The organism is Cupriavidus ulmosensis (genome assembly GCF_977008105.1).
This window is the reverse complement of sequence record NZ_CDRMWP010000001.1, coordinates 2589167-2704509: the sequence shown is the minus strand read 5'-3', so window position 1 is coordinate 2704509 and position 115343 is coordinate 2589167. Positions and strand designations below refer to the sequence as shown.

The 115343-nt window shown below is 69.3% G+C and carries 94 protein-coding genes, 1 tRNA gene and 1 other RNA gene (2 of these 96 running past the window's edge); 81 read left to right on the top strand and 15 right to left on the bottom strand.

Translation table 11 applies throughout. The annotated features are described in order from the left end of the window. A protein-coding gene (gene trxA / locus ACWTPI_RS12300; protein ID WP_020202914.1) for a thioredoxin TrxA crosses the window boundary here: on the bottom strand, positions 1 to 2 show a 2-nt sliver of it. Its footprint begins 325 nt before the window's first position; only 2 of the gene's 327 nt are visible here; the start codon is cut by the window's left edge — 2 of its three bases fall inside, at positions 1 to 2; its stop codon lies off the left edge, out of view. Positions 3 to 487: 485 nt separating this feature from the next. Between trxA and ACWTPI_RS12295 the strand changes: the two genes are divergently transcribed. The 3 genes from ACWTPI_RS12295 (at position 488) to ACWTPI_RS12285 (ending at position 7417) form a co-directional block, all read left to right on the top strand. Beyond that, a complete protein-coding gene (locus tag ACWTPI_RS12295) occupies positions 488 to 754 on the top strand; it encodes a hypothetical protein (RefSeq protein WP_059413338.1) in 267 nt (88 codons plus the stop codon). 133 nt (positions 755 to 887) lie between these two features. Beyond that, complete coding sequence (locus ACWTPI_RS12290; RefSeq protein ID WP_454731770.1) at positions 888 to 3803, top strand: PD-(D/E)XK nuclease family protein; 2916 nt, start codon at positions 888 to 890, stop codon at positions 3801 to 3803. After that, complete coding sequence (locus ACWTPI_RS12285) at positions 3800 to 7417, top strand: UvrD-helicase domain-containing protein (protein ID WP_454731769.1); 3618 nt, start codon at positions 3800 to 3802, stop codon at positions 7415 to 7417. Before ACWTPI_RS12290 ends, ACWTPI_RS12285 begins: the two co-directional genes overlap by 4 nt. Before the next feature lie 271 nt (positions 7418 to 7688). On the opposite strand, the gene ffs is transcribed toward ACWTPI_RS12285, so the two are convergent. After that, positions 7689 to 7787: signal recognition particle sRNA small type (gene ffs, locus ACWTPI_RS12280), an RNA gene on the bottom strand. Between the two features lie 148 nt (positions 7788 to 7935). Between ffs and ACWTPI_RS12275 the strand changes: the two genes are divergently transcribed. The 11 genes from ACWTPI_RS12275 (at position 7936) to ACWTPI_RS12225 (ending at position 21661) form a co-directional block, all read left to right on the top strand. Then, positions 7936 to 10449: an adenosylcobalamin-dependent ribonucleoside-diphosphate reductase gene (locus tag ACWTPI_RS12275; RefSeq protein ID WP_454731768.1), complete on the top strand. Its 2514-nt coding sequence runs from the start codon at positions 7936 to 7938 to the stop codon at positions 10447 to 10449. Positions 10450 to 10555: 106 nt separating this feature from the next. Next, a complete protein-coding gene (locus tag ACWTPI_RS12270; RefSeq protein ID WP_454731767.1) occupies positions 10556 to 12922 on the top strand; it encodes a DNA polymerase III subunit gamma/tau in 2367 nt (788 codons plus the stop codon). 99 nt (positions 12923 to 13021) lie between these two features. Beyond that, the gene (locus tag ACWTPI_RS12265) at positions 13022 to 13354 is read left to right on the top strand and encodes a YbaB/EbfC family nucleoid-associated protein (protein ID WP_020206734.1); all 333 of its coding nucleotides are present in this window, start codon (positions 13022 to 13024) and stop codon (positions 13352 to 13354) included. A gap of 97 nt (positions 13355 to 13451) precedes the next feature. Further along, positions 13452 to 14066 (top strand): recombination mediator RecR, encoded by a 615-nt coding sequence (gene recR, locus ACWTPI_RS12260; RefSeq protein ID WP_020206733.1) that lies wholly within the window; start codon positions 13452 to 13454, stop codon positions 14064 to 14066. Positions 14067 to 14087: 21 nt separating this feature from the next. After that, the gene (locus ACWTPI_RS12255) at positions 14088 to 14993 is read left to right on the top strand and encodes a LysR family transcriptional regulator (protein ID WP_029044400.1); all 906 of its coding nucleotides are present in this window, start codon (positions 14088 to 14090) and stop codon (positions 14991 to 14993) included. 153 nt (positions 14994 to 15146) lie between these two features. Then, positions 15147 to 16343, top strand: coding sequence for a CaiB/BaiF CoA transferase family protein (locus tag ACWTPI_RS12250; protein ID WP_454731766.1), 1197 nt, complete (start codon positions 15147 to 15149; stop codon positions 16341 to 16343). Continuing rightward, positions 16340 to 17404 (top strand): hydroxymethylglutaryl-CoA lyase, encoded by a 1065-nt coding sequence (locus ACWTPI_RS12245; RefSeq protein WP_454731765.1) that lies wholly within the window; start codon positions 16340 to 16342, stop codon positions 17402 to 17404. Before ACWTPI_RS12250 ends, ACWTPI_RS12245 begins: the two co-directional genes overlap by 4 nt. 119 nt (positions 17405 to 17523) lie before the next feature. Next, positions 17524 to 18576 carry a Bug family tripartite tricarboxylate transporter substrate binding protein gene (locus ACWTPI_RS12240; protein ID WP_454731764.1) on the top strand — a complete coding sequence of 351 codons (1053 nt, stop codon included), beginning with the start codon at positions 17524 to 17526 and terminating at the stop codon, positions 18574 to 18576. 219 nt (positions 18577 to 18795) lie between these two features. Further along, on the top strand, positions 18796 to 19836 hold the full coding sequence (locus ACWTPI_RS12235; RefSeq protein WP_059413345.1) for an ABC transporter substrate-binding protein: 1041 nt from the start codon (positions 18796 to 18798) through the stop codon (positions 19834 to 19836). A gap of 157 nt (positions 19837 to 19993) precedes the next feature. Then, the gene (locus ACWTPI_RS12230; RefSeq protein ID WP_020206727.1) at positions 19994 to 20806 is read left to right on the top strand and encodes an ABC transporter ATP-binding protein; all 813 of its coding nucleotides are present in this window, start codon (positions 19994 to 19996) and stop codon (positions 20804 to 20806) included. A gap of 63 nt (positions 20807 to 20869) precedes the next feature. Further along, entirely contained in the window at positions 20870 to 21661 is a 792-nt protein-coding gene (locus ACWTPI_RS12225) for an ABC transporter permease (protein ID WP_020424019.1), read from the top strand. Positions 21662 to 21848: 187 nt separating this feature from the next. Here ACWTPI_RS12225 and ACWTPI_RS12220 read toward each other — a convergent pair whose 3' ends face one another. Together ACWTPI_RS12220 and ACWTPI_RS12215 are read right to left on the bottom strand one after the other, a co-directional pair. Continuing rightward, a complete protein-coding gene (locus tag ACWTPI_RS12220) occupies positions 21849 to 23888 on the bottom strand; it encodes an alkaline phosphatase D family protein (protein WP_454731763.1) in 2040 nt (679 codons plus the stop codon). 272 nt (positions 23889 to 24160) lie between these two features. Beyond that, entirely contained in the window at positions 24161 to 25135 is a 975-nt protein-coding gene (locus ACWTPI_RS12215; protein ID WP_020206724.1) for an NADPH:quinone oxidoreductase family protein, read from the bottom strand. 291 nt (positions 25136 to 25426) lie between these two features. Between ACWTPI_RS12215 and surE the strand changes: the two genes are divergently transcribed. Genes surE through ACWTPI_RS12190 form a run of 5 tightly spaced genes read left to right on the top strand, consistent with a single transcriptional unit; the run spans position 25427 to position 30000 of the window. Then, the gene (surE, locus tag ACWTPI_RS12210) at positions 25427 to 26179 is read left to right on the top strand and encodes a 5'/3'-nucleotidase SurE (RefSeq protein WP_059413347.1); all 753 of its coding nucleotides are present in this window, start codon (positions 25427 to 25429) and stop codon (positions 26177 to 26179) included. 31 nt (positions 26180 to 26210) lie between these two features. Continuing rightward, complete coding sequence (locus ACWTPI_RS12205; protein WP_059413348.1) at positions 26211 to 27110, top strand: protein-L-isoaspartate(D-aspartate) O-methyltransferase; 900 nt, start codon at positions 26211 to 26213, stop codon at positions 27108 to 27110. An 8-nt stretch (positions 27111 to 27118) separates the two neighbouring features. Then, on the top strand, positions 27119 to 27982 hold the full coding sequence (locus tag ACWTPI_RS12200) for a peptidoglycan DD-metalloendopeptidase family protein (protein ID WP_454731762.1): 864 nt from the start codon (positions 27119 to 27121) through the stop codon (positions 27980 to 27982). A gap of 6 nt (positions 27983 to 27988) precedes the next feature. After that, positions 27989 to 29155 carry an RNA polymerase sigma factor RpoS gene (gene rpoS / locus ACWTPI_RS12195; RefSeq protein WP_059413350.1) on the top strand — a complete coding sequence of 389 codons (1167 nt, stop codon included), beginning with the start codon at positions 27989 to 27991 and terminating at the stop codon, positions 29153 to 29155. Then, positions 29152 to 30000 carry a 3'-5' exonuclease gene (locus tag ACWTPI_RS12190; RefSeq protein ID WP_029044439.1) on the top strand — a complete coding sequence of 283 codons (849 nt, stop codon included), beginning with the start codon at positions 29152 to 29154 and terminating at the stop codon, positions 29998 to 30000. The genes rpoS and ACWTPI_RS12190 overlap by 4 nt, the downstream gene beginning before the upstream one ends. A gap of 94 nt (positions 30001 to 30094) precedes the next feature. On the opposite strand, the gene ACWTPI_RS12185 is transcribed toward ACWTPI_RS12190, so the two are convergent. Continuing rightward, complete coding sequence (locus tag ACWTPI_RS12185) at positions 30095 to 30964, bottom strand: endonuclease/exonuclease/phosphatase family protein (protein WP_454731761.1); 870 nt, start codon at positions 30962 to 30964, stop codon at positions 30095 to 30097. 317 nt (positions 30965 to 31281) lie between these two features. Here ACWTPI_RS12185 and rlmD point away from each other — a divergent pair, with 317 nt between their 5' ends. Both rlmD and ACWTPI_RS12175 read left to right on the top strand, forming a co-directional pair. Continuing rightward, positions 31282 to 32610: a 23S rRNA (uracil(1939)-C(5))-methyltransferase RlmD gene (rlmD, locus tag ACWTPI_RS12180; protein ID WP_454732475.1), complete on the top strand. Its 1329-nt coding sequence runs from the start codon at positions 31282 to 31284 to the stop codon at positions 32608 to 32610. A gap of 791 nt (positions 32611 to 33401) precedes the next feature. Further along, a protein-coding gene (locus ACWTPI_RS12175) for an IS3 family transposase (RefSeq protein ID WP_454732439.1) occupies positions 33402 to 34570 on the top strand; the annotation gives its coding sequence in 2 pieces (ribosomal slippage) (positions 33402 to 33660 and positions 33660 to 34570; 1170 coding nt in all). Between the two features lie 168 nt (positions 34571 to 34738). Here ACWTPI_RS12175 and ACWTPI_RS12170 read toward each other — a convergent pair. Continuing rightward, a complete protein-coding gene (locus ACWTPI_RS12170) occupies positions 34739 to 35440 on the bottom strand; it encodes a Bax inhibitor-1/YccA family protein (RefSeq protein ID WP_059413352.1) in 702 nt (233 codons plus the stop codon). A 352-nt stretch (positions 35441 to 35792) separates the two neighbouring features. Between ACWTPI_RS12170 and ndk the strand changes: the two genes are divergently transcribed. From ndk to oxlT, 19 genes are all read left to right on the top strand, one after another. Next, positions 35793 to 36218, top strand: coding sequence for a nucleoside-diphosphate kinase (gene ndk / locus ACWTPI_RS12165; protein ID WP_020205282.1), 426 nt, complete (start codon positions 35793 to 35795; stop codon positions 36216 to 36218). A gap of 53 nt (positions 36219 to 36271) precedes the next feature. Continuing rightward, entirely contained in the window at positions 36272 to 37441 is a 1170-nt protein-coding gene (gene rlmN / locus ACWTPI_RS12160) for a 23S rRNA (adenine(2503)-C(2))-methyltransferase RlmN (RefSeq protein WP_020205283.1), read from the top strand. Continuing rightward, a complete protein-coding gene (pilW, locus tag ACWTPI_RS12155) occupies positions 37438 to 38217 on the top strand; it encodes a type IV pilus biogenesis/stability protein PilW (RefSeq protein WP_029044098.1) in 780 nt (259 codons plus the stop codon). Before rlmN ends, pilW begins: the two co-directional genes overlap by 4 nt. Beyond that, positions 38210 to 39229 carry a helix-turn-helix domain-containing protein gene (locus tag ACWTPI_RS12150; RefSeq protein ID WP_454731760.1) on the top strand — a complete coding sequence of 340 codons (1020 nt, stop codon included), beginning with the start codon at positions 38210 to 38212 and terminating at the stop codon, positions 39227 to 39229. The genes pilW and ACWTPI_RS12150 overlap by 8 nt, the downstream gene beginning before the upstream one ends. Before the next feature lie 61 nt (positions 39230 to 39290). After that, a complete protein-coding gene (gene ispG / locus ACWTPI_RS12145; RefSeq protein WP_059413355.1) occupies positions 39291 to 40583 on the top strand; it encodes a flavodoxin-dependent (E)-4-hydroxy-3-methylbut-2-enyl-diphosphate synthase in 1293 nt (430 codons plus the stop codon). Between the two features lie 151 nt (positions 40584 to 40734). After that, a complete protein-coding gene (hisS, locus tag ACWTPI_RS12140; RefSeq protein ID WP_454732474.1) occupies positions 40735 to 42021 on the top strand; it encodes a histidine--tRNA ligase in 1287 nt (428 codons plus the stop codon). Between the two features lie 74 nt (positions 42022 to 42095). Next, entirely contained in the window at positions 42096 to 42728 is a 633-nt protein-coding gene (locus tag ACWTPI_RS12135) for a YfgM family protein (protein WP_020205288.1), read from the top strand. 97 nt (positions 42729 to 42825) lie between these two features. Then, positions 42826 to 44004 (top strand): outer membrane protein assembly factor BamB, encoded by a 1179-nt coding sequence (gene bamB / locus ACWTPI_RS12130; RefSeq protein ID WP_020205289.1) that lies wholly within the window; start codon positions 42826 to 42828, stop codon positions 44002 to 44004. A 224-nt stretch (positions 44005 to 44228) separates the two neighbouring features. Next, positions 44229 to 45572 carry a ribosome biogenesis GTPase Der gene (gene der / locus ACWTPI_RS12125; RefSeq protein WP_029044100.1) on the top strand — a complete coding sequence of 448 codons (1344 nt, stop codon included), beginning with the start codon at positions 44229 to 44231 and terminating at the stop codon, positions 45570 to 45572. Between the two features lie 209 nt (positions 45573 to 45781). Next, complete coding sequence (gene hfq / locus ACWTPI_RS12120) at positions 45782 to 46021, top strand: RNA chaperone Hfq (RefSeq protein ID WP_017229727.1); 240 nt, start codon at positions 45782 to 45784, stop codon at positions 46019 to 46021. A 301-nt stretch (positions 46022 to 46322) separates the two neighbouring features. Further along, positions 46323 to 47615: a GTPase HflX gene (gene hflX / locus ACWTPI_RS12115; RefSeq protein WP_454731759.1), complete on the top strand. Its 1293-nt coding sequence runs from the start codon at positions 46323 to 46325 to the stop codon at positions 47613 to 47615. Between the two features lie 104 nt (positions 47616 to 47719). Continuing rightward, the gene (gene hflK / locus ACWTPI_RS12110) at positions 47720 to 49078 is read left to right on the top strand and encodes an FtsH protease activity modulator HflK (RefSeq protein ID WP_059413421.1); all 1359 of its coding nucleotides are present in this window, start codon (positions 47720 to 47722) and stop codon (positions 49076 to 49078) included. A gap of 11 nt (positions 49079 to 49089) precedes the next feature. Further along, entirely contained in the window at positions 49090 to 49998 is a 909-nt protein-coding gene (gene hflC / locus ACWTPI_RS12105; protein WP_454731758.1) for a protease modulator HflC, read from the top strand. A 241-nt stretch (positions 49999 to 50239) separates the two neighbouring features. After that, positions 50240 to 51403, top strand: coding sequence for an ATP phosphoribosyltransferase regulatory subunit (locus ACWTPI_RS12100; protein WP_454731757.1), 1164 nt, complete (start codon positions 50240 to 50242; stop codon positions 51401 to 51403). A 165-nt stretch (positions 51404 to 51568) separates the two neighbouring features. Continuing rightward, complete coding sequence (locus ACWTPI_RS12095; protein WP_454731756.1) at positions 51569 to 52909, top strand: adenylosuccinate synthase; 1341 nt, start codon at positions 51569 to 51571, stop codon at positions 52907 to 52909. A gap of 142 nt (positions 52910 to 53051) precedes the next feature. Next, positions 53052 to 53615, top strand: coding sequence for a phosphoribosyltransferase (locus tag ACWTPI_RS12090; protein WP_059413359.1), 564 nt, complete (start codon positions 53052 to 53054; stop codon positions 53613 to 53615). An 18-nt stretch (positions 53616 to 53633) separates the two neighbouring features. Continuing rightward, complete coding sequence (locus ACWTPI_RS12085) at positions 53634 to 54383, top strand: GntR family transcriptional regulator (RefSeq protein WP_059413360.1); 750 nt, start codon at positions 53634 to 53636, stop codon at positions 54381 to 54383. 286 nt (positions 54384 to 54669) lie between these two features. Further along, positions 54670 to 56235 carry a gamma-glutamyltransferase family protein gene (locus ACWTPI_RS12080; RefSeq protein WP_454732473.1) on the top strand — a complete coding sequence of 522 codons (1566 nt, stop codon included), beginning with the start codon at positions 54670 to 54672 and terminating at the stop codon, positions 56233 to 56235. Between the two features lie 164 nt (positions 56236 to 56399). Further along, positions 56400 to 57692: an oxalate/formate MFS antiporter gene (gene oxlT / locus ACWTPI_RS12075; RefSeq protein ID WP_454731755.1), complete on the top strand. Its 1293-nt coding sequence runs from the start codon at positions 56400 to 56402 to the stop codon at positions 57690 to 57692. Between the two features lie 44 nt (positions 57693 to 57736). Here the strand turns inward: oxlT and ACWTPI_RS12070 are convergent, their stop codons facing one another. The 3 genes from ACWTPI_RS12070 to ACWTPI_RS12060 form a co-directional block, all read right to left on the bottom strand. Continuing rightward, positions 57737 to 58348 (bottom strand): NAD(P)-dependent oxidoreductase, encoded by a 612-nt coding sequence (locus tag ACWTPI_RS12070; RefSeq protein WP_454731754.1) that lies wholly within the window; start codon positions 58346 to 58348, stop codon positions 57737 to 57739. A gap of 146 nt (positions 58349 to 58494) precedes the next feature. After that, on the bottom strand, positions 58495 to 58932 hold the full coding sequence (locus ACWTPI_RS12065) for an Rrf2 family transcriptional regulator (protein WP_020205301.1): 438 nt from the start codon (positions 58930 to 58932) through the stop codon (positions 58495 to 58497). A 495-nt stretch (positions 58933 to 59427) separates the two neighbouring features. Further along, positions 59428 to 59514 (bottom strand) — tRNA-Leu (locus tag ACWTPI_RS12060). Between the two features lie 69 nt (positions 59515 to 59583). Here ACWTPI_RS12060 and rnr point away from each other — a divergent pair. The 5 genes from rnr (at position 59584) to ACWTPI_RS12035 (ending at position 64507) form a co-directional block, all read left to right on the top strand. Continuing rightward, positions 59584 to 62172 (top strand): ribonuclease R, encoded by a 2589-nt coding sequence (gene rnr, locus ACWTPI_RS12055; protein ID WP_029044104.1) that lies wholly within the window; start codon positions 59584 to 59586, stop codon positions 62170 to 62172. 73 nt (positions 62173 to 62245) lie between these two features. Continuing rightward, entirely contained in the window at positions 62246 to 62989 is a 744-nt protein-coding gene (gene rlmB / locus ACWTPI_RS12050; RefSeq protein ID WP_020205303.1) for a 23S rRNA (guanosine(2251)-2'-O)-methyltransferase RlmB, read from the top strand. A 4-nt stretch (positions 62990 to 62993) separates the two neighbouring features. After that, positions 62994 to 63749, top strand: coding sequence for an SIR2 family NAD-dependent protein deacylase (locus ACWTPI_RS12045; protein ID WP_454731753.1), 756 nt, complete (start codon positions 62994 to 62996; stop codon positions 63747 to 63749). Positions 63750 to 63860: 111 nt separating this feature from the next. Then, entirely contained in the window at positions 63861 to 64097 is a 237-nt protein-coding gene (locus tag ACWTPI_RS12040) for an antitoxin (RefSeq protein ID WP_020205305.1), read from the top strand. After that, complete coding sequence (locus tag ACWTPI_RS12035; protein ID WP_059413364.1) at positions 64097 to 64507, top strand: type II toxin-antitoxin system VapC family toxin; 411 nt, start codon at positions 64097 to 64099, stop codon at positions 64505 to 64507. The genes ACWTPI_RS12040 and ACWTPI_RS12035 overlap by 1 nt, the downstream gene beginning before the upstream one ends. A 10-nt stretch (positions 64508 to 64517) precedes the next feature. Here the strand turns inward: ACWTPI_RS12035 and tal are convergent, their stop codons facing one another. Continuing rightward, positions 64518 to 65456, bottom strand: a complete 939-nt coding sequence (tal, locus tag ACWTPI_RS12030; RefSeq protein WP_020205307.1) for a transaldolase — start codon at positions 65454 to 65456, stop codon at positions 64518 to 64520. Positions 65457 to 65711: 255 nt separating this feature from the next. Here tal and rpiA point away from each other — a divergent pair, with 255 nt between their 5' ends. After that, positions 65712 to 66398 carry a ribose-5-phosphate isomerase RpiA gene (rpiA, locus tag ACWTPI_RS12025; RefSeq protein WP_059413365.1) on the top strand — a complete coding sequence of 229 codons (687 nt, stop codon included), beginning with the start codon at positions 65712 to 65714 and terminating at the stop codon, positions 66396 to 66398. 97 nt (positions 66399 to 66495) lie between these two features. Here the strand turns inward: rpiA and ACWTPI_RS12020 are convergent, their stop codons facing one another. Both ACWTPI_RS12020 and argA read right to left on the bottom strand, forming a co-directional pair. Further along, positions 66496 to 66771 carry an oxidative damage protection protein gene (locus tag ACWTPI_RS12020; RefSeq protein ID WP_020205310.1) on the bottom strand — a complete coding sequence of 92 codons (276 nt, stop codon included), beginning with the start codon at positions 66769 to 66771 and terminating at the stop codon, positions 66496 to 66498. Between the two features lie 111 nt (positions 66772 to 66882). Continuing rightward, positions 66883 to 68328 (bottom strand): amino-acid N-acetyltransferase, encoded by a 1446-nt coding sequence (argA, locus tag ACWTPI_RS12015; protein ID WP_454731752.1) that lies wholly within the window; start codon positions 68326 to 68328, stop codon positions 66883 to 66885. 23 nt (positions 68329 to 68351) lie between these two features. On the opposite strand from argA, the gene hrpA reads away from it, so the two are divergent. The 6 genes from hrpA to ACWTPI_RS11985 all read left to right on the top strand — a co-directional run bounded on the left by hrpA (position 68352) and on the right by ACWTPI_RS11985 (position 77415). Next, positions 68352 to 72506 carry an ATP-dependent RNA helicase HrpA gene (gene hrpA / locus ACWTPI_RS12010; protein ID WP_454731751.1) on the top strand — a complete coding sequence of 1385 codons (4155 nt, stop codon included), beginning with the start codon at positions 68352 to 68354 and terminating at the stop codon, positions 72504 to 72506. Between the two features lie 162 nt (positions 72507 to 72668). After that, positions 72669 to 73655: a YVTN family beta-propeller repeat protein gene (locus ACWTPI_RS12005; RefSeq protein ID WP_029044446.1), complete on the top strand. Its 987-nt coding sequence runs from the start codon at positions 72669 to 72671 to the stop codon at positions 73653 to 73655. A gap of 91 nt (positions 73656 to 73746) precedes the next feature. Further along, complete coding sequence (locus ACWTPI_RS12000) at positions 73747 to 74628, top strand: polysaccharide deacetylase family protein (RefSeq protein WP_454731750.1); 882 nt, start codon at positions 73747 to 73749, stop codon at positions 74626 to 74628. Further along, positions 74628 to 75602, top strand: coding sequence for a sterol desaturase family protein (locus ACWTPI_RS11995; protein WP_059413369.1), 975 nt, complete (start codon positions 74628 to 74630; stop codon positions 75600 to 75602). Before ACWTPI_RS12000 ends, ACWTPI_RS11995 begins: the two co-directional genes overlap by 1 nt. Before the next feature lie 94 nt (positions 75603 to 75696). Beyond that, on the top strand, positions 75697 to 76569 hold the full coding sequence (locus ACWTPI_RS11990) for an EI24 domain-containing protein (RefSeq protein ID WP_029044311.1): 873 nt from the start codon (positions 75697 to 75699) through the stop codon (positions 76567 to 76569). A 12-nt stretch (positions 76570 to 76581) separates the two neighbouring features. Next, a complete protein-coding gene (locus ACWTPI_RS11985) occupies positions 76582 to 77415 on the top strand; it encodes a competence/damage-inducible protein A (protein ID WP_454731749.1) in 834 nt (277 codons plus the stop codon). Between the two features lie 101 nt (positions 77416 to 77516). Here ACWTPI_RS11985 and ACWTPI_RS11980 read toward each other — a convergent pair whose 3' ends face one another. After that, positions 77517 to 77981, bottom strand: coding sequence for a rhodanese-like domain-containing protein (locus ACWTPI_RS11980; RefSeq protein WP_020206353.1), 465 nt, complete (start codon positions 77979 to 77981; stop codon positions 77517 to 77519). Positions 77982 to 78530: 549 nt separating this feature from the next. Between ACWTPI_RS11980 and ACWTPI_RS11975 the strand changes: the two genes are divergently transcribed. The 4 genes from ACWTPI_RS11975 to ntrC all read left to right on the top strand — a co-directional run bounded on the left by ACWTPI_RS11975 (position 78531) and on the right by ntrC (position 83448). After that, positions 78531 to 79946 carry a 3-hydroxylaminophenol mutase gene (locus tag ACWTPI_RS11975; protein WP_029044310.1) on the top strand — a complete coding sequence of 472 codons (1416 nt, stop codon included), beginning with the start codon at positions 78531 to 78533 and terminating at the stop codon, positions 79944 to 79946. Between the two features lie 133 nt (positions 79947 to 80079). Next, on the top strand, positions 80080 to 80643 hold the full coding sequence (locus ACWTPI_RS11970; protein ID WP_020206351.1) for a hypothetical protein: 564 nt from the start codon (positions 80080 to 80082) through the stop codon (positions 80641 to 80643). 4 nt (positions 80644 to 80647) lie between these two features. After that, positions 80648 to 81799, top strand: coding sequence for a nitrogen regulation protein NR(II) (glnL, locus tag ACWTPI_RS11965; protein ID WP_020206350.1), 1152 nt, complete (start codon positions 80648 to 80650; stop codon positions 81797 to 81799). A 110-nt stretch (positions 81800 to 81909) separates the two neighbouring features. Continuing rightward, positions 81910 to 83448, top strand: a complete 1539-nt coding sequence (ntrC, locus tag ACWTPI_RS11960) for a nitrogen regulation protein NR(I) (protein ID WP_029044308.1) — start codon at positions 81910 to 81912, stop codon at positions 83446 to 83448. 155 nt (positions 83449 to 83603) lie between these two features. On the opposite strand, the gene ACWTPI_RS11955 is transcribed toward ntrC, so the two are convergent. After that, positions 83604 to 84395: an HAD-IIB family hydrolase gene (locus ACWTPI_RS11955; protein ID WP_454731748.1), complete on the bottom strand. Its 792-nt coding sequence runs from the start codon at positions 84393 to 84395 to the stop codon at positions 83604 to 83606. A 177-nt stretch (positions 84396 to 84572) separates the two neighbouring features. Between ACWTPI_RS11955 and ugpB the strand changes: the two genes are divergently transcribed. The 18 genes from ugpB (at position 84573) to ACWTPI_RS11865 (ending at position 105626) form a co-directional block, all read left to right on the top strand. After that, positions 84573 to 85889, top strand: a complete 1317-nt coding sequence (ugpB, locus tag ACWTPI_RS11950; RefSeq protein WP_020206347.1) for a sn-glycerol-3-phosphate ABC transporter substrate-binding protein UgpB — start codon at positions 84573 to 84575, stop codon at positions 85887 to 85889. A gap of 132 nt (positions 85890 to 86021) precedes the next feature. Continuing rightward, positions 86022 to 86903, top strand: a complete 882-nt coding sequence (gene ugpA, locus ACWTPI_RS11945; protein ID WP_029044307.1) for a sn-glycerol-3-phosphate ABC transporter permease UgpA — start codon at positions 86022 to 86024, stop codon at positions 86901 to 86903. A gap of 12 nt (positions 86904 to 86915) precedes the next feature. Next, positions 86916 to 87764, top strand: coding sequence for a sn-glycerol-3-phosphate ABC transporter permease UgpE (gene ugpE, locus ACWTPI_RS11940; protein WP_029044306.1), 849 nt, complete (start codon positions 86916 to 86918; stop codon positions 87762 to 87764). A 117-nt stretch (positions 87765 to 87881) separates the two neighbouring features. Further along, on the top strand, positions 87882 to 88985 hold the full coding sequence (locus ACWTPI_RS11935) for a sn-glycerol-3-phosphate import ATP-binding protein UgpC (protein ID WP_020206344.1): 1104 nt from the start codon (positions 87882 to 87884) through the stop codon (positions 88983 to 88985). A 13-nt stretch (positions 88986 to 88998) separates the two neighbouring features. Then, on the top strand, positions 88999 to 89769 hold the full coding sequence (gene ugpQ / locus ACWTPI_RS11930; protein WP_454731747.1) for a glycerophosphodiester phosphodiesterase: 771 nt from the start codon (positions 88999 to 89001) through the stop codon (positions 89767 to 89769). A gap of 413 nt (positions 89770 to 90182) precedes the next feature. Continuing rightward, the gene (locus ACWTPI_RS11925; protein WP_020206342.1) at positions 90183 to 93038 is read left to right on the top strand and encodes a 2-oxoglutarate dehydrogenase E1 component; all 2856 of its coding nucleotides are present in this window, start codon (positions 90183 to 90185) and stop codon (positions 93036 to 93038) included. A gap of 96 nt (positions 93039 to 93134) precedes the next feature. Further along, positions 93135 to 94385, top strand: coding sequence for a 2-oxoglutarate dehydrogenase complex dihydrolipoyllysine-residue succinyltransferase (gene odhB / locus ACWTPI_RS11920; RefSeq protein WP_059413372.1), 1251 nt, complete (start codon positions 93135 to 93137; stop codon positions 94383 to 94385). Between the two features lie 139 nt (positions 94386 to 94524). Then, positions 94525 to 95961 carry a dihydrolipoyl dehydrogenase gene (gene lpdA, locus ACWTPI_RS11915; protein WP_059413373.1) on the top strand — a complete coding sequence of 479 codons (1437 nt, stop codon included), beginning with the start codon at positions 94525 to 94527 and terminating at the stop codon, positions 95959 to 95961. Positions 95962 to 96164: 203 nt separating this feature from the next. Next, positions 96165 to 97262, top strand: a complete 1098-nt coding sequence (gene zapE / locus ACWTPI_RS11910; RefSeq protein ID WP_059413374.1) for a cell division protein ZapE — start codon at positions 96165 to 96167, stop codon at positions 97260 to 97262. A gap of 141 nt (positions 97263 to 97403) precedes the next feature. Next, entirely contained in the window at positions 97404 to 99977 is a 2574-nt protein-coding gene (locus ACWTPI_RS11905; RefSeq protein ID WP_454731746.1) for a heavy metal translocating P-type ATPase, read from the top strand. A 3-nt stretch (positions 99978 to 99980) separates the two neighbouring features. Beyond that, positions 99981 to 100127 (top strand): cbb3-type cytochrome oxidase assembly protein CcoS, encoded by a 147-nt coding sequence (gene ccoS / locus ACWTPI_RS11900; protein WP_020206636.1) that lies wholly within the window; start codon positions 99981 to 99983, stop codon positions 100125 to 100127. A 144-nt stretch (positions 100128 to 100271) separates the two neighbouring features. Then, positions 100272 to 101723, top strand: a complete 1452-nt coding sequence (gene ccoN / locus ACWTPI_RS11895) for a cytochrome-c oxidase, cbb3-type subunit I (protein WP_020206635.1) — start codon at positions 100272 to 100274, stop codon at positions 101721 to 101723. A 19-nt stretch (positions 101724 to 101742) separates the two neighbouring features. Continuing rightward, positions 101743 to 102423, top strand: a complete 681-nt coding sequence (gene ccoO, locus ACWTPI_RS11890; RefSeq protein ID WP_020206634.1) for a cytochrome-c oxidase, cbb3-type subunit II — start codon at positions 101743 to 101745, stop codon at positions 102421 to 102423. 3 nt (positions 102424 to 102426) lie between these two features. After that, entirely contained in the window at positions 102427 to 102624 is a 198-nt protein-coding gene (locus ACWTPI_RS11885) for a cbb3-type cytochrome oxidase subunit 3 (RefSeq protein WP_020206633.1), read from the top strand. A gap of 3 nt (positions 102625 to 102627) precedes the next feature. After that, on the top strand, positions 102628 to 103554 hold the full coding sequence (gene ccoP / locus ACWTPI_RS11880; protein WP_020206632.1) for a cytochrome-c oxidase, cbb3-type subunit III: 927 nt from the start codon (positions 102628 to 102630) through the stop codon (positions 103552 to 103554). A 52-nt stretch (positions 103555 to 103606) separates the two neighbouring features. Continuing rightward, on the top strand, positions 103607 to 105106 hold the full coding sequence (gene ccoG, locus ACWTPI_RS11875) for a cytochrome c oxidase accessory protein CcoG (protein ID WP_029044379.1): 1500 nt from the start codon (positions 103607 to 103609) through the stop codon (positions 105104 to 105106). Between the two features lie 53 nt (positions 105107 to 105159). Beyond that, the gene (locus tag ACWTPI_RS11870) at positions 105160 to 105378 is read left to right on the top strand and encodes a FixH family protein (protein ID WP_059413377.1); all 219 of its coding nucleotides are present in this window, start codon (positions 105160 to 105162) and stop codon (positions 105376 to 105378) included. Between the two features lie 2 nt (positions 105379 to 105380). Then, a complete protein-coding gene (locus ACWTPI_RS11865) occupies positions 105381 to 105626 on the top strand; it encodes a hypothetical protein (protein ID WP_020206629.1) in 246 nt (81 codons plus the stop codon). A 169-nt stretch (positions 105627 to 105795) separates the two neighbouring features. On the opposite strand, the gene fnr is transcribed toward ACWTPI_RS11865, so the two are convergent. Beyond that, positions 105796 to 106521 (bottom strand): fumarate/nitrate reduction transcriptional regulator Fnr, encoded by a 726-nt coding sequence (gene fnr, locus ACWTPI_RS11860; RefSeq protein ID WP_020424013.1) that lies wholly within the window; start codon positions 106519 to 106521, stop codon positions 105796 to 105798. Positions 106522 to 106809: 288 nt separating this feature from the next. Here fnr and ACWTPI_RS11855 point away from each other — a divergent pair, with 288 nt between their 5' ends. The 7 genes from ACWTPI_RS11855 to infB form a co-directional block, all read left to right on the top strand. After that, positions 106810 to 107565: a sulfite exporter TauE/SafE family protein gene (locus ACWTPI_RS11855; RefSeq protein WP_454732472.1), complete on the top strand. Its 756-nt coding sequence runs from the start codon at positions 106810 to 106812 to the stop codon at positions 107563 to 107565. A 600-nt stretch (positions 107566 to 108165) separates the two neighbouring features. Beyond that, the gene (gene scpB, locus ACWTPI_RS11850; RefSeq protein ID WP_454731745.1) at positions 108166 to 109221 is read left to right on the top strand and encodes an SMC-Scp complex subunit ScpB; all 1056 of its coding nucleotides are present in this window, start codon (positions 108166 to 108168) and stop codon (positions 109219 to 109221) included. A 5-nt stretch (positions 109222 to 109226) separates the two neighbouring features. Continuing rightward, positions 109227 to 111224, top strand: a complete 1998-nt coding sequence (gene rluB / locus ACWTPI_RS11845) for a 23S rRNA pseudouridine(2605) synthase RluB (protein ID WP_454731744.1) — start codon at positions 109227 to 109229, stop codon at positions 111222 to 111224. Positions 111225 to 111386: 162 nt separating this feature from the next. Further along, positions 111387 to 111548, top strand: coding sequence for a hypothetical protein (locus ACWTPI_RS11840; RefSeq protein WP_155888316.1), 162 nt, complete (start codon positions 111387 to 111389; stop codon positions 111546 to 111548). 21 nt (positions 111549 to 111569) lie between these two features. Then, entirely contained in the window at positions 111570 to 112058 is a 489-nt protein-coding gene (rimP, locus tag ACWTPI_RS11835) for a ribosome maturation factor RimP (RefSeq protein WP_454731743.1), read from the top strand. Next, a complete protein-coding gene (gene nusA, locus ACWTPI_RS11830; protein ID WP_020205926.1) occupies positions 112055 to 113530 on the top strand; it encodes a transcription termination factor NusA in 1476 nt (491 codons plus the stop codon). The genes rimP and nusA overlap by 4 nt, the downstream gene beginning before the upstream one ends. 84 nt (positions 113531 to 113614) lie before the next feature. Further along, positions 113615 to 115343, top strand: partial view of a translation initiation factor IF-2 gene (gene infB, locus ACWTPI_RS11825; RefSeq protein ID WP_454731742.1) — the 5' portion only. 1175 nt of this gene lie beyond the right edge of the window; 1729 of the gene's 2904 nt are visible here — the first part of the coding sequence; the start codon lies at positions 113615 to 113617; the stop codon falls past the right edge of the window.

Sequence of the window (115343 nt, the reverse complement as noted above, 5' to 3'; positions counted from 1 at the left end):
ATGGCGGAAAACCTCTGGTTTCGCTCTGTTGATTTTGAAGGCGGGATTTGCCGAACCGCTACATTACACGAGTTTGCGCATGCCCGTGGGCGGGCGCCTTACCCGGTGCCGGCAGTCCCGAGCGACGGGATGGCCGGCCAACGCGGATGTTGCTGATATGTTACCAGTTGCCTGGAATTCAATAGCGGCCCCGGCAGGCTGGCGGTGCGTTGCCGTACATGGCGCGAAGCCTTGCCGGCACGGTGGCACTTGGGGGACATTCTGCCCGGGAATGCCGGTGCCGTGGAGTGATTGTATTAATGGGCGCGAGAGCTTTTCTCAATCGCGCGCGGCCTTCGCATATGGCTCGCGCATGATTCGCGTATGAATTACCGAGCACACCGCGAAAGTGCCTGCGATCCGGCTTTTCGCTGTCCCGGAACAAGGTCCCGGGGAATGCGGCGCGTAGAATAGATAGAATCACGCGCTCCAGACAAGGCCACCAACCATGACGTCCGACCATTCTCCCAAGACCGATCCGCAGCAATCGCCCACCGTCGAGCACCTGAGCGACGCGCTGGACCATATCAACACCGCGGTCGAGCAGAACAGCATTGCCGGCGGGGCGGCCAGGGGCCTGCTGTTCAGCGTGATCGAGACGCTCGGCGCGCTGATCGGCGACCCCGACCTGCCCGAGCACGCGCGCTCCGGCTACCAGGGCCTGCTCGAGACCGCGCGCGAGATCCGCGCCCGCGTCGAAGGCGGCGGCCACTGAAGGCTGCGGGTATTTCCGGCATTCCCGGCTTGCGGGCGCAGGCGCCAGTGACGGCATCGTCCGTGCCCGCGGCGCGCGCCACGGGCCGGTCGCCGAGCGCCCGGCGTTTCGCTTTTCCCGCCACGCCAGCTTCATGACCGCGCTGCAATTCCGGCCCGGCCCGGACTTCCTGCCGCAGGCCGCCGCCGCGGCCTGGTACTTCCTCGACCGCTGCGGCGGGCAGCAGGCCGCCGCGCACGTGGTGGTGCCCACCGCGGCGCAGATTCCCGGCGTGCGCCAGGCGCTCGACGCCGCCGCGCGCGCGGCCGGCGCGCCGCGCCTGCTGCCGCGCGTGCTCACGCTCGGCCACTGGCTGCTGGACCTGCCGCCCGAGGCGCAGCCGGTGCGTAGCCACGCGGCGCGGCTGCTTGCCGTGCAGCAGGCCATCCGCGCGCAGGACTGGCTGCGGCGCGCGTTCGGCGCGCAGACCGAGGCCGCCGCCTGGGGCCTGGCGCAGACGCTGCTCACGGTCAGCGACGAACTGAGCGCGCGCTGGCTCGACGACGACGCCATCCGCGACGACGAGATCGACGGCGACGACCGCGCGGCGCTGCTGCAAGGCGCGCTGGAGCGGACCTACGCCCATCTGTCGTCGCGCTTCCTCGGCGAGGAGGCGCGCATCGTGATGGCGTTCTGGCAGGCGCTGTCCGGCCCGGACGACCCGTTGCCGGCGCGCCGGCGCATGCTGCACCGGCTGGCCATGCACGTCGACGGCCCGGTCATCTGGCTCGGCCCCACGCCGCCCACGCCCATCGACGCAGCGTTCCTGCGCCAGGCCGCGGAACTGGTGCCGGTGATGCGCATCGGCTACGACTGGAGCGCGCAGGCGGACGATGCCGAAGCGGGCACGGCGCAGGAGGGCCCGGAACCCGGCGACTGGTACGACACGCTGCTCGCGCTGTGGCCCGAGGCGCGCCTGCCCGGCGCCGGCGAGCCCGCCGCGCGCCGCGCGCCGCCACGCGCATTGCCCGAAGCGCGCCCGCGCGTGCGCGTGGTCGGCAGCGCGCGCTTCGAGGACGAGGCCGCGGCCGCGGCCAGCCAGCTGGTGGCGTGGCTCAACCAGGGCCGGCGCCACGTGGCGCTGGTCGCGCACGACCGCGTGGTGGCGCGCCGCGCGCGCGCCTTGCTCGCGCGCGCCGGCGCGCCGGTGCGCGACGAGACCGGCTGGAAGCTCTCCACCACGCGCGCCGCCGCCGCGCTGATGCGCTGGTTCGACCTGCTCAACCAGGACGGCGACACCGCGGCGCTGCTCGACCTGCTCAAGAGCCCGTTCTGCCTGCCGGACTTCCCCGCGCGCGGCGCCGCCATCGCCGCGCTCGAGCAGCGGATCCGCCGCGACGGCATCAGCGGCGGCTGGCGCCGCCTGCAGCAGCGTTTCGCGCCCGACGCCCGGCGCGAGACCGCGGCCGGCAACGTCGACAACGCGGACGATGCCGCCGGCGGGGAGGATGCCCGCCACGCCGCGCGACAGGCCGCCTGCGAACTGGTGCAGCGGCTCGCCGCCGAGGCCGGCGCCTGGCCGCGCGGCCGGACGCAGCAGCCGGTGTCCACCTGGCTCGAACGGCTCGACGCCACGCTCGACGCGCTCGCCATGCGCGCGGCGCTGGCCGCCGACGATGCCGGCCGCCAGCTGCTCGACGCGCTGGCGCGCCTGGCCGACCTGCCGCACGACGAAACCGGCGCGGCCGCCACGCTCGACCTGGCGGAATTCCGCTCGATGCTCTCGGCGCTGCTCGAATCGGTGGCCTACAAGGAGCCCTCGGCCAGCGGCGCCGCGCGCATCACCATCCTGCCGCTCAACGGCGCGCGCATGCGCCGCTTCGACGGCGTGGTGGTGGTCGGCTGCGACGACGCGCAACTGCCGTCGAGCGCGGCCGAGCTGATGTTCTTCTCCAACCAGATGCGCCGCGAGCTGGCGCTGGAAGACCGCGAGATCCGCTTCGCCCAGCAGGCGCGCGATCTGGCCGAAGTGCTGCTCAACAACGACGACGTGGTGCTGACCTGGCAGCGCCTGGGCGCGCGCGGCGAGCCCAAGCACGTGTCGGGCTGGATCGAGCGGCTCGGCGCGCTGTGCTCGCGCGCCGGCGCGCCGATCGAGGCGAGCGCCTTGCCGGCGCTGCACGAGACCTTCGCCGAAGCGGGCGGCATGCCGGCGCCGGCCGCCGCGGAGCTGGTGCCCGCGCGCTGGAGCGCGCAGGCGTACAACATGCTGCGCCGCTGTCCCTACCAGTTCTTCGCCGGGCGCATGCTCGGCCTGGCCGGGCTGGAAGTGGTCAGCGACGATCTGGAGAAGCGCGACATCGGCGAGCTGCTGCACCGCGTCCTGCTGCGCTATCACCGCGAGGCCGGCGAGGACGGCCTGCGCCACGACGACGCGCGCCTGGCGCGGCTGCGCGAGATTTCCGACCACGAATTCGGCGCGCTGATGCGCGAGGACGGCAACGCCATCGGCTACTACCGCCGCTGGTGCGAGGTGCTGCCGTCCTACGTGGCGTGGCAGGCCGAGCGCGAGGCGCAGGGCTGGTTCTGGGACGGCGGCGAGATCGACGCCACCGTCGACCTGCCCATGCCCGACGGCCAGCCGCTGCGCGTCAACGGCCGCATCGACCGTCTCGACCGCGCGCGCGACGGCAGCCGCGCCGTGCTGGACTACAAGACGCAGAGCGTGCTGCGCCTCAAGCGCAAGGTCGACGACGTGGAAGAGGACTGCCAGCTGCCGTTCTACGGCCTGCTGCGCGCCGACGTGCGCGTCGGCAGCTGGGTGGCGCTGGAAGGCGCGAAGGACGGCCCGCCCGCGGCCCAGCGCGAAGTCGGCCTGCCCGATTTCGACGCCGCCGTGGCCTGGCTGGAGCGCCAGCTGCGCGAGGACGTGATGCGCCTGCGCCGGGACGCGCCGCTGCCGGCCTTCGGCGATGCCGGCGCGTGCACCTACTGCACCGCGCGCGGCCTGTGCCGCAAGGGCTTCTGGGAAAGCACGGCGCTGCCGCCGCAGGTGGGAGGCCGCGCATGAGCGCGCACGCCTATCTGCGCGACGGCGCGCCGGTCGCCGAAGCCGAGTTCACGCGCGCGGCCTGCGACCCCGCCGCCTCGGTGGTGGTGGAGGCCTGCGCCGGCAGCGGCAAGACCTGGCTGCTGGTGGCGCGCCTGCTGCGCCTGTTGCTGGCCGGCGCCGCGCCGCACGAGATCCTCGCCATCACCTTCACGCGCAAGGCCGCCGAGGAAATGCGCGAGCGCCTGCTCGAAGTGCTGGCCCAGCTGGCGCGCGACGACGACGACGCGGTGATCGCCGCGCTGGTCCAGCGCGGCCTGTCCGCCGACGCCGCGCGCGCCGCGCTGCCGCGCGCGCGCGGCCTGCACGCGCAGGTGCTGGCCGCGCCGGGGCGCATGGCCATCGACACCTTCCACGGCTGGTTCGGCACGCTGCTGCGCGGCGCGCCGCTGGCCTCGGGCATCGTGCCCGGCGCCACGCTGCGCGAGGACGCATTGCGCATGAAGCGCGAGGCCTGGGCGCCGTTCTGGCAGGCGCTGGCCACGCCGCCGTATGCGGAGCTGCGCGCCGCCTTCGAGCAACTGGTGGACGCCATCGGCGAGTTCCAGGCGCGCGCGCTGCTGGACGCGATGTTCCATGCGCGCAGCGAGTGGTTCGCCTTCAAGGAAAGCGCCGATCCCGCCGAGGCGCTGGCCGCCGATCTCGGCGACGACGCGCGCGTCGACGTGCTGCCCGAAGTGCTGGCCGACGACGCCTGGCTCGACGCCTGCCAGGACATGGCCTCGCAACTGGGCCGCGGCGGCAAGACCGAGCAGGCCCATGCCGCGCGGCTGGCGGACGCGGTCATGGCGATCCGCGCGTGGCGCGAGGGCGGGGCGGCGGACGGCGCGCCGGCCGAGCGCGCCTTCGCGGTCCTGCGCGATGCGTTCTTCACCGCCGCCGGCAAGCCGCGCTCGCTGCGCGCGACCGCCGCGCTGACCAAGGCGCTCGGCGGCGAGGCCGCGGTCGAGGCGTTCGTGGCCGCGCACGGCGAGCGCTGCGCCGCGCTCGAGCAGGTGGCGCAGCGCCGCTGCGAGGCCGCCGTGCTGGCCGTCAACCTCGCGCTCTACCGCCTCGGTGACGCGCTGCTGACGCGCTACCAGCATCACAAGTCCGAGCAGCGCGCGATGGACTTCGCCGACCTCGAATGGCTGGCCGCGCGGCTCATGCGCGACGAGGAAACCGCCACCTACCTGCAGGTGCGGCTCGATGCGCGCTACCGCCACCTGCTGCTCGACGAATTCCAGGACACCAACCCGCTGCAGTGGCGCATCCTGCAAGGCTGGCTGGCCGGCTACGCGGGCCTCGGCGAGCGGCCCACGGTATTCCTCGTGGGCGACCCCAAGCAGTCCATCTACCGTTTCCGCCGCGCCGACGCGCGCCTGTTCCAGACTGCCAGCGAGATGCTGCAGGCCGCGTTCGGCGCCACCGTGCTGCGCACCAACCGCACCCGCCGCAACCGGCCCGAGGTGCTCGAGTGGGTCAACGCGGTGTTCGGTGCCGCGCGCGCCGACGGCCGCTATCCGCTGTTCGAGACGCAGACCACCGCGCTCGAAGAGCCGGGCGGCCCGGTATGGCTGCTGCCGCTGGTCGAGCCCGAAGCGGAGGCGGCGGAAGATGCCGGGGAAGATGCTGGAGGTGCGGAGGCGGCCGAAGACGGCGCGCAGGAAACCGCCGCCATCCACCGCGACACGCTGACCCAGCCGCGCCGGCACGAAGGCGACTCGCTGCGCCTGGAGGAAGGCCGGCGCGTGGCGGCGTGGCTGCGCCACGTCCGCGCCACCGTGCCGGTGGCCGAAGGCGGCGGCACGCGCCCGGCGCGCTGGAGCGATTTCCACCTGCTGGTGCGCCGCAAGACCTATCTGGCGGAATACGAGCGCGCCTTCCGCGAGGCCGGCATTCCGTGCCTGAGCCCGCGCCGCGGCGGCCTGCTGGCCACGCTCGAGGCGCTCGACCTGTCGGCGCTGCTGGCCTTCCTGATGACGCCGGAGTCCGACCTCGACCTTGCCCACGTGCTCAAGAGCCCGCTGGTCGGCGCCACCGACGAAGACCTGATCGCCATCGCGCAGCAGGTGCAGGCGCAGGAGCCGCGCCCGGGCTGGTGGGCCTGCCTGCGCGGGCAGGGCCTGCCCGAGTTCGCCAGCGCGGCGCTGCGCGACGGCGTGGCGCGCCTGCGGCACTGGCTGGAAGTCGCGCCGCACCGGCCCGTGCACGACCTGATTGACCACATCTATCACGGCGGCGAGGTGCGCCGGCGTTATGCCGAGGCCGCGCCCGCCGACATCCGCGACCAGGTGCTGGCCAATCTCGACGCTTTTCTCAAGCTCTCGCTCGACCTCGACGGCGGGCGCTATCCGAGCCTGCCCAAGTTCATCGACGAATTGCAGGAGATCCGCCGCGGCGAAGAGGGCGAAAGCCCCGACGAAGGCGGCATGGCGGACCGTGCCGAAGAAGGCGAGGCCGATGCGGCCGATGCGGCGGACAGCGCGCTCGACGCCGTGCACATCCTCACCGTGCACGCCGCCAAGGGCCTGGAGGCGCCGTTCGTGGTGCTGCTCGACGCCAACCACAGCGAGCCCGCCGCCGACAACGGCGGCATCCTGATCGACTGGCCGCCGTCGTCGCCGGTGCCGGTGCATTTTTCCGCCTACGGCAAGCGCAGCACGCGCGGGCTGGCGCGCGCGCCGCTGTTCGAGGCCGAGGCCGCGCTGGCCGAGCGCGAGAACTGGAACCTGCTCTACGTGGCCATGACGCGCGCGTGCCAGGGCCTGCTGGTCAGCGGCGTGAAAGGGCGCGCCGCGCGCGGCGCCGAGGGCGAAGGCAACCGCGAGATCGCCGGGAGCTGGTACGTGCGCCTGCAGTCGGCCGGCACGGGCGCGCCGGTGGAGGCGTTCCCGCCGGCGACGGCCGGCGACGACGCCTGGCAGCGGCCCGGCCACGACGCGCGCGTGCGCTATGCCGATTTCCGCGAGCGCTACCGCGAGGCGGCGGACACGCTGGTGCCGGTCTACGAATGGGAAGACGAGGACGCGGCGCGGGATGACGTCGAAGAGGACAGCCACGCCATCGTCTTCGACGCCGAGGCGGCGCGCCACGGCGAACTGATCCACGCGCTGGTCGAGCGCATCACGCGCTATCCCGAGGCGTTCGAAGCGTTGCCCGGGCCGGACGTGGTGATGCGCTGGTTTCCGCTGGCCGGCGGCGGCGATGCGCAGGCGCGCGCGCAGTGGCGGGCCCAGGCCGAGGCCGCCATCGGCGCGGCGCGGCGCATGCTGGAAGCGCCCGCGCTGCGCCCGCTGCTGTTCCCGCAGGACGCGCGCAGCGCGCGCAACGAGGTCGAGCTATATGACGCGCGCGGCCGCCTGCTGCGCATCGACCGGCTGGTGGAGTTCGACGAGCGCGTGGTCATCGTCGACTACAAGCTGCGCCTGCTGCCGCAGGAGCACGCGGCCTATGCGCAGCAGCTCGCGCGCTACGTGGCGGCGGTCAGGCCGATGTTCCCGGGGCGGCGCGTCGAGGCCGGCGTGGCCACGGCCGACGGGGAGTGGATCGCGGCGGATGCATTGCAGGTTCCGCGCCAGGGGGCATTGTTCTAGACTTGTCCTGCGTCATGACGCGCGGCTTGCCATGCGCGGCACAATAGCCGCACCGGTGCGCAGGGCGCAACGCGCGGACGCGGCCGGGAAGGGACGGATTGCTGCCGGGGAACTGCCAGGGAGCGAATGACCGGGGGACGAATGGCTTTGCCGGGAAGTCCTGCGGCGCGGATTCCGCGGGGAAGGACCTGGCGACAGGGTTCGCGAGCGGGTCCGGCGGAAGATCCGGCAAGAAGGCAGAAGACAGGGGAATAGCGGAATAGCTGAATAGGGGGACGAGCCTGACCCTCGGCACTGGCGGAAAACGGCTGTGGCTGCTTCGTTCCCGACCTGACCAGGTTGACCGCGCCGCCATGCGAGGAGGCCCGTCCGGTGCGCATTGTAACCCAGTGCGGGCGGGCCCGCCTATTTCCCGTGAAATTGACCCGGCAAGCCGCATGGCCGGCCCGGGCCGGCACTACAGTGGAACCGTGCCGGCGCGGCGCGCAGGGCCGCCACCACAACCAGCGAGACCAGCGATGAACGCCAAAGACCAGATGCTCCACGCCACCTTGCCGCCGCAAGACATCTCCACCGAAGTCCTGCTGGAGAAATACGCCAAGGGCGAGGAGGCCAGCGTTGCCGACGTGCGCCTGCGCGTGGCGCGCGCGCTGGCCGAGGCCGAGGCCCCGACCGAGCGCGAGCAGTGGGCCGGGCGCTTCCTGTGGGCGCAGGAGCAGGGCTTCGTGCCGGCGGGGCGCATCGCCTCGGCGGCCGGCACGCGCATCGAGGCCACGCTGATCAACTGCTTCGTGCAGCCGGTCGGCGATTCGGTGTCCGACGCGCGCGGCGGCAAGCCCAGCATCTACACCGCGGTGGCGCAGGCCGCCGAGACCATGCGGCGCGGCGGCGGGGTGGGCTACGATTTCTCCGCGATACGGCCGGCCGGCGCGCTGGTGCGCGGCACGCATTCGCGCGCCTCGGGGCCGGTCTCGTTCATGAAGGTGTTCGACGCATCGTGCGCCACGGTGGAGTCGGCCGGCTCGCGCCGCGGCGCGCAGATGGGCGTGCTGCGCTGCGACCACCCGGACATCGAGACCTTCATCCACGCCAAGGACCGCGGCGACCTGACCAATTTCAACATTTCTATCGGCGTTAGCGACGATTTCATGCGCGCGGTCGAGGCCGACGGCGAGGTCGAGCTGATCCACGAGGCCGAGCCCGCCGCCGAGGCCATCGCCGCCGGCGCGTACCGGCGCGGCGACGGCCAGTGGGTCTACCGCCGCGTGCCGGCCCGGCAGCTGTGGGACCAGGTGATGCAGGCCACCTACGACCACGCCGAGCCCGGCATCCTGTTCCTCTCGCACATCAACGACGACAACAACCTCTATTACTGCGAGCGCATCGAGGCCACCAACCCGTGCGCGGAGCAGCCGCTGCCCGCCTACGGCTGCTGCTGCCTCGGCTCCATCGACCTGACCCGCTTCGTGCGCCAGCCGTTCGCCGCGGACAGCCGCTTCGACTTCGACGCCTTCGCCGAGGTCGTGCGGCTGGCCGTGCGCATGCTCGACAACGTGCTCGACGTCACCTTCTGGCCGCTGCCCGAGCAGCAGGCCGAGGCCCAGGCCAAGCGCCGCGTCGGCCTGGGCTTCCTCGGGCTGGGCAGCGCGCTGGTGATGCTGGGCATCCGCTACGACGCCGAGGCCGGCCGCGCGCTGGCCGCGCGCGTCGCCGAGGTGCTGCGCGACACGGCCTACCAGGCCTCCGCCGCGCTGGCGCGCGAGAAGGGCGCCTTCCCGCTGTTCAAGGCCGACGAATACCTGGCCAGCGGCTTCGCCCGGCGGCTGCCGCCGGCGCTGCGCGAGACGATCGCGCGCGACGGCATCCGCAACTCGCACCTGCTTTCGGTTGCGCCCACCGGCACCATCACGCTGGCCTTCGCCGACAATGCCTCGAACGGCATCGAGCCGGCCTTCTCGTGGACCTACAACCGCCGCAAGCGCATGCCGGACGACACCTACCAGGTGTTCGAGGTGGCCGACCACGCCTGGCGGCTGTACCGCCATCTCGGCGGCGACATGGCGCGGCTGCCGGACAGCTTCGTCACCGCGCTGCAGATGTCCGCGCTCGACCACATGAAGATGCTCGAGGCGGTGCAGCCGTATATCGACACCAGCATCAGCAAGACCGTCAACGTGCCGGAGGACTATCCCTACGAGGCCTTCCGCAACCTCTACCTCGATGCCTGGCGCGCCGGGCTCAAGGGGCTGGCCACCTACCGCCCCAACAGCGTGCTCGGCGCGGTGCTGTCGGTGACGCCCGCCGCGCCGGCCGCGCCCGCCGCCGGGGCGCCGGCCGACGACCCGCTGCGCAAGCCGTTCGAGAGCCGCCCCGTGGGCGACCTCGAAGGGGTGACGTCCAAGGTCGAGTACATGACCTACGAGGGCCACAAGACGGTCTACCTCACCGTCAACTTCATGCGCGTGGCCGGCGTGCTGGACGGCAAGCCGGTGGCGGTGGAGCGGCCGGTGGAATTCTTCATGCCGGCCGGCCAGCGCAACGACGGCCAGCAGTGGATCACTTCCACCATGCGCCTGCTGTCGATGGTGGCGCGCTCGGGCGGCTCGATCGCCAAGGCGCTGGCCGACATGCGCAACGTGGTGTGGGACAAGGGCACGGTGCGCTACGGCACGCTGCAGCGCCAGGACGGCAGCGAGGCGCCGCGCTTCCATGACTCCGAGGTGGCGGCGATCGGCTACGCGCTGCAGCGCATCCTGATCAAGCGCGGCTTCCTCGATGCCGACGGCGTGCAGGTGCCGGTGGCGGCGCTTGCCGCGCGCCTGGCCGCGCAGGAAGCGGGCGGGGGCGCCGGCCCCGGCGCGCAGGACGCGGCCGCCGGCCAGCCCGCCGGCGCGGGCGCCCGGCCGTCAGCCGGCCTCGGGCTGGGCCTGGGCTCGGGCAAGACCTGCCCCGAATGCGGCGCCCATGCGCTGCACAAGGTCGACGGCTGCGCCAAGTGCGCCAACTGCGGCTACGTGGGGGAGTGCGGCTAGCCGGATCGCCCCGGGCGCGGCCGGCGGCGCCCGATCCGCCGCGGATGCGCGCGCGCCGCCGCCGATCGTCCCTGACGGGCGGCCGCCTTTTGCTACAATCGCCGCCATGAGTTATCAAGTGCTAGCGCGCAAATGGCGCCCCCGGGATTTCACCACGCTGGTCGGCCAGGAGCACGTGGTCCGCGCGCTCACGCACGCGCTGGAGCAACAGCGCCTGCACCACGCCTACCTGTTCACCGGCACGCGCGGGGTCGGCAAGACCACGCTGTCGCGCATCCTGGCCAAGGCGCTCAACTGCGTCGGCCCTGACGGCCGCGGCGACATCACCGCGCAGCCGTGCGGGGTGTGCAAGGCCTGCACCGAGATCGACAGCGGGCGCTTCGTCGACTACATCGAGATGGACGCGGCCTCCAACCGCGGCGTCGACGAGATGGCGTCGCTGCTGGACAAGGCGGTCTACGCGCCGACCGCGGGGCGCTTCAAGGTCTACATGATCGACGAAGTGCACATGCTGACCAACCACGCCTTCAACGCCATGCTGAAGACGCTGGAAGAGCCGCCCGCGCACGTCAAGTTCATCCTCGCCACCACCGACCCGCAGAAGATCCCGGTCACGGTGCTGTCGCGCTGCCTGCAGTTCAACCTCAAGCAGATGCCGCCGGGCCACATCGTCAGCCACCTCGACCACATCCTGGGCGAGGAAGGCATCGCGCGCGACGCCAACGCGCTGCGCCTGCTGGCGCAGGCCGCGCACGGCTCGATGCGCGACGCGCTGTCGCTGACCGACCAGGCCATCGCCTACAGCGCCGGCCAGGTGTCCGAGGCCGCCGTGCGCGGCATGCTCGGCGCCATCGACCAGAGCTACCTGGTCCAGCTGCTCGACGCGCTGGCCGCCGAGGACGGCGCCGCCATGCTGGCGGTGGCCGACGGCATGGCCGACCGCAGTCTGTCGTTCGCGGGCGCGCTGCAGGATCTGGCCTCGCTGCTGCACAAGATCGCGCTGGCCCAGGCGGTGCCCGCCTCGGTGCAGGAAGAATGGCCGGAAGCCGCCGAGGTGCGCCGCCTGGCCGCCGCCTTCGACGCACAGGAAGCGCAGCTGTTCTACCAGATCGCCAATCTCGGCCGCAGCGAGCTGGCGCTGGCGCCGGACGAATACGCCGGCTTCACCATGACGCTGCTGCGCATGCTGGCGTTCCGCCCGTCGGCCAGCCCGGCGGCGCCGGCGCAGGGCGGCGGGCAGCAGGCCCGGTCCGCCCGTGGCGGCGCCGCGCCCGCCGGCCGCGTGGCCGCCGATGCGGCCGCCGCCACGGCTGCGGCGGCGCCTGCCGCCGTCGTCGCTGCTGCTGCTGTCGTTGCGCCCGCGGCGCCCGCGCCTGCTGTCGCGCCGGCCGCGCCGGCCGTGCATTCGCTGCGCCCGCCGGCCGCCGCGCCGGCGCCCGCCGCCAGCCAGCCCGCGCCCGCGCGTCCGCCCGAACCGGCGCCGGCGCAGCCCGCTGCGGCAACGGCTGCCGCCGCGCCTGCCGCCACGGCGCCGCTGTCGCCGGCGCGCGCCGCGCTGGCCGCCGCGCGCCAGGCTTCCGCCGCGCGCGGCGGCAGTCCGCGCATGACGCCGGCTGCCATGCCGCCCACCGCGCCTGCCGCGCCCGCCGCGCGCGCGCCGGCGGCCCAGCCGCTGCGCCCGCCCGGCCCGGCCGCCGCCGCGGTGCGGCCCGCGCCGCCCGCTCCGGTTCCGGCCCGCGCCGGGTCGCCCGAGCGCCGCGCGCCGGCCGCCGCGTCTGCCGAAGCCGCCGAAGCCGCCAATCACGGTCCGTCGGACGAGGTCCCGCCGTGGGAGTTCGCCGGCAGCAGCGACGTGCCGCCGTGGGAAGACCTGCCGCCGGACCTGCCGGTCATCGGTCCCTACGATAGCGATCCCGAACCCATGCCCATGCGGCAGGCCGCGCCGCGCCGCGAGCCGTCGCGTCCGTCCGCACCATCCGCACCATCCGCGCAATCGGCACAGCCCGCTCCCGCCGCCGCGCCGGCGGAAGCGGCCGCGCCGGTGCGCCTGGCGCCGCCCAGGCCGCCCGTGGCCGGCGAGGACGGCACGCCGCCGGTGTTTACCGGCGCCTGGCCGGCGCTGGCCGCCAGCCTGCCGCTCAAGGGCCTGGCGCAGCAGCTTGCCTACCAGAGCGAACTGGTGCAGGTGGTGGGGCGCACCTTCCACCTGCGCGCGCCGGTGGCGCCGATCACCGAGGCCGGCGTGGTCGAGCGCCTGCAGCAGACGCTGTCGGAGCAGCTTGGCACCGAGGTGCGCGTGCAGTGCGAGATCGGCGCGGTCGCGGACACCGCGGCGGCGGCCGATGCGCAGGCCCGCGCCGAGCGCCAGCGCGAGGCCGAGGCCACCATCGGGGAGGACCCGTTCGTGCAAGGCTTGCTGCGCGAGTTCGGCGGCCATATCCTGCCGGGATCGATCCAGCCACGCGCGGCCTGACCACCTGCCGCGCCACCGTTTCTTTTTATGACGGGCCGCCGGCGCCCATGACGCGCGGCGGCCCGTGGTTTCCATCCAACACGCTATCAGGAGCTTTCCATGATGAAGGGTCAACTGGCCGGGCTGATGAAACAGGCCCAGCAGATGCAGGAGAACATGAAGAAGATGCAGGAGCAGCTTGCCCTGATCGAGGTCGAGGGCCAGTCCGGCGCCGGCCTGGTCAAGGTGGTCATGACCTGCAAGAACGACGTCAAGCGCGTCACCATCGACCCCAGCCTGCTGGCCGAGGGCGAGGACAAGGAACTGCTGGAAGACCTGGTGGCGGCCGCCTTCAACGACGCGGTGCGCAAGGCCGAGGCGACCACGCAGGAAAAGATGGGCTCGATGACGTCCGGCCTGCCGCTGCCGCCGGGCTTCAAGATGCCGTTCTGAGCCAGGCACGCGCAAGGAAGCCGGCAATGAGTCTCGAATCCGCACCGCATCGCGCGCCGCCGGCGGGCATGGTGGTGTTCGCCGGCGGAGGCGCCGCTTGAAGAACGCGCCCCCGATTTCGCTGCAGGCGCTGATCGAAGCGCTGCGGGTCCTGCCCGGCGTGGGCCCCAAGTCCGCGCAGCGCATGGCCTACCACCTGCTGCAGCACGACCGCGACGGCGCGCGCAAGCTCGGCGACGCGCTGCGCGGCGCGGCCGACGGCATCAAGCACTGCTCGCGCTGCAACACCTTCACCGAGCAGGAAATCTGCTCGACCTGCCTGGACGAGCGGCGCGACGCCTCGTTGCTGTGCGTGGTGGAAACGCCGTCCGACCAGGCCATGATCGAGCAGACCCTGACCTACCGTGGCCAGTATTTCGTGCTGATGGGCCGGCTCTCGCCGCTGGACGGCGTGGGCCCGCGCGAGATCCACCTGGACCGGCTGCTGGCGCGCGCCACCGACCCGGCGCTGGGCGGGCCGGTGTCCGAGGTGATCGTCGCCACCAACTTCACCAGCGAGGGCGAGGCCACCGCGCACTACGTGGGCGAGATGCTCAAGGCGCGCGGGCTCAAGGTCACGCGCCTGGCGCGCGGCGTGCCGGTGGGCGGCGAGCTCGAGTACGTGGATGCCGGCACCATCGCCCGCGCGGTGATGGACCGGCGCTCGGTGTAAGCGCGCCGCCAGCGCATGCGCATGAATCTCGCCCGTTTCGATCTGGTCACGCTGGGCCTGTTCGTCGCCGTGGCGCGCCAGGGCAGCATCTCGGCGGGCGCGCGCCAGTCCCATTTGGCGGTGGCGGCGGCCAGCAAGCGCATCTCCGACCTGGAGGCCGCGGTCGGCGCGCCGCTGTTCTTCCGCCATGCCGCCGGCGTGCAGCTGACCGAGGCCGGGCAGGCCTGCTTCCACCACGCGCTCACCGTCCTGCAGGATGTCGAGCGCATGGCCGGCGTGATGTCGGACTACGCCAGCGGCGTGCGCGGGCAGGTGCGCGTGTGCGCCAACACCTCGGCCATCACGCAGTTCCTGCCCGACGACCTCGCCAGCTTCATGGCGCTGCATCCCACCATCCGCATCGAGCTCGAAGAGCAGAACAGCAGCGAGATCGTGGCCGCGCTGGTGGAAAACCGCGCCGACGTCGGCATCTTCGCCGACCGCACCCCGAGCGCGGGGCTGGTCACGGTGGAGTACCGCCAGGACGAGCTGGTGGTGGTCACGCCGCCGGGCCACCCGCTGGCCGAGCGCGGCCCGGTGCGCTATGCCGACACCCTCGAATACGACTTCGTCAGCCTGCCGCAGGTGACTTCGCTGGCCGCGCGCCTGCTCGAGGAAAGCAGCCGGCTGGAGCGGCCGTTCCGCCTGCGCATCCAGGTGCGCAGCTTCGACGCCATGTGCCGCATGGTGATGGCGGGCTTGGGCGTGGGCGTGCTGCCGCGCATCGCGGCCGAGCCGCACGTGCAGTCGATGGGCCTGTCGCTGGTGGCGCTGCAGGACGCCTGGGCACGCCGCACGCTGCTGATCGGCATGCGCGACCCGGCCGGGCTGACGGTGTCGGCGCGCCTGCTGATCACGCATCTCTGCGGCGACCGCGCCCCTTTCTGACGCCCCGGCCTTTCGCGTTCCAAGAAGGCCCGCTTCTCCGAATGCCGATTCCGCCATGCGCGCGGCTGGGGCACACTGCGTCGAAACAAGGCGTGGCGCCGGCGCGATCGTCAGCGCGGCCCGCCGCAATCGAAATGCATGGAGACCCCGCACATGGCGCGACAGATTCTAGAGGGCATCCGGGTCCTGGAACTCGGACAACTGATTGCCGGCCCCTTCGCCGCCAAGACCCTGGCCGATTTCGGCGCACAGATCGTCAAGGTCGAGCCGCCCGGGCAGGGCGACCCGCTGCGCAAATGGCGCATGCTGCATGGCGACACCTCGGTGTGGTGGGAAGCGCAGTCGCGCAACAAGCAGTCGATCTGCATCGACCTGCGCCAGGCCGAGGGCCAGGCCGTGGTGCGCCGCCTGGCCGCCGAGGCCGACGTGCTGATCGAGAACTTCCGCCCCGGCACGATGGAGAAATGGGGCCTGGGCTACGACACGCTGAGCGCCGACAACCCTGGCCTCATCATGGTGCGGGTCTCGGGCTACGGCCAGACCGGCCCGAAGAAGGACGAACCCGGCTTCGCCGCGGTGGCCGAGGCCATGAGCGGGCTGCGCCACCTGACCGCCGAGCCCGGCCGCGCGCCGGTGCGCGCGGGCCTGTCGCTGGGCGACACCATCGCCGGCCTGCACGGCGCGCTGGGCGTGCTGCTGGCGCTGTACGAGCGCGACGCGCGCGGCGGCAAGGGGCAGGTCATCGACGTGGCCCTGTATGAATCGCTGTTCAACCTGAGCGAGAGCCTGCTGCCGGAATACTCCGCGTTCGGCGCGGTGCGCCAGCCGGCCGGCGGCGCGCTGCCGGGCATCGCGCCGTCCAACGCCTATCCGTGCGCGAGCGGCGAGTACGTGCTGGTGGCGGCCAACGGCGACGCCATCTTCAAGCGCCTGATGCATGCGCTGGGCCGCGCCGACCTCGCCGAGGACCCGGAGCTCGCGCGCAACGACGGGCGCGTGCAGCGCGTCGAGGAGATCGACGCCGCCATCGCGGCCTGGACCCGCGCCCACAGCGTGGAGGACGCGCTGGCCGTGCTCCGGCAGGCCGAGGTGCCGTCGGGCCGCATCTACACCGTCAAGGACATCGCCGAAGACCCGCACTACCGCGCGCGCGGCGTGATCGAGAGCGTGACCTCGGCCGCCGGGCTGACCGTGGAAGTGCCGGGCATCATCCCCAAGCTGTCGGCCAGCCCGGGCGCCATCCACGACCGCGCGCCCGCGCTGGGCGAGCATACCGACGCGGTGCTGGCGCAGGCGGGCTTCGATGCCGCCACCATCGCCGACCTGCGCGCGCGCGGGGTGGTGGCATGAGCGCCGCCACGTTCGCCGCTTTCGCCGCCTCCGCCGGCCCGGCCCGCATCGAGATCAACGAGGTGGCGCCGCGCGACGGCCTGCAGATCGAGCCGGTGGTGGTGCCGACCGACGCCAAGGTGGCCTTCCTCGACGCGCTGTCCGCGTGCGGCTTCGCCCGCATCGAGGCGACCTCCTTCACCTCCGCCAAGGCGATTCCCGCGCTGGCCGACGCCGAGGCCGTCATGCACCGCATGGCGCGCGCGCCCGGCGTGCGCTACACCGCGCTGGTGCCCAACCTGCGCGGCATGGAGCGCGCGCTGTCGTGCCGGCCCGACGAGCTCAACCTCGTGATGTCGGCCAGCGAGACGCACAACCGCGCCAACCTGCGCATGACGCGCGCGCAGTCGCAGGCGCAACTGCTGGCGATGATCGCGGCGGCGGGGCAGGCCGGCGTGCCGGTCAACGTCTCGCTGTCCACGGTGTTCGGCTGCCCGTTCGAGGGCGAGGTCGACGCGGACGCGGTGATGGCGCTGGCGGCATCGTTCGCCGCCGCCGGCGCGGCCGGCATCACGCTGTGCGACACCACCGGCATGGCCTATCCCACGCAGGTCGCCGCGCTGTGCGAGCGCTTCCGGCGCGAGCTGCCGCAGGCCGGCCTGACCATCCACCTGCACAACACGCGCGGCATGGGCCTGGCCAACGCGCTGGCTGCGTGGCAGGCCGGCGTGGCGCGCTTCGACGCCGCCGCCGGCGGCCTGGGCGGCTGCCCCTACGCGCCCGGCGCGAGCGGCAACGTCAGCACCGAGGAACTGGTGCACATGTTCGCCGCGATGGGCGTGGACACCGGCGTGGACCTCGGCCGCCTGCTCGAGGTGGTGGCGGGGCTGCCGGAGCTGGTGCGGCGCGACACGCCGAGCCAGTTGCTGAGCGCCGGCCCGCGCCTGCGCACGCACCAGCCGCCGGCCTGGATGGCGGCGCATTTCGCCGCGCAGGAAGCCGCGCAGCAGGCATTGCAGCAGGCACCGCAAGCACCGCACGAAGATTCGCGGAACGGTTCGCAGGACGGTGCGCGGCGCTGAGCGGCGCGCGCCGGAGATTCGCCGCATCACCCCGTAGCAACGGGCGCGCACCGCGCGGCGAGGGCCGCCGCGGGCGCAAGACCAGATCAAGACCAACACGCATCAGGCAGGAGACACCCATGTCCAGCATCCAGGCATTTGCCGCCGCACGTTCGCCGCTTCCCCACACCCGCGCGCCGCGCGGCGCCTCGGCCGCGCGCCGCAGGGCGCTCGGCGCCGCCGCCGCGCTCGCCGTGGCGGGCCTGGCCGGCACGTCGGCCTTCGCGCAGGACGGCGCCTGGCCGCAGCGGCCGGTCACGCTGGTGGTCTCGGCCGCGGCCGGCGGCACCACCGATCTCGCCGCGCGCATGATTTCCGAGCCGCTGGCCAAGGCCCTCGGCCAGCCGGTGGTGGTGGACAACCGGCCCGGCGGCTCGGGCGGCATCGCCGCGCAGGTGGTGGCGCGCGCCAAGCCGGATGGCTACACCCTGCTGGTGCAGTATTCCGGCTACCAGGTCATCACGCCGCTGCTGACCAAGACCGCGTGGGACCCGGTCAAGGACTTCGCGCCGGTGGCCAACCTGCTGTCCGCGCCGCAGGTGCTGGTGGTGCGGCCGAGCCTGCCGGTCAAGTCGCTCAAGGAACTGGTGGCCTACGCCAAGGCCAATCCCGACAAGCTCAACTACGCGTCGTCGGGCAACGGCTCGCTGCAGCACGTCTCGACCGAGCTGCTCAACCAGATGGCCGGCATCCGCATTACCCATGTGCCATACAAAGGCACGGGCCCGGCCATGACCGACCTGCTGGGCGGCTCGGTCGACCTCACCATCACCACGCCGCCGCCGCTGATGGGGCATATCCAGGGCGGCAAGCTGCGCCCGCTGGTCGTGACCAGCAAGCAGCGCCTGCCCAGCCTGAAGGACGTGCCCTCGGCGCCCGAGGCCGGTTATCCCGATCTCGACGTGTCGTCGTGGTTCGCCATGTACGCGCCGGCCGGCACGCCCAGGCCCATCGTCGACAAGCTGGCCGGCGAGATCGAACGCATCATGCAGACCGAGGCCTTCCGCAAGAAGGCCGAGGAGCTCGGCGCCGAGGCGAAGTTCATGGGGCCGAAGCAGCTCGATGCCTACCAGCGCGGCGAGCTGGCGCGCTGGGCCAAGGTGATCAAGTCCGCCGACATCCACGCCGAGTGAGGCTGGCGGGCCGCGGCGGGCTGCCGGCAGCCCGTCGAAAGCCCGTCGAAAGGCATGTCCTGTATGCTGGCCGCCGCACGCGGCATAGGTGTTGGTCCCGATGCGGGCATGCGCCGCATCCGCTAGCATCGCAGCTTGCCGCTGCGCGGCACTGCGCCGCGGAGACAACGGGCAGAACGAGCGGGCAGGACGAGCGGATAGAACAGGTAGGAGAAAGCAATGTATAACAAGAAATTCTGGAAGCAGGCGCTGATCGCGCTGGCGCTGTTCCTGGCGGGCTGGTTCACTTTCGGCAGCCAGGCCCAGGGCAAGCCCGAGAAGACCAAGGTCACTGTCGCCGTGGGCGGCAAGAACCTGTTCTACTACCTGCCGCTGACCATCGCCGAGCGCCTCGGCTACTTCAAGGACGAAGGCCTCGACGTCGAGATCGTCGACTTCGCCGGCGGCGCCAAGGCGCTGCAGGCCGTGGTGGGCGGCAGCGCGGACGTGGTCTCCGGCGCCTACGAGCACACGCTGAACCTGCAGGCCAAGGGCCAGCAGTACCAGGAGTTCGTGCTGCAGGGCCGCGCCCCGCAGATCGTGCTGGTGGTCTCCAACAAGAACCTGCCCAACTTCAAGTCCGTCGCCGACCTCAAGGGCAAGAAGATCGGTGTCACCGCGCCCGGCTCGTCGACCAACATGATGGCCAACTTCGTGCTGGCCAAGGCCGGCCTCAAGCCGTCCGACGTGTCGTTCATCGGCGTGGGCGCCAGCGCCGGCGCGGTGGCCGCGATGCGCTCGGGCCAGATCGACGCGATGGCCAACCTCGATCCCGTGGTGTCGATGCTCACGCAGAAGAACGAAGTGCGCATCGCCTCGGACACGCGCACGCTCAAGGACACCCAGGCCGTGTTCGGCGGCAACATGCCGTCGGGCTGCCTCTATGCCTCGGCCGCCTTCATCCGGCAGAACCCGAACACCACGCAGGCCATGACCAACGCGATGGTGCGCGCGCTCAAGTGGCTGCAGAAGGCCGGCCCGTCCGACATCGTCAAGACCGTGCCGGAGAGCTACCTGCTGGGCGACCGCGCGCTGTACCTGGCGGCGTGGGACAAGGTCAAGGAAGCGATCTCGCCGGACGGCGTGATGCCGGCCGACGGCCCCCGGACCGCGCTCAACACGCTGCAGCAGTTCGACCCGGAGCTCAAGGGCAAGGCCATCAGGCTGGATGACACCTTCACCAACGCCTTCGTGCTGAAGGCCAACGCCAAGTACAAGTAAGCCACCGCCCGCGCCACGGGAACCGGCGGCCCGCTGCGCGCAGCGGGCCTTTGCATTTGCGCCGCGGGCAACCCGCGGCGCCAGTATTCCACCGCGGCCCGGGGCCGCGCGGCGGTGCCCGGCACCGCCGTCGCCCCGGGCCGGCACAGAGCCAGCCATGAGCACTGCCGCACTTTCCCTCGACAACGTCACCTGCACCTTCGTCTCGCGCGAGGACCGCAGCCAGCGCTATACCGCCGTCAAGGACGTCACCCTGGCCATCGCGCCGGGCGAGTTCGTCTCCGTGGTGGGGCCGACCGGCTGCGGCAAGTCCACCCTGCTCAACGTCGGCGCCGGCCTGCTGCAGCCGTCGGCCGGCGAGGTGCGCGTGTTCGGCGAGCCGCTGCGCGGCATCAACGCGCGCGCCGGCTACATGTTCCAGGCCGAGGCACTGATGCCGTGGCGCAGCGCGCTCGACAACGTGATCGCCGGACTCGAGTTCCGCGGCGTGCCGCGCGCCGAGGCCGCGCGGCAGGGCGAGGCCTGGCTGCGCCGCGTCGGCCTGGGCGGCTTCGGCGACCGCTATCCGCACCAGCTCTCGGGCGGCATGCGCAAGCGCGTGAGCCTGGCGCAGACGCTGGTGCTGGACCCGGACATCATCCTGATGGACGAGCCGTTCTCCGCGCTCGACATCCAGACCCGCCAGCTGATGGAGAACGAGGTGCTGGAGCTGTGGGCGGCCAAGCGCAAGGCGGTGCTGTTCATCACCCACGATCTCGACGAGGCCATCGCCATGAGCGACCGCGTGGTGGTGCTGTCGGCCGGGCCGGGCACGCACCCGATCGGCGAGTTCGCCATCGACCTGCCGCGCCCGCGCGACGTGGCCGAGATCCGCAACCACCCGCGCTTCGTCGAGCTGCATGCCGCCATCTGGGACGTGCTGCGCGAGGAAGTGCTCAAGGGCTACGCGCAGCAGCGCAAGGTGGCCTGAAGCGGCCGCCGCCGCAACCCCGGCATCCGCCATCCAATCCGGTCCGACTCTATTTCTATCCTCATGGCATTCCGTCCCGATTCCAAGGGCATGCTGCGCTTCTGGCAACTGCTCGTCCTCGTTGTGATCCTCGCCGCGTGGCACTTCGCCACGCGCTCGCAGCAGGTCGCGTTCTTCTTCGGCGAGCCGCTGATGGTGGCCCAGCGCATCTGGAGCTGGTTCGTGGTCGAGCGCGACATCTACCTGCACCTCGGCGTGACGCTGGCCGAGACGCTGCTGGCGTTCGGCATCGGCACCGCGGCCGGCCTCGGCGTGGGCCTGTGGCTGGCGCTCAGCCCGCTCACCTCGGCCATCCTCGATCCGTACATCAAGGCGGCCAACTCGATGCCGCGCGTGATCCTGGCGCCGATCTTCGCGGTGTGGTTCGGCCTCGGCATCTGGTCCAAGGTGGCGCTGGCGGTGACGCTGGTGTTCTTCATCGTGTTCTTCAACGTCTACCAGGGCGTCAAGGAAGTCAGCCCCGTGGTGCTGGCCAACGCGCGCATGCTCGGCGCCAACCAGCGGCAACTGCTGCGCCACGTCTACCTGCCGAGCGCGACCAGCTGGGTGTTCTCGTCGCTGCATACCTCGGTCGGCCTGGCCTTCGTCGGCGCGGTGGTGGGCGAGTACCTGGGCTCGGCCAGCGGCGTGGGCTACCTGATCCTGCAGGCCGAAGGCACCTTCGACATCAACACCGTGTTCGCCGGCATCGTGGTGCTGACTGCGGCGGCGCTGGTGCTGGACACGCTGGTGGGCAGCGTGGAAAAGCGGCTGATGAAGTGGCAGCCGCGCACGGGGGAGACGGAGAAGCTGTAAGGCGGCCGGGGCAATGAACGACGCCGCCGGTTTTTTTCGGCACGGCGGCATTCGCCTGCGCCGGCCCTCTCCCCCGACCCCTCTCCCGCAGGCGGGAGAGGGGAGCAAACCGGCGGCCGACCGTGGCGTCGCCGGCAAGCCGGCAAGCCGGCAAGTCCTCAAGCCAGCAAGTCAGCAAACCCCCAGATCAAACCACCGTGACCGCCGCCACGCCCGCCGCCACCTCGATCACCTGCGTGCTGGCCGTGGCCGGCAGCGCCGGCGCGGTGCCGTTGGCCTGGGTCTTGAGCTTGTGGAACTCGCAGCTCAGCTTGGCCGCGGTCAGCGTCACCACGGCGTAGCCCTGGGCGTCGGAATCGACGTGCTTGATCCACGGGTTGAAGGCCTTGAGCGTGTCGTTGAAGGTGTTGACCACGGTGCCGCCCTGCGTGACGTACACCAGCGGCTTGGCGGCGGCGAAGGCGGCGTCGGTGTCCACCACGCTCTTGAAGTAGCTCTGGAACGAATTGCTCGACAGCCCGGCCGTGACCAGGTCCACCATCACCGGCACCGGCGTGGCGGCGTCGTAGTCGTCCATCACCGGGCCGGCGAAGAACGCGTGGATGTCGCCGGTCAGCGCTACCACGTTGGCGATGCCCCGGGCCTTGAGGAAGGCCATCAGGCTCTTGCGCTCGGCGTTGTAGCCGTCCCACTGGTCGGCGTTCAGGATGTACTGGTCGAGCAGCGCCACCGGCGGCAACTGGGCGTCCAGCAGGGGCTTGATGCCGGCGTCGAAGGTTGCGCCGGGCATGTTGACGGGCGCCGCGCCGAGCAGCGCCTTGAGGTTGGCGTAGGTCACCGCGCCGGGGTAGGTGCCGCCGCTCTTGGCGGCGCTCAGGTCGGCGGCCAGCGCGGCGGTCATGGCGGCCTGCAGCGGCGCCAGCGCCGCGTTGGCCTGGACCAGCGCGGTGGCGAACATGGCGGCGATGGCCTGGGTGCCGTCGATCTGCATGCGCAGCAGCGAGACCTCGTTGCCCCACAGCTTCCAGGTGGTGGCGGCGCTGCTCATCTGGGTCTGCCACCAGGCGCGCTGGGTGTCACCGAGGATGGAGACCGGCGTCAGCGCGTTGCCGGCGCCGGCGATCTTCGCGCCTTCGAGCGCGGCCAGCGTGGCCTTGGGCACGAAGTAGCGGCTGCCGATCTCGCTGCCGGCGGCCTGCTCGGGGATCACGTGGTCGGCGCGGTAGAGGCGCTCGTCGGTCATCACCAGCGTGGCCAGGTTGCCGAAGGTGAAGGCGCGGTAGATCTGGATGTTCTGGAACGAGGGGTTGCTCAGGTCCAGGCTCACGTCGGCCGGCATGAACTCGAACCAGGCCTGGTTGGCGCTGCGGCGGCGCGCGGTGCGCGGCGTGGCGTCATCGGCGACGCTGTAGGTCTGGCGGTCCTGCCAGCAGTCGTCCGAGAACTCGTGGTCGTCCCAGATGGCGATCACCGGGAAGCGCGCGTGCAGGGCCTGCAGGCGCGCGTCGCTGCGGTAGGACTTGTACAGATAGCGGTAGTCGTTGACGGTGGTGGCGTAGGTGGCGCCGTCGTCGCGCAGCGTGCCGTCGGGCAGCTTGAGCTGGGCGTGGCGGCTTTCCACCGCGCCGGTCTGGAAGCTGGCGCCCACGGTCTCGTAGATGTAGTCGCCCACGTGGACGATGAAATCCAGGTCCTGCGCCGCCAGCTCTTCCATGCCGGCCCAGTGGTTCACGCTCCAGTCCTGGCAACTGACGAAGGCGAACTTGAGCTGGGTGAGCGGCGTGCCGGCGGCCGGCGCGGTGCGCGTGCGGCCGACCGGGCTGGTCTTGCTGCCGACCACGAAGCGGTAGTAGTAGGTGGTGGCCGCGGCGAGGTTGGTGACTTTGTTGCGCAGCGTGTAGTCCCAGTCGGGCAGCGCGCTCAGGGTGTCGTTGACGAGCAGCGTGGAGAAATCGGACTGGGCCGATACCTGCAGCTTGACGGCGACCGGCTGCTTGCCGTTGTCGCCTTCCACGCGGGTCCACAGCACGATGCTGTCGGGCTTGGGGTCGCCCGAGGCCACGCCGTGCAGGAAGCTGAAATTGTCCGCGGGGTCCGGCGCGGCCGGCGCGGCGGGCTGCGCCGGATCCGGCGTCGCGCTGTCGTCGCTGCCGCAGCCGGCCAGGCCGGTGGTGGCGACCGAGACGGTGATGAAACTTCCCCATTTCAAGAATCGGCGGCGATCCATGGCTTGTTTCTCCTTATAGGTGGATGCGTTGGCTGCCGCGCACGCGCGCGTTGGCTCAGCCCGCGATTCTTGCCTCGCCGCGTGACTGCTGTGTGTCCGGGGATACCCGCGATATAGAGGTTTCCTACGAATCGCCGCGCGGCGCTCCCGGCGTGGCCGCGGCCGGGCCCGAAACGGAAAAGCGCCCGGATGCGTCGAGCATCCGGGCGCTTTTTTCCCGGCTTCCGCTGGCCGTGCCGCGCGGCGCGCGTCAGCGGGTCACGGCATGAAGGTCACGGCACGATCACGATCTTGCCCGTGACCTTGCGTGCTTCCATGTCCTTGAGCGCCTGCGGCGCCTGCTCGAGCGGATAGCGCGCGGAGATGTGCGGGCGGATCTTGCCTTCCTTCATCCAGCCCAGCATCTGTGCCATGTTGGCCTGGTTGGCCTTGGGCTCGCGGCGCGCGAAGTCGCCCCAGAACACGCCCACCAGCGAGGCGCCCTTGAGCAGCGCGAGGTTCAGCGGGATGCGGGGAATCTCGCCGTTGGCGAAGCCCACCACGAGATAGCGGCCGCGCCAGCCGATCGAGCGGAAGGCCGGCTCGGCATAGACGCCGCCGACCGGATCATAGATGACGTCCGGGCCCTTGCCGTCGGTCAGGGCCTTGACGCGCTCGCGCAGGTCCTCGGTGCTGTAGTTGATCAGCGCGTCGGCGCCGTGTTCCTTGCATACCGCCAGCTTTTCGTCGGTGGACGCGGCCGCGATCACGCGCGCGCCGATGGCCTTGCCGATCTCGATGGCCGCCAGGCCCACGCCGCCGGCCGCGCCGAGCACCAGCATGGTCTGGCCGGCCTTCAGCTCGCCGCGGTCCACCACCGCGTGGTGCGAGGTGCCGTAGGTCAGCGTGAACGCGGCGGCGGTCTCGAAGTCGATGCCCGGCGGCATCGGCACCACGGCGCTGGCGGGGGCTTTCGCCTGCGAGGCGAAGGCGCCGTTGCCGAGATAGGCGATGACCTTGTCGCCGGGTTTGACGTGGGTCACGCCCGCGCCGACGGCATTGACCACGCCGGCCAGTTCCGAGCCCGGCGAGAAGGGCAACTGCGGCTTGGCCTGGTATTTGTTCTGGATGATGAGGACGTCGGGGAAGTTCACGCCGGCGGCCTTCACGTCGATCACCACCTCGCCCTGGGCGGGCACGAGGTCGGGCAGGGTTTCGAGCACCAGCGAATCGGGCGGGCCCCAGGCTTTGCACAGTACGGCTTTCATCATGTCTCCGGTATATGGTCGTCGGCGTCGTCGTGTCCCCCGCGCGGCGGCGCACGGGGGCGCGGACACGGGTGCACGCGCGCGCCGTGCCGGCTGCGCGGGCCTCGCGCCAGGCGGGTCCTGCAACATCCTGTCCTGCAACATCCTGCAACAGGCCCGGGCAAGTGTAGCGCAAAATAGCACGGTCGTTCTGTTAGCTCCCGCGCGAGCATCGCCGCGGCGCGGCGGCGCGCTGTTTTTTGCGGCGCGCGCGCGGCTTGCGCGGCATTCTTGTCAGGTACAATCGCGGCCATGCATATCCTTCTCGCAAACGACGACGGCTACCTGGCCCCCGGCCTCGCCGCGCTGCATGCCGCGCTGGCGCCGCTGGGGCGCATCACGGTGATCGCGCCGGAGCAGAACCACAGCGGCGCATCGAATTCGCTGACGCTGCAACGCCCGCTGTCGATCTACGAGGCGCGCGAAGGCGTGCAGAAGGGTTTCCGCTTCGTCAACGGCACGCCGACCGACTGCGTGCACATCGCGCTGACCGGCCTGCTCGAGGAAAGGCCCGACCTGGTGGTGTCCGGCATCAACCAGGGCCAGAACATGGGCGAGGACGTGCTGTACTCGGGCACCGTCGCCGCCGCCATCGAAGGCTTCCTGCTCGGCATTCCCTCGATCGCGTTCTCGCAGGTGGACAAGGGCTGGACCCATCTCGATGCCGCCGCGCGCGTGGCGCGCGACATCGTCGAGCGCTACATCGCCAGGCCCGCGGCCGAGCCGTTCCTGCTCAACGTCAACATTCCCAGCCTGCCGTTCGAGCATATCCGCGGCTACCGCGCCACGCGCCTGGGCAAGCGCCATCCTTCCCAGCCGGTGATCACGCAGGTCAACCCGCGCGGCGACACCAACTACTGGATCGGCCCCGCCGGCGACGCGCGCGACGCGAGCGAGGGCACGGATTTCCATGCCACCGGCGAAGGCTACGTCTCGCTGACTCCCTTGCAGCTCGACCTGACGCACCGCGCCCAGCTCGAGCAGATCAACCAGTGGCTGGCATAAGCCCGTCTTTCCTGCGCTGTCCCCGGCCGACATGAGCACTGCCCCGCGCCGCCCGAAATTCCCGCTCTCGCTGGACGCCGTCGTCGAGCGCAAGCCCGCGCCGGCACGCACCGCGGGGCTGCCCGCCGTGGGCGGCGCGCGCGGCGCGGCGGTCGCCAAGGCGGCGAAGGCGCGCGCGCCGGGCGTGCCCGCGCCGGTGCCGCCGGCCAGCGCGGTGCAGGCCCGCGCCAGCGCCGCCACCGCGGGCGGCGGCGGCATGGCCTCCGGGCGCGCGCGCGGCGCGCTGGCGGCCCGGCTGCGCGCGGCCGGCATTCGCGACGAGCGCGTGCTCGACGCCATCGCCACGGTGCCGCGCCACCTGTTCGTGGAGCCGGGCCTGGCGTCGCAGGCCTATGAGGACGCGGCGCTGCCGATCGGCCACCAGCAGACCATTTCCAAGCCATCGGTGGTGGCGCGCATGATCGAGCTGCTGCGCGACGGCCTGGCCGCCGACGAGCCGCTCGCGCGCGTGCTGGAGATCGGCACCGGCTGCGGCTACCAGGCGGCGGTGCTGAGCCTGGTGGCCAGCGAAGTGTTCTCCATCGAGCGGATCCGTCCGCTGCACGAACAAGCCAAGGCGAACTTGCGGCCGCTGCGCGTGCCAAACCTGCGCCTGCATTACGGCGATGGCATGCTGGGCCTGCCGCAGGCGGCGCCGTTTTCCGCGATCATCCTGGCGGCTGCCGGCATGGAGGTGCCGCAGGCGCTGCTGGAACAGCTCGCCATCGGCGGGCGCCTGATCGCCCCGGTGGCGGTGGCGCCCACCGCCGGCGGGCCGGGCCAGACCATCACGCAGCAGTTATTGTTGATCGAGCGGCGCAACCGCCATCGATTTCACCGGACCGCGCTTGAAGCCGTTTTCTTTGTGCCATTAAAATCGGGCACTATCTGAGTCGAACTATGCACAATATCGTGAATACGGAACGTTTCGCCCGCGCCGGGCAGCTTGTCACCGCCTCGTTGCTGCTGTCGCTGCTGGCGGCCTGCGCCTCTTCGCCGATGCCGGCTCCCGTGGTGGACCGCACTTCCGGTGCCGGCGTGGCCGGGGTCGCGCCGCTGGAGCCGGCGCCGCCCGGCTACTATCGCGTCAAGCGAGGCGATACGCTTTATCGAATCGCGCTCGAGAACGGCCAATCCTATCGCGACGTGGCGGGCTGGAACCAGCTCACCAATCCGAACCAGATCGAAGTGGGTCAATTGTTGCGCGTGGCGCCGCCGGGCGCGGACGTGAACGCCGGCACCGGCGTGGCCACCATGCCGGTGACGCCGGGCGCGGTGCAGGGCCAGCCGATCGACCAGGCGCGTCCGGTGCCCGTGCCGCTGCCGGCGGCCTCGGCATCGTCGGCGCCCGGCGCGACCGCCGCGCCGGCGGCGCCGGCCTCGGCCGCGGCGGCCGACAGCGGCATCAAGCTGGCCTGGCCGGTGACCGGCCAGTTGATCGGCCACTTCGACGAAAAGGGCAACAAGGGCATCGATATTGCCGGCAAGAAAGGCGATCCGGTGCAGGCGGCGGACGATGGCCGCGTGATTCACGTTGGCCCCTTGCGCGGCTACGGGAATCTTGTCATCATCAAACACAACGATACATATCTCACTGCGTATGGCCACAATGACAAGGTGCTGGTCACAGAGCAGGCAACGGTCCGCAAGGGGCAAAAGATTGCAGAGATGGGCAACAGTGACACCGATCGTGTGAAACTGCATTTCGAGGTAAGAAAGAACGGGAAACCAGTCGATCCGATGCGGTATCTGCCGCCACAGTGAGGATTCATGGCACGCCAGAAAACTGTCTCAACCGGAAGCACCAGCCGGACCCGGCGTTCCAAGCAGCCGGAGATGCAGCAGACCGCTGGCGTGGCCCAGGCCGATGCCGAGGCCGATGCCTACGACCAGGACCCGGCCGCCGAGCTGGTGCCGCTGACCGATGAGCCGATCACGGCGGGCGGCACCGCCGGCCTGCGCGAGGCCGACCTGATGGTCGAGGAAGTCGAGCGCCAGGCCCGCGACGAAGAGGACGAGGAATCCGACGACGAGGAAGAGGGCGAGAGCGAGGCCGCCGCGCCCGACCACGACGACTTCCGCACCGTGCTGCACACCGAGCTGGCAGCCGACACCGTCCAGCACTATCTGAACCGCATCAGCATCAAGCCGCTGCTGTCCGCGCCCGAGGAGCTGCATTTCTCCACGCTGGCCAAGGGCGGCGACTTCTCCGCGCGCCAGGTCATGATCGAGCGCAACCTGCGGCTGGTGGTCAGCATCGCCAAGGGCTACCTCAACCGCGGCGTGCCGCTGCTGGACCTGATCGAGGAAGGCAATCTCGGGCTGATGCACGCCATCGAGAAATTCGATCCCTCGCGCGGCTTCCGTTTCTCGACCTACGCCACGTGGTGGATCCGCCAGAGCATCGAGCGGGCCATCATGAACCAGGCGCGCACCGTGCGCCTGCCGGTCCATGTCATCCGCGAGCTCAACCAGGTGCTGCGCGCCAAGCGCCATCTGGAGAAGGGCGGCACGGACGGGCGCGACGCGAGCCTGGAAGACATCGCCCACCTGCTGGGCAAGACCCCGGACGAAGTGCAGGACGTGCTCGCGCTCAACGAGCACACCACCTCGCTCGACACCCCGTTCGACCTCGACCCCGGCTCCAGCCTGCTGGATTTCCTCTCGGACGAGCATAACGCCGCGCCCGACCAGGAAGTCGCGCACCGCGAGCTGGAAAACCTGATGAAGCAGTGGCTCGCGCGGCTGTCGGAGAAACACCGCTACGTCGTCGAGCGCCGCTTCGGACTCAACCATATCGAGCCGGCCACGCTGGAAGAACTTGCCGAGGAAATGGGGCTGACGCGCGAGCGCGTGCGCCAGATCCAGCAAGAGGCGCTGGTCAAGCTCAAGCGCCATTTCGCTTCCCAAGGCGTGCGCAAGGACGCCGTTCTATGACACCTGTGCTGGTATTCGACATCGAGACGATTCCCGATGTCGATGGTTTGCGTCGTCTCCACGACCATCCCGATTCCATGACCGACGCCGAAGTCGCGGAGCATGCCTTCGCGGCGCGGCGCGAGAAGAACGGCAGCGATTTCCTGCCCCACTACCTGCAGCGCGTCGCCGCGATCTCGTGCGTCCTGCGGCGCAACCAGCGCGACGGCAGCCCGGTGTTCCACGTCGGCTCGCTCGGCACGCCGGAAGACGGCGAGGCCGTGCTGATCCAGAAGTTCTACGACCTCGTGGCGCGCTACTCGCCGCAGATGGTGTCGTGGAACGGCGGCGGCTTCGACCTGCCGGTGCTGCATTACCGCGGGCTGGTCCACGGCATCGTGGCGCCGCGCTACTGGGAGATGGGCGAGGGCAGCGAGTCCGACAGCCGCGAATTCAAGTGGAACAACTACATCAGCCGCTACCACATGCGGCACCTGGACCTGATGGACCTGCTGGCGATGTACCAGCCGCGCGCCAGCGCGCCGCTCGACGATCTCGCCAAGCTGTGCGGCTTTCCCGGCAAGATGGGCATGGACGGCAGCAAGGTCTGGCAGGCCTACCAGGACGGCCAGCTGGGCGCGATCCGCGACTACTGCGAGACCGACGTCGTCAACACCTACCTGGTGTACTGCCGCTTCCAGCTGATGCGCGGCGGCCTCACGCCGCGGCAGTTCGATACCGAGGTCGAGTTCGTGCAGCAGTCGCTGGCCGAACTGCCCGGCGCGCAGTGGATGGACTACCTGCGCGCGTTCCGCATCAAGCCGGTGTACGCCGGCGGCGATGACGAGGAAGAACCCGAGATCTGACCCCGCCGCGATGGCCGGTTCTGCCGGCTGTCCTGTCGCGCCCCGGTCCGGCCATGCCGCGCCGGGGCGTTTGCCATGCGGCCACGGCCGCCGGCTATTCGTCCGCGAGCGACAGGTAGATGGGCTGGTGGTCGGAGGCCTGCGTTTCGCCGTCCACCTCGCAGCACAGCAGTTGCGGCAGCAGGTCTTCGGTGAGGAAGACGAAGTCGCAGGCGAACGGCGGCTGCGGCCATTGTTCCTTGTCGTGCAGCGCGCAGGTGGGCGCGTGCGGCTGGCCCGGGTGGGCGCGCATCCAGGCGTCGTGCCACGCCACGGTGGCGGGCTCGTGCGGGCTGTCGTAGGGGGCCAGCATGCGCAGGTAGGCGATGTCGTCGGGCGCGCTGTTGAAGTCGCCGCACAGCACGGCCGAGACCGGGCGCGGCTCGGGCGTGAACGGGCCGGGCTTGTGCTCGCGCCGGCCCGGCTGGCTGGCATGCTCGCATGCCTCGCGGTGCCAGACGCGCAGCGCGTCGGCCTGCGCCGCGCGCTGGTGCGTGGAGTAATACTCGAGGTGGGTGCAGATCACGCGCAGGTGGCGCTCGCCGGCCACCACGGTGGCTTCCAGCGCCACGCGCGGCATCGACGGCACGGTCGGGTCGGCGGGCCAGGGCAGGGTATGGCGGAACACCTCGCGCACCGGCAGCCGGGTGGCGATCAGGTTGCCGAACTGGCGTGGCGAGCCGTCGGCGTCCAGCCGGTCCACGCCGGGCGCGTAGAGGATGCGGTAGCCGGGCAGCAGGGCCGTGAGCTCCGCCACCTGGTCGGCGCCGGGGCCGCCCGCGAGTTCGGCGTAGCCGCGCGTCACCTCCTGCAGGCACAGCACGTCGGCGTCGGCGATGGCGCGCAGGGTCCGCACGGCGCGGGCGAGGTCGACGCGCCCGTCGGCGCCGCGGCCCCACTGGATGTTCCACGAGATCAGTTCCATGTCGTCTCCTGCTCGGCTGCCGGCCCGGGTTTGCGCGCAGCATCCATGTTGCGCCAATCGGCAGCGCTTGTCCCGTGCTGGTTTCAGGCCGGCCGGGCGCCGCCATCGCGGCCGGCCGCGGCCGCGTCTGGACTACAATCGCGCTTTCGCAAAACAATATGACAGTTCCCCAGGTGTCCCAAGCCGTGACTCGACCACAAGCCCAACCGGCGCCAGGAAATGGCGTGCAAGCCGCATCGCCGGCTTCCGTTCCCGCTTCCGTTCCCGCTTTTGTTCCTGCTTCCGCGCCTCCGGCTTCCCCGGACGCCGCGCTGCCGGTGGTGCAGATCCACAGCCTCGACATGGAGGCGCGCGGCGTCGGCCGGCTGCTCAACGAGGACGGCACGCCCGGCAAGGTCATCTTCGTCGAGGGCGCGCTGCCCGGCGAGGCCGTCAGCTACCGCAGCTTCAAGCGCAAGGCCAGCTTCGAGCAGGCATCGCTGGTCGAGATCAAGCACGCCACGCCGATGCGCGTGAAGCCCGGCTGCCAGCATTTCGGCGTGTGCGGCGGCTGCTCGATGCAGCATCTGGACTCGCGCGCGCAACTGGCGATCAAGCAGCGCGTGCTCGAGGACGATCTCTGGCACCTGTCCAAGCTGCGCCCGGACGTGGTGTTCCGCCCGATCGCCGGCCCTGATTGGGGCTACCGCTACCGCGCCCGCCTCACGGTGCGCTACGTGGCCAAGAAGGGCGGGGTGCTGGTGGGCTTCCACGAGCGCAAGAGCAGCTTCGTCGCCGACATGACGCGCTGCGAAGTGCTGCCGCCGCATGTCTCGGCCATGCTGGTGCCGCTGCGCGAGCTGGTGACGGGGCTGTCGATCCGCGACCGCCTGCCGCAGATCGAGCTGGCCGTGGGCCAGGACGTGACCGTGCTGGTGCTGCGCATCCTGGAGCCGCTCACCGCCGCGGACGAAGACCTGCTGCGCGCCTTCGCCGACCGGCACGGCGTGCAGTTCTGGCTGCAGCCCAAGGGCCCGGACACGGTGGCGCCGTTCTACCCGCTGGACCGCGAGCTGGCCTACACGCTGCCGGAGTTCGGCATCCGCATGCCGTTCAAGCCGACCGACTTCACCCAGGTCAACCACCAGATCAACCGCGTGCTGATCGGCCGCGCGCTGCGCCTGCTGGACGCCCGCCCGGAAGACCGCCTGCTCGACCTGTTCTGCGGCATCGGCAACTTCACGCTGCCGCTGGCCACGCGCGGCCGCTCGGTGATGGGCATCGAAGGCAGCGAACTGCTGACCTCGCGGGCGCTGGCCAATGCCGCCCGCAACGGGCTCGACCACAAGACCGAGTTCGCCTGCCGCAACCTGTTCGAGGTCGGCGCCGAGGACATCGCCGCGCTGGGCCGCTTCGACCGCTGGCTGGTCGACCCGCCGCGCGAGGGTGCGCTGGCGGTGTGCAAGGCGCTCGGCGAGCTGGCCCAGGCTGGCAGCGATGTGCTGCCCCGGCGGATCGTCTATGTGTCATGCAGTCCGGCGACGCTGGCGCGGGATGCGGGGCTGCTGGTGCATGAGGCGGGTTATCGGTTGTCGGGGGCGGGGGTGGTTAATATGTTTCCGCACACTTCGCATGTGGAGTCTATTGCGGTGTTTGATCGGGGGTAAGAGGTAAGGGGCTTGACTTCAAAGTCAACTGCCTACAATCAACTTCAAAGTCAAAGGCTTTCGCTCCTCCGGAGCGACCTACTTTCTTTTGTCCGAAAAGAAAGTAGGCCAAGAAAGCGGACTGCCTTGCCGGCAGGGGCCGAGCCGAACAGGGTTTCTTGGGTTGGTGGTTTCGTGGTGGGGGCGGTGGTTCTGCTGGGATTCTGCCGGTACCGGTTTTGGTGGCCACGCTCTCTCGGGGGGCGTTGGATTCGTGGTGGCGCTGCATGATGGCGTTGGTCCAGGCCCTTCAGGCTGCTGCCGCGACCGGGGCGGAGGGGATCGTCGTAGGGGCGGTGCTGGTTTCGTGGTGGGCGTGGTGGCCCCCATTCGATCTCACTGCCAAACGGTTTTGACTTGAGAGGCAATCCGGTTCCAGCAACCCCGCACACCCGCGCGGGGTCCACCACGCCCACCACGAAACCAGTGCCGGTGCTACGCCGTGACCGCCAAAACCGGTAACGGCAGATGGCCGAACCAGCAGTGTGCCCGCCATCATAGGTCTGACCCCGAAACCCATACCGCCAGCCAGATCGTGACCAGCCGAACCGGTAACGGCAGGATGCCAGCAGAACCACAGGCCCCACCACGAAACCACCAACAAGAGAAATCCCAACGTTTCTGCCCCTGCCGGCCAGGCAGCCCGCTTTCTTTGCCTACTTTCTTTTCGGGGAAAAGAAAGTAGGTCTGTGGTGGTCTAATGATCCTGGACACTTCAAAAGGTAGACTTCCGGTCAACTAGAGAGGTGATGATGGGACGCAGAGATTTCTCCGACGAGTTCAAGGCCGACGCAGTGAACTTGGTGCTAGAGCAGGGATATTCAGTGACCAATGCCGCCAAGGCACTGGACATTGGTGAGACAGCGCTTCGTCGTTGGATTGGCAATCGCCAGGCGAAGCCGGTACCGACCACAAGTGACCCGACGGGCTTGACGCCCGACCAGCGCCGCATCCGGGATCTGGAGCGGCAAGTGGCCCGGCTGGAGCGTGAGCGCGACATCCTAAAAAAGTCCACGGCCTTCTTCGTCAAGGAACTCGATCGCAATACGAAGTGATCGAACAGGCGGAGAAGGTCTGGCCGGTGGCGGTGGTGTGCGAGACCCTGGGCATGCCGCGCAGCACCTACTACGCGTGGAAGGCCCGGCAAGCCAAGCCGCGTGCCCAACGTGAGGCGCTGATGGGTCAGGTCCAGGCGATTCATGAGACGAGTGGGCAAAGCTACGGCAGCCGCCGCATGTCGCAGGAGCTGCGCAGACGAGGCCATGCTGTCGGACGCCATCGAGCCAGAGGATTGATGCGGGAAGCCCAGGTCGCGGTCCGGAAGGCTCGCAAGCATTATTACTCGAAGGGCGGGAAGTCCTCGGCCATAGCGCCGAACCGATTGAACCGGCAGTTTGTCGTCGCGCAACCGAACCGGGTGTGGGCTGGAGATGTGACCTTCATCTGGACGCAGCAAGGCTGGCTGTACCTGGCCGTGGTGATGGACCTATTCTCGCGGCGGGTGGTGGGTTGGGCTTACTCGAATTCGGCCGACACGCGGCTAGTGGTGAGGGCACTGAGAATCGCGCTGTCGAGCCGGCAGCCGGCCGAGGGCCTGATGTTTCACTCGGATCAGGGCAGCCCGTATGCCAGCCATGCGTTCCAGGAATTGTTGCGCGAAGAAGGGATCACACCGAGCATGAGTCGGGCGGGCAACTGCTGGGACAACGCGGTCGTCGAGCGTTTCTTCTGCAGCCTGAAGGGCGAGCGCATCCGCGACCGGATCTACTGCGACCGCGCGGAGGCACAGGCGGACATCACGAACTACGTGCTGTTCTTCTACAACCAACAGAGATTGCACTCGGCCGCGATGAACATGCCGCCTGCCGAGTACGAGAATTTAAAGATAGAAGTGGCCAGAAAAGTGTCCAAGATTACTTGACCACCACAGTCGCTCCGGGGGAGCGAAAGCCTTTGACTTTGACGTTCAGCAGTTGACATTCAGCCGTTGACTTCGACGTTAAGCCGTTAAGAAAAGAAAAAGCCAGCACGGATTGCGCTGGCTTTTTCGTTTCGGTAAAGGAGGGACAGGGCGGCCCGGCCGCCCACCTCAATCGCGATTGCCGCCAAAGATCCCCAACAGCGCCAACAGGTTGGCAAACACGTTATACACATCCAGGTAAATCGCCAGCGTGGCCGTGATGTAGTTCGTCTCGCCGCCATTCAGCACGCGCTGCACGTCGAACAGGATGTAGGCCGAGAAGATGCCGATGGCGATCACCGACACGGTGATCATCAGCGACGGCAGTTGCAGCCAGATGTTGGCGACGCTGGCCAGGATCAGCAGGATCACGCCGACGAACAGGAATTTGCTCAGGCCGGAGAAGTCGCGCTTGCTGACCGTGGCGACGGTCGCCATCGCGCCGAATACCGCCGCGGTGCCGCCGAAGGCATACATGATCAGCGCCGGTCCGTTGGAGAACTGCAGCACGGAGCCGATCAGGCGCGACAGCATCAGGCCCATGAAGAACGTGAAGGCCAGCAGCAGGACCACGCCCATGCTGCTGTTCTTGGTCTTCTCGATGGCGAAGAAGAAGCCGAACGCGATGCCCAGGAACAGGATCAGCGACAGGCCGGGGCTGCCCCGCATCAGGCTGAAGCCGCTGGTCACGCCGATCCACGCGCCGAGCACGGTGGGGATCATCGAGATGGCGAGCAGCCAGTAGGTGTTGCGCATTACCCGATTGCGGACCACAACGTCGCTGGTTGCGGTGCCGCTGCCGAAACTGTAGGTGTTCAGCTTGTTGTCCATGGTGACTCCTGTTTCAAAACGGTGAGGCGCCGGGCTGACCCGGACGGGCACAACGCCAATGTGGCATCGCACCGGGCGAATTGCAAGGGCTTGTGAAACGTAATCGCCACTTTGTCATCAAGGTGTAATCTCGCCTCGCGCGTGGCCAACGTTCATTCGATTATCGGCCGCGACAGGCGTTCCCTCCACGCCGAACAGAAATAAAGTGGCGCGATGGTCACGTGAAGCGGATGGCGTCGCCGGTGGCCGGGGGCAGTGCGCCGGCAGCGGAGTCGTTCTCGAAACCATAACTGTCTCGTGCTAGAATTGCACGTTTATTCCAATTGTAACCCCTTCATTTTTCGGAGTTTTTATGGCGATCGAACGCACCCTGTCCATTATCAAGCCGGATGCCGTGGCCAAGAACGTCATCGGTCAGATCTACGCTCGCTTCGAGGCCGCCGGCCTGAAGATCGTGGCTGCCAAGATGGTTCACCTGTCGCGCGGCGAAGCCGAGCAGTTCTACGCCGTGCACAAGGCCCGCCCGTTCTTCAAGGACCTGGTGGACTTCATGGTTTCCGGCCCGGTCATGATCCAGGCCCTGGAAGGCGAAAACGCCATCCTGACCAACCGTGACCTGATGGGCGCCACCGACCCGAAGAAGGCCGACAAGGGCACCATCCGCGCCGACTTCGCCGACAGCATCGACGCCAACGCCGTGCATGGCTCGGACGCGGCGGAAACGGCTGCCGTCGAAATCGCCTTCTTCTTCCCCGGCATGAACGTTTACAGCCGCTGATTGTCTGGTCTATTTCACAAGACTAGACTGCTTCTGAAGTCGATACTGCCGTCATGAACCCTCTCGTCAACCTGCTCGATCTGGATGCGGACGCGCTCACCGCCTATTGCGGCGAGCTCGGCGAGAAGCCGTTTCGTGCGCGGCAGTTGCAGCGCTGGATCCACCAGTTCGGCGCCAGCCGCTTCGACGCCATGTCGGATCTCGCCAAGTCGCTGCGCGAAAAGCTCGCCACGCGCGCCGAGATCCGCTCGCCGGCCGTCATCACCGACCACCTGTCGGCCGACGGCACGCGCAAGTGGCTGCTCGACGTCGGCGCCGGCGACGCGGTGGAGACGGTGTACATCCCCGAGGAGACGCGCGGCACGCTGTGCGTGTCCTCGCAGGCCGGCTGCGCCGTCAACTGCCGTTTCTGCTCGACCGGCAAGCAGGGTTTCTCGCGCAACCTGACCACCGGCGAGATCATCGGCCAGTTGTGGATGGCCGAGTTCGCCATGCGCACCCAGCTCGGCCGCGGCCCCAAGGACGACCGCGTCATCTCCAACGTGGTGATGATGGGCATGGGCGAGCCGCTGCTGAACTACGACCAGGTGGTCCCGGCCATGCGCCTGATGCTGGACGACAACGCCTACGGGCTGTCGCGCCGGCGCGTGACGCTGTCCACCTCCGGCGTGGTGCCGATGATGGACCGGCTCTCGAAAGACCTGCCGGTCGCACTGGCGGTATCGCTGCACGCATCGAACGATCCGCTGCGCGACATGCTGGTGCCGCTCAACAAGAAGTACCCGCTGGCGGAACTGATGGCGGCCTGCCGCCGCTACCTCGAGTTCGCGCCGCGCGATTTCATCACCTTCGAATACTGCATGCTGGACGGCGTCAACGACGGCGTCGAGCATGCGCGGGAACTGCTGAAGCTGGTGGCCGACGTGCCATGCAAGTTCAACCTGATCCCGTTCAACCCGTTCCCGGAATCGGGTCTCAAGCGCTCGAACAACGAGCAGATCCGCCGCTTTGCCCAGGTCCTGATGGACGCCGGCATCGTCACCACCATCCGCAAGACGCGCGGCGACGACATCGACGCGGCCTGCGGCCAGCTTGCCGGCGAGGTCAAGGACCGCACCCGGCTGGCCGAGCGCGGCAAGTTCGGCAAGATCACGCCGATCGTCGCCGCGCCGGTGGCGAGCGCGCCGGGCGCCGGCCAGCCGCGGGAGGCTCGCCCTGCATGACGCGTCTGATAGTCGCAGTCCTGACCGGGCTGGTGATGCTGTCCGCCTGCCAGCTACCGCCCCCGGCGAAGCCGGACCTGCAGACCGCGTCTGACCAGACCGATCGCACGCGGCGCGCCACCATCCGCCTGCAGCTGGCCACCAGCTACCTGTCGGCGGGGCAGTACAGCGTGGCGCTGGACGAGGCCAAGCAGGCCATCGCCATCGACCCGACCCTGGTCGACGCGTACCATATCCGCGCGCTGGTCTACATGAACATGAACGAGCGCGCGCTGGCCGAGGACAGCTTCCGCAGCGCGCTGTCGATGCGTCCCGACGACGGCGACGTGCTCAACAACTACGGCTGGTTCCTGTGCCTGAACGGCCGTTACCGGGAAGCGGTGCCTTACCTGGAGCGCGCGGTCTCGGCGCCGTCGGCGAGCGGCCCGGCCAAGCCGCTGACCAGCCTGGGCGCCTGCCAGTTGCGCAACGGCGACGGCGAAGCCGCGGAGAAGAGCCTGTTCGGCGCGCTGCGCTACGACCGCAACAACCCGGAAGCGAACAGCAACCTCGCGCTGCTTTATTACCAGCGCGGCGACTACGCGCGGGCGAAGGAGTACGCCGCGCGGGTCAACAACAGCAGTTTCGTCAGCGCGCAATCCCTCTGGCTGGGCGCGCGCATTGCCCGCCGCCAGGGCGACGCCGCGACGCAGAATGCCCTGGTGGGCCAGTTGCGCAGCCGTTTCCCCGACTCGCGTGAGTTGACCGCATACGAACAAGGAGCATGGGATGAGTGAGCAAGAGCGCGCCGAAAGCCAGACTGCGGCGACCGGGCACGTGGGCGGCGTGGCCGCCGACGCCGGCCGCGAGGCGGTGGCGCGCGAGATTGGCGAGCGCCTGGCGCAGGCGCGCAAGGACCAGCGTTTTTCGCTGGAAGACGTCAGCGCGCGGCTGAAGGTGGCGGCGCACAAGCTGGCCGCGATCGAGCAGGGCGACGTTGCCGCGCTGCCGGACGTAACCTTCGCCAAGGGCGTGATGCGCGCCTATGCCCGCATGCTCCATATCGACATCGACGCGCTGCTCGCGCGCTTCCACGCGCAGGCGGTGCCGGTGGTGGAAATCGGCATGCGCCGCGAAGGCGGCCTCAACGAGAGTTTCGACGACCGCAACCGCTTCGGCTCCAGCAGCTCGGGCGGGCGCTGGATCTGGCTGGCCCTGGTGGTGGCCCTGATCGGCGGCGGCGCCCTGTTCGGGCTGGATCATTTCAAGCAATGGCTCGAGGCGCGCAAGGAAGGCCTGAGCGCGCCGCCGGCCGTGGAAGCCACGGCGCAGCCGGGCGGCGAGCCCGGCACCGTCACGGCGGCGCTGCCGCCGGTGATGGCGGCCTCGGACGCGCCCGCGCCGTCCGAGGCGCTGCCGGCCAGCGGCCCGGTGGTTGCCGAGACGCCCGCCGCGCCCGCAGCGCCGGTGACGCTGACGCCTGCCGCGCCCGTCGCCGCGAGTCCGGCGCCGGCGGTGGCCGCGGCGCCCGTCGCACCGGTGGCACCCGCGGCACCGGCCGCCGCGGGCGGCGGCGAGCTGCGCATCCGCTTCGCCGCCGAGACCTGGTACGAGATCCGCGACCGCAGCGGCAAGGTCATCCTCGGCGGCACCGCGCGCGCCGGCGAGGACCTGAGCGGTGGCGGCACGCCTCCCTACAAGGTCGTGATCGGCAACGTGAAGGGTGTCGAATCGCTGACCCGCAACGGCACGCCGGTCGATCTGGCGGCCTCGAACCGTAACAACGTGGCGCGCCTGACGCTGCCCTGAATGCCGTTTCTCCCGGCCTCGCGCAAGACGCGGGGCCAGGCAAGATGAAGGTGGTAATGCTATGAATCAACAGGACTCCATGCCGGTACTGCCCGGCCCGCTACCCCGCCGCAAGACGCGCCAGGCGCGCGTGGTGTGGGGCGACAACGTGGTCACCATCGGCGGCGGTGCGCCCGTGCGCGTGCAGTCGATGACCAACACCGACACGGTGGACGCCATCGGCACCGCGATCCAGATCAAGGAGCTGGCGCGCGCCGGCTCCGAGATCGTGCGCATCACGGTCAACACGCCCGAGGCCGCGGCCGCGGTGCCCGCCGTGCGCGAGCAGCTCGACCGCATGGGCGTCGACGTGCCGCTGGTGGGCGACTTCCACTACAACGGCCACAAGCTGCTGCAGGACTATCCCGAGTGCGCCGCGGCGCTGTCGAAGTACCGCATCAATCCCGGCAACGTGGGGCAGGGCGCCAAGCGCGACACGCAGTTCGCGCAGATGATCGAGATGGCCATCCGCTACGGCAAGCCGGTGCGCATCGGCGTGAACTGGGGCAGCCTGGACCAGTCGCTGCTGGCGCGCATCATGGACGAGAACGCGCAGCGCGCGCGGCCGTGGCCGGCGCAGAACGTGATGGTCGAGGCGCTGATCACCTCGGCCATCGAGTCGGCGAAGAAGGCCGAGGAGATCGGCCTGTCGGGCGACCAGATCATCCTGTCGTGCAAGGTCTCGCAGGTGCAGGAGCTGATCGCGGTGTACCGCGAGCTGGCCAGGCGCTGCGACTACGCGCTGCACCTGGGCCTGACCGAGGCCGGCATGGGCAGCAAGGGCATCGTCGCCTCCACCGCGGCGCTGTCGGTGCTGCTGCAGGAAGGCATCGGCGACACCATCCGCATTTCGCTGACGCCGGAACCGGGCGCGCCGCGCGAGAAGGAAGTCTACGTGGGGCAGGAAATCCTGCAGACGATGGGCCTGCGCAACTTCACCCCGATGGTGATCGCGTGCCCGGGTTGCGGGCGCACCACCAGCACGACGTTCCAGGAACTGGCGGCCAGCATCCAGGGCTACCTGCGCGAGCAGATGCCGGTGTGGAAGACCGAATACCCCGGCGTGGAAGAAATGGACGTGGCCGTGATGGGCTGCATCGTGAACGGCCCGGGCGAAAGCAAGCACGCCAACATCGGCATCTCGCTGCCGGGCTCGGGCGAATCGCCGGCGGCGCCGGTGTTCGTCGACGGCGTCAAGGTCAAGACCTTGCGCGGCGAGCGCATCGCCGAGGAGTTCCAGGCGATCGTCGACGACTACGTGCGCACCCACTATGGCAGCAACGCCGGGCGCGCAGGCAATGAGGTGGCGGCCTGATCCGTTGCGGACAGGGCGACACAGGGAAAGACAACAGAAGATGAATCAACCCGTGAATCCGGCGGCCGGCGAAGGCCGGGCTGACAACAAAGCCGACAGCAAGGCCGATAACAAGGCCAAGGCCGCCAAGGCCCTGCAGGGCGTCAAGGGCATGAACGACATGCTGCCCGCCGACGCGCCGCTGTGGGAGCATTTCGAGAACGCCGCGCGCGCCATGCTGCGCGCCTACGGCTACCAGCAGGTCCGCACGCCGATCGTCGAGCACACGCAACTGTTCGTGCGCGGCATCGGCGAAGTGACCGACATCGTCGAGAAGGAAATGTATTCCTTCACCGATTCGCTCAACGGCGAGCAGCTCACGCTGCGCCCCGAGGGCACGGCCGCCGCGGTGCGCGCCACCATCGAGCACAACCTGCTGTACGACGGCCCCAAGCGCCTGTGGTACACCGGCCCGATGTTCCGCCACGAGCGCCCGCAGCGCGGCCGCTACCGCCAGTTCCACCAGCTGGGCGCCGAGGCGCTCGGCTTCGCCGGCCCGGACGTGGACGCCGAGATCATCCTGATGTGCCAGCGCCTGTGGGACGACCTGGGCCTGGTCGGGGTGCGGCTGGAGCTGAACTCGCTGGGCCAGGCGCATGAGCGCGCCGCCCACCGCGAGGAGCTGATCAAGTACCTGGAAGGCTTCCAGGACATCCTCGACGAGGACAGCAAGCGCCGCCTCTACACCAACCCGCTGCGCGTGCTGGACACCAAGAACCCGGCGCTGCAGGAGATGGCGGCCAACGCGCCCAAGCTGATCGACTTCCTGGGCGAGGAGTCGCTGGCCCACTTCGAGGGCGTGCAGCGCCTGCTCAAGGCCAACAACATCCCGTTCAAGATCAACCCGCGCCTGGTGCGCGGGCTGGACTATTACAACCTGACCGTGTTCGAGTGGATCACCGACAAGCTCGGCGCGCAGGGCACCATCGCCGGCGGCGGGCGCTACGACCCGCTGATCGAGCAGATGGGCGGCAAGCCGGCGCCGGCCTGCGGCTGGGCGATGGGCATCGAGCGCATCATCGAGCTGATCCGCGAGGAAGGCCTGGTGCCCGAGGCCGAGGGCTGCGACGTCTACCTGGTGCACCAGGGCGAGGCGGCCGCCGAGCAGGCCATGATCGCCGCTGAGCGCCTGCGCGACGCCGGTCTCGACGTGCTGCTGCACGCCACGCCGGACGGCAAGAGCGGCAGCTTCAAGTCGCAGATGAAGCGTGCCGATGCCAGCGGCGCGGCCTATGCCGTTATCATTGGCGACGACGAAGTGGCGGCCGGCACGGCCCAGGTCAAGGATCTGCGCCAGGGCGCGCAGGGCGGACCGGGAGACGCTGGCGCGCAGATCACGGTGCCGGCGCAGGCGCTGGTCGACCACATCATCGACGCGATGGTGGGCGCGAGCGAATAGGGCCGCCGGACAGCACGACCAGGGGCCGCGGCGCGGCCCCGCTCATACCAACACACGCGGGTGGATCCCTCGACATGGCTTACGATCTAGAAGAACAGGAACAGCTTGAGAGCCTCAAGGCCTGGTGGCGCCAGTACGGCAATGCCGTGACGTGGGTGCTGATCGCCGGCCTGCTGGCCTTTGCCGCCTGGAGCGGCTGGAATTACTGGCAGCGCAAGCAGTCGGGCGAGGCCGCGCTGCTGTACGAGCAGGTCATCAAGGCCGCCGAAGGCCGCGACGCGGAGCGCGTCAAGCGCGCCGCCGGCGACCTCGAGCAGAAGTTCGGCAAGACCGCCTACGGCCCGATGTCCGCGCTGATGGCGGCCAAGGTGCTGTACGATGCGGGCGACCTGGCCGGCGCCAAGACCCAGCTGCAGTGGGCGATCGACCACGGCGACAGCGAATACGCCCACCTCGCGCGCGTGCGCCTGGCCGGCGTGCTGCTCGACGAAAAGGCCTACGACCAGGGCCTGGCGCTGCTCAAGGACGAGCCGCCGGCATCGTTCGCGGCCTTGTATGCCGACCGCCGCGGCGACCTGCTGGCCGCGCAGGACAAGCGTGCCGACGCGCGCACGGCGTACCGGCTGGCGCTCGACAAGCTCAGTGCCAACGACGCGGCCATGCGCCAGATCATCCAGTTCAAGCTCGACGCGCTGGGCACCGCCTGAGGGCGGCGCTTTCCGGCGCGCCGGCGCGCGGACCCGCCGCCCGGGGGCGGGCGGGTCCGCGGTTTTGCGTTTCAACCCAATTCAGGATCGGAACCCCATGACGTCATCGTTTCCCGGCACGGCCAAGAACCAGCAACACGGCAATTTCGTCCGCGCCCTGGTGGTGGCCGCCGCTTGTGCCGCCACCCTTGGCGGCTGCTCGCTGTTCAGCAAGAGTGACAAGCGCACGCCGGTCGATCTCAAGCCGATCACCCAGACCCTGTCGGTGCGCCAGGCCTGGCGCGCCAGCGTCGGCAAGAGCGGCCCGTACACGCTGCAGCCGGCCGTGGCCGGCGGCACGGTCTACGCGTCCTCCAACGGTGGCAAGGTGATGGCCTTCGACGGCACCACCGGCCGCACGCTGTGGGAGGCCCGCACCGACATCGACCTCACCAGCGGCCCCGGCAGCGACGGCTCGGTGACGGCGGTGGCGGGCGAGAAGGGCGCCGTGTTCGCCTTCGACAACAGCGGCAAGCAGATCTGGAAGAAGCAGGTCAACGGCGAGGTCCTGTCCGCGCCGCTGGTCGGCAACGGCCTGGTGGTGGTGCGCACCACCGACACCCGCGTGCTGGGCCTGGACGCGCAGACCGGCGAGCGCCGCTGGATCTACCAGCGCTCGCAGACGCCGCTGAACCTGCGCGCGGCGATGGGCATGACGTTCGCCGGCGACGGCATCGTGATGGGCTTCCCGGGTGGCAAGCTCGGCGTGCTGGCGCCGGGCAACGGCGTGCTGCGCTGGGAAAGCACGGTGTCCTACCCGAAGGGCGTCTCCGAGATCGAGCGCCTGAACGACGTCACCGGCCAGCCGGCGGTCAACGGCCGCCAGGTCTGCGCCACCACCTTCCAGGGTCGCGTGGCGTGCCTGGAACTGGCCAACGGCCAGCCCCAGTGGGGCAAGGATTTCTCGTCGCCGACCGGCCCGACGCAGGACGACACCTCGCTGTACGCCAGCGACGAGCGCTCGGTGGTGCATGCGTTCGACCGCCAGAACGGCAACGAGCGCTGGAAGAACGACCAGTTGCTGTACCGCCGCCTGGGCGCGCCGCTGGCGCTGGGCCGCTCGGTGGTGATGGGCGACTATGAAGGCTACGTGCATTTTCTTTCGCGCGAGGACGGCCAGTTCCTGGCCCGCCTGAAGACCGACGGCAGCGAGATCACCGCCGCGCCGGTGGTGGCGGGCGCGTCGATGGTGGTGCAGACGCGCGACGGCAACCTCTACGGCTTCGTGCCGGACTGAGGCGCCGCGACGATGAGGGCGCGCCCGTGCACCTGTCGGCACGGGCCGCGCCGATCCGGTAGCATGATCCGGCGGATCGTGCAGGTGAACGAGGCCGGGTGGCAAGGCCAGCCCGGTTGCCCGACAGGAAACGTGGCCAGGCGCGCGGCGCCCGGCCGTCGGACCCACATCACTCCGGAGTTCCTGGGGGGCGGCATCTGCCGGCCCCCATTTCCGTTTATTGCATGAAACCAGTTATCGCTCTGGTCGGCCGTCCCAATGTGGGCAAGTCGACGCTATTCAACCGCATGACCCGCTCGCGCGACGCCCTCGTCGCCGACCTGCCGGGGCTCACACGCGACCGCCACTACGGCGAGGGCCGCATCGGCGAGCGCCCGTTCATCGCCATCGACACCGGCGGCTTCGAGCCGGTGGCCAAGGACGGCATCGTCGCCGAGATGGCCAAGCAGACCCGCCAGGCGGTGGTCGAGGCCGACGTGGTGATCTTCCTCGTCGACGGCCGCCTCGGGCTGGCGCCGCAGGACCGCGTGATCGCGGACTACCTGCGCAAGACCGGGCGCCGCGTCATGCTGGCCGTGAACAAGGCCGAGGGCATGAAGTACACCACCGTGGCGGCGGAGTTCTACGAGCTCGGCATGGGCGACCCCTATGCCATCTCCTCCACGCACGGCGACGGCGTGCGCGAGCTGGTCGACGAGGCGCTGGAGCTGGCGGTCAAGGAGCGCCCGGAGCTGGCCGAGGAAGACGAGCACGCGCAGCGCGGCGTCAAGATCGCCATCGTGGGCCGCCCCAACGTGGGCAAGTCCACGCTGGTCAACACGCTGATCGGCGAGGAGCGCGTGATCGCGTTCGACATGCCCGGCACCACGCGCGACGCCATCTACGTGGAGTTCGAGCGCGGCGGCAAGCCCTACACGCTGATCGACACCGCCGGCCTGCGCAAGCGCGGCAAGGTGTTCGAGGCGATCGAGAAATTCTCGGTGGTCAAGACGCTGCAGTCCATCGCCGACGCCAACGTGGTGGTGCTGCTGCTCGACGCCCAGCAGGACGTTTCCGAGCAGGACGCGCACATCGCCGGCTTCATCGTGGAGTCGGGCCGCGCGCTGGTGGTCGGCGTGAACAAGTGGGACGGCCTCGACGGCCATGCGCGCGACCGCATCAAGCATGACCTCGAGCGCAAGCTGCAGTTCCTCGACTTCGCCAACTTCCACTTCGTGTCGGCGCGCGAGCGCACCGGCATCGGCGCGCTGCTGCGCTCGGTGGACGAAGCCTACGCCGCGGCGATGGTCAAGCTGCCGACGCCGCAGCTCACGCGGATCCTGCAGGAAGCGGTGGAGTTCCAGCAGCCGCGCCGCGTCGGCGCGACCCGCCCCAAGCTGCGCTACGCGCACCAGGGTGGCTCCAATCCGCCGATCATCGTGGTGCACGGCAATTCATTGTCGGGCATCGCGGACAGCTACCGGCGCTATCTCGAAAATCGCTTCCGCACGGCCTTCAAGCTCAAGGGCACGCCGCTGCGCATCGAATTTCGCACGAACAAAAACCCGTATGCGGACTCGAAGGATTGAGTCGGGCAGCGGGGCAGCCTGGCGGGCAAGTTTCGTTTGCGTTCGTTTGGAACTGAGGCTAAATTCTCGGTAGCGGGGGGTTCCCCGCGAGACGATGCTGGCTTGGTACCGTTTTTGATCTTTTTTTGGCGCGGTTTGCGCCGCTCGACTTGAATCGGGGATGAACGTCCCCATCATCCATCACTAAATCTATAATTTTGGAGTGTGCCATGAGCAACAAAGGGCAATTGCTACAAGACCCGTTCCTGAACGCGCTGCGCAAAGAGCACGTGCCGGTTTCAATCTACCTCGTCAATGGCATCAAGCTGCAAGGCAATATCGAGTCGTTCGACCAGTACGTCGTCCTGTTGCGCAACACCGTGACGCAGATGGTTTACAAGCATGCGATTTCCACCGTCGTGCCCGCGCGCGCCGTGAATTTCCGCGTGGACGATACGGCCGAGGGCTGATCCTTTACCGTTATTCCCATGTTCACGGCTGGCCCGCCGCCATTGCGGCAAGGCCACCGCGAACCGGTGCCGCGCCGGGGCCTGAAATCCCGGCGCGACGCCAGCAACGACACCGGCCATCCGGTCGCACCGCGGACATGCATATGGTTATGCCGCGGACGATGCCTTACCCTGGTGCATGCCGCCGCGGACCATCTCCGCCGCCGCGCGCCAACCGGGACAGGGCCCTTGCCTTGCGGCACCCGCCACGCCCCCGGCCGGTTTCCATCGTTTTCCTTTTCGCGTTTCGCGATCCTCCCGTTTGCAATCTAGAGCTACCTCCAATTCCGAGTCCTCCCGCGCCATCCTCGTCGGCGTCGATTTCGGCAAGCACGACTTCCAGGAAAGCCTGAGCGAGCTGGCGCTGCTGACGTCCACCGCCGGCTCGACGCCGGTGCACATGCTGACCGGCCGGCGCTCGCGCCCGGACCCGGCGCTGTTCATCGGCTCGGGCAAGGCGGAGGAACTCAAGGAGGCCGCCGACGCGCTCGACGCGGACGTGGTGGTGTTCAACCACACGCTGAGCCCGGCCCAGCAGCGCAACCTCGAGCGTTTCCTCAAGCGCCACGTGATCGACCGCACCGGCCTGATCCTGGACATCTTCGGCCAGCGCGCGCAGAGCCACGTCGGCAAGGTGCAGGTCGAGCTGGCCCAGGTCCAGTACCAGGCCTCGCGGCTGGTCCGCGCATGGAGCCACCTGGAGCGGCAGAAGGGCGGGATCGGCATGCGCGGCGGCCCGGGCGAGCGTCAGCTCGAGCTCGACCGCCGCCTGCTGGACGAGCGCGCCAAGCGCCTGAAGTCGGACCTGTCGCGGCTGCAGCGCCAGCACAGCACCCAGCGCCGCGCGCGGGCGCGCAACGACACGCTGAGCATCTCGCTGGTCGGCTATACCAACGCCGGCAAGTCGACGCTGTTCAACGCGCTGACCAAGGCGCGCGCGTACGCCGCCGACCAGCTGTTCGCCACGCTCGACACCACCTCGCGCCGGCTCTACCTGGAAGGCCTGGGCAACGTGGTGCTGTCCGACACGGTCGGCTTCATCCGCGACCTGCCCACGCAACTGGTGGCCGCGTTCCGCGCCACGCTGGAGGAAACCGTGCACGCCGATTTGCTGCTGCACGTGGTGGACGCCTCCAGCCCGGTGCGCCACGAGCAGGTCGAGCAGGTCAACCGCGTGCTGGCCGAAATCAATGCCGACGACATCCCGCAGATCGTCGTGATGAACAAGATCGACGCCGCGCCGGAGCTGCTGGAACAGGGCCCGCGCGTGGAGCGCAACGAAGAAGGCGTGCCGGTGCGCGTGTTCGTCAGCGCGCGCGACGGCATCGGCCTGGACGCGCTGCGCGAGGCGGTGGTGGAAGCGGCGCGCTGGCTGGCCGAGCGGCCGCCAGGGCCGGCGCCGCTCGACCCGCGCTTCGCCGACGGGCACGGTCGCGTGGACGATGCCCACGACGACGCCACGGACGATGAACGGGGTGTCGGCGGGGACGATGGCCAGGATGGCGGCCAGGATGGCGGCGATGACGCCGCTCCGGAAGAGCCCGACACGCTGTAAGCCGGTTCGGCGGAAATCGGTGCCAGATTGCCCCAAATAGGCAAATGTGGCGTCGATGACTGTTAGAATCCCTCTGTTCCAACTATCCCGGACCCGTGCACTTCATGCCCCAGTTTCCCCGGAATCCTGAATCGAGTCATGCCTTCGGCGGCGCCCCGTCGCGGTCGGCGTGGCAGCGTTTGCGCGCGATCCTGTCGTTGAACGATCCACGTTGGGGTCGGGGCGATGATGAAGACAAGGATAAGGACAAGGACAACAACCGCCAGCAGCAGCAGCGGCCGCCCCAGGACGGCCCGCCCGACCTGGACGAGCTGTGGCGCGACTTCAACCGCCGCCTGAACGGCCTGCTCGGCCGCAAGGACAACGGTGGCGGCGGCAACCAGGGTTTTGGCGGCGGCGCGCGCACGCCGGGCAAGGGCTCGGGCGTGGGCGCCGGCGTGGTGGTGATCGCCGCCATCGGCATCTGGCTGGCCAGCGGCTTCTTCATGGTGCAGGAAGGCCAGACCGCGGTGATCCTGCAGTTCGGCAAGTTCAAGTACACCACCGGCCCCGGCATCAACTGGCGCCTGCCGTACCCGATCCAGTCGGCCGAGATCGTCAACCTGTCGAGCGTGCGCTCGGTGGAAGTGGGCCGCTCGACCTCGATCAAGGACAGCAACCTGAAGGACGCGTCGATGCTGACGCAGGACGAGAACATCATCGACGTCCGCTTCACGGTGCAGTACGACATCCAGGACGCCCAGGAATTCCTGTTCTACAACAAGACCGACCGCGGCGGCGACGAAGAGCTGGTGACGCAGGCCGCCGAGACTTCGGTGCGCGAGATCGTCGGCCGCAACAAGATGGATGCAGTGCTGTACGAGAACCGCGAGCAGATCGCGCAGAACCTCGCCAAGTCGATCCAGTCCATCCTCTCGGCCTACAAGACCGGCATCCGCGTGATCTCGGTCAACGTGCAGAGCGTGCAGCCGCCCGAACAGGTGCAGGCCGCCTTCGACGACGTCAACAAGGCCAGCCAGGACCGCGAGCGCGCCATCAGCGAAGGCCAGGCCTACGCCAACGACGTGATCCCGCGCGCCAAGGGCACCGCCGCGCGCCTGAACGAGGAGGCGCTGGCCTACAAGTCGCGCGTGGTCAACCAGGCCGAGGGCGACGCCGCGCGCTTCCAGCAGGTCCAGGCGCAATATGCCAAGGCGCCGCAGGTCACGCGCGACCGCCTCTACATTGAAACCATGCAGCAGATCTATACGAATTCGACCAAGGTGCTGGTGGACTCGCGCCAGGGCAACAATCTCCTCTACCTGCCGCTGGATAAGCTGATGTCGCAGGCGCAGTCCGGCACGCCGGCCGCCGGCGCCGCGCAGGCGCCCGCCGCCGGCAGCGCTCCCGCGCCGGCGCCCGACGCCAGCGGCGACAACCGGTCGCGCGAGCTGCTGCGCAACCGTGACCGCGATTCGCGCTGAGGAGCCCTGACATGAACCGACTGATTTCGATTGTCATCGGCCTCTTCATCGTGCTGGCGATTGGCTCCTCGATGGTGTACGTGGTGGACCAGCGCCAGTACGCGGTGGTGTTCGCCTTCGGCGAGATCAAGCAGGTGGTGCGCGAGCCCGGCCTGCACTTCAAGCTGCCGCCGCCGCTGCAGAACGTGGTCTTCATGGACCGCCGCCTGCTGACCATCGACGTGGCCGCGTCCGAGCGCTTCCTGACCGCCGAGAAGAAGAGCATGGTGGTGGACTGGTTCGTCAAGTGGCGCATCACCGATCCGCGCAAGTTCTTCGTCGCCTTCAACGGCAACATCCGCAGCGCGCAGGACCGCATGACCCAGCGCATCGATTCCGTCGCCCGCGAGGAATTCGGCAAGCGCACGGTGGCCGACGTGGTCGCCGGCGAGCGCGACAAGGTCATGCAGAACATCCGCTCGGCGATGGCCGACTACGCGCAGTCGGTCGGCGTGGAGATCATCGACGTGCGCCTCAAGCGCGTGGACCTGCTGCCCGCGATCAGCGAATCGGTGTACCGCCGCATGGAGGCCGAGCGCAAGCGCGTGGCCAACGAGCTGCGCTCCACCGGCGCGGCCGAGGGCGAGAAGATCCGCGCCGACGCCGACCGCCAGCGCGAGGTGGTGCTGGCCGAGGCCTACCGCGACGCGCAGAAGATCAAGGGCGACGGCGATGCCCAGGCTTCGCAGATCTACGCCGACGCGTTCGGCCGCGATCCGCAGTTCGCGCAGTTCTGGCGCAGCATGGAGGCCTACCGCAATACCTTCCGCGACAAGCGCGACGTGCTGGTGCTGGAGCCCAACTCGGACTTCTTCCGCTACATGCGCTCGCCGAACGGCGCGCCGGCCCCGGCGCCGGCGGCCGCGGCGGGACGCCGCTGAGCGCCACCAAGCGCCACGCCCGGCGGCCACGGCCGCCGGGCGCCAGGACAAAACCCCGGCTTGCCGGGGTTTTGTCCGGCTGGGGCGGCGCGATGCGCGCGCCGGCCGGGCGCCTCGGCCGCCGCACGGCGGGCGCGCCGGGTGACGGCGGCGCGGTGCTGCCGGTCCGCCCGCCGCCGGCGCGAACCCAATTCAACGGGCATCCCGCGGATGCCCGGCAACCGACGTGAAGAGATTTACCATGTCCAACCACTGGCTTCTGCCTGAAAACATCGCCGACGTGCTGCCGTCGGAGGCCCGCAAGATCGAAGAACTGCGCCGCCGCATGCTGGACCTGTTCCGCACCTACGGCTACGAGCTCGTCATGCCGCCGATGCTGGAATACCTCGAGTCCCTGCTGACCGGCACCGGCCACGACCTCGACCTGCGCACGCTCAAGCTGGTCGACCAGCTCTCCGGCCGCACGCTGGGCCTGCGCGCCGACATCACGCCCCAGGTCGCCCGCATCGACGCGCACCTGCTCAACCGCTCCGGCGTGACCCGCCTGTGCTACGCCGGCAACGTGCTGCACGCGCGCCCGGCGGGATTTCGCGCCACGCGCGAGCCGATCCAGGTCGGCGCCGAGATCTACGGCCATGCCGGCCTCGAGGCCGACGTCGAGATCCAGTCGCTGATGCTGGCCGCGCTGCAGGTCGCGGGGCTGACCGACGTGCGCCTGGACCTGTGCCACGCGGGCATCCTGGAGGCGCTGCTCGACGGCCTGCCGTCGAGCCGCAAGATCGAGGACGCGCTGTTCGCCGCGCTCGAGACCAAGGACGTGCCGGCGCTGCGCGAGCTGACCGAAGGCATGCCGCAGGCCGAGCGCGAGGCGCTGCTGGCGCTGCCCACGCTGTACGGCGGGGTGGACGTGCTGGAGCGCGCCCGCGCCACGCTGCCGGCCAGCCCGGCCATCGCGCGCGCGCTCGACGAGCTGGCCGCGCTGGCGGCCGCGGTGAGCGGGGCGAGCGTCAACATCGACCTGTCCGACCTGCGCGGCTACCACTACCACAGCGGCGTGATGTTTACCGCCTACGTCGCCGGCCTGCCCAACTACGTGGCCCGCGGCGGGCGCTACGACAAGGTCGGCGAAGCCTTCGGCCGCGCGCGGCCGGCCACCGGCTTCTCGCTCGATCTGCGCGAGGTTGCCGCGCTGTCGCCGCTGGAAGTGCGGGCTTTCGCCATCTTCGCGCCGTGGGATGCGGATCCCGAGCTGCGCGCCGCGATCGCCGCGCTGCGCGCCGACGGCGAGATCGTGATCCAGTCGCTGCCGGGCCACACGCACCAGCTCGACGAATTCAACTGCGACCGCCAACTGGTGCGCCAGGAGGGCGGCTGGGTGGTGGTGCCGCGCGGCGCCGGGGCGTAGGCGCCCTTTTTTCGCGCGGCTCGCGCGCATGGGCCGGCAGTGCCGCGGCGCCTGCCGCGCCCGCTTTCGGCCCGCTTTCGTCCCGTTGCCGGCCGGCGCCCCAAAAACGGGGTGTTGTCCGGCAACGAGAGTAAAATACGTTTTTAACCTTCTGACCAAATCAACATGTCCGCTTCTGCAGTAAGCCAGGGACGCAATGTCGTCGTGATCGGCACCCAGTGGGGTGACGAAGGCAAAGGGAAAATCGTCGATTGGCTTACCGATCATGCAAAGGGCGTGGTGCGGTTCCAGGGTGGCCACAATGCGGGCCACACCCTCATCATCGGCGGCAAGAAGACCATCCTGCGGCTGATTCCCTCGGGCATCATGCGCGCCGGCACGGTCTGCTACATCGGCAACGGCGTGGTGCTGTCGCCCGAGGCGCTGTTCCGCGAGATCGAGGAACTGGAAGGCGCCGGCCTGCAGGTGCAGAACCGCCTGCGCATCTCCGAAGCGACCACGCTGATCCTGCCGTACCACATCGCCATCGACAAGGCGCGCGAAGCGCGCCGCGGCGCCGGCAAGATCGGCACCACCGGCCGCGGCATCGGCCCGGCCTACGAAGACAAGGTGGCCCGCCGCGCGCTGCGCGTGCAGGACCTGTTCGATCCCAAGACCTTCGCCGAGCGCCTGCGCGAGAACCTGGACCTGCACAACTTCATGTTGACCCAGTACCTGGGCGCCGAAGCGGTGGACTTCCAGCAGACCCTGGACGAAATGCTGGCCTACGCGCCGCGCCTGGCGCCGATGGTGGCCGACGTGTCCGCCGAGCTGTACGCGGTCAACGCCGCCGGAGACAACCTGATGTTCGAAGGCGCGCAGGGCACGCTGCTCGACGTCGACCACGGCACCTATCCGTTCGTCACCTCGAGCAACTGCGTGGCCGGCGCGGCCGCCGCCGGCGCCGGCGTCGGCCCGGGCCGCCTGAACTACATCCTGGGCATCACCAAGGCCTACTGCACCCGCGTGGGTTCGGGCCCGTTCCCCAGCGAGCTGTACGACAACGACAACCCCGCCCGCCAGGACGCGGTCGGCGTGCGCCTGGCCAACGTCGGCAAGGAATTCGGCTCGGTCACGGGCCGTCCGCGCCGCACCGGCTGGCTCGACGCCGCCGCGCTCAAGCGCTCGGTGCAGATCAACGGCGTGTCGGGCCTGTGCATGACCAAGCTCGACGTGCTCGACGGCCTCGAGACCATCAAGCTGTGCGTGGGCTACCAGCTCGACGGCAAGACCGTCGACATCCTGCCGCGCGGCTCGGATGCGGTGGCGCGCTGCGTGCCGGTGTACGAGGAATTCCCGGGCTGGAACGAGTCCACCTTCGGCGTGAAGGCCTGGGACGCGCTGCCCGAGCAGGCGCGCATCTACCTCAAGCGCATCGAGGAAGTGGTCGGCATCCCGATCGACATGATCTCGACCGGCCCGGACCGCGACGAAACCATCCTGCTGCGCCACCCGTACGTGGCGTGACGCCGGGCGCCCGCGAGGGCGCGCACGGCATGGCGCCGGCAAGGCGTCCGCAGCACAATAGCAAATCGGCCCGCGCAAGCGGGCCGAAGCATTCCCGGTCGACAGACCACAAGCCGAAGCGCCGGAATAGGCGACAAGAACCATGAACCTGCCATCGAACGACGACGAGAACCTGTGGATTTCCTGGGATGACTACCACAGCCTGATCGCACGCCTGTCACTGAACGTCCACGAATCGGGCTGGCAGTTCGACAAGATCCTGTGCCTGGCGCGCGGCGGCCTGCGCGTGGGCGACCAGATGTCGCGCATCTTCGACGTGCCGCTGGCCATCCTCGCCACCAGCAGCTACCGCGAGGCGGCCGGCACGCAGCAGGGCGAACTCGACATCGCGCAGTACATCACCATGACCCGCGGCGAACTGTCGGGCAAGATCCTGCTGGTCGACGACCTGGTGGATTCCGGCGTCACGCTCGAGCGCGTGGGCCGCCACCTGAAGGAGCGCTATCCGGCGGTGACGGAAGTCCGCTCGGCGGTGCTCTGGTACAAAGCGTGCTCCAAGGTCAAGCCGGATTACCACGTGACCTTCCTGCCGACCAATCCCTGGATCCACCAGCCGTTCGAAGAGTACGACACGCTGCGCCCGCACAACCTCGCGGCCTGGCTCAAGCGCGGCAAGCGCGCGGCCGACGGCGGCCCGCAGGCCTGATCCGCGGGGCGCGCGCACATGAGCGGGCAGGGCGGCGTCGCCACGCGGGCCTCGCGCTCGCAGGCTGCCTATCACAGCCTGCGCGACGACATCTTCGCCTTCCGCCTGCTGCCCGGCGACCGCTTCACCGAGAACGACGTTGCCGAGCGGCTCGGCATCTCGCGCACGCCCGTGCGCGAGGCGCTGCAGCGTCTGCAGGGCGACGGCCTGGTGCGCGGCCACTACCGCAACGGCTGGGAAGTGGTGCCGCTCGACCTGGGCCGCTTCGAAGCGCTCTACGAACTGCGCACCGTGCTGGAAACCCACGCGGTGACGCGGCTGTGCCAGCAGCCCGCCGCGCGCCACGTCGACCTCGCCAGCCTGGCGCGGCAGGACGCCATCTGGCGCGTGCCGCGCGCGCAGCGCCTGGCCGACGGCAACGAGGTGGCGCGGCTCGACGAGGGTTTCCACCTCGCGCTGATGCACGCGGCCGGCAACCCGGAGGCCGCCGCGGTCCACCAGCAGGTGACCGACCGCATCCGCATCATCCGCCGGCTGGACTTCGCCTACGGCGACCGCGTCGAACTGACCTATGACGAGCACGCCGGCATTCTCGATGCCGTGGCCGCGCGCGACAGCGCGCGCGCCGTCGCGCTGCTGGCCTCGCATATCGAGGACGGTCGCGCCGAAGTGAGCCGCCTGACCACCGAGCGCCTCGAGCGGATCCGCACCAGCCTTGTGCTGCCGGTGCCGCCGGGCGCACCGCCGCGGCGCAGGCGCTTCGGCTGACGCCGGGCTTTCCTTGCCGGTCGCCGGACGGCGGCCACGCCCGGGCCCGCCGCCCGGCACCTTCCCCTGGACCTCTCCCAGCACGCCCGCCACGCGGTCTTGGCGCGCCCGCTGACGCTTTGCGGGCCGCGCCATTGCCGCGCTCGCGCCATGTTTGTGCATCCGGGCCTGCGTTCTGTCCGCCGTGGCACGCATGTTGCAACGTCTCCTGCGAATCCGTTTATGTATACATAAATTGCAGGACACGATGAGTTCTCACCTGAATCCGATCCGCGGCAGCCGCGGCATGGCCGTCGCGCCGCACGCGCTGGCCTCGCAGAGCGCGCTGGCGGTATTGCGCGAAGGCGGCAATGCCGTCGAGGCGATGATCGCCGCGGCGGCCACCATTGCGGTGGCCTATCCCCACATGAACAGCATCGGCGGCGACAGCTTCTGGCTGATCGCCCGGCCCGGCGAAGCGCCGCGCGGCCTGGAGGCCTGCGGCGCGGCGGCCGGCGCGGCCACCATCGAACGCTACCGCGAGGCCGGCCTGGCCACGATCCCGTTCCGCGGCGGCCTGGCGGCCAACACCGTGGCCGGCACCGTCTCCGGCTGGAACGCCGCGCGGGCGTGGTCGCAGGAAGCGCTGGGCGGGCGCCTGCCGCTGTCGCGCCTGCTGGCCGACGCCATCGCCTATGCGCGCGACGGCGTGCCCGTCACGCAAAGCCAGTCGGCCTGCGTGGCGGCCAAGCAGGCCGAACTGGCCGGCATCGCGGGTTTTGCCGAGACCTTCCTTGCCGAGGGCGTGCCGGCGACCGGCAGCCGCTTCCGCCAGCCGCGCCTGGCCGCGGCGCTGGAACAGCTCGCGCGCGTCGGGCTGGACGATTTCTACCAGGGCGACCTCGCGCACAGCATGGCGCGCGACCTCGCCGCCGTGGGCAGCCCGCTGACGCTCGACGACCTGCGCGCGCACCGCGCGGTGTGGAAGACCCCGCTGGCGCTGGCGCATTCGCGCGGCACCGTCTACAACATGCCGCCGCCCACGCAGGGCCTGGTCTCGCTGCTGATCCTGGGCCAGCTCGACCGCCTGCTGGACAGCGGCATGGACCCGCTCGGCGCGCCCTTCGTCCACGCCTGCGTGGAGGCGACCAAGCAGGCCTTCGGCGTGCGCGACCGCCACATCACCGATCCGCTCCACATGGACATCGATCCGCGCGACCTGCTGACGCCGGACTGGCTGGACACGGCCGCGGCGCGCATCCGCCCGGACGCCGCGCTGCCGTGGGGCAATGGCCTGGGGCCCGCCGACACCGTGTGGATGGGCGTGATCGACGGCGACGGCGTGGCGGTCAGCTTCATCCAGAGCATCTATCACGAGTTCGGCAGCGGCGTGGTGCTGCCGGCCTCGGGCGTCAACTGGCAGAACCGCGGCTGCAGCTTCTCGCTCGACCCCGCCGCGCGCAATCCGCTGGCGCCGGGACGCAAGCCGTTCCACACGCTCAACCCGGCGCTGGCGCGCCTGGCCGACGGCCGCACGCTGGTCTACGGCAACATGGGCGGCGACGGCCAGCCGCAGTCGCAGAGCGCGGTGTTCTCGCGCATCGCGCATTTCGGCATGAACCCGCAGGCCGCCATCGACGCACCGCGCTGGCTGCTGGGCCGGACCTGGGGCCAGACCAGCGACACCCTGAAGCTCGAGGCGCGCTTTCCCGCCGCCACCAGCGACGCGCTGCGCCAGCTCGGCCACGACGTGGAAATCCTCAGGCCTTACGACGAGACGATGGGACACGCGGGCGCCATCCTGCTGCACCCGAACGGCCTCTACGAAGGCGGCTCCGATCCGCGCAGCGACGGCAACGTGGCCGGCTGGTAGGCACGGCGCAAGGCATGGGGCGCGCGCCGCGGCGCCGCCCGTTTTTTTCGCGGCTCCCGGCCGCACGGCGCGCCGGCCGCGCCGGCCGTCCCGGGGCCTGCGCACCGGCGGCGCGCCTTGCGCGCGCGCCGGTTTTCCCCGAAGTCCGTTCAAGGAGTGGTTCGATGCGTTCCGTTGCAGATGACGCAGTACTCGGCTTGGCGCCCGCCTTGCCACTGGCGCGCACGCGCTGGATCCAGCTCGCGCTGGGCGTGGCGTGCATGATGGCGATCTCCAGCCCGCAATACGTCTGGACCCTGTTTACCAAGCCGCTCGCCACCAAGCTCGGCGTGCCGCTGTCCGAGCTGCAGGTCACTTTCTCGCTGCTGATCGTGCTGCAGACCTTTTTCTCGCCGTTCCAGGGCGCGCTGATCGAGCGCTTCGGGCCGCGCCGGCTGATCGCGCTCGGCACGGTGCTGTCGGGGCTGAGCTGGGTGCTGGCGTCGCAGGTGCAGAGCCTGGGCATGCTCTACCTGTGCTACGGCGTGGTGGGCGGCCTGGGCACCGGCATCGTCTACGTCGGCGTGGTGGGCCAGATGGTGCGCTGGTTCCCGGACCGCCGCGGCTTCGCCGTGGGCATGGTCGCGGCCGGCTACGGCATGGGCGCGATCGTCACCACCTTCCCGATCGCTTCGGCGCTGGCCGGCAAGGGGCTGGAAACCACGCTGTGGCAGTTCGGCCTGCTGTTCGCGGTGATCGGCTTCATTGCCTCGCAGGGGCTGCGCGCGCCCGCGGCGCCCGCGGCGGCGGCGCCGGCGCATGGCCGGGAAGGCAGCGCCGCGCGCGCCGTGGCCGACGTGCCGACGCGCCAGATGCTGCGCACGCCGCTGTTCTGGCTGCTGTTCGGCATGATGACCATGATGTCCACCTCGGGCCTGATGGTGACGTCGCAGATGGCGGCTTTCGCCAAGGATTTCGGCGTCACCGGCGCCACCGTGCTCGGCATGGCGGCGCTGCCGCTGGCGCTGACGCTCGACCGCTTCACCAACGGGCTCACGCGCCCGCTGTTCGGCTGGGTCTCCGACCGCTGGGGACGCGAGAACACCATGTGCCTGGCCTTCGCGCTGGAAGGCGTGGCGATGGCGCTGTGGCTGCTGACGCGCGAGAACGCGGTGCTGTTCGTGCTGCTGTCGGGCGTGGTGTTCCTGGGCTGGGGCGAGATCTTCTCGCTGTTTCCCTCCACGCTGACCGATACCTTCGGCACGCGCTTCGCCACCACCAACTACGGCTGGCTGTACATCTCGCAGGGCATCGGCTCGATCTTCGGCGGCCCGCTGGCCGCGCTGATGCACGAGCGGCTGGGCAGCTGGATGCCGGTCTTCGGCGTGGCGATCACGCTCGACATCGCGACCGCGCTGCTGGCCATCGCGGTGCTCAAGCCGGCGCGGCGCAGCTACCTCGCGCGGCCGGCCGGCTGAGAAGCGAGCGGGCGGGGCGGCAGCGCGCCGCCCCGAGGCATCGCTCAGTAAGCCACCGAATAGCGCTGGCGCGGGTGCGCCGGCTTTTCCACCTCGTCGAGCATGGCGATGGCGTAGTCCTCCATCGAGATCCAGCTCTTGCCCGCGGCGTCGGACAGCAGCGTGTCGCCGCCCGTGCGCCACGTGCCGGTGCGCGTGCCCGGCTCGAACAGCGCGGCCGGCGACAGGAAGGTCCAGTCGAGCGCGGTCTCGGCGCGCAGGGCATCGAGGAAATCGCGCCCGGCCAGCGCCTCCGGCTTGTAGGCGTCGGGGAATCCCGGCGTATCGACCAGTTGCACGCCGGGCGCCACGTAGAGGCTGCCGGCGCCGCCCACCACCAGCAGGCGCGGCACGCCCGCGGCCTTGACCGCGTCGACGATCTGCGCGGCCCTGGTGTGTTCGAAGCGCACCGTGCTGATGGCCACGTCGCTGCCGGCGATGGCGGCAGCGAGCGCCTTGGTATCCGCCGCGTCGGCGTCGCGCGTGGTCAAGTTCGGCTGCGCCGGCAGCTTGCCGGCCTGGCGCGCGACGGCGGTCACGGTGTGGCCGCGGCGCAGCGCTTCGTCGACGAGGCGGGTGCCGACGCGGCCGGTGGCGCCGATGATTGCGATCTTCATGTTCAACTCCTGGCTTGGTTGCCTGCTGTTTGTGGCTCGGGACTGCTGCACCGCTGTGTGTCTCACAGCATAGTCATGCCCGCGCAAGGCGCGGGCGCCAATCGCCGATATGAAACCAGTTCAGTTACATATCGGCGCAAAAAAAATCAGCGCTTGCGGCGCTCCCCGGCGGCGCGCTCTACGTCCGCCAGCATGCCGGCGATGGTGATCTCCGCCAGCGCGCCATCCATCGCCGCCTGCGCGCGGTCGGCGGCGTGCTTCAGCGCGCCGGTGATTTCCCGGCCCACCATGCACGCCGGGTTGGGCGCGCTGTGGTGCAGGGCGATCAGGGCGGTCGACTCCACCGCGCGGAACACGTCGAGCAGCGTGATCGACGCCGCCGCGCGCGTCAGCGAGGCGCCGCCGGTGCTGCCCATCGCGGTGCTCACCAGCCCCGCTTCGGCCAGTTGCCCGACCAGCCGCCGGATCAGCGCCGGGTTGGTGCCCACGCTGCCGGCGATCAGCGACGACGGCAGCGGCGCGTCGGCGCTGGCCAGCAAGGTGAGGATATGGACGGCGACGGCGAAGCGGCTGCTGGTGGTCATGGGGGAGCGCAATCCGAAGCGCGATGTGAAACCATCATAGTTACAGATGCGGGCGGCTGTCAAGCCGCGGGTCGCCGGCGCGCGGGTGGCGAGGCAGGCCGGCCGCGTGCCGCGACAGTGGCGTTCATATTGAAAAATCGCGGGAAACCTGCGCAAAACGCGACATTCTGGCCCGCAGGCAGCGGAAGAATGCCGGTATCGGCACTGAAACTGATACACTCACCCGCAGCGCAGCAGTCGGCGCCAGGCAGCGGGTGATCCGGGCCGCGCGCTGCCGTTCATGTGAACGGCAGTCCCCAGGAAGGGCCGCCCGAGGGCGGCGCAGCGCAGGCCGGAACCGCCGCCGTGCTTATCTTTTTATTCAGTCGCGCGGTCGCGAAGAAAATCGAAAAAATCGAATCGGGAGCAGCAAGTTGTCGGATCAGATGCCGGAGAACAGGACGGAAAACAAAAAACCCGCAAGGCTCGAAAGCGCTGCGGGTTTTCCGTTTGATCTGGTGCCCAGGAGAGGACTCGAACCTCCACAGTGTTGCCACCGCTAGGACCTGAACCTAGTGCGTCTACCAATTTCGCCACCTGGGCGGGCGTCGAAACAACCGAAGCGCTCATTATAGCGACCGCAATACGTTTGTCAAATACTATCCATAAAAATTGAATCAAAATAACTATCCGATCCCTAGCCGGGAAGAAATCCTCGGCGTCCTGAGGACGTCCGGGTCGCCCCTGTCGGCAGGCGACATCGCCAAGGCGCTGGCCGTCACGCGCAAGGAGCACGACGGATTCCAGAAACGCCTCGCCGCGATGGAGCGCGACGGCCAGATCGAACTCAACCGCAAGGGCCGCTACGAGCTGGCCCACCAGCCCAACTTCGTGACCGGGCGCGTGCAGGGCCACCGCGACGGCTTCGGCTTCCTGATCCGCGACGACGGCGACGACGACATCTTCCTGCCCGAGCGCGAGCTGCAGAAGGCGATGCACAACGACCGCGCCCAGGTGCGCGTGATCGGCTACGACCGGCGCGGCCGGCCCGAAGGCCAGATCGTCGAGATCATCGAGCGTGCCAACCGCTACGTGATCGGCCGCCTGCTCAGCGAAGGCGGCGTGCTGGTGGTGGCGCCGGAAGACAAGCGCATCAGCCAGGACATCCTGATCCCGCCCAAGTCGCAGGGCAAGGCGCGCGTGGGGCAGGTGGTCAGCGTCGAGATCATCGACTATCCCGACCGCTACGTGCAGCCGGTCGGCCGCGTGGTGGAAGTGCTGGGCGACATCGACGACCCCGGCATGGAGATCGAGATCGCGGTGCGCAAGTACGGCGTGCCGCACGAGTTCTCCGATGCCTGCGCCAAGGAAGCCGCCGCGCTGCCCGACGTGGTGCGCGAGTCCGACCTCGACCACCGCATCGACCTGCGCGACGTGCCGCTGGTCACCATCGACGGCGAGGACGCGCGCGACTTCGACGACGCGGTCTACTGCGAGCCGGTCAAGATCGGCCGCGCCAAGGGCTGGCGCCTGGTGGTGGCGATCGCCGACGTGTCGCACTACGTGCGTCCCGGCACGCCGCTCGACGCCGACGCGCTCGACCGCGCCACCTCGGTGTATTTCCCGCGCCGCGTGATCCCGATGCTGCCGGAGAAGCTCTCCAACGGCCTGTGCTCGCTCAACCCGCAGGTGGACCGCCTGTGCATGGTGTGCGACGCGGTCATCACCGCCAAGGGCGAGCTCAAGGCCTACCAGTTCTATCCGGCCGTGATGCATTCGGCCGCGCGCCTGACCTACAACGAGGTCTGGGCCGTGCTGTCGAACACCAAGGGTCCGGAGGCGCACAAGCGCGCCGACCTGGTGCCGCACCTGCAGAACCTGTACGAGCTGTTCCAGGTCCTGCTCAAGTCCCGCCGCGAGCGCGGCGCGATCGACTTCGACACCACCGAGACCTACATCGTCTGCAATGCGCAGGGCAAGATCGAGCAGATCCTGCCGCGCACCCGCAACGACGCGCACCGCCTGATCGAGGAATGCATGCTGGCCGCCAACGTGTGCGCGGCCGACTTCCTCGAGCGTTTCAAGCATCCCACGCTGTACCGCATCCACGCCGGCCCGAGCGAGGAAAAGCTCAAGAACCTGCGCGAGTTCCTCAAGACCGTGGGACTGTCGCTGGCCGGCGGCGACAAGCCGCAGGCGGCCGACTACGCCGACGTGATGGACAAGATCAAGAGCCGTCCCGACGCGCCCATGCTGCAGACCATGCTGCTGCGCTCGATGCAGCAGGCGGTCTACAGCCCGGACAACATCGGCCACTTCGGCTTGTCGTACGAGGCCTATGCCCACTTCACCAGCCCGATCCGCCGCTACCCCGACCTGCTGGTCCACCGCGCGATCAAGGCCGTGCTGGCGCACACCAAGTACCAGCCGGCGTTCGCCCCCGGCACGACGCTGAACACCGCCATCGCGCCCAAGGCGCGCCGCCTGCAGGCCAAGGACGCCGCCGCCAAGGCCGAGCTGAGCGCCGCGCGCGCCAAGCGCAACGAAGCCATCTGGGACGAGCTCGGCCTGCACTGCTCGGCCAACGAGCGCCGCGCCGACGAAGCCTCGCGCGACGTCGAAGCCTGGCTCAAGTGCTACTTCATGCGCGACAAGCTCGGCAGCGAGTTCTCGGGCACGGTCAGCTCGGTCACGTCGTTCGGCATCTTCGTGCAGCTCGACGAGCTTTACGTCGAAGGCCTGGTGCACGTCACCGAACTGGGCAGCGACTACTTCCAGTACGACGAGGCGCGCAACGAACTGCGCGGCGAGCGCACCGGCATCCGCTACCGTCTCACCGACCGCGTGCGCGTGCAGGTCTCGCGCGTGGACCTGGACGCGCGCAAGATCGACTTTCGCCTGGTGCAGGAGCCGTCGGCCAAGAACCTGCGCGCCCGCGCGCCGGTCACCGAAGCCCAGCCGCGCGTGCCCGCCGCGCACGCCGTGCCGGCGCGCAAGAAGGGCCGCCAGCTGGCGGCGCTGCTCGGCGGCACCTCCAAGCCGGAAGAATCGTTCGACGAGACGCTCGACCGCGTGATCGAGGAGCAGCCGGTGTTCGAGGCCGTCATCACGCCGGTCAAGGCGCGCCCCGGACAGGGCGCCAAGCCCGCCGGCAAGCCGGCCAAGCGTGCCGCCAAGCCCAAGCCCGCGCATCTCGGCTCGGGTCCCAAGGGCGGCGGCAAGCCGGCCGGCAAGAGCAGCCGCGCGGCGCGCAAGCGCTGATGCACGGCGGGGGCGCCATCACCGGCGCCCCCGCCGCGAACGCCCGGCGGGTGCCGGCGGGTACAATCCCGTCATGGCTAAACAAAAACTCCTGATCGGCTTTCACGCCGTCACCGCGCGCCTGCGCCAGGACGCCGCCGGCGTCACCGATGTCTACGTAGAATCCGCGCGGCGCGACCGCCGCATGCAGGACTTCATCCGCCTGGCCGAGAGCCTCAAGGTGCGCCTGCATCCGGTCGATGCCGAGCGCCTGCGCGGCATGGCCGGCACCGACCGCCACCAGGGCGTGGTGGCCCGCGCCGAAGACGTGGCGCTCGCGCTCAACCTTGACGAACTGCTCGACGGCATCGAAGGCACGCCGCTGCTGCTGGTGCTCGACGGCGTCACCGACCCGCACAACCTCGGTGCCTGCCTGCGCGTGGCCGACGGCGCCGGCGCGCACGCCGTGATCGCGCCCAAGGACCGCAGCGTCGGCCTCAACACCACCGTGGCCAAGGTCGCCAGCGGCGCGGCCGAGACCGTGCCCTACATCACCGTCACCAACCTCGCCCGCACCCTGCGCGAACTGCAGGAACGCGGCATCTGGGTGGTCGGCACCGCCGACGGCACCGACAAGACCGTCTACGACGCCGACCTCAAGGGCCCCATCGCCCTGGTGATGGGCGCCGAAGGCGAAGGCATGCGCCGCCTCACGCGCGAGACCTGCGACGAACTGGTCGGCATCCCGATGGCCGGCGGCGTGGAAAGCCTCAACGTCTCGGTGGCCAGCGGCGTGTGCCTGTATGAAGCGGTGCGCCAGCGCCGCCTGCCGCGCTGACGCCATGACGGAGGAACTCGACGCGCAGTCGCTGGCGGCCGCGCGCGGCCTGGTCGCCGATGCCGCCAGCATCATGGTGCTGACCGGCGCCGGCGTATCGGCGGAGTCCGGCGTGCCGACGTTCCGCGACGCCATGACCGGCCTCTGGTCGCGCTTCGACCCCGAGGAGCTCGCGCAGGAAGACGCCTACCGGCGCCAGCCCGCGCTGGTCTGGGCGTGGTACCTGCATCGGCGCGAACTGGTCGCCGCCACCCATCCCAACCCCGCCCATCTCGCGCTGGCCGCGCTCGCCGCGCGCAAGAAGGTCACGCTGGTCACGCAGAACGTGGACGGCCTGCACCAGCGCGCCGGCAGCCGCGACGTGATCGAGCTGCACGGCGACCTGTTCGCCGACAAATGGCTGGACGGCTGCGGCCGCTGCGACCCGGCCACTGCCATCCCCGGCACGCCGCCGCGCTGCGGGCTGTGCAATGCCATGATGCGGCCCGGCGTGGTGTGGTTCGGCGAAGAACTGCCGCGCGTGGCGCGCTATCGCGCCGAGCACGCCGCCGAAACCTGCGATCTGTGCCTGGTGGTGGGCACCTCCGGCCTGGTCTACCCGGCCGCCGGCCTGCCCGGCGTCGCCAGGGACCACGGCGCGCACGTCATCGTGGTCAACCCCCAGCCCTCGGCGCTGGACCAGACCGCCGACATCGTGCTGCGCGGGCCGGCCGGGGTGGTGCTGCCGCGCTTGTGGGACGAGGCCGCGGCGCCGGCCTGAGCACGCCGGCGGCGGGGCGATCGGGTTCGCGTAAGGCGATGTACATCCCGGATGTACATCGCCCGCCGCCGTGCTAGACTTCCTGCATCCAGTGCTTATCAGGGGGCTGCCATGCACCACACCCGCATCTTCCGCAACGGGAATTCGCAAGCGATACGGATTCCCGCCGACCTTGCCTATCCGGACAGCGACATGCCGCTCGAGATCGAGCGGGTTGGCGACGAGCTGCGCATCCGCCCGGCGCGCAAGCGCCTGACCGGGCTGCTGGACGTGTTTGCCGCGTTTCCCGAGGATTTTCTCGCCGGCGGGCGCGAACGGCAGGAGCAGGCCGAACGGGACGGGCTTTGATGGCCAGGTACATGCTCGACACCAATATGTGCATCTACCTGATGAAGAACCAGCCGCCGCACGTGGCGCAGCGGCTGGAAGCGTGCTTCGAAGGGGATGTGGTGCTGTCGGCGGTGACGCTGGCGGAACTGGAATACGGCATCGCCATGTCGCGGGAGCCGGAAGCGGCCCGCCGCGCGCTGGCGGCGCTGGTGGCGCGCGTGCCGGTGCTGCCGCTGACGAGCGCGGCGGCGCGCGCCTATGGTCCGATCCGCGCGGCCACGCGCGAGCGCAAGGCCGACGCGCTGGACAAGCTGATCGCGGCGCACGCGCTGGCCGAGGGCGCCATCGTCGTGACCAACAACGTGCGCGATTTCGCCGCCTACCCGGGTGTCAGCGTGGAAGACTGGTCGGTGCCGCCGGCCGCCTGAGCCGCCACGCTCAGCGCGCGATCAGCGCCTCCAGCTTGACCGCATCCGCCGCGAACAGGCGGATGCCGTCGGACAGCTTCTCGGTGGCCATTTGGTCTTCGTTGAGTTGCCAGCGGAAGGCCGCTTCGCCGCATTCGATGCGCGCGATGTTGGCGGCCTGGGCCTGGTCCACCGACAGCCTGCGCTCGACCTGGCCTTCGGTGGCGGCGAGCTTTTCGAGCAGGTCGGGGCTGATGGTCAGCAGGTCGCAGCCGGCCAGCGAGAGGATCTGTCCGGTGCTGCGGAAGCTGGCGCCCATCACTTCGGTCGCGTAGCCGAATTTCTTGTAGTAGTCGTAGATCTGGCGCACCGAGCGCACGCCGGGATCGTCGTCGCCGGCGTTGGCGGCGGCGTCCCATTTGTCGCCGGCCTTCTGCTTGTGCCAGTCGAGGATGCGGCCGACGAAGGGCGAGATGAGCTGCGCGCCGGCTTCGGCGCAGGCCACCGCCTGGGCCAGCGAGAACAGCAGCGTCATGTTGCAGCGGATGCCTTCGCGCTGCAGCACCTCGGCGGCGCGGATGCCTTCCCAGGTGGAGGCGATCTTGATCAGCACGCGCTCGCGCGCGATGCCGCGCTGCTCGTAGAGGGCGATCAGGTGGCGCGCCTTGGCCACGGTGGCCTCGGTGTCGAAGGACAGGCGCGCGTCGACCTCGGTGGAGACGCGGCCCGGCACGATCGCGAGGATCTCGCAGCCGAAGCCGATCAGCAGCGCGTCCATGACGGCGTCGCGGCCTTCGTTGTCGCGCACGGCCTGGTCCAGCAGCGGGCGGTACTCGGCCTTCTGCACGGCCTTGAGGATCAGTGAGGGATTGGTGGTGGCGTCCTGCGGCGTGTACTGCTTCATCAACTGGAAATCGCCGGTGTCCGCCACGACGGTGGTGAACTGCTTGAGCTGATCGAGCTGGTTCATGGTCGGTGAGTCGCTGTTAGAGAGGGTGGATGGCGCCGCGGCCGGCATGCCGGCCGCGCGCGCCGCCGTACATCGTTGCGCTCCCGGCAGGGGAGGGCGGTGCAAGGCGCAATGCCTTGGCCGGTGCCCGGAGCCGTCGTGCGGGGGCCGGGCGCCGGCCTCGCAGCCATTGTACCGCCGCCCCGCGCCGCCTCCGGCGATGCCACGGCATTCCGGTACACTATGCGGTTTCCCCCAAGCAGACGGGCTGTTGTCATGACTCAGGATGAACTCAAGGCGCTGGTGGCGCAAGCCGCGGCGGACTATGTCGAGAAGGAAGTGCCGGCCGGCGCGGTGCTCGGCGTGGGCACGGGCTCCACGGCCAACCTCTTTATCGATGCGGTGGCGGCGTTCAAGGGCCGCTTCGCCGGCGCGGTCTCCAGCTCGGAGGCATCCACCCGCCGCCTGCAGCAGCATGGCTTCAACGTGCTGGACCTCAACGAGGTCGACGAAATCCCCGTCTATGTGGACGGCGCCGACGAGATCGACGCCAGCGGCGCCATGATCAAGGGCGGCGGCGGCGCGCTCACGCGCGAGAAGATCGTGGCCTCGGTGGCGCAGCGCTTCGTCTGCATCGCCGACGGCAGCAAGCTGGTGGAAGTGATGGGCGCGTTCCCGCTGCCCGTGGAAGTGATTCCGATGGCACGCGCAGCGGTGGCGCGCAAGCTGGCCGCGCTGGGCGGCCAGCCGCGCCTGCGCATGACGAAGGAAGGCGGCATCTACAAGACCGACAACGGCAACGTGATCCTCGACGTGGCCGGCCTGAAGATCGCCGACCCGAAGGGCCTGGAAGAGGCCATCAACCACGTGCCCGGCGTGGTGACGGTGGGCCTGTTCGCGCTGCGCGGCGCGGACGTGCTGCTGCTGGGCACGCCGGAAGGGGTCAAGCGCAGCGATTTCTGAGCCGCGCGCCAGGATTTCCGGCCGACAAAAAGGGTGCCTCTCGCGGCACCCTTTTTTGCGCTTCACTGCCGCGGCATCTGGCCGCGGGCAGCCGCCATCACGCCTGCGGCGGCGGCACGTAGCCCTGGGCCTGGTCGGCGCCGTCGCCGAAGAAATACTTCTCGGTCTGCTTGAGCAGGTACTGGCGCGCGCGCGTGTCGGCCATGTTGAGGCGGTTTTCGTTGATCAGCATGGTCTGGTGCTTGAGCCAGCCGGCCCAGGCTTCCTTGGACACGCTTTGCCAGATCTTCTTGCCGAGTTCGCCAGGCAGCGGCGGCAGGTCGAGCCCTTCGGCTTCCTTGTTGAGCTTGACGCATTGGACCATGCGGGCCATGGGGAACTCCTTGTAGTCGTGTGATGTGGCCGGCGCGGCGGGCGCGCCGCGCCATTGCAGGGCGCTATTGTAGCGAAGCGGGGGCGCGCCTTCCGGCTACCCCCACGGTCGTCACAGTTTTTTCATCAGCACCATCGACTTGCGCTGCCAGTTGTAGAGCTTGCGCTTGTCTTCGGGCAGGTCGTCCACGTTGGCATGGACGAAGCCGCGCTTGAGGAACCAGTGTTCGGTGCGCGTGGTGAGCACGAACAGGCGGTCCAGCCCGAGGCTGCGCGCGCGGCGCTCGATGCGCTTGAGCAGGCGCTCGCCGTCGCCGGTGCCCTGCGCCTCGGCCGACACGGTCAGGCAGGCCATCTCGGCCATGCCTTCGCGCGGGTAGGGGTAGAGCGCCGCGCAGCCGAACAGCACGCCGTCGTGCTCGATCACCGAGAAGTTGGCGATGTCGCGCTCGATCAGGTGGCGCCCGCGCGGCACCAGCGTGCCGTCCTGCTCGAGCGGGGCGATCAGTTGGACGATGCCGCCGACGTCGTCGAGCGTGGCCTCGCGCAGGCTTTCGAGGTCGGTGTCCGAGATCATGGTGCCGACGCCGTCGTGCAGGAACAGCTCCAGCAGCACCGAGCCGTCCAGCTCGAACGGGATCAGGTGGGCGCGCGGCACGCCGCCCTTGAGGGCCTTGACCAGGTGTTCCAGGTAATAGGCCACTTCGGGCGGCAGGTGGTTGTTCTGCAGCCGCTCGACGGCGGTGCGCAGCGACATTTCCGGCATCAGCCGGCCGGTGGCGTCCTGCACGCCGGACACCTCGGTGATGAAGACCAGCTTGTCGGCCTTGATGGCGGTGGCGGTGGCGCTGGCCACGTCTTCCATCGACAGGTTGAAGGCCTGGCCGGTGGGCGAGAAGCCGAGCGGCGAGAGCAGCACGACCTTGCCGTGCGAGAGCGACATGCGGATCGACTCGCCGTCGATCTTGCGCACCAGGCCGGTGTGCTGGTAGTCCACGCCTTCGACGATGCCGACCGGGCGCGCGGTGACGAAGTTGCCGGAAATCACCGACAGCTGGGCGCCGGCCATCGGCGTGTTGGGCAGGCCCTGGCTGAAGGCGGCCTCGATGTCCAGGCGCAGCTCGCCGGCGGCTTCCTTGGCGCATTCGAGCGCGGCGTTGTCGGTGATGCGCACGCCATCGGCGAACTGCGACTCGACGTGGCGCAGCGCCAGTTGCTCTTCCACCTGCGGGCGCGAGCCGTGCACCAGTACGATCTGCATGCCCATCGCGTGCAGCAGCGCGACGTCGTTGACCAGCGCATTGAGCGTGCCGGCCTTGACCAGCTCGCCGGCGAAGGCGATCACGAAGGTCTTGCCGCGGAACGCGTGGATGTAGGGGGCTACCGCGCGCAGCCAGTCGACGAACTGCTGGTGGTCCGGCGCGCCGCGCTCGGCCGCCTCGGAGGCGGGGGCGGAAAGCGGCGCGGCCGGGGGCGCGGAGGGGGCGGGGACGGGCAGGGGCTCGTCCTTTTCGGACGGCGCGGGCGCGTCGGCTAGCGAGTCGGTTCTTGCATTCATGCCGCGGATTATAATCCCGGCCAATGTCAGCACAACGCCCCGCCAAACCTTTGCCGCCGGATCGGAAAACCGAGGCCGGCCAGCCCGCGCCTAAGGCCGCTCCCGCACCCGTCCAGACGCCCGCCCGGCCTGCCGCCCAGCAGGGGCGGCGGCCCGGTCATGCCGGGCAGCCCGGCGGCGCGCGCGCGGGCGCCGCTATGTCCGCCGCCGCGTCCGCCGCCATGCCCGCCGGCGCGCCGGAAGGCCGCGCGCCGGCGCGCGGGGACGGGCGCCGGTCAAAGCCGGTGGACGCCGCCGCGCCGGCCGGGCCGCGCCCGCCCAGGCCGCCGCGCGAGGGCCGGCCGCGCGCGGAAGCCGCCGCCCGCCCGCGCCGCGTCGCCACGCCGCTGCCGCCGCTGACGTTTCCCGAGGCGCTGCCGGTATCGGCGCGCCGCGAGGAGATCGCGCAGGCGCTGCGCGACCACCAGGTGGTGATCGTCTCGGGCGAGACCGGCTCCGGCAAGACCACCCAGCTGCCCAAGATCTGCCTGTCGATCGGGCGCGGTCCCGGCACGGACGGCAGCGGCGGGCTGATCGGCCATACCCAGCCGCGCCGCATCGCCGCCACTTCCACGGCCAAGCGCATCGCGCAGGAGATCGGCACGCCGCTGGGCGAGCACGTGGGCTACCAGGTGCGTTTCAACGACACCATGTCGCCGGGCGCCTCGGTCAAGCTGATGACCGACGGCATCCTGCTGGCGGAAACCCAGACCGACCCGCTGCTGCGCGCCTACGACACCATCATCATCGACGAGGCGCACGAGCGCAGCCTCAACATCGATTTCCTGATCGGCTACCTCAAGGAGATCCTGCCGAAGCGCCCGGACCTCAAGCTCATCATCACCTCGGCCACCATCGACGCCAACCGCTTCGCCGAGCATTTCGCGCAGCGCGGCAGGCCGGCGCCGGTGATCGAGGTGAGCGGGCGGCTGTACCCGGTGGAGATCCGCTACCGCCCGATCGAGAAGGACGCGCCGGCCGACGGCGCGCCCAAGTCGGCGCAGAGCAAGGACCGCGACCTGTTCGACGGCATCGTCGAGGCCGTGGACGAGCTGTGCCGGCTCGGCCCCGGCGACGTGCTGGTGTTCCTGCCCGGCGAGCGCGAGATCCGCGAGGCGGCCGAGGCGCTGCGCAAGCACCATCCGCCGCACACGGAGATATTGCCGCTGTTCGCGCGGCTGTCGGTGCAGGAGCAGGAGCGCGTGTTCCGCCCGTCCAATGCGCGCCGCATCGTGCTGGCCACCAACGTGGCCGAGACCTCGCTGACCGTGCCCGGCATCCGCTACGTGGTCGATACCGGGCTGGCGCGCGTCAAGCGCTACTCGTACCGCAACAAGGTCGAGCAGCTGCAGATCGAGGCGATCTCGCAGGCCGCCGCCAACCAGCGCGCCGGGCGCTGCGGCCGGGTGGCGGACGGCGTCTGCATCCGGCTCTATGAGGAATCGGACTTCATCGGCCGCGCGCGCTTCACCGATCCGGAAATCCTGCGCTCCTCGCTGGCTGCGGTGATCCTGCGCATGAAGGCGCTCAGGCTGACGGCGATCGAGCAGTTCCCGTTCATCGAGCCGCCGCTGGGCCGCGCCATCGCCGACGGCTACCAGTTGCTGCAGGAGCTCGGCGCGGTCGAGAGCGCGGGCGACGACGCCAACGCGCTGACCCAGACCGGCCGCCAGCTCGCGCGCCTGCCGCTGGACCCGCGCGTGGCGCGCATGATCCTGGCCGCGCGCGAGCATCACTGCCTGCGCGAGGTGCTGATCATCGCCAGCGCGCTGTCGGTGCAGGACCCGCGCGACCGCCCGCAGGAGGCGCAGGAAGCCGCCGACCAGGCGCACCGCAAGTTCATGGACGAGAAGTCCGAGTTCCTCGGCTGGGTCAAGCTGTGGAAGTGGTTCGAGGAAGCGGTGGCGCACAAGAAGACCAACCGCCAGTTGCAGGACCAGTGCCGCGCCAGCTTCCTCTCGCACGTGCGCCTGCGCGAATGGCGCGACGTGCATTCGCAACTGCTGACCACCGTGACCGAGCAGGGCTGGCGCCTCAACGAGAGCGAGCCGACCTACGAGCAGGTGCACAAGGCGCTGCTGACCGGCCTGCTCGGCAACGTCGGCTGCAAGCTCGACGAGGCCGACGGCCGCGGGCGCGAATACCTGGGCGCGCGCGGCATCAAGTTCCACCTGTGGCCCGGCTCGCTGATCGCGCGCAAGGTGGGCCGCTGGATCATCGCCGCCGAGCTGATCGAGACCAGCCGCCTGTTCGCGCGCACGCTCGCGCGCATCGAGCCGGAATGGCTGGAGCAGGTGGGCCGCCACCTGCTCAAGGTGAGCTGGAGCGATCCGCACTGGGAGAAGAAGTCGGGCCAGGTGATGGCGATGGAGCGCGCCACGCTGTACGGGCTGGTGGTCTACCAGCACCGCCGCGTGCACTATGGGCCGATGAATCCGGCCGAGGCGCGCGAGCTGTTCATCCGGCGCGCGCTGGTGGAGGGCGAGTTCGACACTCGGCTGCCGTTCTTCGCGCACAACCAGCGCCTCACGCGCGAGATCGAGAATCTCGAGCACAAGTCGCGCCGCCAGGACGTGCTGGTCGACGACGAGCTGATCTTCGCGTTCTACGACCGCCTGATCCCGGCCGACATCCACCAGCAGGCCACCTTCGAGCAGTGGTACCAGGCCGAGAGCGCGCGCGACCGCAAGCTGCTCTACCTGAACCGCGAAGAGCTGATGCGCCACGAGGCGGCCGGCATCACCACCGACCTGTTCCCCAAGATCCTGCCGGTGGCCGGCGTGGACATGGCGCTGACCTACCACTTCGAGCCCGGCAGCCACCGCGACGGCGTGACGCTGACCGTGCCGCTGTACGCGCTCAACCAGGTGCGCCCCGAGCGGGCCGACTGGCTGGTGCCGGGCATGGTCAAGGAGAAGGTGCACCTGCTGCTCAAGTCGCTGCCGCAGAAGCTGCGCCGGCATTGCGTGCCGCTGCCCGACTACGCGGCCGGCTTCGTCGAGCGCAACCCGTTCGGCGAGGGCGAGCTGCTCGACGTGCTGATCGCCGACATCCGCGCGCAGACCGGCACGCTGGTCAGGCGCGCGGACTTCAAGCTGGAGACGCTGCCGGCCCACCACGCGATGAACTTCAAGGTCATCGACGAGCACGGCCGCCAGCTCGACATGGGCCGCAACCTGGCGCAGCTGCGCGCCGAGCTGGGCGGGCAGGCGCAGCAGTCGTTCCAGAGCATCGCCGCGCAGTCCGCCTCGCAGGCGCCGGCGGCCGAGCCGGGCCAGTACGAAGGCCTGACCAGCTGGTCGTTCGGCGAGCTGCCGGAACTGCTGGAGATCCGCAAGGGCAACCAGACGCTGTTCGGTTATCCGGCGCTGGTCGACCACGGCGCGCATTGCGACGTGGAAGTGTTCGACGACCCGCAGGAAGCGGTGCGCGTGCACCACGCCGGGCTGCGCCGCCTGTTCGCGCTGCAACTGCGCGAGCAGGTGAAGTTCCTGGAAAAGAATATTCCCGGCCTGCAGCAGATGGCCATGCAGTACATGACGCTGGGCACGCAGGAAATGCTGCGCGACCAGATCGTCACGGTGGCGCTGGAGCGGGCCTGCCTGCAGGCGCCGCTGCCGCGCAACGAGGCCGAGTTCGCCGCGCGCAAGGAAGAAGGGCGCTCGCGCCTGAACCTGCTGGCGCAGGAGATCGCCCGGCTGGTGGGCGCGGTGCTGGCCGAGTACGCCACGCTGCCGCGCAAGCTGGTGCAGGCCAGGCCGTTCGCCGCCGCGCACGCCGACATGGAAGCGCAGCTGGCGCGGCTGATGGGCAAGCAGTTCGTGACGGACACGCCTTACCAGCAGCTGGTGCATTTCCCGCGCTACCTGAAGGGCATCGCCATGCGCATCGACAAGATCAAGGGCGATCCCGCGCGCGACGCCCAGCGCCTGCAGGACATGACGCCGCTGCTGCAGCAGTGGCAGCGCGCCGAGAAACAGTTGCGCCAGCAGGGCCGGGGCGTGGAGGACGCGCGCCTGGACGAGTTCCGCTGGATGCTCGAAGAGCTGCGCGTGGCGCTGTTCGCGCAGGAACTGCGCACGCCGGTGCCGATGTCGGTGAAGCGGCTGCAGAAGGTGTGGGAATCCATGCAGCGGTGAGCGCCGCGCGGCGCGGGGAGCCGCGCTTTCCCCGCGGCTTTCCGTGTGCGGGCCGGTGCACCTTGCGACATTGTGACGAAGTGTTAGTTTGTTGCTTCAGGTCATCGGATCGCGGCCCTGAAACGTTAGAATGCCCGATTCAGTCTTTTGCCTAACGGTCTTATGCTCGCATTGCGTCGTGTAGTTTCCGGGTTTGCCATGCTCGGCACCCTGGCCCTGGGGATGGCAGCGGCGCCGGCCTCGGCGGAAGTCGTGGTGGTCCTCAATTCGGGTGATGCCACCGTCACCCTGATCGACAAGGACACGCAGAAGGTGCTGGAGACCTTCCCGATCGGCAAGGAACCCCATCACCTGATCGCCACGCCCGACGACAAATCGCTGATCGTCGCCAACGCGGTGGGCAACGACCTGGTCTTCCTCGACCCCGTCACCGGCAAGGTCCAGCAGCGCGTTCCCAATATCGACGATCCCTACCAGATCGGTTTCTCGCCCGACCAGAAGTGGTTCGTCACCACCGGCAACCGGCTCGACCGCGTCGACCTGTACCGCTGGGACGGCAAGGCGCTCAAGCTGGCCAAGCAGCTGCCGCTGGCCAAGACGCCGAGCCACATCGCCTTCACCGCCGACAGCCGCGTGGCCTTCGTCACGCTGCAGGACTCCAACGAGGTGGTCGCCATCGACCTGCCCACGCAGAGCGTGATGTGGCGTATGGACGCCGGCTCGGCGCCGGCCGGCGTGTGGGTCACGCCTGACCAGAAGTACCTGCTGGTGGGCATGACCGGCGCCGACTACGTCGCCGTGATCGACTGGCATACCCGCACCGTGGTCAAGCAGATCCCGACCGGCAAGGGCGCGCACAATTTCCGCGCGGTGGGCGACAAGCGCCACCTGTTCCTGTCCAACCGCGTGTCCGGCACCATCAGCATCGTCGACCAGCAGACCCTGACCAAGGTCGGCGACATCACCGGCCTGCCGCCCGGCCCGGACGACATGGAACTGACCGCCGACGGCAAGACGCTGTGGGTGAGCTTCCGCTGGGCGCGCTCGGTCGGCCTGATCGACGTGGCCAGCCGCAAGCTGGTCAAGACCATCCGCGTGGGCCGCTCGCCGCACGGCATCTACTTCCGCACGCGCGCGCCGCTGTACTGAGCGCGGCGCGGAACGCCGCGGCGGGCAGGGCAATCGAACTAGCATGGCTGTCGCTACTCCAATGCAGTCACAGGTCAACAGGACAGGCATCATGAGCAAGATTTCGCGGCCCCGCCCGGCCCGCGCGGCGATCCGCGCGGCGGCGGGGCTTGCCGCGGCCGGGCTGGCGCTCGCCGCGGGGCTGGCCGGCGCCGCCGCGCCCGCCGCCGCCGGTGCCGGCGCGCAGTCGTGCCGCGCCGGCACGCTCTACCTGACCTTCGACACCGGCAGCATGAGCCAGGCCGCGCTGATCGCCGACACGCTGCGCCGCCACCACGTCAAGGCCACCTTCTTTCTCGCCAACGAGCCCACCGTCAACAAGGACAGCTCGCTCGACCCGGGCTGGGCGCCGTACTGGAAGACGCTGGCGGCGGACGGCCACGTGTTCGGCAGCCATACCTTCGACCACGTCTACCTGCGCGGCACGCGCGACGGCAAGGTGACGATGCGCCCGCAGTTCGGCGCGCAGGCCGGGCAGGACGTGGCGATGGACCAGCAGGGCTTCTGCAGCGAACTCAAGCGCAGCGCGCAGGCGCTGCATAGCCTGAGCGGCGCCACCATGTCGCCGCTGTGGCGCGCGCCGGGCGGCCATACCGCGCCGCAGACGCTGCAGTGGGCCGAGCAGTGCGGCTTCAAGCATGTGGGCTGGGCGCCGGCCGGTTTCCTCGGCGACGAGCTGTCGTCCGAGCGCTTCCCCAACAAGGCGCTGCTGGCGCGCGCGCTGCGCGACCTGCGCGACGGCGACATCACGATGGCGCACCTCGGCATCTGGTCGCGCAAGGATCCGTGGGCGCCGGCCGTGCTCGAGCCGCTCATCAGCGGCCTGGAGCGCAAGGGCTTCTGCTTCGCCACGCTGCGCGAGCATCCGGCCTACCGCGAGTGGTTCCGCGCGCAGGCGGCCACGGTCGCGGCCGGGGGTGCGGGGAGGCCGTGATGCTGGACACCTTCAATGCCTGGGTCGGCCAGGTCGAGGCGACGCTGTTCCAGGACGTGATCCTGCCGGTGGTGTACCAGCTCGGCCTGGGCGGCTACGCCGAGGACGCCTTCACCGGCACCGAATGGCTGCTGGTGGGGCTGGTGCAGATCGTGGTGATGGTGCTGATCCTCGGCCCGCTGGAAAAGCTGCGCCCGGTCGAGGCCGTGACCGACCGCGCCGCGATCCGCACCGACATCCTCTACACGGTCATCCACCGGCTCGGCCTGTTCCGCCTGGCCATGTTCTTCCTGCTCGATCCGGTCATGGACGCGCTGGAAGGGCACCTCCGGCTGCTCGGCTGGCAGCGCGTCAACGTGGAGGACTGGTGGCCCGGCGTGACCTCGATCCCGCTGGTGAGCTTCGTGGTCTACCTGCTGCTGTTCGACCTGCTCGACTACTGGTACCACCGGCTGTCGCACAGCTACCGCTGGTGGTGGAGCCTGCATGCGCTGCATCACAGCCAGCGCCAGATGACGCTGTGGAGCGACAACCGCAACCACCTGCTCGACGACATGCTGCGCGACCTGGTGTTCGCCACCGCCGCGCTGGCGGTCGGCGTGGAGCCGTCGCAGTACGTGCTGCTGGTGGCGCTGTCGCAACTGTTGCAGAGCCTGCAGCACGCCAACCTGCGCCTGCATTTCGGCGCGCTCGGCGAGCGCCTGCTGGTGTCGCCGCGCTTTCACCGCACCCATCACGCGGTGGGCGTGGGGCACGAGACGCAGGGCCGCCCGGGCCGGCTCGGCGGCTGCAACTACGGCGTGATCTTCCCCTGGTGGGACATGCTGTTCCGCACCGCCGTGTTTACCGATGCCTACCATCCCACCGGCATCCGTGACCAGATGCCGCCCCCGGCGGGCAAGGGGCGCGACTACGGCGCCGGCTTCCTGTCGCAGCAGTGGTACGGCATCCGGCGGCTGCTGCGGCGCGGGTGAGCGCCCGCGCGGGCCCGGCAGCCCGTTCCGGTGACGTGTGCTAGTCTATCCGTCCCCGTTTGCGCGGTAATCGCGCGATCCTCCTCTTGCCTGCATGAACGACATTTTCCGCGCGCTCGCCCGTGCCCTGATGAGCCAGCTGCATCCGCGCATGCTGATGCTCACCGTCATCCCCTTCGTGCTCGCCACGGCGCTGTGGGGCGGCCTGCTGCTGTGGGGCTGGGAACCCATCATGGCGACCGCGCGCGGCATGCTCGAAACCTCGGTGCTGACCAGCTGGATCTACGCCGGGCTGGCGTGGCTGGGCATGCAGTCGCTGCACGCGGTGGTGGCGCCGCTGTTCGTGATCGCGCTGATGGTGCCGCTGGTGATCGCCTCCATGCTGATCTTCATCAGCCTGTTCTCGGTGCCGGCGGTGGTGCGGCACCTCGAGCGCAGCTATCCCGGCCTGGAGCGGGCCCGGGGCGGCAGCGTGGCCGGCAGCGTGCTGCAGACGCTGGGCAGCACCTGCCTGTTCCTGGTGCTGGTGATCGTGACCCTGCCGCTGTGGCTGTTCCCGCTGTTCTTCGCGCTGATCCCGCCGCTGCTGTGGGGCTGGCTGACCTATCGCGTCATGACCTACGACGCGCTCGCCGAGCATGCCACCGCCGAGGAGCGCCGGACCCTGATGAAGCGCCACCGCATGCCGCTGCTCGCCATCGGCGTGGTGGTCGGCCTGCTGGGCTCGGCGCCGACGCTGATCTGGGTTTCCTCCGCGGCGCTGATCTTCCTGTTCCCGTTCGTGCTGGCGGGCACGCTGTGGCTGTACGTGCTGATCTTCATCTTCTCGGCGCTGTGGTTCGGGCATTTCTGCCTGCGCGCGCTGGAGCAATTGCGCGCCGAGCGCGCCGCCGCCGCGGCGGCAGCGCCGGCGCTGGACGTCATCGATCTCGCGCCGTCCGACGTGCGGCGCATTGAACATTCCTGAAGCGAGGGCATCATGGGTTTCGGCCTGATCGTCATTGGCGACGAGATTCTGTCTGGGCGGCGCGAGGACAAGCACATGCGCCGCGCCATCGAGCTGCTGGCGGCGCGCGGGCTGGCGCTGGACTGGGCCGAGTACGTCGGCGACGAGCGCGCGCGCATCACCGCCACGCTGCGCCGCACGCTTGCCGGCAGCGACGTGGTGTTCTGCACCGGCGGCATCGGCGCCACGCCGGACGACCACACCCGCCAGTGCGCGGCGGCCGCGCTCGGCGTGCCGCTGGAACTGCATCCCGAGGCGCGCGAGCTGATCGCCCAGCGCATCGCCGAGACCGCCGCCGGCGACCCGGTCAAGGGCGACCTGAACCTGCCCGAGAACCAGCACCGCTTCAAGATGGGCGAATTCCCGGCCGGCGTGCGCATCATCCCCAACAGCTACAACCGCATTCCCGGCTTCTCCGTGGCCGACCACCACTTCATGCCCGGCTTCCCGGTGATGGCGTGGCCGATGATGGAATGGGTGCTCGACCACTACTACCCGCACCTGTTCCATATGTCGGTGCAGGAAGAGCGTTCGTTCCTGGTGTTCGAGGCACCCGAGTCGACGCTGACCCCGCTGATGGAGCGGGTCGAGGCGGCGTTCGACGGCGTGCGCGTGTTCAGCCTGCCGTCGGTGGGCGACGCCACGCGCGGCGAGCTCTATGCGCGGCGGCACATCGACCTCGGCGTGAAAGGCGCGGTCGATCTGGTCGAGCCGGCCTACGCGATGCTGCGCGACGGCGTGCGCGCGATGGGGTTCGAGCTGGTGGAAGTGGGCTCGTGGCGGCCCGGGGATCCGGCGGGGGATTAGGGCGCCGGCCGCGGCGCGTTCGCGCAACGAAAAACAGGACAGCGGAGCTGTCCCGTTTTCACTGGCCCGGCCGGCGCCGGTCCGGGGCTATCCCGCCACCATCACGCGCCGTGCCACGGCAGGCCGCGCACGCACCAGCCTTCGACCGTCTTGCGGTGATGGTGCTCGTCGCGGTTGCCCTCGAAGCCTTCGAGCACGTCGATGGCGAACTGGTAGCCGGCCTGGGTGGCCACGCGCGCGGCATGCTTGGAGCGCGCCGCGCTGCGGCACAGGAACAGCACCGGCACGTCGGGCGCCACGCGCGCCTTGAGCTGTTCGAGGAAGGCCGCGTTCTGCGCGCCGCCCGGGTAGCTCATCCATTCCACGTGCGCGGACTGCGCTTCCGGCAGGTCCGGGCCGCCGATCCAGTCCAGCTCCGCCTGCGTGCGCACGTCGACCATCACGGCGCGGGGGTCGTTCTGCAGCAGCGCGAACGCTTCCTGCGGGGAGAGAGCGCCGAAATAGGGAAGCTGGTCTTGCTGCTGGCGCTGGCGCGCGGCCTGGAGGAGATCGTCTCGGGTGGTCATCGGGGGTGGGTGGCAGGATCTTGGGGGATGGGAATGGCGTCCGTCTGTCCGCCCATCGCGCAGCGGGGACGCCATCGACTATTCTAGCGCGCCGCGGCCCGGCGCCGGTGCGTTCGGACGGCGCTGCCGGCGAACCAAGGCGGGCGGAGAGGTGGCGCGGGCGGGAATGCACCAAAAATATGCATGACACCGCATTGGCACGAAAATAGTGCGCTATGAAAAGGAATGGCACCGTTTTGGTGTTTCCGGCGCGCGGCCCGCATGCGCAGTCGCGGGGCGCATGCGCGCCGTTCGCCGCGGTACCGTTCCGCATATGCCACATGCGGCACCCATCGCCGGGCGGAAGAGACGCATGCGGCTGCCGGGCTGCACTTTTTTCGGGAACGGGGGTGGAATTGGGGTCTTCCCTTGGCATGCTTTCTGCTAACATTCCTCGTCCCTTTCGCGGCGATCCTCGTGCCGCGCCGATGCCCCCGAGCAAGGCGGCCGGCGCGGAGATCGACGCAAGAATGGCTTTCTAGACTTCAGCCGAATTTCCAGGAGATAGGCATGGCCCACAGCGTTGCAGATGTGATGAAGCTGGTGAAGGAAAACGACGTCAAGTTCGTCGATTTCCGCTTCACCGATACCAAAGGCAAGGAGCAACACGTGTCGGTGCCCGTGTCGCACTTTGACGAAGACAAGTTCGAAAGCGGCCACGCTTTCGACGGCTCGTCGATCGCCGGCTGGAAGGGTATCGAGGCTTCGGACATGCTGCTGATGCCGGATCCGGTTACCGCCAACATCGATCCGTTCTACGAAGAGCCGACGCTGGTGCTGACCTGCGACGTGATCGAGCCGTCGGACGGCAAGGGCTACGACCGCGACCCGCGTTCGATCGCCAAGCGCGCCGAGGCCTACCTGAAGAGCACCGGCCTGGGCGACGCCGCCTACTTCGGTCCGGAACCCGAATTCTTCATCTTCGACGGCGTGACGTGGAACGTCGACATGCAGGGTTGCTCGGTCAAGATCAACTCGGAAGAAGCACCGTGGTCGTCGGGCAAGGAATTCGAGCACGGCAACAGCGGCCACCGTCCGGGCAAGAAGGGCGGCTACTTCCCGGTCGCCCCGATCGACACCTTCCAGGACATCCGTTCGGAAATGTGCCTGATCCTCGAATCGCTCGGCATCCCCGTGGAAGTCCACCACCACGAAGTGGCCGGCCAGGGCCAGAACGAGATCGGCACCAGGTTCAGCACGCTGGTGCAGCGCGCCGACTGGACCCAGCTGCAGAAGTACGTGATCCAGAACGTCGCCCACACCTACGGCAAGACCGCCACCTTCATGCCGAAGCCGGTCGTCGGCGACAACGGCTCGGGCATGCACGTGCACCAGTCCGTGTGGAAGGACGGCCAGAACCTGTTCGCGGGCAACGGCTACGCCGGCCTGTCGGAATTCGCGCTGTACTACATCGGCGGCATCATCAAGCACGCACGCGCGCTGAACGCCATCACCAACCCGGGCACGAACTCGTACAAGCGCCTGGTGCCGGGCTTCGAAGCCCCGGTGAAGCTGGCCTACTCGGCCCGCAACCGCTCGGCCTCGATCCGCATTCCGTATGTCGCGAACCCGAAGGGCCGCCGCATCGAAACGCGCTTCCCCGATCCCCTGTGCAACCCGTACCTGGGCTTCTCGGCGCTGCTGATGGCCGGCCTGGACGGCGTGCAGAACAAGATCCACCCGGGCGAAGCCGCCGACAAGAACCTGTACGACCTGCCGCCGGAAGAGGATGCAAAGATCCCGACCGTCTGCTCGAGCCTCGACCAGGCCCTGGAATACCTCGACAACGACCGCGAGTTCCTGACGCGCGGCGGCGTGTTCTCCAACTCCATGATCGATGCCTACATCGAGCTGAAGATGGAGGAAGTCACCCGCTTCCGCATGACCACGCACCCGGTCGAGTTCGAGATGTACTACTCGCTGTAAGGCGGGACGTTGCCAGGTTGTGACCGGGCAACAGTTGCACCAGGAAGGGGCGGCCTCGGCTGTCCCTTTTTGTTTTGATGCCTGCATTGATGGCTAGAATGAGGCTCCTTTCCCACCTCCCTTGCTGAAATCAATGGACGCGCTCGATTCCCTGCTTTCCTCGCTCCGGTCCGTGCCCCGCTTCGGTGCCCGCTGGCACGCATCGGCGGCGTTGTGCGCCATGTTGGCGCTGGCGCTGCTCGGCTGGAGCCGGCCGGCGCCGGCGCAGTCGGGCGACATCTACCTGTGCACCGGCGCCAACGGCGTGCCGGAGTACCGCAACGGCAGCGGCGGCAAGAACTGCAAGCGGCTCAGCCTGCCCGAGGTCACTACCGTGCCGGGCACGCGCGTGTCCGGCGGCGGCGCCAGGGGCGGCGCGCCGGCCGCCGCGCCGGCGGCGTTCCCGCGCGTGGACAGCGCCACGCAGAAGAGCCGCGACGGCGAGCGCCGCGCCGTGCTCGAGCAGGAGCTGCAGAGCGAGGAAGCCAAGCTGGCCGCGCTGCGCGCCGAGTACAACGACGGCCAGCCGGAGCGCCAGGGCAACGAGCGCAACTACCAGAAGTATCTCGACCGCACCGCCACGCTGCGCGACGACATCGCGCGCGGCGAGGCCAACGCCGCATCGCTGCGGCGCGAACTCTCCAACCTGAAGGACTAGTCTCATGCGTCGCCTGATCCGCAGCGTCTCCCGCAAAGTGGCCTCGGCCGGAGCCGGCAACCCGCCCGAGGGCGAAGCCGTGGTGCTGCCCCTGGGCGACGTGTCCTACCACCAGGGCCTCGACGTCATCGCCAACCCGGTGCTGCTGGTGCGCCAGCCGGGCATGCGCGTGGTCTACGCCAATCCGGCCGCCGAGGCCAGCTTCGCGCTGTCGCGCAAGGCGATGCTGGAGCTGTCGCTGGGCGACCTGTTCGGCGCCTCGGAGGAGCTCGACAGCATGATCGACACGGTGCTGTCGCGCCAGTTCGACGCGCGCCGGCAGGACGTGGTGCTGCACCCGCCGCTGCAGGAGCCGATGCACGTGCACGTGGTGATCGGCGCGCTCGAAGCCAATCCCGACACCGTGCTGGTGGAGATGCTGCCCAACGAGCAGAAGGTGCGCAGCGACCGCGAGGAGCGCATCCTCGACCTGACCTCGGCCAACAAGGAGCTGATCCGCAATCTCGCCCACGAGATCAAGAACCCGCTCGGCGGCATCCGCGGCGCGGCGCAGTTGCTGGAGTTCGAGCTGCCGGACCGCTCGCTGCGCGAGTACACCCAGGTCATCATCAAGGAGTCGGACCGCCTGCAGACGCTGGTGGACCGGCTGCTGGAGCCGCACCGCCACCCGCACATCGTGTCCGACCTCAACATCCACGAGGTGCTGGAGCGCGTGCGCTCGGTGGTGCTGGCCGAATTCCCCACGGGGCTGGACATCGTGCGCGACTACGACGCCAGCCTGCCCGACCTGCGCGGCGACATGGAGCAGTTGATCCAGGCCGTGCTCAACATCGTCCACAACGCCGCGCAGGCGCTCGCCGAGCGCATCGCGCGCGGCGACGCGCAGATCGTGCTGCGCACGCGGGTGGCCCGCCAGGTGACGATTGCCAAGCGTTTGTTCAAGCTGGCATTGGACTTGCATGTCATCGACAACGGTCCGGGCATCCCCGAGGATATTCGCGAACGCATCTTCTATCCGCTGGTGTCGGGTAGGGACGGCGGCAGCGGCCTCGGTCTCACACTCGCTCAAACCTTCGTGCAGCAGCACGAGGGCTTGATCGAATGCGAGAGCCGGCCTGGCTGTACCGACTTCCGTATCCTGCTGCCCCTGCATTGACCCGGCGCCGGCAAGCGGCCTTGCCACAACGATTGCTGCCGACCGGCCCCGCCGGCGGCGCGCACGCAGGATCGGAAGACCAAATGACACCGAGCAGACAAGCGACGCACATGAAGCCGATCTGGATAGTCGACGACGATCAATCAATCCGCTGGGTTCTTGAGAAAGCCCTTGCCCGTGAAAGCCTGCTCTCGCGCAGCTTTACCAACGTGCGCGATGTCCTCGCCGCGCTGGAAGACGACGAGCCGCAAGTCCTGATCTCCGATATCCGCATGCCCGGCGGTTCCGGCCTGGATCTGCTGCAGGCGCTCAAGGCGCGCCATCCGGGGCTGCCCGTCATCGTGATGACGGCCTACTCCGACCTCGACAGCGCGGTGGCGGCGTTCCAGGGCGGCGCCTTCGAATACCTGGCCAAGCCGTTCGACGTGGACAAGGCGGTCGAGCTGATCCGCCGCGCGCTGCAGGAAAGCCTGCGCGAGGAGGAGATGGAAGACCGCCTGGTCGACGCGCCCGAGATTCTCGGCCAGGCGCCGGCCATGCAGGACGTGTTCCGCGCCATCGGCCGCCTGTCGCAGTCCAACGTGACCGTGCTGATCACCGGCGAGTCCGGCACCGGCAAGGAACTGGTGGCGCAGGCGCTGCACAAGCACAGCCCGCGCGCCAACGGCCCGTTCATCGCGCTGAACACCGCGGCCATCCCCAAGGACCTGCTCGAATCCGAGCTGTTCGGCCACGAGCGCGGCGCCTTCACCGGCGCGCAGACCATGCGCCGCGGCCGCTTCGAGCAGGCCGAGGGCGGCACGCTGTTCCTCGACGAAATCGGCGACATGCCGTTCGACCTGCAGACGCGCCTGCTGCGCGTGCTGTCCGACGGCAATTTCTACCGCGTGGGCGGCCACAACCCGCTGCGCGCCAACGTGCGCGTGATCGCCGCCACCCACCAGAACCTGGAGACGCGCGTCAAGGAAGGGCTGTTCCGCGAGGACTTGTTCCACCGCCTCAACGTGATCCGCCTGCGCCTGCCGCCGCTGCGCGAGCGGCCCGAGGACATCACGCTGCTGGCACGCCATTTCCTGCAGAAGAGCGCCAAGGAACTGGGCGTGGAGCCCAAGCGCATGTCGGACGAGGCGCTGGCCTACGTCAGCACGCTGCCGTTCCCCGGCAACGTGCGCCAGCTCGAGAACCTGTGCAACTGGCTGACCGTGATGGCGCCGGCCCAGACCATCGAGGTCAAGGACCTGCCGCGCGAGATGATCGGCGGCGGCTCGGGCAGCAACGGCACCGGCACGGCGAGCGGCATCGCGCGGGCGCCGGAGGCGCGCGACGACACCGACGGCCACGACGCGGTGGACTACGGCGCCGCGCCGAGCGTCATCACCACCGAGCCGGATGGCGCGCTGTCCTTTGCCGGCCGCGTCGCGTCGGCCGGCGCGATGGCGGGCTGGGAAAACCTGCTGGCCGGCGAGGCGCGCGCGATGCTCGAATCGGGCCAGCCGGAGGTGATGGACGCGCTCACGCGCCGCTTCGAGAAGGCGGTGCTGGAGGCGGCGCTGGGCGTGACGCGCGGGCGCCGGGTCGAGGCGGCCACGCGCCTGGGCATCGGGCGCAATACGATCACGCGCAAGCTGCAGGAGCTGGGCTTCGACTGAGCCGCGCGCCGGCTGCGCGCCGGGCCGCGGGAAAAGAGGCGGGCGGGCCGGGCGCCGATCCGACAGGATCGGCCTCCGGCCCGCCCGTTTTGCTTGTCTTGCTTGTTTTGTTTTGCTTGTTTCGCCTGGCTTGTCTCGTTTGCCGCGCTGGCGCGTCAGCCGTGCGCGGCCAGCAGCAGCTCCGCCATCTCGGCGAAGCCTTCCCCGCCGGCGGCGGCGGTCACGTAGGCGGGCAGGGCGGGCAGCTGCGGCAGGATGTCGCGGATATTGGCCACGCCGACCGACAGCGGGAAGTGCGCGAACATGGTGGCGTCGTTGGCCGAGTCGCCGATGAACAGCCACTGGTCGCGCTCGGCGTCGAGGTCCGCGCCCAGCAGCTCGGCCGCGCACAGCCGGCTCATGCTGAGCTTGTCGTGCGCGCCGAACCAGCCGTTGACGTGGATCGAGCTGACCGTGGCCGTCATGCCGGCCGCGCGCATCAGCGCCACGATCCGCGCCACTTCCGAGGCGGGCAGCGGCGCGACGTCCTCGGCATGGTCGATGGCGAGGTCGGCGGCGTGCCAGGCCTGGTCGGAGGCCAGCGCGCAGCCCGGCACCGCCTGCACGATATGCTGGCCGAGCGCGTGGATGCGCGCGAGGTTGGCGGCGCGCGTGGCGGCGTCGTCCAGGTAGCGCGTCGCCAGCTTGCCGGCGCGCAGGTGGGAGTAGAACGCGCCGTTCTCGCCGATGATGGCGTCCACCGGCCACAGGCGCGTGAGGATCTCGGCCCAGGCGATGCAGCGGCCCGTGACCGGGATCACGTGCAGGCCGGCCTGCCGGAGGCGGTCCAGTGTCAGGTAAGTCGCCGCCGGCAGCCTGCCGTCGGTGGTGAGGGTGCCGTCGATGTCGGTCAGCACGCCGCGAACCCGGCGCAGCGCCGGGGCGGAGAGGGTCTGGATGGCTTGCATGGTGCCGGATTCTACCCTGTCAAGGCATTGGCAAATCGTTGTCATATTATTGTCATTTAGTGGAATTGCCCGGTTCTCCAATCGCGGCCGGCGGGGTAACATCCGGCTGTCATAAAAACTGCATACAGTCGGACGATTTTTGTCCCACGTCGCGATAGAACAACAGGAGAGTTTCCCATGACCATCAAACGTACCGCGCTGACCCTCGCCACCTTCGCCATGCTGGCCGTGGCGGGCTCCGCCCATGCTGCCGTGGAGATCCAGTGGTGGCATTCGATGGAAGGTGCGCTCAACGACAAGGTGAACGCGATCGCCACCGAGTTCAACAACAGCCAGTCCGACTACAAGGTCGTGCCGGTCTACAAGGGCCAGTACGACGAGTCGCTGGCGGCGGGCATCGCGGCCTACCGCTCGGGCAACGCGCCGGCGATCCTGCAGGTGTTCGAGGTGGGCACGGCCACCATGATGAGCGCCAAGGGCGCCATCAAGCCGGTGGCGGCGGTCATGAAGGACGCCGGCGAGAAGTTCGACCCCAAGATCTACATCCCCGCGGTGGCCGGCTACTACACGTCGAACAAGGGCGAGATGCTGTCGTTCCCGTTCAACAGCTCGACCACGATCATGTTCTATAACAAGGACGCCTTCAAGAAGGCCGGGCTGGATCCGAACAAGCCGCCCCTGACGTGGCAGGAAGTGGCGACCGACTCCGCCAAGCTCAAGGCCGCCGGCGTCTCCTGCGGCTACACCACCGACTGGCAGTCGTGGGTGCACCTGGAGAGCTTCTCGGCCTGGCACAACACGCTGTTCGCCACCGAGAACAACGGCTTCGGCGGCCCCGGCGCGCGCCTGACGTTCAACTCGCCGCTGCACGTCAAGCACATCGCCAACCTGCTCGACATGCAGCAGAAGGGCTACTTCGTCTACGGCGGCCGCAAGGACGAGCCCAAGGCCAAGTTCATCGCCGGCCAGTGCGCGATGCTGACCGCCTCCTCGGCGGCGCTGGCCAACATCCGCAAGAACGCCAAGTTCGACTTCGCCGCGGCGCAGCTGCCCTACGAGCAGGGCGTGCCCGGCGCGCCGCAGAACACCATCATCGGCGGCGCGTCGCTGTGGGTGATGGGCGGCAAGAAGCCCGCGGAATACAAGGGCGTGGCCAAGTTCTTCACGTTCCTGTCGCGTCCCGAGGTGCAGGCCGACTGGCACCAGTCGACCGGCTACCTGCCCGTGACCACGGCGGCCTACGAGCTGACCAAGAAGTCCGGCTTCTACGACAAGAACCCGGGCGCCGACGTCGCGGTCAAGCAGATGATCGTCAAGACCACCGACAAGTCGCGCGGCATCCGCCTGGGCAACTTCCCGCAGATCCGCACCGTGATCGACGAAGAGCTCGAAGCCGTGTGGACCGGCAAGAAGCAGCCCAAGGAGGCGCTGGACTCGGCCGTGGCGCGCGGCAACGAACTGCTCGAGCGCTTCCAGAAGACGGCCCGCGAGTGAGCGCCTGAGGTATCGGGTGGATGGACGGCGGAGGCATTGCCTCCGTCTTTGGTTTGGGCGGCCCGCCAGGGCCGCGGTGTTCCCGACGGATGACTCCCCGCCCGTGGCGGCGGTCTGGATTCTGGATACGTGATGGAAAAACGGGTCGTATTCCAATCTTCATGGTTGCCCTATCTGCTGGTGCTGCCGCAGATGGCGATCACGCTGGTGTTCTTCTTCTGGCCCGCGGGGCAGGCCCTGTACCAGTCGGTGCTGCGGCAGGATGCGTTCGGCATCGACCTGCAGTTCGTCGGCCTGGAGAACTTCAGGGACCTGTTCGGCGACGCGCAGTACCTGAATTCCTTCCGCGTGACGGCGGTGTTCGCCGTCGGCGTGACGCTGGTCGGGCTGTCGGTGTCGCTGCTGCTCGCGTATTTCGCCGACCGCGTGGTGCGCGGCGCGAGCGGCTACAAGCTGCTGCTGATCTGGCCGTATGCGGTGGCGCCGGCGGTGGCGGGGGTGCTGTGGATGTTCCTGTTCAATCCGACGCTGGGCGTGGTGTCCTATGCCCTGCACGCGTTCGGCGTGAACTGGGACTTCCTGCTCAACAGCAACCAGGCCATGCTGCTGGTGGTGCTGATCGCGGCGTGGAAGCAGATCAGCTACAACTTCCTGTTCTTCCTGGCGGGGCTGCAGAGCATCCCCAAGCCGCTGATCGAGGCCGCCGCCATCGACGGCGCGGGCCCGTGGCGGCGCTTCTGGTCGATCGTGTTCCCGCTGCTGTCGCCGACCACGTTCTTCCTGATGGTCATCAACGTGGTCTACGCGTTCTTCGACACCTTCGCCATCATCGACGCGGTGACGCACGGCGGCCCCGTGAACGCCACCAACACGCTGGTGTACAAGGTCTACCAGGACGGCTTCCGCGGGCTCGACATCGGCGGCTCGGCCGCGCAGTCCGTCGTGCTGATGGGGATCGTGATGGTCCTCACGGTGGTGCAGTTCCACTACGTGGAACGCAAGGTGCAGTACTGAGGGATTGCTGACATGGTAGAACGACGCCCTTTTCTCGATTTTCTTTCGCATCTCGTGCTGGTGCTCGGCGTGCTGGTGGTGGCCTTTCCGGTCTACGTGACCTTCGTCGCCTCGACGCTGACCGCCGACGAGGTGCTGCAGGCGCCCATGACGCTGCTGCCGGGCAGCCACCTGCTGGAGAACTACCGCACGGTGCTGGCCGACGGCGTGGGCAATGCCGCCTCGCCGGTCTCGACGATGATGCTCAACAGCCTGATCATGGCGCTGGGCATCGCGCTGGGCAAGATCGCGATCTCCATTATCTCGGCCTTCGCGGTGGTGTACTTCCGCTTCCCGCTGCGCAAGCTGTTCTTCTGGATGATCTTCATGACGCTGATGCTGCCGGTGGAGGTGCGCATCCTGCCGACCTACAAGGTGGTGTCGGACCTCGGCATGCTCGACAGCTACTTCGGCCTGACCATCCCGATCATCGCCTCGGCCACCGCGACCTTCCTGTTCCGCCAGTTCTTCCTGACCATCCCGGACGAGCTGGCCGAGGCCGCGCGCATCGACGGCGCCGGGCCGCTGCGCTTCTTCCGGGACGTGGTGCTGCCGCTGTCCCGGACCAGCATCGCGGCGCTGTTCGTGATCCAGTTCATCTACGGCTGGAACCAGTACCTGTGGCCGCTGCTGATCACCACGCAGAAGTCGATGACGCCGGTGGTGGTGGGCGTGACGCAGATGATCTCGCGCTCGGGCGACGCCGCCACCGACTGGAACCTGGTGATGGCCACCGTGATGCTGGCCATGATCCCGCCGGCGCTGGTGGTGATGCTGATGCAGAAGTGGTTCGTCAAGGGCCTGGTCGAGACCGAGAAATAAGCGGGCGGGCAGGGCGGGGCGCGGGAACGCGCCAGCCATGCCCGATAGCGGACGAGCGGCGCGCAACCGGCGCGCCGCCGCGAACAAGCAGCGCACACGCAGCAGGAAAGAATCGCAATGGCAAAACTGTCGCTTCGCAACGTACAGAAAACCTACGCCGGCAACGTCAAGGTCGTGCACGGCATCGACATGGAGATCGCCGACGGCGAGTTCATCGTCATCGTCGGCCCCTCGGGCTGTGGCAAGTCCACCCTGCTGCGCATGGTGGCCGGGCTCGAGGCCATCAGCGGCGGCGAGGTCCACATCGGCGACAAGGTCGTCAACAAGCTCGAGCCGGCCGAGCGGGACATCGCGATGGTGTTCCAGAACTACGCGCTCTATCCGCACATGAGCGTCTACGACAACATGGCCTACGGGCTCAAGATCCGCGGCATGGCCAAGGCCGAGATCGAGCAGCGCGTGCGCCATGCCGCCGGCATCCTGGAGCTGGCGCCGCTGCTCGAGCGCAAGCCGCGCCAGTTGTCGGGCGGCCAGCGCCAGCGCGTGGCGATGGGCCGCGCCATCGTGCGCGAGCCGGCGGTGTTCCTGTTCGACGAGCCGCTCTCCAACCTCGACGCCAAGCTGCGCGTGCAGATGCGGCTGGAGCTCAAGGAGCTGCACCGCCGCCTGCGCACCACCAGCATGTACGTGACGCACGACCAGGTCGAGGCCATGACGCTGGCCGACCGCATGATGGTGCTCAACGGCGGCCGCGTGGAGCAGATCGGCACGCCGCTGGAAGTCTACGCGCGCCCGGCTAGCACCTTCGTGGCGGGCTTCATCGGCTCGCCGCCGATGAACCTGGTGCCGGTGGCGCGCCTCAACGGCGGCGGCGAGGCGCAGATGCGCGTGGAGCCGAAGGAGGGCGCCCCGGCGCAGCCCGAGGCCACGCTCGGCCACCTGCCGATGGGCCTGCACCTGCCGCAGCGCGCGCTGCTGGGCCTGCGCCCGGAGCACATCGAGCCGTGCGCGGCGGCCGAGGCCATCGCCGAGATCGACGTGCGCCTGGTCGAGGCGCTCGGCGCGGACTCGTTCGCCTACGGCACGCTCGGCGGCCAGCCGGTGGTGGTGCGGCTGGACAGCAGCATGCAGGTGCGCGGCGGCGACCGCCTGCCGGTCACGGCCTCGGCCGATCACCTGCATTTCTTCGATACCGAGACCGGCAAGCGCATCGACGCCTGAAGGAGCCCGCGCCATGACCCAGACCACGCCTGCGCCCGCAGCCCTCGCCGCCTGGCCCTATCCGCGCCACGTCGCCCACCGCGGCGCCGGCAAGCTGGCGCCCGAGAACACGCTGGCGGCATTCCGCCACGGCGCCGGGTTCGGCTACCGCATGTTCGAGTTCGACGTGAAGCTGTCCGGCGACGGCCGCGCCGTGCTGCTGCACGACGCCATGCTCGAGCGCACCACCAGTGGCCACGGCCGCATCGACGCGCTCACGCTGGGCGAGCTGGCCACGCTCGACGCCGGCAGCTGGCACAGCCCGGTGTACGCCGGCGAGCCGATTCCCACGCTGGCCGCCATCGCGCGCTATACGCGCGCCAACGGCCTGCACGCCAACATCGAGATCAAGCCGGTGCCCGGCGCGGAATGGCGCACCGGCGCGGCGGTGGCGCTGGACGCGCTGGCGCTGTGGGCCGGCAGCGAGGTGCCGCCGCTGCTGTCGTCGTTCTCCGAGACCGCGCTGGAGGCCGCCCGCGAAGCCGCGCCGGCGCTGCCGCGCGCGCTGCTGCTGGACAAGCTGCCGCCCGACTGGCTGGCGCGGCTGCGCCGGCTGGACTGCGTGGCGCTCGATGCGAACCATCGCGAGCTCACCGCGGAAGTGATTGAGACGGCGCACGCGGCCGGATTCCGCGTGGCCTGCTACACGGTCAACGATCCGGCGCGCGCGGCCGAGCTGCTGGGCTGGGGGCTCGATTCGCTGATCACCGACGCGGTCGACCGGATCGCGCCCGACCCGGCCTGATGCGACTTGATGCGACTTGATGCGACTTGATGTGGCGCGATGCACCCTGGCGCCCGCCGCGGCGGGGGGCCGGCGCATCGCGCGCGCGGCCCCGCGAAGCGCGCCAATGCGCCCGCGCCGGCCCCGGCGCGGGCGTTGTTGCAAATGCGTTCCGCAATACGAAAAGACCCCGGCGGCTTCCGGCAAACGTGCTATTCTTATGCGCAGTGAAGACTTAGGTCCTTCCCCGCACAACTTGCCCTTGCAGGGCAATCGCAGCGCTGAAAGAACCGGCACCCATCGCGGTGCCGTTTGCATAAGGTGTTCCGGTTGACCTGAAGAGTTGTTTGCAATCCGCTAACCGGTCAAGCCGTGTCGCGGAAGGTTGATGAACCCGCTTTACTCCGGCATTCCCGGAGAATAGTGAGCGCCCCATGATGCAGCAGTATCAAAGCAATTCGTACCTCTTCGGCGGCAACGCGCCCTATGTGGAAGAGCTGTACGAGGCCTACCTCCAGAATCCCACCTCGGTCCCCGACAACTGGCGCGCGTATTTCGACGCGATGCAGAACGTGCCTGCCGTCGACGGCTCCAGCGCGCGCGACATTCCGCATGCGCCGATCGTCGCCTCGTTCGCCGAGCGCGCCAAGGCCGGTCCCATCAGGACCATCGTCGCGTCCGCCGATTCGGACATGGGGCGCAAGCGCGTCGCTGCCACGCAGCTGATCGCCGCCTACCGCAACATCGGTTCGCACTGGGCCGACCTCGACCCGCTCAAGCGCCAGGAGCGTCCGCCCCTGCCGGATCTCGACCCCGCTTTCTACGGCTTCTCCGAAAGCGACCTCGACATCGTCTTCAACGCCAGCAATACCTATTTCGGCAAGGAATCGATGAGCCTGCGCGAGCTGCTCAACAACCTGCGCGAAACGTACTGCAGCAGCATCGGCGCCGAGTTCATGTACATCAGCGACCAGGCGCAGAAGCGCTGGTGGCAGGAGCGCCTGGAAACGACGCGCTCCAAGCCGGTGTTCACGCTCGAGAAGAAGAAGCACGTGCTTGACCGCCTGACCGCGGCCGAGGGCCTGGAGCGCTTCCTCCACACCAAGTTCGTCGGCCAGAAGCGCTTCTCGCTCGAAGGCGGCGAATCGTTCATCGCCGCGATGGACGAGCTGATCCAGCGCGCCGGCAGCAAGGGCGTGCAGGAAATCGTCATCGGCATGGCCCACCGCGGCCGCCTGAACGTGCTGGTCAACACGCTGGGCAAGATGCCGGCGGACCTGTTCGCCGAGTTCGAAGGCAAGCACGTCGACGACCTGCCGGCCGGCGACGTGAAGTACCACAAGGGCTTCTCCAGCGACGTCTCCACCGAAGGCGGCCCGGTCCACCTGTCGCTGGCGTTCAACCCGTCGCACCTGGAAATCGTCAACCCGGTCGTGGAAGGTTCGGTCAAGGCCCGCCAGGAACGCCGCGGCGAGCCCGCCGGCCATGCCGAAGTGCTGCCGGTGCAGGTGCACGGCGACGCGGCCTTCGCCGGCCAGGGCGTGGTGATGGAAACGCTGAACCTGGCGCAGACCCGCGGCTACGGCACGGGCGGCACGATGCACATCGTGATCAACAACCAGATCGGCTTCACCACCTCCGACCCGCGCGACGCGCGTTCGACGCTGTACTGCACGGACGTGGTCAAGATGATCGAAGCGCCGGTGCTGCACGTCAACGGCGACGATCCCGAAGCCGTGGTGTTCGCCATGCAGCTCGCCGTGGACTTCCGCATGGAGTTCAAGCGCGACGTCGTGGTCGACATCATCTGCTTCCGCAAGCTGGGCCACAACGAGCAGGACACCCCGGCCGTCACCCAGCCGCTGATGTACAAGAAGATCAGCCAGCATCCGGGCACGCGCAAGCTGTACGCCGACAAGCTGGCCGCGCAAAACCTGGTCGGCGCCGACTTCGGCGACGAGCTGGTCAAGGAATACCGCGCCGCGATGGACGCGGGCAAGCACACGGTCGATCCGGTCCTGTCGAACTTCAAGAACAAGTTCGCGGTGGACTGGATGCCGTTCCTGAACCGCAAGTGGACCGACGCCGCCGACACCGCCGTGCCGGTGACCGAGCTCAAGCGCCTGGCCGAACGCATCACCACCATCCCCGAGCACTTCAAGCTGCACACGCTGGTCGAGAAGGTCGTCAAGGACCGCGCCAACATGGGCCGCGGCGACCAGTCGCTGGACTGGGGCATGGGCGAGCATCTGGCTTTCGCCTCGCTGGTGGCCTCGGGCTATCCGGTGCGCATCACCGGCCAGGATGCCGGCCGCGGCACCTTCACCCACCGCCACGCCGTGCTGCATGACCAGAACCGCGAGCGCTGGGATGCTGGCAGCTACGTGCCGCTGCAGAACGTGTCGGAAAACCAGGCACCGTTCACGGTGATCGACTCGGTGCTGTCCGAAGAAGCCGTGCTCGGCTTCGAATACGGCTTCTCGACCGCCGAGCCGAACGCGCTGGTGATCTGGGAAGCCCAGTTCGGCGACTTCGTCAACGGCGCCCAGGTCGTGATCGACCAGTTCATCTCGTCCGGCGAAGTGAAGTGGGGCCGCGCCTCGGGCCTGACGCTGATGCTGCCGCACGGCTACGAAGGCCAGGGTCCGGAACACAGCTCGGCGCGCATCGAGCGCTTCCTGCAGCTGTGCGCGGACCACAACATGCAGGTCTGCCAGCCGACCACCCCGGCCCAGATCTTCCACCTGCTGCGCCGCCAGATGATCCGTCTGTTCCGCAAGCCGCTGGTGATCATGACGCCGAAGTCGCTGCTGCGCAACAAGGATGCGGTTTCGCCGCTGTCCGACCTGGCCAAGGGTCACTTCGAGACGGTCATCCCCGACCACGAAGAACTCAACGCCAGCAAGGTCAAGCGCATCGTCATGTGCTCGGGCAAGGTCTACTACGACCTGGTCAACGCGCGCAAGGAACGCGGCGCCAGCGACACGGCCATCATCCGCCTGGAACAGCTCTATCCGTTCCCGCACAAGGCCGTGGCCGCCGAGCTGAAGAAGTACCCCAACGCCAACGAGATCGTGTGGTGCCAGGACGAACCGCAGAACCAGGGCGCCTGGTTCTTCGTGCAGCACTACATCATGGAAAACATGACCGATGGCCAGAAGCTCGGCTACGCCGGCCGTCCGGCCTCGGCCTCGCCGGCAGTGGGCTACTACGCCAAGCACAACGAGCAACAGAAGGCACTGCTCGAAGCCGCTTTCGTCAAGCTCAAGGGCTTTGTCCTGACCAAATGATCGTGGCCTGAATGGCGGTGCGCGCATCGGGCGCGCGCCGCCTTGTTTTTGCCGCACGCGTGAAGCACATACGAATACCAAAGGAAATAAAAAACCATGGCTATTGTTGACGTCAAGGTCCCCCAACTTTCTGAATCGGTTGCGGAAGCAACCATGCTGAACTGGAAGAAGAAGCCGGGCGAAGCCGTTGCCCAGGACGAAATCCTGATCGAAATCGAGACCGACAAGGTCGTGCTCGAAGTGCCGGCCCCGTCGGCCGGCGTGCTGTCGCAGATCATCCGCAACGACGGCGACACCGTGGTCGCCGACGAAGTGATCGCCAAGATCGACACCGAAGCCACCGCCGGCGCCGCCGCGCCCGCCGCCGCCGCTCCCGCCCCGGCCGCCGCCCCGGCACCCGCCGCCGCGCCGGCCGCCGCGCCCGCCGCTGCCGGCGCCGTGGCCATGCCCTCGGCCGCCAAGCTGATGGCCGAAGGCGGCCTGTCGGCCAGCCAGGTCGCCGGCACCGGCCGCGATGGCCGCATCACCAAGGGCGACGTGCTGGGCGCCGCCGCCGCGCCGGCCGCCAAGGCCGCCCCGGCACCCGCCGCCGCCAAGCCCGCGCTGCAGCAAGTGGCCGCGCCGGTCGACTTCGCCGCCCTCGGCGACCGTCCGGAAGAGCGCGTGCCGATGAGCCGCCTGCGCGCGCGCATCGCCGAGCGCCTGCTGCAGTCGCAAGCCACCAACGCCATCCTCACCACCTTCAATGAAGTGAACATGAAGCCGGTGATGGACCTGCGCAACAAGTACAAGGACCGCTTCGAGAAGGAGCACGGCGTCAAGCTGGGCTTCATGTCGTTCTTCGTCAAGGCCGCGGTCCACGCGCTGAAGAAGTTCCCGCTGATCAACGCCTCGATCGACGGCAACGACATCGTCTACCACGGCTACTTCGACATCGGCATCGCGGTCGGTTCGCCGCGCGGCCTGGTGGTGCCGATCCTGCGCAACGCCGACCAGCTCAGCCTGGCCGACATCGAGAAGAAGATCGCCGAATTCGGCCAGAAGGCCAAGGACGGCAAGCTGTCGATCGAGGAAATGACCGGCGGCACGTTCTCGATCTCCAACGGCGGCGTGTTCGGCTCGATGCTGTCGACCCCGATCATCAACCCGCCGCAGTCGGCCATCCTGGGCGTGCACGCCACCAAGGACCGCCCGGTGGTGGAAGACGGCCAGATCGTGATCCGCCCGATGAACTACCTGGCGATGTCCTACGACCACCGCATCATCGACGGCCGCGAAGCCGTGCTGGGCCTGGTCGCGATGAAGGACGCGCTGGAAGATCCGGCACGCCTGCTGCTGGACCTGTAAGCCTTTGCTGCAACCGCAGTGACCGAAGCCGTGCCCGCCGCGCCCGCCATCCGCGTGGCGCGGGCGGGCAGGGCGGACCGAAGAGTTGATGGCGGCCCGGCGGGCGACGTTGCCCCGCCAGGGCCGCAAAAGGAAATCCATGAGCAAACAATTCGACGTACTGGTGATCGGCGCCGGCCCCGGCGGCTACATCGCCGCCATCCGCGCCGGCCAGCTCGGCCTGAACGTGGCCTGCTGCGAAGGCAATGCCTATGACGATCCCAAGGACGAAGTGCGCCTGGGCGGCACCTGCCTGAACGTGGGCTGCATCCCCTCCAAGGCGCTGCTGGCCTCCTCGGAAGAATTCGAGAACGTGCAGCACCACCTGGGCGACCACGGCATCACCGTGGGCGACGTCAAGGTCGACATCGCCAAGATGCTCAAGCGCAAGGACGACGTGGTCGGCAAGATGACCAAGGGCATCGAGTTCCTGTTCCGCAAGAACAAGGTCACGCTGCTCAAGGGCTACGGCAAGTTCACCGGCAAGACCGCCGAGGGCTTCCAGGTCGAGATCGCCGGCAAGGCCGGCACCGAGGTCGTGACCGCCAAGCAGGTCATCGTCGCCACCGGTTCCAAGGCGCGCCACCTGCCGGGCATCACCGTCGACAACAAGCTGGTCAGCGACAACGAAGGCGCGCTCAAGTTCGACAGCGTGCCGAAGAAGCTGGGCGTGATCGGCGCCGGCGTGATCGGCCTCGAGCTGGGCTCGGTGTGGCGCCGCCTGGGCGCGGACGTGACCGTGCTCGAAGCGCTGCCGTCGTTCCTGGGCGCCGCCGACGAAGGCGTGGCCAAGGAAGCGCAGAAGCTGCTGACCAAGCAGGGCCTGAAGTTCAGCCTCGGCGTGAAGGTCGACGCGGTCAAGACCGGCGCCGACGGCGTCACGGTCAGCTACACCGACAAGGACGGCGCCGCCCAGACCCTGGAAGTGGACCGCCTGATCGTGTCGGTTGGCCGCGTGCCCAACACCGACAATCTGGGCCTGGACGCCATCGGCCTGGCCACCGACCAGCGCGGCTTCATCGAGGTGGACGACCACTGCGCCACCAAGGTGCCGGGCCTGTGGGCCATCGGCGACGTGGTGCGCGGCCCGATGCTCGCGCACAAGGCGGAAGACGAAGGCGTGGCCGTGGCCGAGCGCATCGTCGGCCAGAAGCCGCACATCGACTACAACTGCATTCCGTGGGTGATCTACACCTTCCCGGAAATCGCCTGGGTGGGCAAGACCGAGCAGCAGCTCAAGGCCGAGGGCCGCGAGTACAAGTCCGGCCAGTTCCCGTTCCTGGCCAACGGCCGCGCGCTGGGCATGGGCCATCCGGAAGGCTTCGTCAAGATGCTGGCCGACGCCAAGACCGACGAGATCCTGGGCGTGCACGTGGTTGCCGCGAACGCCTCGGACCTGATCGCCGAAGCCGTGGTGGCGATGGAGTTCAAGGCCGCCAGCGAGGACATCGGCCGCACCTGCCATCCGCATCCGTCGATGTCGGAAGTCATGCGCGAAGCCGCCCTCGCCGTGGACAAGCGCCAGCTCAATATGTAAGGTGCATGCCTGCATATCGGCCAGTGTGTTGTTGAGTACCGGCGCGCCGCTCCAGCGGCGCGCCGTTTTCGCTTTCGGGGCGGCAGGGCGCGCAGGCGCCGTCGCCGCGGGTCCCGCTCCCTGATCCTCCGGTCTCCCGATCCCCGTTCCATTTCCAGCCCGGCCCGTCGCCATCCGTGCCGGCACCAGCGCAAGCAGTCAGCATGAACGTCCGTGAGTACTACGAGCAGGAACTGAAGCAACGCGGCTACACCTCGGACGAGGCGCAGTTGCGCGCCGTCGCGCGGCTGCAGCAGTGCTACGACGAGTGGGTCGCGTACAAGAGCCGCCGCAACAGCACGCTCAAGAAGCTGCTGGTCCACCCGGAAGTGCCCAAGGGCGTGTACCTGTGGGGCGGGGTGGGGCGCGGCAAGTCCTTCCTGATGGACAGCTTCTATACCTGCGTGCCGGTGGTGCGCAAGACACGCCTGCACTTTCACGAGTTCATGCGCGAGGTCCATCGCCAGCTCGAGGAACTGCGCGGCCGCCCGGACCCGCTCGACGAGCTCGCCAGGCGCATCGCGCGGCGCTTCCGCCTGATCTGCTTCGACGAGTTCCACGTCAACGACGTGGCCGACGCCATGATCCTGCACCGCCTGCTCCAGCAGCTGTTCGAGAACGGCGTGCAGTTCGTCATGACCTCCAACTACCGCCCGGACCTGCTCTACCCGGACGGCCTGCACCGCGACCGCGTGCTGCCGGCCATCGCGCTGCTGCAGCACAAGCTCGACGTGCTCAACGTCGACGCCGGCATCGACTACCGCAAGCGCGCGCTCGAGCAGGTGCAGGCCTACCACACGCCGCTGGGGCCCGAAGCCAGCGCCGCGCTGCGCCACGCCTTCACCAGCATCGCCGGCGTGCCCGACGAAGCGCCGATCCTCCACATCGAGCACCGCGAGCTGCGCGCGCTGCGCAAGGCCGGCGGGGCGGTGTGGTTCGACTTCGCCACGCTGTGCGGCGGGCCGCGCTCGCAGAACGACTACCTCGAGCTGGCCACGCAGTTCCACACCGTGGTGCTGTCCGACGTGCCGAAGATGACGCCGCGCATGTCGTCCGAGGCACGCCGCTTCACGTGGCTGATCGACGTCTTCTACGACCACAAGGTCAAGCTGCTGATCTCGGCCGAGGTGCCGGCCGACGAGCTCTACACCGAGGGTCAGATGTCCAACGAATTCCACCGCACCGTGTCGCGCATCATCGAGATGCAGTCGCGCGAATACCTGGAATCGCCGCGCCGCACCGTGGATACCTCGCTGACCTGAGGCGCCGATCTGAGCGCCGATCCGAGGCGCTGGCCACACCGGCGCGCCGCCGCGCGGCGCGCCTGATCCACCCGCTTGATCTGTATCAAGGCGGCTTGCCCGGGGGGCTCATACCATGCCAATGGTAAAAAAAGAGTCCCAATGCCCCCTTCCGCCGCCGCATCCCTGCCCGCTTCCATCGCGACCACGCCGCCGGCCAGCGCCGCCGCGCCGGCCGCTGGCGCGCGGGGCGGCTGCTTCCATTGCGGGCAGGCCTTCGTCGCCGGCGAGCCGGTGCTGCATGCCGTCATCGGCGGCGAGGACCAGGCCTTCTGCTGCGGCGGCTGCCAGGCGCTGGCGCAGACCCTCCATGCCGCCGGCTTCGGCCACCTGTACGGCGACCAGGCGCGCTTCGCGCGCCCCATCGACGATGCCGCCCGGCGCGAGGCCGAGCCGGTCTGGGCCGCCTACGACACCGAGGAATTGCGCACCCAGTTCGTGCGGCCGCTCGACGCCGCGCGCGCCGAGATCACGCTGGCTCCCGAGAACATCCGCTGTGCCGCCTGCGCCTGGCTGATCGAGCAGCACCTGGGGAGCCTGCCCGGCGTGGAATCCGTGATCGCCAACGTGGCCACGCGCCGCGTGGTGGTGCGCTGGCGCGCCGCCGAGCAGCCGGTGTCCGCGCTGCTGGCCGCGCTGGCCGGGATCGGCTATCTCGCGTGGCCGTTCGAGGTGTCGCGCTCGGACCGCCAGGACCGCCACGCGCGCCGCGGCCTGCTGATGCGCATGGCGGTGGCCATGCTCGGCATGATGCAGGTGATGATGTACGCATGGCCGATCTATACCCATGAAGCCACCATCGACCCCGGCCAGCTGCAGCTGATGCGCTGGGCCAGCCTGGTGCTGACCCTGCCGGTGGTGCTGTACTCGGCCTCGCCGATCTTCGCCGGCGCGTGGCGCGGGCTGCGCCGGCGGCACCTCGGCATGGACGTGCCGGTGGCCATCGGCGTCGGCGCGGGCTTCCTCGCCAGCACCGTGGCCACGCTGCGCGGCAGCGGCGAGGTGTATTTCGATTCGGTCACGATGTTCGTGGCCTTCCTGCTGCTGGCGCGCTACCTGGAGCTGCGCGTGCGCCAGGCTTCGCGCAGCGGCGCCGAGATGCTGGCGCGCCAGCTGCCGTCCACCTGCGAGCGCCTGCGGGACGAGGGTGGCACGGGCGAGCGCGTGCCGGTGGCGCGCCTGCGCGCGGGCGACCTGATCCGGGTCAAGGCCGGCGAGGTGGTGCCCGCCGACGCCACCGTGGTGGCCGGCGCCAGCGAGCTCGACGAATCGATGCTGACCGGCGAGAGCCGCCCGGTGGCGCGCGCCGCCGGCGACACGGTGCTGGCCGGCTGCTTCAACACCGCCAGCCCGCTCGAGCTGCGCGTGGTCAAGGTGGGCGCGGCGACGCGGCTGGCCGAGATCGTCGCCGTGCTGGACCGCGCGCTGGCCGAGAAGCCGCGCCTGGCCGCGCTGGCCGACCGCGTGGCGGGCTGGTTCGTGGCCGTGCTGCTGGTGCTGGCCGCGCTGGCCGGCGTGGTCTGGTGGGCGTGGATCGATCCCGCGCGCGCGCTGCTGGTGACGGTGGCGGTGCTGGTGGTGAGCTGCCCGTGCGCGCTCTCGCTGGCCACGCCGGCGGCGCTGGCCGCGGCGGGCGCGGCGCTGTCGCGGCGCGGCGTGCTGCTCACGCGCGGCCATGCGCTCGAAGCACTGGCCGGCGTCACCGACGTCATGCTCGACAAGACCGGCACGCTGACCGAAGGCCGCTTCGCGCTGGTCCAGACCCATGCGTTCGGCGCGGCCGACGTGGCCGCCAGCCTGGGCCTGGCCGCCGCCATCGAGCGCTCCGGCGAGCACCCGCTCGCGCGCGGCATCGTCGAGGCCGCGCAGGCGCGGGGACTGGCCGGCGACGCGCACACGGTCGGCGCGGTGCGCAACGTGCCGGGGCAGGGGCTGGAGGCCGAAGTGGATGGCCGGCGCCTGCGGCTGGGGCGGCGCGAATTCGTGGCCGCGCTGGCGGGCAGCCGCGGCAGCGGCACCGACCACGCGGACGCCATCGCCGCCACGCTGGCCGCCAGCGACCGCCGCGGCGCGACCCTGGTCTGGCTCGGCGACGCCGGCGGCATGCTGGCCGTGTTCGCGCTGGCCGATACCGCGCGCGCGCAGGCGGCCACGCTGCTGGCGCAGTTGCGCCGGCTCGGCGTGACCACGCACCTGGTGTCCGGCGACACGCCGGCGGCGGTGAACTGGTGGGCCGACCATCTCGGCATCGCGCGCCGCGAGGGCGGCGTCACACCCGAGGGCAAGCGCGAATACGTGGCGAGCCTGCAGCGTGCCGGCGCGGTGGTGCTGGCCGTCGGCGACGGCATCAACGACGCGCCGGTGCTGGCGCAGGCGCAGGTCTCCATCGCCATCGGCAGCGGCGCGCCGCTGGCCCAGGCCGGCGCCGACGCGGTGCTCGCCCACGGGCGCATCGCCGAGATCGCGCAGGCGCTGCGCACCGCGCGCCGCACGCGCCGCGTGGTGCGGCAGAACCTCGTCTGGGCCTTCGCCTACAACGTCATCGCCATCCCGCTGGCGGCCACCGGCCACGTCACCGCCTGGATGGCGGGCATCGGCATGTCGGTGTCGTCGCTGCTGGTGGTGGCCAACGCCTGGCGCCTGCTGCGCACGGGCAAGACCGGAACCGGAGACTGACGCATGGACATGCTTTACCTGCTGGTGCCGATGAGCCTGGTGCTGGTGGCGGTGATCGCCGGCGCGCTCTGGTGGGCACTGCACGCCGGCCAGTACGACGATCTCGACCGTCCCGCCGAGGCCATCCTGCTGGACAACGACAAGCCCTGAACCGCGCTCCGGCACGGTCGTGCAGCGGGCGCCGCGGGGCGAGTTCCCCGGCTTTCCGATGCGCTTGATACAGATCAACGCACCCAGGGCCGCGTTTTTCTACAGTCACATCATCAAATTTGTTTTTACAATCTGGGGGTCTGAATGGATGTCACCGCCGCGCATTCTCGCGCCGACACCTTCAATTACGGCGTCGTGCGGCAATTTGCCGTCATGACTGTCGTATGGGGGATCGTGGGCATGGCCGTCGGCGTGCTGCTCGCAGCACAGCTGATCTGGCCTGAGCTCAACTTCAACACGCCGTGGCTGTCGTTCGGGCGCCTGCGCCCGCTGCACACTAACGCGGTGATCTTCGCCTTTGGCGGCAGCGCGCTGTTCGCCACCTCCTACTACGTGGTGCAGCGCACCTGCCAGGCGCGCCTGTTCTGCGGCCCGCTCGCGGCCTTCACGTTCTGGGGCTGGCAACTGGTGATCGTGGCCGCGGCCATCACGCTGCCGATGGGCATCACCAGCTCGAAGGAATACGCCGAGCTCGAATGGCCGATCGACATCCTCATCACGCTGGTGTGGGTGGCCTACGCGATCGTGTTCTTCGGCACCATCGTCAAGCGCAAGACCCGCCATATCTACGTGGCCAACTGGTTCTTCGGCGCCTACATCCTGACCATCGCCATCCTCCACATCGTCAACAACATCGAGATGCCGGTGTCGATGTGGAAGTCCTACTCGGCCTACGCCGGCGTGCAGGACGCGATGGTGCAGTGGTGGTACGGCCACAACGCGGTGGGCTTCTTCCTGACCACCAGCTTCCTCGGGATGATGTACTACTTCATTCCCAAGCAGGCCGGCCGCCCGATCTACTCGTACCGCCTGTCGATCGTCCACTTCTGGGCGCTCAACTTCACGTACATGTGGGCCGGTCCCCACCACCTGCAATACACCTCGCTGCCGGACTGGGCGCAGTCGCTGGGCATGGTGTTCTCGCTGATCCTGCTGGCGCCGTCGTGGGGCGGCATGATCAACGGCATCATGACCCTGTCGGGCGCCTGGCACAAGCTGCGCACCGACCCGATCCTCAAGTTCCTGGTGGTGGCGCTGTCGTTCTACGGCATGGCGACCTTCGAGGGCTCGATGATGTCGATCAAGACCGTCAACGCGCTGTCGCACTACACGGACTGGACCATCGGCCACGTGCACTCCGGCGCGCTGGGCTGGGTCGCGATGATCTCGATCGGCTCGCTCTACTACCTGATCCCGCGGCTGTTCGGCGAGAAGGAGATGTACAGCGTGCGCCTGATCGAGCTGCACTTCTGGATCGCCACCATCGGCGTGGTGCTGTACATCGCCTCGATGTGGATCGCCGGCGTGATGGAAGGCCTGATGTGGCGCGCCACGCAGCCTGACGGCACGCTCACCTACGCCTTCGTGGAAGCGGTCAAGGCCAAGTATCCGTTCTACCTGATCCGTCTGCTCGGTGGCCTGTGCTTCCTCTCCGGCATGCTGCTGATGGCCTACAACGTGGCCAAGACCATCATCGGCAAGCCTGCCGTGGACGCGCCGATCCCGGCGACGACCGCCGCCGCCTCCGCCCACTGATTACGCCAGGACAGAAACGATGTCGCAGAAACAAAGCTTCTTTTCGCACGAGACCCTGGAGAAGAACATCGGCTGGCTGATCATCTGCACCATCCTGGTGGTCAGCATCGCCGGGCTGGTCCAGATCGTGCCGCTGTTCTTCCAGCACTCCACCACCGAGCCGGATCCGGGCATCAAGCCGTATTCGCCGCTGCGCCTGATGGGCCGCGATATCTACATCCGCGAAGGCTGCGTGGGTTGCCACTCGCAGCAGGTGCGCACGCTGCAGGCGGAGACCGAGCGCTACGGCCACTACTCGACCGCGGGCGAGTCGGTCTACGACCACCCGTTCCTGTGGGGCTCCAAGCGTACCGGTCCCGATCTGGCGCGCGTGGGCGGACGCTACTCCGAGGACTGGCAGCGCATCCACCTGCGCAACCCGCGCGACGTGGTGCCCGAATCGGTGATGCCGTCGTATCCGTGGCTCGAGAAGGCCGCGCTGAAGACCAGCGACATCGGCGACCGCATGCGCGCGCTCCGGCGCCTGGGCGTGCCCTACACCGATGCCGAGATCGCGCAGGCGCCCGCCACGCTCGAAGGCAAGACCGAGGAAGACGCGCTGGTGGCCTACCTGCAGGAACTCGGCATCAGCAAGCGCAACGTCCGCGTCGATACGGCGGCGGCCGCTCCCGCGGCGCCGGCCGCGCCGGCCAAGGAGTAAATCATGGCGATCATCACTGCATGCGCCACCGTGATCTCGATGGCCGCGTTCCTCGCGATCTGCTGGTGGGCCTGGTCGGCCGGACGCCAGCCCGCCAATGCGGAGTCGGCCATGCTGCCGTTCGCCCTGCCCGACGAGCCGCTGGCTGCCCGCCATGAGCGCAGCCCCGCCGGCGCCAACAACACCAAGCAGGAACACTGAGTCATGAGCGACTTCTTCACGGATTTCTGGAGCTACTACATTGCCGCCATCGCGCTGGTCGGCATCGTCTGGTGCGTGTGGCTGCTGTTCTCGCAGCGCCGCGTGGCCAAGGTCGCGGACGCCACGCAGGACACCGGCCACGTCTGGGACGGCGACCTGCGCGAACTGAACAACCCGCTGCCGCGCTGGTGGATGTGGATGTTCCTGCTGGCGTGCATCTTCGGCCTGATCTACCTGGTGCTGTATCCGGGCCTCGGCTCGTACGCCGGCGTGCTCAAGTTCTCCACGCAGGGCGAACTGGCCGCGCACCGCAAGGCCGCCGAGCAGGTGCAGAACGAGATCTACGCCAAGTACATGAAGATGGACGTCACCCAGGTGGCGGCGGACCCGCAGGCGCGCGAGATCGGCCAGCGGCTGTTCCTCAACTACTGCGCGCAGTGCCACGGCTCGGACGCGCGCGGCAGCCGCGGCTTTCCCAACCTGACCGACAACGACTGGCTGTACGGCGGCGACCCCGCCACCATCACCCAGACCATCACCAAGGGCCGCAACGGCGTGATGCCGCCGCTGGGCGCCGCCATCGACGCCAAGCTGTCCGGCGACGTGGCGCAGTACGTGCGCTCGCTGTCGGGCCTGGCGTCCGACCCGATCCGCGCCTCGCGTGGCGAGAGCACCTTCAAGTCGACCTGCGCGGCCTGCCACGGCGCCACCGGCAAGGGCAACCAGGCGCTGGGCGCGCCCAACCTGTCGGACAACGTGTGGCTGTACGGTAGCTCGGAGGCGAACATCGTCGACGCCATCCAGAAGGGCCACAACAACCACATGCCCGCGCACGAGGAAATCCTGACGCCCGAGCGCATCCGCATGCTGACCGCCTATGTCTGGGGCCTGTCCAACACCAGTGGGGCAGGTACCGGGAGCGGGCAATGAGTCTGGACGTAGTATGCCTGCGCGGTATCCGCGCAGGCGGAGATGAGAATCCATGAATGCCCCCGAACCGGAGCCGCTTGCCAGGTCCCGTACCTTGCCCGCGGCTCAGCGGGAGCCCGCATCCGCCACGGCGGATGCGCAGAGCTCCGACGAAACCCTGTACGAAGTCCGCCGCAAGATCTATCCGCGCTCGGTGACTGGCGCGTTTTCGCGCTGGCGGGTGTGGGTCGTGGTGCTGACCCAGTTGTTCTTCTACGGCATGCCCTGGCTGCAGTGGAATGGCCGCCAGGCCATGCTGTTCGATCTCGGCGCGCGCAAGTTCTACATCTTCGGCCTGGTGCTGTGGCCGCAGGACGTGATCTACCTCGCCGTGCTGCTGGTGATCTCGGCGCTGTCGCTGTTCCTGTTCACCGCCATCGCCGGGCGGCTGTTCTGCGGTTATGCGTGTCCGCAGACGGTCTATACCGAGATCTTCATGTGGATCGAGCGGCATGTCGAAGGCGACCGCTTCGCCCGCATCCGCCTCGACGGCGATCCCTGGAGCGCGCGCAAGCTGCGCCTCAAGGCCACCAAGCATTCGCTGTGGATCCTGATCGCGCTGTGGACCGGCTTCACCTTCGTCGGCTACTTCTCGCCGATCCGCGCGCTCGGCGGCCAGGTGCTGAGCCTGTCGCTGGGCCCGTGGCAGACCTTCTGGATGCTGTTCTATGCGTTCGCCACCTGGGGCAACGCGGGCTTCATGCGCGAGCAAGTGTGCAAGTACATGTGCCCGTATGCGCGCTTCCAGAGCGTGATGGTGGACCGCGACACCTATGTGGTGACGTATGACGTGGGTCGCGGCGAGCCGCGCGGCAGCCGCTCGCGCAAGGCCGACTACAAGGCCTCGGGGCTGGGCGAATGCGTCAACTGCAGCATCTGCGTGCAGGTGTGCCCGACCGGCATCGATATACGCGACGGGCTGCAGTACGATTGCATCGGCTGCGGCGCCTGCATCGACGCCTGCAACCAGGTCATGGACAAGATGGCGTATCCGCGCGGGCTGATCCGCTACACCTCGGAAAACGCCATGCGCCGCGCGCTCTCGGAAGCCGTGGCGCGCAAGCGCCTGGTGCGTCCGCGCACGGTGGTGTACTCGGTGATCTGGCTGGCGCTGGTGGGCGGCTTCATGGCCTCGCTGGCCATGCGCACGCCGCTCAAGGTCGACATCATCCGCGACCGCGGCGCGCTCGGCCGCGAAGTGGAAGGCCGCTGGATCGAGAACGTGTACCGCCTGCAGCTGATCAACACCACCGAGGCGCCGATGCGCGTGGCGATCAGCGCGGACAGCGACGAGCTCAAGGGCCTGACGGTGGAATACGACCATAGCGCCGGCGACCTCGATCCGACGTCGAACCGCCTGATCCCGGTGCGCGTGCGCGTGCCGATCGACGCCGCGGGGCAGGGCACCCACAAGATCCACGTGACCGTGACCGCTGCCGGCGACGAAGCCGCGGGCGCGCGCGGCGCGGAGATCAGCCAGAGCACGAGCTTCATCGTGCCGCGCAATCTGTGATGCGGGCAGCCGTGACGGATGCCCGCATCGGACAGACAACCAAAGGAGGCCAGATGACGCAGCAAAGCAATCCCTGGTGGAAAGAGCCCTGGCCGTGGCTGCTGATGAGCGGCCCGCTGGTGGCGATGGTGGCCTGCGGGTTCACCATCTGGCTGGCGATGTCGCACCCCGACCGGCCGATCGAGGAAGGCGTGGCGCGGCACGGGCTGGTGGTCGAGAAGACCGCCGCCGCCGCGCACCCCGCGGCGCCGGCCACGGCGCAGGCGAGGTGACCATGAGGCTGCGCTGGCTGATGTGGGTGTTGTGGCCCGGCTTCCTGGTGGGCGGGCTGGCGACTGCGCTGGTGTTCTCGATGGTCGACCCGGGCGAGCTGCGTTTCTTCGGGCAGCAGGTGGAGGCCTCGCGCGAGGCGGTCTACACGGTGGGGTTCCTGTTCGCGTGGGTGCTCTGCTCGCTGTCGAGCGGGCTCACGCTGTACACCATGCCGACGCGGCTGGCCGACACGGACGAGCTGGAATAGACGTGGAACGGGCGCGGAGCGTGCGGGATGGGCGCAGCGGACGCGATGAGCGCAACAAGCGCGGAACGGACAGGGAATAGGCGAGATGAGCGGCGCGAACCGGCGCGCCCGCGCCGCCCGGCGGACGCCTCGTCCGGAGGACGCCGGAGCCGGCGGCCCGGCAGGGCGGTCAGCAGGACTTGTTGACGATCTGCTTGATGCCGGGCATGTCGACCAGCTTGACGTGGCGCTGGCGGATCTGGATCAGGCCGGCCTCGGCGAAGCGCGAGAACAGCCGGCTGACCGTCTCGAGCTTGAGCCCGAGATAGCTGCCGATCTCCTCGCGGCTCATGCGCAGCACGAACTCGGAGGACGAGTAGCCGCGCGCGGACAGCCGCTCCGACAAATTCATCAGGAAAGCCGCGAGGCGCTCTTCCGCGCGCATCGAGCCGAGCGTGATCAGCATGACCTGGTCCTGCGAGATCTCGCGGCTCATCAGGCGCATGAACTGGTGCTGCAGCGAGGGCAGGGCGCCGGAGAGCGATTCGAGATCGCCGAACCGGACCACGCAGACTTCGGTATCCTCGAGCGCGGTGGCATCGGATGCGTGCTGCATCTCGCCCAGGCCGTCGAGCCCGACGACTTCGCCGGGCAGGTGGAAACCGGTGATCTGCGAGCGGCCATCCTCCATCGTCAGGTGCGTCTTGAGCGTGCCGAAGCGGATCGCGAAGACGGCGGTGAGCGGATCGCCAAGGCGGTACAGGGTTTCGCCCTTGCGTACCCGCACCCGTTCCTGCACCAGGGTGTCCATTTTGTCGAGGTCGTGCTGCGTCATGCCGACCGGCAGGCAAAGCTGGCCGAGCGAGCACGTGGAGCAGCGGGGCGACATCTCGGAGATAGGAATGGTGGTGAGCAATTGGGGCCTGTCCGGTTTAACGCAGTCAACCCAGCGCGGCGAAGCAGGCGCATGGCGTCGAGAGCTTGACGTCGATGACGTCGGTTACAGACACTGGCGACGTCAAGTCCGGCGCGCGGGCCTGGCGCATCCGCACCCTCTGCGGGGTGCTGTGCGGCGGCTCGCCGTCATGCCTGCAACACGCGCGCAGGCGCTGGCGCTGGACTGGAAGTCGACAGCGCCTCTGGGATCTGCGGGGGCGCGTCGACCGCATTTTACCGCGCCAAACGGCCGGACAGGGAGTGGATGTTGACCATAGGCGTGCTTTTCAGCGTATTTACCCTGGCTCTGCTGGGTGGCGTGCACTGCGCGGCGATGTGCGGCGGGATCGCGCTGGCGGCCGAGCAGGGCGGCGTGGCCCGGGTGCCGGCCACCATCCTGCGCCGGCCCGGGCACTGGCTGCTCGAACTGCTGGTCATGCATGCCGGGCGCCTCAGCATGTACGCGCTGCTCGGCGCGCTGCTCGGCGCGCTGGGCGCCGGTGTCTGGAAGGCCCAGTACCTGCCGCTGCAGCGCTGGCTGTTCGGCGCCGGCAGCGCGATGCTGGTGGTGTCGGGGCTGTGGATGCTGCGCGGCCGCATGCTCGGCACGGCCTGGCTGGAGCGGCTGGCGGCGCGCGGCGCGGGCGGCCTGCTGCGCGGCCTCGGCGCGGCCGGGCGGCTGTCCGGCATGGTGCTGCCGCAGGCGCGGCTGGCGCGGCGCTACGGCATGGGCCTGGCCTGGGGGCTGGTGCCGTGCGGCATGGTGTATGGCGCGCTGGCGCTGTCGCTGCTGGCCGGCAACGCCGCCTCGGGCGCGCTGGTGATGGCCGTGTTCGGGCTCGGCACGCTGCCCAACCTGCTGGTGATTTCGGGTCTGTCGGGTTATCTGCGGCAATTGACGCGCCGTCCGGCGGTGCGCGCCGTGGCCGGTTTCGCCGTGATCGGCTTCGGCGTGGCGGGTGTGGCGCGCGCGTTGCTTTTGCCGGAATCGCTGGCGGCGCACGGCTTCTGCCTGGTGTTCTGACGGGCCGTCCCGTGGCGTGCCGCGCACCCGGGCCGGCGGCCGCGCAAGGGAAGCGGTTGCAGGTTTGGCTGGGAATGCCATACAATCGCAAGAACAGCGATATCGCGCAGCGTATTTCACCGTGGCATCGCCGGTTAGCATTCGCTCTCAGGGATGCATGCCAGGAACTCCCCAGGCAAGTACGACCGCCAGGGACCGTTCCCCACTCGCCGTCCGGTTTAAAAGATTCGGTTCAAAAGACCAGCCTCGGCAGGGCGGGGTGAATCAGGCCAAGCAGCGTAGGCCAAGCAGGGCCGATATCCGTTTTTCTTGCACCCGGTGCGACCTGCGTCGCGCCGGACAGGTCCGCCACATCAGGGGGAAAGGCGCGACGCAAGGGCTCCGTCGACCGGCAGGCAACGCCGGTGGCCGGACGATCTCCTGCCGGTCCAGTCCGGCATCCGATGCAAGACAGGAAAGCGCACGGCCGACATGCAAGCGAGCATGCGGCTGGCTGCGCGGACAGATGGCGGTGGCAATCCCCACCGCTGAACCCGCAATCTCCAGTGCGTCCGGGCCAGTCCGGGGCGCAGGTGCAAAGACAGGCTGCACGCAATCAACATGAATACCCAAGAGGCGAAGATCGTCCTCGAGACCGCGCTGATCTGTGCGCAGGAACCCTTGCGCGTCCATGACATGCGGCGGCTGTTTGCCGACGACGTCGGTGCCGATACCATCCGCGTCCTGCTCGAGGAGCTGCGCCGCGACTGGGATCAGCGCGGCGTGGAGCTGGTGGCGCTGGCCAGCGGCTGGCGCTTCCAGAGCCGCCCCGCGATGCGCGAGTATCTCGACCGGCTCAACCCCGAGAAGCCGCCCAAGTACTCGCGCGCGGTGATGGAAACGCTGGCGATCATTGCTTACCGCCAACCGGTGACGCGGGGCGACATCGAGGAAATCCGCGGTGTCACGGTGAGCACCGAAGTGGTGAAGAAGCTCGAGGACCGCGGCTGGATCGAGGTCATCGGCCACCGCGACGTGCCCGGGCGCCCGGCGCTGTACGCCACCACCAAGGCCTTCCTGGACGACCTCGGCCTGCGCACGCTGGATGAGCTGCCGCCGCTGGAAGACATCCAGGCGCAGTCGCAGGAAGCGCTGCTGAACCAGGCCCCGATCGATTTCGAGGCGCTCGGCGCGCTGCCCGACGGCAGCGACGAGGAAGCCTTCGCGCAGGCGGAGCCCGACGAAGCCGCGCCCGCGCAGGCGGATGCCGCCGGCGAAGAGGCACAAGCCGAAGCGCCCGTGGCTGAACAGGCGGAGGCGGCCCCCGAGGCCGTGCAGGATGCCCTGCCGGCCGATGAGGAACCCGGTGTCTCCGAGCCCAGCGTCTCCGAACCCGAATTCCCGGCCGTGTCCGGGGCGGAAACGGAAGCGGAGGCGGTCGGCGCGGCGCAGCCGGCCCCGCAAGCAGAACCAGAACCCGCTGCCGAGGCGGAGCCCGCCGCGAGCGGCGGCGAGGCGGAAGAAGAAACGGAAGCGCGAGCCCCGGCCAACGGTTACCACGTGCAAGTGGCCTCCGGCGAGCAGGAGCCCGAAGCCCCGGATGCGCCGGGCACGAACCCGGCGGATCCGGCGCACCCCAGCGAGCACGATGAGCACGACGAGCGCGTGTCCAACTGAACACCATGCAACATCCGAATGTGAATACCTTGTCCGATTCCGTTGATCAAGACGTCCGCCCGGCGGATGCGCCGGCCGGCGAAGCCGGCGATGCCGGCAATGGCACCGAAGGCGCACCGCGCCGTAAAGGCCTGCGCCGCGGCCTGCGCAATCTGGTGGCCACGCGCCGCCAGGCCGCGCAGGACCGCGAGGGCGGCCGTCCCGCGGACGGCGAGCCGGCCGCGGCCGGCTCCGAAGCGGGCGCGGCCGATGGCCAGCCGCGCGGCGACGGCGTCCGCAAGGGCCGCACCCGCGGCAAGCGCAAGCCCGCCGACGGCGAGATGGCGCAGGCCGGCGAGCAGGGCGAGCGCCCGGCCCAGCGCGGCCGCCGCGTGCCTGGCGCGGATGCCGCCGGCACCGAAGCGGGCGGCGAGGCCGCCGGCGAACGCCAGCGCGACGGCGCCCGCGCCAACCCGAACGGCGCGCGCAAGCGCAAGCCGCAGCAGGGCCAGCAGGCGCAGGGCGCGGGCCGCCGCGGCGGCGCCGAGGGCCAGCAAGGCCAGCCGCAGGGCGGTGCCCGCCCGGCGGGCCAGGGTGGCAAGGGCGGCAAGGGCAAGGGCGGCGCGCAGCGCCAGGCCCCGGGCGCGGCCGACAAGGCCCCGGCGGCTGCCGCGGTCAGCGGCGAAGACCTGTTCCGCTTCGTGATTTCCGGGCAGTACGACCAGGAAGACGCGGGCGGCGCGCGCGCCAAGGCCAAGCCGGTGCGCGAACTGTCGGCCGACGACGACGCGCCCAAGCTGCACAAGGTGCTCGCCGAGGGCGGCCTGGGCTCGCGCCGCGAGATGGAAGAACTGATCCTGCAGGGGCGCGTCTCGGTCAACGGCCTGCCGGCCCACATCGGCCAGCGCATCCTGCCGGCCGACCAGGTCCGCGTCAACGGCAAGCTGATCCACCGCCGCGTGTCGACCAAGCCGCCGCGCGTGCTGCTGTACCACAAGCCGGCCGGCGAGATCGTCAGCCAGTCGGACCCGGAAGGCCGTCCGACCGTGTTCGACAGCCTGCCGCGCATCAAGGCGGGCAAGTGGGTGGCCGTGGGCCGCCTCGACTTCAACACCGAAGGCCTGCTGATCTTCACGTCCTCCGGCGACATCGCCAACAAGTTCATGCACCCGCGCTACGGCGTGGAGCGCGAATACGCGGTGCGCACGCTGGGCGAGCTGGCCGAGGCCGACCGCCAGCGCCTGCTGCACGGCATCAAGCTCGACGACGGCGAGGCCAATTTCCTGCGCATCGCCGACGGCGGCGGCGAAGGCATCAACCACTGGTATCACGTGGCGCTGACCGAAGGCCGCAACCGCGAAGTGCGCCGCATGTTCGAGGCCGTGGGCCTGACCGTGTCGCGCCTGATCCGCACGCGCTACGGCCAGTTCCTGCTGCCGCGCGGCCTCAAGCGCGGCCGCTGGCAGGAGCTCGCCGCCGACGACGTGCGCGCGCTGATGGCCTCGATCGGCCTGAAGGCGCCCGCGAAGGGCGACGGCCAGCCCAAGGGCGGCAGCAGCAAGGTCACCGGGCGCAAGGCGCGCACCGAGGCGGCCATCGCCGGCATGCCGATGCCGACCGGCATGGACGGCCTGCCGCGCGTGAACCGCAGCAACGGCCCGCGCGGCAGCGGCGCCGGCCGCGGCCAGCCGGACCCGATGCAGACCTCGATGGGCTACATCGGCGGCCCGACCCTGCTGACCTCGCACACCACCAAGCTGGGCGGCGCCGCGGCAGGCCTGCCGCGCGGCCCCGGCGGCATGGGTGGCATGGGCGGCGGGGCTGGCGGCCGTGGCGGCCGCGGTGCCCGCAGCGGTGGTATGGGTGGCATGGGCAGCATGGGTGGTCTCGGCGGCATGGGCGGCGGCCAAGGCCGCGGGCCGCGCCGCGGCGGCGGCGAGGTCAACGGCAATGTGATGCCGCAGGCCGGCAAGGCCGGCGGCAATCGCCGCCCGCGCGGCGGCGGCCGGGACGGCAACCGCTGACGCCTTCTGGTGCAGGATGGCCGGCGCGCAGGCCGGGATGGGGCGAAGTGCGGTGCGTGCCGCTCGCCCGTCCGGGTTCTCCCGGCTATCTCTTTGCCTTTTGCACCGCGACGGCGTATAATCCAAGTCTATTCAAAAGTCATCCTGAAAAAGGATGGGCGAATGATGGGCATTGCGCCCATTTTTTTTTGGTTCGCCCAATCCGCATGCGTGCCGTCCTCGCACGGCGCGCCGGTCGGGGTGACGGGCAGGCAAGCAGGCTGCGAAGCCGCCTTCGGCAAGAAGGGCGGCGATGCCGGTGGGCTGGGTCTGCCACGGTATTGATGGCCATTATTCGGGAATACAGTGCATCTGGCAGATTTGATCGAAACCACCCTGAACGGCATGGGGTACGAGCTGGTTGAGCTCGAGCGCGCTCCGGGCGGACTGATGCGCGTCTATATCGATCAGCCTGAAACCGGGATCGTCATCGAGGATTGCGAAAAGGTAAGCCGTCAGCTGACGCACGTGCTTACGGTCGAGAACATCGACTACGAACGCCTCGAAGTGTCCTCGCCGGGGCTGGACCGGCCGCTCAAGAAACTGGCTGACTACGTCCGCTTCGCGGGCCAGGAGGCCAGGGTCACGCTGCGCCTGCCGGTCAACGGCCAGAAGAACTTCGTCGGCATCCTGCAGGCGCCCACCGGCGAGTCCGGGGCGGAGCAGGTCGGCCTGGAGTTCGAAGGCAAGGACGGCACGGCACTGCTGGAATTCGCCATATCCGATGTCGATCGCGCACGCCTGGTGCCGGTGATCGACTTCAAAGGAAATCAGAAAAAAGGGAACAAGCAATGAGCCGCGAAGTTCTGTTGCTCGTCGATGCGCTTGCGCGTGAGAAGAACGTCGACAAGGATGTGGTATTCGGTGCGCTGGAAGCGGCACTCGCTTCGGCAACCAAGAAGCGTTTCGAGGAAGACGTGGACATCCGCGTCGCCATCGATCGCGAATCCGGCGAGCATGAAACGTTCCGCCGCTGGCTCGTGGTCCCCGATGAACAGGGCCTGCAGGAGCCGGACAAGCAGATCCTGATGTTCGAAGCGCGCGAGCAGAACCCGGACATCCAGCTCGACGACTATATTGAGGAACAGATCGAGTCGGTCGAGTTCGGCCGCATCGGCGCGCAGGCCGCCAAGCAGGTGATCCTGCAGAAGATCCGCGACGCCGAGCGCGAGCAGATCCTCAACGATTACCTCGACCGCGGCGAAAAGGTCATGACCGGCACGGTCAAGCGCGCCGACAAGAAGGGCCTGATCGTGGAGTCCGGCCGCGTGGAAGCGCTGCTGGCCCGCGACCAGATCATCCCGAAGGAAAACCTGCGCACCGGCGACCGCGTGCGCGCCTATATCCTGAACGTGGACCGCACCGCGCGCGGCCCGCAGATCGAGCTCTCGCGCACCGCGCCCGAGTTCCTGATCAAGCTGTTCGAGAACGAAGTGCCGGAGATGGAGCAGGGCCTGCTGGAGATCAAGGCGGCCGCGCGCGACCCCGGCGTGCGCGCCAAGATCGCCGTGGTGGCGCATGACAAGCGCATCGACCCGATCGGCACCTGCGTCGGCGTGCGCGGCACGCGGGTGACGGCGGTGCGCAACGAGATCGGCGGCGAGGCGGTCGACATCGTGCTGTGGTCGGAGGATCCGGCGCAGTTCGTGATCGGCGCGCTGGCCCCGGCACAGGTACAGTCCATCGTGGTGGACGAGGAAAAGCACAGCATGGACGTGGTGGTCGACGAGGAAAACCTCGCCGTCGCCATCGGCCGCAGCGGGCAGAACGTGCGCCTGGCGTCCGAACTGACCGGTTGGCAGATCAACATCATGACGCAGGAAGAATCGGCGCAGAAGCAGGCCGAGGAAAGCGACGTGGTGCGCAAGTTGTTCATGGCCAAGCTGGACGTGGACGAAGAAGTGGCCGACATCCTGATCGACGAAGGATTCTCCACGCTGGAAGAAGTGGCCTACGTGCCCATCAGCGAGATGCTGGAGATCGATGCCTTCGACGAAGACACCGTCAACGAGCTGCGCAACCGCGCACGCGATGCGCTCCTGACGATGGAACTGGCCCGGGAAGAAAAGGTGGAAGCGGTGTCGCAGGATCTGCGCTCGCTCGATGGCCTGACCCCGGAACTGATCGGCAAGCTGGCCGAAGGCAATATCCACACGCGTGACGAACTCGCCGAACTGGCAGTCGACGAACTGGTCGAGATGGTCGGCCTGGGCGAAGAAGAGGCCCGCGCGTTGATCATGAAAGCACGGGAACATTGGTTTAACTGAGGGACACGCCCGGACCGACCGGCCTGGGCGCGTATTCCGCACACGACTGTCCCGACGTATAAACCGAGCATTGAAAGGGTTTGAATGGCAAGCACAACAGTTGCCCAACTGGCCGCAGAACTGAGCCGCAGCGCAGCTGCCCTGCTGGAACAATTGCAGGCAGCTGGGGTGGGCAAGGTGACGCCTGAAGACATCATCACCGAATCCGACAAGACCAGGTTGCTGGACTACCTCAAGCGTTCGCACGGGCAGGCCGACGACAGCGCGCGCAAGAAGATCACGCTGACCAAGCGCGAGACTTCCGAGATCCGCCAGGCCGATTCGACCGGCAAGACGCGCACGGTACAGGTCGAGGTGCGCAAGAAGCGCGTCCTGATCAAGCGTGACGAGGCCTCGCCCGAGGGCGCCGCCGACGGCCAGGATGGTGCCGACCAGCAGGCCGACGCCGCCGAACAGGCGCGCCAGGAAGAGGAAGCCCGTCTGCAGGCAGAGCAGCTGGCGCGCCAGGAAGCCGAGCTGAAGGCCCGCCAGGAAGCGGCCGAACGCGAGGAAGCCGAACGCCGCGCCAAGCAGGAAGCGCTCGAAGCCGAGGAACGCCGCCAGGCCGAGCTCGCCGCCCGCAAGGCGGAAGAGGAAGCCGCCGCGCTGCGCGCCGCGGCCGCCACGGCCGCGCCCGAGGACGACGATTCGCGCAAGAAGGCCGAGGACGACAAGGCTCGCCTTGCCGCCGAGCGCGCCGCCGCGCAGAGGGCCGCCGACCAGGCCAAGGAAGCCGCCGACAAGGCCCGTGCCGAGCAGGACGCCGCGCGCAAGCGCCGCGAAGCCGCCGAGGCCGAGGCCCGCGCCATCCAGCAGATGCTGAATGCGCCGGCGCGCGTGCTCAAGGCGCCGTCCGAACGCAAGGCCGAGGAAAAGAAGGCCGAGCAGACCGGCACGCTGCACAAGCCGGTCAAGGCGCCTGGCACCGAGACCAAGAAGGAAGAGAAGAAGCCGGCCACCACGGCTGCCACCGCCACCACCACGGTCGACAAGAAGACCGGCAAGGTGGTGAAGGCCGGCACGTCGTCGACCTGGCAGGACGAAGGCTCGAAGAAGAAGGGCAGCGGCCTGAAGACGCGCGGCGATTCGTCGGGCGGCGTGGGCGGCTGGCGCGGTGGTCCGCGCGGCCGTGGCAACCGCCACCAGCAGGACGACCGCGGCACCAACTTCCAGGCGCCGACCGAACCCGTGGTGCGCGAAGTGCACGTCCCCGAAACCATTTCGGTGGCCGATCTCGCCCACAAGATGGCCGTCAAGGCATCCGAGGTCATCAAGCAGATGATGAAGCTCGGCCAGATGGTGACCATCAACCAGGTGCTGGACCAGGAAACCGCCATGATCGTGGTGGAAGAAATGGGCCACAAGGCGTTCGCCGCCAAGCTGGACGATCCGGAAGCGCTGCTGGTGGTGGACGGCGAAGAGCACACCGACGCCGAGCAGCTGCCGCGTCCGCCGGTCGTGACCGTGATGGGCCACGTCGACCACGGCAAGACCTCGCTGCTGGACTACATCCGCCGCGCCAAGGTCGCCGCGGGCGAAGCCGGCGGCATCACGCAGCACATCGGCGCCTACCACGTGGAAACCGAGCGCGGCGTGATCACCTTCCTCGACACCCCGGGTCACGAGGCCTTCACGGCCATGCGTGCGCGCGGTGCCAAGGCAACCGACATCGTCATCCTGGTGGTGGCCGCCGACGACGGCGTGATGCCGCAGACCAAGGAAGCCATCGCCCACGCCAAGGCGGCGGGCGTGCCCATCGTGGTGGCGATCAACA

Bases quoted from the DNA above. Each gene is read 5' to 3' on its own strand.
- hrpA (WP_454731751.1), top strand. From the start codon at position 68,352: ATGTCAGCACAACGCCCCGCCAAACCTTTGCCGCCGGATCGGAAAACC.
- ACWTPI_RS12020 (WP_020205310.1), bottom strand. From the start codon at position 66,771: ATGGCCCGCATGGTCCAATGCGTCAAGCTCAACAAGGAAGCCGAAGGG.
- ACWTPI_RS12085 (WP_059413360.1), top strand. From the start codon at position 53,634: ATGAGCGGGCAGGGCGGCGTCGCCACGCGGGCCTCGCGCTCGCAGGCT.
- ACWTPI_RS12040 (WP_020205305.1), top strand. From the start codon at position 63,861: ATGCACCACACCCGCATCTTCCGCAACGGGAATTCGCAAGCGATACGG.
- zapE (WP_059413374.1), top strand. From the start codon at position 96,165: ATGAACGTCCGTGAGTACTACGAGCAGGAACTGAAGCAACGCGGCTAC.
- ACWTPI_RS11905 (WP_454731746.1), top strand. From the start codon at position 97,404: ATGCCCCCTTCCGCCGCCGCATCCCTGCCCGCTTCCATCGCGACCACG.
- ACWTPI_RS12070 (WP_454731754.1), bottom strand. From the start codon at position 58,348: ATGAAGATCGCAATCATCGGCGCCACCGGCCGCGTCGGCACCCGCCTC.
- ACWTPI_RS11975 (WP_029044310.1), top strand. From the start codon at position 78,531: ATGGCCCACAGCGTTGCAGATGTGATGAAGCTGGTGAAGGAAAACGAC.
- ACWTPI_RS11955 (WP_454731748.1), bottom strand. From the start codon at position 84,395: ATGCAAGCCATCCAGACCCTCTCCGCCCCGGCGCTGCGCCGGGTTCGC.
- ACWTPI_RS11925 (WP_020206342.1), top strand. From the start codon at position 90,183: ATGATGCAGCAGTATCAAAGCAATTCGTACCTCTTCGGCGGCAACGCG.
- ACWTPI_RS12090 (WP_059413359.1), top strand. From the start codon at position 53,052: ATGAACCTGCCATCGAACGACGACGAGAACCTGTGGATTTCCTGGGAT.
- ACWTPI_RS11990 (WP_029044311.1), top strand. From the start codon at position 75,697: ATGAACGACATTTTCCGCGCGCTCGCCCGTGCCCTGATGAGCCAGCTG.
- ccoG (WP_029044379.1), top strand. From the start codon at position 103,607: ATGAATGCCCCCGAACCGGAGCCGCTTGCCAGGTCCCGTACCTTGCCC.
- ACWTPI_RS12240 (WP_454731764.1), top strand. From the start codon at position 17,524: ATGTCCAGCATCCAGGCATTTGCCGCCGCACGTTCGCCGCTTCCCCAC.
- ACWTPI_RS11980 (WP_020206353.1), bottom strand. From the start codon at position 77,981: ATGACCACCCGAGACGATCTCCTCCAGGCCGCGCGCCAGCGCCAGCAG.
- ACWTPI_RS12245 (WP_454731765.1), top strand. From the start codon at position 16,340: ATGAGCGCCGCCACGTTCGCCGCTTTCGCCGCCTCCGCCGGCCCGGCC.
- ccoN (WP_020206635.1), top strand. From the start codon at position 100,272: ATGGATGTCACCGCCGCGCATTCTCGCGCCGACACCTTCAATTACGGC.
- ACWTPI_RS12080 (WP_454732473.1), top strand. From the start codon at position 54,670: ATGGCCGTCGCGCCGCACGCGCTGGCCTCGCAGAGCGCGCTGGCGGTA.
- ACWTPI_RS12215 (WP_020206724.1), bottom strand. From the start codon at position 25,135: ATGAAAGCCGTACTGTGCAAAGCCTGGGGCCCGCCCGATTCGCTGGTG.
- ACWTPI_RS12170 (WP_059413352.1), bottom strand. From the start codon at position 35,440: ATGGACAACAAGCTGAACACCTACAGTTTCGGCAGCGGCACCGCAACC.
- ACWTPI_RS12220 (WP_454731763.1), bottom strand. From the start codon at position 23,888: ATGGATCGCCGCCGATTCTTGAAATGGGGAAGTTTCATCACCGTCTCG.
- bamB (WP_020205289.1), top strand. From the start codon at position 42,826: ATGACGTCATCGTTTCCCGGCACGGCCAAGAACCAGCAACACGGCAAT.
- ACWTPI_RS12270 (WP_454731767.1), top strand. From the start codon at position 10,556: ATGAGTTATCAAGTGCTAGCGCGCAAATGGCGCCCCCGGGATTTCACC.
- ntrC (WP_029044308.1), top strand. From the start codon at position 81,910: ATGAAGCCGATCTGGATAGTCGACGACGATCAATCAATCCGCTGGGTT.
- ispG (WP_059413355.1), top strand. From the start codon at position 39,291: ATGAATCAACAGGACTCCATGCCGGTACTGCCCGGCCCGCTACCCCGC.
- ACWTPI_RS12150 (WP_454731760.1), top strand. From the start codon at position 38,210: ATGAGTGAGCAAGAGCGCGCCGAAAGCCAGACTGCGGCGACCGGGCAC.
- ACWTPI_RS11870 (WP_059413377.1), top strand. From the start codon at position 105,160: ATGACGCAGCAAAGCAATCCCTGGTGGAAAGAGCCCTGGCCGTGGCTG.
- der (WP_029044100.1), top strand. From the start codon at position 44,229: ATGAAACCAGTTATCGCTCTGGTCGGCCGTCCCAATGTGGGCAAGTCG.
- ACWTPI_RS12275 (WP_454731768.1), top strand. From the start codon at position 7,936: ATGAACGCCAAAGACCAGATGCTCCACGCCACCTTGCCGCCGCAAGAC.
- ACWTPI_RS11985 (WP_454731749.1), top strand. From the start codon at position 76,582: ATGGGTTTCGGCCTGATCGTCATTGGCGACGAGATTCTGTCTGGGCGG.
- ACWTPI_RS11885 (WP_020206633.1), top strand. From the start codon at position 102,427: ATGGCGATCATCACTGCATGCGCCACCGTGATCTCGATGGCCGCGTTC.
- ACWTPI_RS12135 (WP_020205288.1), top strand. From the start codon at position 42,096: ATGGCTTACGATCTAGAAGAACAGGAACAGCTTGAGAGCCTCAAGGCC.
- hflC (WP_454731758.1), top strand. From the start codon at position 49,090: ATGAACCGACTGATTTCGATTGTCATCGGCCTCTTCATCGTGCTGGCG.
- ACWTPI_RS12185 (WP_454731761.1), bottom strand. From the start codon at position 30,964: ATGGAACTGATCTCGTGGAACATCCAGTGGGGCCGCGGCGCCGACGGG.
- ccoS (WP_020206636.1), top strand. From the start codon at position 99,981: ATGGACATGCTTTACCTGCTGGTGCCGATGAGCCTGGTGCTGGTGGCG.
- rpoS (WP_059413350.1), top strand. From the start codon at position 27,989: ATGGCACGCCAGAAAACTGTCTCAACCGGAAGCACCAGCCGGACCCGG.
- ACWTPI_RS11995 (WP_059413369.1), top strand. From the start codon at position 74,628: ATGCTGGACACCTTCAATGCCTGGGTCGGCCAGGTCGAGGCGACGCTG.
- rpiA (WP_059413365.1), top strand. From the start codon at position 65,712: ATGACTCAGGATGAACTCAAGGCGCTGGTGGCGCAAGCCGCGGCGGAC.
- ACWTPI_RS12250 (WP_454731766.1), top strand. From the start codon at position 15,147: ATGGCGCGACAGATTCTAGAGGGCATCCGGGTCCTGGAACTCGGACAA.
- ACWTPI_RS12045 (WP_454731753.1), top strand. From the start codon at position 62,994: ATGACGGAGGAACTCGACGCGCAGTCGCTGGCGGCCGCGCGCGGCCTG.
- rluB (WP_454731744.1), top strand. From the start codon at position 109,227: ATGCAACATCCGAATGTGAATACCTTGTCCGATTCCGTTGATCAAGAC.
- ACWTPI_RS12200 (WP_454731762.1), top strand. From the start codon at position 27,119: ATGCACAATATCGTGAATACGGAACGTTTCGCCCGCGCCGGGCAGCTT.
- ACWTPI_RS11935 (WP_020206344.1), top strand. From the start codon at position 87,882: ATGGCAAAACTGTCGCTTCGCAACGTACAGAAAACCTACGCCGGCAAC.
- ACWTPI_RS12230 (WP_020206727.1), top strand. From the start codon at position 19,994: ATGAGCACTGCCGCACTTTCCCTCGACAACGTCACCTGCACCTTCGTC.
- ACWTPI_RS12265 (WP_020206734.1), top strand. From the start codon at position 13,022: ATGATGAAGGGTCAACTGGCCGGGCTGATGAAACAGGCCCAGCAGATG.
- ACWTPI_RS12285 (WP_454731769.1), top strand. From the start codon at position 3,800: ATGAGCGCGCACGCCTATCTGCGCGACGGCGCGCCGGTCGCCGAAGCC.
- ugpQ (WP_454731747.1), top strand. From the start codon at position 88,999: ATGACCCAGACCACGCCTGCGCCCGCAGCCCTCGCCGCCTGGCCCTAT.
- ACWTPI_RS12225 (WP_020424019.1), top strand. From the start codon at position 20,870: ATGGCATTCCGTCCCGATTCCAAGGGCATGCTGCGCTTCTGGCAACTG.
- rlmB (WP_020205303.1), top strand. From the start codon at position 62,246: ATGGCTAAACAAAAACTCCTGATCGGCTTTCACGCCGTCACCGCGCGC.
- tal (WP_020205307.1), bottom strand. From the start codon at position 65,456: ATGAACCAGCTCGATCAGCTCAAGCAGTTCACCACCGTCGTGGCGGAC.
- ccoO (WP_020206634.1), top strand. From the start codon at position 101,743: ATGTCGCAGAAACAAAGCTTCTTTTCGCACGAGACCCTGGAGAAGAAC.
- lpdA (WP_059413373.1), top strand. From the start codon at position 94,525: ATGAGCAAACAATTCGACGTACTGGTGATCGGCGCCGGCCCCGGCGGC.
- glnL (WP_020206350.1), top strand. From the start codon at position 80,648: ATGCGTCGCCTGATCCGCAGCGTCTCCCGCAAAGTGGCCTCGGCCGGA.
- ACWTPI_RS12065 (WP_020205301.1), bottom strand. From the start codon at position 58,932: ATGACCACCAGCAGCCGCTTCGCCGTCGCCGTCCATATCCTCACCTTG.
- hflK (WP_059413421.1), top strand. From the start codon at position 47,720: ATGCCCCAGTTTCCCCGGAATCCTGAATCGAGTCATGCCTTCGGCGGC.
- ACWTPI_RS12190 (WP_029044439.1), top strand. From the start codon at position 29,152: ATGACACCTGTGCTGGTATTCGACATCGAGACGATTCCCGATGTCGAT.
- ACWTPI_RS12000 (WP_454731750.1), top strand. From the start codon at position 73,747: ATGAGCAAGATTTCGCGGCCCCGCCCGGCCCGCGCGGCGATCCGCGCG.
- ACWTPI_RS11840 (WP_155888316.1), top strand. From the start codon at position 111,387: ATGATGGGCATTGCGCCCATTTTTTTTTGGTTCGCCCAATCCGCATGC.
- ACWTPI_RS12295 (WP_059413338.1), top strand. From the start codon at position 488: ATGACGTCCGACCATTCTCCCAAGACCGATCCGCAGCAATCGCCCACC.
- ugpB (WP_020206347.1), top strand. From the start codon at position 84,573: ATGACCATCAAACGTACCGCGCTGACCCTCGCCACCTTCGCCATGCTG.
- ACWTPI_RS11865 (WP_020206629.1), top strand. From the start codon at position 105,381: ATGAGGCTGCGCTGGCTGATGTGGGTGTTGTGGCCCGGCTTCCTGGTG.
- ACWTPI_RS12255 (WP_029044400.1), top strand. From the start codon at position 14,088: ATGAATCTCGCCCGTTTCGATCTGGTCACGCTGGGCCTGTTCGTCGCC.
- odhB (WP_059413372.1), top strand. From the start codon at position 93,135: ATGGCTATTGTTGACGTCAAGGTCCCCCAACTTTCTGAATCGGTTGCG.
- ACWTPI_RS12205 (WP_059413348.1), top strand. From the start codon at position 26,211: ATGAGCACTGCCCCGCGCCGCCCGAAATTCCCGCTCTCGCTGGACGCC.
- hisS (WP_454732474.1), top strand. From the start codon at position 40,735: ATGAACGACATGCTGCCCGCCGACGCGCCGCTGTGGGAGCATTTCGAG.
- surE (WP_059413347.1), top strand. From the start codon at position 25,427: ATGCATATCCTTCTCGCAAACGACGACGGCTACCTGGCCCCCGGCCTC.
- ccoP (WP_020206632.1), top strand. From the start codon at position 102,628: ATGAGCGACTTCTTCACGGATTTCTGGAGCTACTACATTGCCGCCATC.
- hfq (WP_017229727.1), top strand. From the start codon at position 45,782: ATGAGCAACAAAGGGCAATTGCTACAAGACCCGTTCCTGAACGCGCTG.
- pilW (WP_029044098.1), top strand. From the start codon at position 37,438: ATGACGCGTCTGATAGTCGCAGTCCTGACCGGGCTGGTGATGCTGTCC.
- oxlT (WP_454731755.1), top strand. From the start codon at position 56,400: ATGCGTTCCGTTGCAGATGACGCAGTACTCGGCTTGGCGCCCGCCTTG.
- ugpE (WP_029044306.1), top strand. From the start codon at position 86,916: ATGGTAGAACGACGCCCTTTTCTCGATTTTCTTTCGCATCTCGTGCTG.
- rlmN (WP_020205283.1), top strand. From the start codon at position 36,272: ATGAACCCTCTCGTCAACCTGCTCGATCTGGATGCGGACGCGCTCACC.
- ugpA (WP_029044307.1), top strand. From the start codon at position 86,022: ATGGAAAAACGGGTCGTATTCCAATCTTCATGGTTGCCCTATCTGCTG.
- ACWTPI_RS12095 (WP_454731756.1), top strand. From the start codon at position 51,569: ATGTCCGCTTCTGCAGTAAGCCAGGGACGCAATGTCGTCGTGATCGGC.
- ACWTPI_RS12235 (WP_059413345.1), top strand. From the start codon at position 18,796: ATGTATAACAAGAAATTCTGGAAGCAGGCGCTGATCGCGCTGGCGCTG.
- scpB (WP_454731745.1), top strand. From the start codon at position 108,166: ATGAATACCCAAGAGGCGAAGATCGTCCTCGAGACCGCGCTGATCTGT.
- ACWTPI_RS11970 (WP_020206351.1), top strand. From the start codon at position 80,080: ATGGACGCGCTCGATTCCCTGCTTTCCTCGCTCCGGTCCGTGCCCCGC.
- ACWTPI_RS12290 (WP_454731770.1), top strand. From the start codon at position 888: ATGACCGCGCTGCAATTCCGGCCCGGCCCGGACTTCCTGCCGCAGGCC.
- ACWTPI_RS12005 (WP_029044446.1), top strand. From the start codon at position 72,669: ATGCTCGCATTGCGTCGTGTAGTTTCCGGGTTTGCCATGCTCGGCACC.
- argA (WP_454731752.1), bottom strand. From the start codon at position 68,328: ATGAATGCAAGAACCGACTCGCTAGCCGACGCGCCCGCGCCGTCCGAA.
- nusA (WP_020205926.1), top strand. From the start codon at position 112,055: ATGAGCCGCGAAGTTCTGTTGCTCGTCGATGCGCTTGCGCGTGAGAAG.
- ACWTPI_RS12100 (WP_454731757.1), top strand. From the start codon at position 50,240: ATGTCCAACCACTGGCTTCTGCCTGAAAACATCGCCGACGTGCTGCCG.
- ndk (WP_020205282.1), top strand. From the start codon at position 35,793: ATGGCGATCGAACGCACCCTGTCCATTATCAAGCCGGATGCCGTGGCC.
- ACWTPI_RS12035 (WP_059413364.1), top strand. From the start codon at position 64,097: ATGGCCAGGTACATGCTCGACACCAATATGTGCATCTACCTGATGAAG.